The organism is Yersinia sp. 1652 StPb PI, from assembly GCF_041538345.1.
GTDB lineage: Bacteria > Pseudomonadota > Gammaproteobacteria > Enterobacterales > Enterobacteriaceae > Yersinia > Yersinia enterocolitica_E.
Genome location: NZ_JAULSM010000001.1, coordinates 1,784,751 through 1,897,051, shown reverse-complemented (window position 1 = coordinate 1,897,051; position 112,301 = coordinate 1,784,751). Strand labels below are relative to the sequence as shown.

Genomic DNA, 112,301 nt, shown 5'->3' with positions numbered 1-112,301 from the left:
ATCACAGGCTAACAAGGTAGGCTTACCTTGGGTATTCTCATCCAAACAGTTACGGCCATTTGCAATATTAAGATGGCCGGATATTGTTTCGGTAGTCACAGTGACAACCTTAGCTCCTTGGATATCTTCTTGTGAAGTTGCTGCAATCGAAGAGAACGATACAGTTAAAGCAACAATTAATGCAGATAAACGAACTACCATATAATCACTCCTTGTGAATTAATTATCTTTCTAATTATTAACGTATTGTACTTAACAATAAATTAATGATCTGTTTTTTTATACAGTTAAAAACTGACGCTATCAAGCCTTTATTTACAAGTTATTAACTCCATTTATATAACTTTAATATACAATCCTTTTTCATTGCTTCCGGGTGGCGTTCTGCCGCCAGCTAATAACCTCATCGAGCCGCCCTTTACAAATCCGCAGCTCACGCTTCAAAGCCAACACATACAGCCCACTATCGCCCCAAGTGGTACCAACGAATTCAGGTACCTCGCATTCAGTTAATGCGGATTCTGGGGGCCATAACTGGATTAATTCGGCTGACTTATGCGGTGGGCTACTCTTACAGGATGCTAATGTTGCTATCAAGTATCCTGCTATCAATACACGGATCCCCGACCAAGATATACAGCGGGCCTGTTCTGAGACCGACAGAGCGATAGCCAAAGTGATACAGGGGCTATTGCCAGTATTCGGGAGAATGGAACCAGACAATATAAGACCTGAACATGTCAGAAAATATATGGATAAGAGAGGGCTTAGTAGCAGGACGCAAGCAAACAGGGAAAAAACGTTTATGTCTCGGGCCTATAGATGGGGGTATGAGCGGGGATTTGTGAAAGGGAATCCATGTAAGGGGGTTAAGCAATTTAAAGAGGGATCCAGGGAACGCTATATTACAGATGAAGAATATAACGCTCTGTATAAAGCTGCGCCTGACATTGTGCGGGCAGCAATGGAGATAGCGTACTTGTGCCTCGCAAGACAGGCTGATGTGCTTTCATTACGCAAGGATCAATTCAGAGAGTCAGGAAAATAAAAATTGTTCCAGTGGTAGGTAATCAGAAGAAGTGATTTTTTATGCGTTAGTTGAATTTTATGTTCCTAAATCATCTTCCTAAGTGTGATTTTAGGCACAAAAAAACCGCCTCTCGGCGGTTAACGACATACTCATACTACTTTGTTTTACTTAGAATATTTTCCATGGTGCCCGGGGCGGGACTTGAACCCGCACAGCCATAAGCCGAGGGATTTTAAAACGCCGGTAATATCTTTTTCTTTCATAAAGTTAACTGATTTTTTCGCCAAACTACGCATTTAATTATATGTAACAGATCAACAATTTAGAAAATCAGATCGAAGAATATGGCGAAGAAAACACAAGGGATTAAAAGTAACTTGTAAATAATATTTTTACTGTGAACCACCGTCATGGGGTGTCGGGGGTCGGAGGTTCAAATCCTCTCATGCCGACCAAATATCCCAAAGAAAACCAATCCGTTAGGGCTGGTTTTTTTATTTGTGGGATTTGGCGATGGTAAAACAATGGTAAGAGAATGGTAAAACTCCGTCTATATTTGGTCGCTATGGCTCAATACGTCTATTCAGTGTTGAGCCTATGTGTGATTACTCTGCACCTACCTGCACAACCGTGAAATATCAGCCATTTAACACAATCCTCAAAAATGCAACTACGCACAAATCTACACGTATATGAAAATGTTTTGCCCCATTTTTGCCCCATTCACTACTTACCACCTTCATCTCACAACCGGTAATTCAGCCCACTTGGTAGTGTACGCTGGCGATAACATCTCTCGTTTCATCTGCCATGCTTTCTGTATTCCCTGCCCAGCAAACCATACCTTTCCTTTGCCTGACCTATTAATATCGTCCAGCGCAGCCATCAGCGCTGCACTATTAACTTTTGGCTGGTTATCATCGAACAAGCCTAATTGAGCTATACTCTGGCTGTAAAAATCACCCAGCATCACCCCGCCCTTTTGATAGCGATAGCCATCTTTCCAGATCGCATCGAGACAGCCTACTGCTGCGGCAATGATGTCACGCGAGTCTTGAGTGGGGATATGAAGCTTAGTGCTCACTATGTTGCCATAGTAAGGCTCATTGAGTGCGAACGGGCTGGTTTTGATAAAAGCTGATATATGTCGGCAGTATTGATGCTCGCCGCGCAACTTCTCAGCCGCACGGACAGCATATCCGCAGATAGCTTCGCGCATATCCTGATAGCTGGTAATACGTTCCCCAAAGGACCGACTACAAACTATCTGCTGTTTTGTTGGGGCGAACTCTTCAAGCTCCAGGCATTGCTCGCCGTTAAGTTCTCTAACGGTTCGCTCTAACACTACATTGAAGTTTTTACGCACAAATTGAGAGTTTGTATCTGCAAGCTGTAATGCCGTGGTGATTCCCAGTTGATTGAGCTTTTTACCAATGCGCCGGCCAATACCCCATATGTCCTGTACCGGCGTTATCGCGAGTAACTTACGCTGTCTGCCAGGATCGGATAAATCCAACACGCCTCCAGTTTTGCTCCACTGCTTAGCCGCATGGTTAGCGAGTTTTGCAAGGGTTTTGGTTTGGGCTATCCCTACGCCTACGGTGAGACCAGTCCACTGTAATACCCGTTCACGAACCTCACGACCGAACTGGTCAAGACTCATGCAATTATTGATGCCGGATACATTAAGAAACGCTTCATCGATTGAGTATATTTCCGCAGCCGGCGACATGGATTCAAGCACAGTCATGACCCGGTTAGACATATCAGCGTAAAGCTCATAGTTGCTACTGAACGTGACCACGCCGTATTTTTGGATCAGATTGCGCATCTTAAAATATGGCTCACCCATTTTGATACCAAACAACTTGGCTTCACGACTGCGAGCTATGACACAGCCATCGTTGTTTGAAAGGACGACTATCGGTTTCCCCTGCAAGTCTGGCCGGAATACAGACTCGCAGGATGCATAAAACGAGTTTACGTCAGCGAGGGCAAACATTTGCTGCATCGTTAATAACGTATTTCACTACGCCAAAAGTCTCTAGATCGTCACCGCCATCATTTAAAATAATCGGGTCATAGTCTGGGTTCATGGCCTCTAGCTGCACAATAGGATGTAAGCACAGCTTTTTTACTGTGAACTCCCCTCCGACGGCAGCGATAATAATATCGCCATGTTGGGCTGTGATACTGCGATCGACAACAAGTAATGACCCGTCATAGATACCAGCCCCGGTCATTGAATTACCCGACACTCGAACAAAGTAAGTTGCAGCAGGATGAGCAATGCAAAGTTCATTCAAATCCAGTGGCCGTTCTACATAATCCGCTGCCGGGCTGGGAAACCCAGCAGGAATTTTATCGCTAAACAACGGGATAGGAACGATTTCACGAAGCGTAGAAAGTGGGTAAAAAATCATCATTCACATCCATAATTAACTGTATATATATACAGCATAAATTGTAGGGACATTCTTGTGAAGTAAGAAAACGAAAGTTTTTTGCAAGCCTCTGGATCTTCGAAGAAGATAAGAAAACTGACGAAGAGATTTTGAAGGATATGTGGGAAGTGCTGATGATTGGTTTCAGCCTTAGGCATAGCTGGAAAACCTTGAAGAGTAGTAACTAGTCGCTTAGTATTGCATTATCTAATTTCATAAAATAAATGAAATTTTAGCAACAAAATTCTAGCGATTTGAAAAGGCATTCAAAAAAACAATGAAAGAAATTACCCCTCACTTGTCACACCCCAAATACCGACCTGATATTGATGGGTTAAGGGCGATAGCTGTAATACTTGTTTTATTTTTTCATGCTAAAATCTTCGGTGTTAATTCTGGATTTGTTGGCGTTGATGTGTTTTTCGTGATATCAGGATATTTGATAACTTTAGGGATAAAAAATGGATTAGAAAAAGGTGATTTTTCATTCATTGATTTTTTCAAAAGAAGATTGTGGAGATTGCAACCTGTTTTTATTACTTTAATAATTGTAGTGACAATAATAACCACACTGACATACCTTCCTGATGATTATTTAAAATATACCAACAGTCTTAGATACGCATCCTCATTTTTATCAAACGATTATTTTTCCAACTTAAATAACGGATATTTTACAGATGATGTGAACATTATGCCTTTATTGCATACATGGTCATTGTCTGTAGAATGGCAATGGTATTTATTGTTACCTTTTTTAATGTTTATATTTTTTAAATTACTTAACATTAAAAAATGGACATATTGGATATTACCACTTACAGCTCTAATGATAATAGGCATTCACTTTGGCTCTCTTGCAATACAAATAAATGAAATAGATGAGAGTAAAACCTTGTCTTTTATCTTCAACGATAAAAACTCACTGAAGTATTACTATAGCTTTTCTGGCCGCATTTTTGAGATGCTTATAGGATCATCTTTAGCTGTTATTGGCTCGTTAAAAGTAGACCGAATTCCGCAATGGTTAAACTCCATCATTGGCATTGCTTGTATTGCAATTATTGTCGCTATAGGGATGAGAGGTGGAGTTTTAGATTTTTACCCAAATAAATATGCACTATCTGTATGTTTAAGCTCTGCCATTTTAATATATTTGGGTGGTTCAAAAAATAAAGGTTTTGCAACAAAAATATTATCAATAAGACCAATAGTATTCGTTGGGTTGATATCATACTCTCTTTATATTTGGCATTGGCCGGTACTAGCATTTATTAGAAACTTAAGTATAGAAGAAACATGGAGTGTTATTTCATTAGCATTACTTTTATCATTCTTACTTGCTTTTATATCTTATCGTTATGTTGAAACTTATTTCAGAAGAAAAAACTCATTATCTTTCGGTCAAACTTTAATTATTTTAGTACTCACACCTTACCTTCTTGTCTCACTATTAGACCATCAAAATAGAAATAACCATGGCACTCCGGAACGTTTAGGCAGTAGCTATATGAATTTAGTACATAACAAAACAATGCAATATAATTGGTTAGACCGAATAAAAAAAGAGTGTAATGTAGAAAATTTAAGTCTAATAATGCTTAACTGTCACTTTAATGTGAACGCAAAAAAAACCGCTCTGGTTATGGGTGATTCTTACTCTGATCATTCTTGGCAATTTGTAAAATCGATCATTGGAGATAATGATATATCACTAGAATCAAGTTCACTTGGTGGATGTTTAGCAGTTGAAAACAATTACAGTAATGATAATGAAAATGTATGTAGAAATAGAACCACCTCTAATTATAAAAAAATTGAAGAAGGATTATATCAGTACGTGATCATAAGCGAAACGTGGGCCAGATATATTAGCAAGGAAAATTACCCTAATACAGATGAAGCAAAAAAAAATCTAGAGGCAGGGCTTGAAAAGTCCATAAAAAAAATAGTTAACAGTAAAGCCAAACCAATTATTATCATTGGGATTTTTGACGCTTATAAAAATCAAAATCCATTCTATCTAGCAAAAATACAGCAAAACTCTTGTGTGATGAAGAAATACAAATCAAGAGGATTATTAGAATCCACTTGTGATTTCGATAGTAATTATAAAAATGACGAATATAGAATTTGGATTGACAATATGTTTTTAAGGTTAAAAGCCAAATTCCCTGAATTGATCTTAATAAACATGTATGAACTTCAATGTTCTACTGGCGTATGCAGGACGGATATTGACGGCTACCCCGTTTATCGAGATTGGTCACATTTAACTGATTACTCATCGCATCAATTTGGCATTGAATACCTTAAGATGCATGGTAATATCTTCAAATAATGACCGGGCAGAAATGCCCGGTCACTTTACAGATATATAGGTTGTGGTAAGAGTGGTTTTAACCACTCAGGAAGGGATTCAAAATATGTAATATATCTTAGGTCATTTGCATAAACCTCTCCTAATAAATGGTAATATTCCGATGATTGTTGGCAACAGAACCAGCTAATAATTACTGTTTCTGTTCCATCAGAAAATTGCACATATAAAATACCCATATAACTCCCGAGTTAAAATACATAATCAACTAAATTAGATGCAAAATTGCTTAATGTGCCAACCGTTGCATTAGCAGAGTAATAAATGGTTTGTGCAGTGATTACCGGGATATTCATAGCTGTATATGTTGACCCATAACCTGCCGTAGTGGTCATTGCGCTTGCCCGCCAAGCGATACCAGAAAGAGACGATGAAAATGCCATACCAACAACGCCATTAGTAGATGTCCCCAATGCGCCATCTACGCTGCAATACTTAGCATTTATAGGTAAGTAATTAGGCATATTTATTGGCAGTAGCGGTGTCGTTCCTGTTGTTGTAGTCAGTACGGTTATTCTAGGGAATGAAATAGAACGGTCTAACTGATAACCAACTGTAAACTGGCTGCTCGCAGTTCGCCACACACTGACTAATGCTGATGCTGTGTAGCCCGATGGCATATTTGCGCCAGAATATACTTCAGGGGCCAGCACTGACGTAGCATTAACTGCCAGTAATGCAGATATCTGGGTGGTTGGGTTATAAATCGCATACAGAGCCACAAAGCCCGCAGCCGGAACGGTGCCGGTATCCATACCACCAGCGCCATTAGTGGCAAGGTTAATTATTTTGTTGAAGTTGGTAAGCTTATACTGACGCCCACCTAACGCCGTTTGCACGATTAATTCATCTGCCGTAAAAGTGGCTGTTGCTGATGCTGCAGTAACACTCATTCGGGCATTGCGTGATGTGCCAATAACACCGGTTAATTGTGGAAGATGGGCTACATCGCTTAAACCAAGGTTTGCAAGAGCAGCAGTTACTGCCGCTGAACCAGCCGCCGCAATTTCAGAGAAATTATTACTTGTTCGAAGAAAAAGTTTTTTCAATGCTGTCAATAACTGAGTTCTGTTGGATTTATCAAGCACCACACCAGTGGATTCAACAACCCCAGCGATCTCCTCCTGAATAGCATCAAAATAATCATCATCCAAAGCCGTAGCCGGTACGCCGGTTTGTGGGTTACCGCGCGTAAAGCCGTTCTTACCCACGCCAAATTTATCAATTTGCGCGGAGGGGGTATCAATGCGATGCATAAAGGGTTACTCCAGATATAAGAAAGTCACGTAGGTGTGTGAGGGGCAAAGTTTGTTAATGACGCATTCGGCGGTAGTGTCGCCCCACGTTCTCAGGCTATCGGTACACAGTGAGACGCAAGTCATATCGGTGATCTGTGTGGCGGTCGGCATGTTGACCTGCCACCAGTAGCGCCATTCTTCCGAATAGAGCGAATCAACACAGGTGGATGTGCAGCGAAAAATATCACTTTCAAACTGGGTAATGGTGGCATCTGGGTAACCCAGCGCTGCCAATTGTGCCAGATAGAAACTCTTGTTAATCCCACCGATAATATTGATTTTTGCGTCAAGTCGTTGCTGACGTTGGGCTAAGGTCTGCACGCCTGCTGGCGCACAGGAATCGGGTAAGCCGGTTAACTGTTCATAACGGTCGATCAACTCGGTGGTAGTGCGTGGGTCAATCTCCACCATCAGACTATCCCCGCGCTGATGTACGCGGGAATATGACGGAGCCAGCCCCAACAGTAGGGGATCATCTCCCTCCCATGCCGGGCCACGGGGCAAGAGGTTTTTTAATAATTTGGCATAGCCGTCTGTTAGGTCCACGTCAGTTCTCCCACAATGGGCAATTCAGTGGCAGTCAGCGGTATATCGTCAGTAGGACTGACCAGGACGTGTTTGTATTCGCCAGTCGCAATACTAATGGCCTCATTGATGCGCGAATGATCCAACGTGCCACCAGGCACGCCATCACGCATAAACATGGCGCGTAATTCTGCCACCACTGCATAACGCACTTCGGCGGTATCTGGCGTGAGCCGAATATGGAACGGCACCACTTTGGCAACCGGCGGGAAGGTGTAGAGACTGGCTCCCGCCACTGGCGCTAGCGGTAAAAGGTGATCACGGACGGCGGTCACTACCGTATTATCTGGGATCGGGTTTTCTAAATCGCTGTTGGCCACCATCACACCGACAGTACCGGTCCCCATCCAGTGGCGGTAAGTCCACGCGCGGGTAACTCCAGGCACCTCTTTGGCCCAGATAATATAATCACCATCTGCACCGCCCTGTGGGGTGTAATACCACCGCTCAATGATCCGCGCCCGCCACTCCTCTACCGGCTCAATATCAGTGCCACCCTCTATACTATCCGCCACCGCTGACGATGGCAGGCCGTTAATCGGCTGAGTCAGCACCATGCCGATACCATCATCTGTATTCCCCAAAGTGCCAGCGACTGAACAAATCACCGGTACCCGCAGAACACCCGCAACAGATGTCGCTGCTGCCGTGGTGGTGTACTCCTGCAAATCATCTCGCTGAATAATTCTGCCGGCGGGAACTTCAATGTCGTTAGTTACCCCTTCCCAGCGTACAAAACCGGCCGCCGTTGATGGTTGCTTACGTGGGCATCGCTTCATATTCCCATGCCGCGCTAACCAATCCTCATCACACTGATCCGGTAATAGGTTGCGGGCCAGATAATCGATGTAGCCGTAAACCGTATGCACGGCCGCCGCATGCACCCGGCTATAAACCTCGGTGTCGGTACGGCGAAGAACTGCATCAGTTTGGAATCGAGAATTAAGGTCACTGCGGATTTGGGTTATGAGCTGGGGAAGTGTCGGGCGGTTAAATCCGCTGTCAGCCATTGAGTGCACTCCATAAATCATCGAATGTTATTAGCTGAGAATTGCCATCGTTGCGGTACAGCGTTATCTCCGCGGTCAGTATTTCGGTACCGCGCCGCAAAACATTGATGGCTATTCGTGAAACTACGCCGTCATCTTTTAGCCAGGCTAATGCTTGTTCCAAATAGCCCCGCGCCAGTTCGACCGTCTTATTAGTCAGCGTGGTGCGCTGGAGTAGATAAAGGCGGGAGCCGATGCGGTCATTTTGTATGGTGGGATAACTATCACCCCACCACCCCATGGGCTGTTCTGAATCATCATCCGGATCAGCGCGGCGCCAGGTGAAAAGAGAAATAATCACAGCTCGAGTGAGATTGTCCGTTGGTGTGGAGACTGATTGCCGCTGGCCGTTCACTATCAGGATCATGGTTTACTCCATCTGCTGGTTAGGAACGTCGGTGTTAGGTTCGCCGTGCGGGTGAGTATGCCCGTTGAACTGATCGCGCATAGCCTCCATGGTGCCGGTTTTATCTTTAACATCAGATGCCGACTCAATGTTGCCCAGCGCTTTAATCTTGGCATTCGTTTCAATCAGGGGCGTATTGAACACCGTCTTTTCCTCGGCGTTAACAATAAACTGTTTGGTGTTCACCTCTATTTTGTTACCGCGCTTGAGTATAATGCTGTCACCTTCGTCGCTGTAAATGGCAACCTCCCCATCCTTTAGCCCTTTAATTCGGTACCGGCGATCAGCAACTACCAACACCACACCGTGAGAACGATCACCATCAGGGAAGGCCGCGAACGCTTCCGCGCCAGTATGTGCGGCGCTGGTGAAACCGTAGGGCTCCAGATGTTCGATGTTGTCTTTTAACTCATCAGCTATCATCTGGATTTGCAGCATCTGATTTTTACTGCTGGAATTAAGGCGGCGAACCACCGCGCGAACCAACATATTGGACAGTCCACGCTGCAAAACAGTGAATAATCGACTCATTAGAATTCGTCCTCTTCGGCTTTCTTGCGTGGCTGCTTGTTCGGATTGGGTGGTTTTGGTAGGTAAGCATCGGGCGGGCCAACACGTAACTGGGTGATTGTTCCCTGCTCGTTTTTGCTGTAAGTCACCTCTGCTATCAGCATTTCGCGGTTGTTAAAGCCAAGCACCGGATCAAATACCGTCACCAGTTGATTGGGTGACCACAAATCGCCGTTACCCTGTCGCCAACCTTGCACTGTATAAGTTACTTCATCGGTACGCGCCGCCCGCCGTAGCATTTCAAACTGGCTGCGTTCAATCACCGTGGAGCCAGTCGCATTACCGCTCTGTTTGATAACCATGGGACGATAGCGACTCACGCCACCATCCACTGTTTTAGCCCGGACCGCATTGGTGGTCGCCTCACCGAAGTCGTCGTCATTGCCTGACCGTTGCCCGGCAACTACATATTCAGAAAAACGGTCTTTAATGCTCTGTTCTGTGTCGCAGGAGATAATATTTTCACCCAGTACCAGGGCAGTGACGGTACGTGAAGCGCCCACAGGACCAATAACCAGTGCGCCCGCTGGATTGTCATAGGCCAGCACTTGCTGGATGCCCATCATCTTATCGAGCACATCCACCACAGTTTCGCCGTAATCAACCTGCAACCCCTGCATGGGTGTGTTTTCCACACCGGCATTGACCACTGACACACCAAATGGCGCGGCAAGCTGGGTCGCTATCTGGACAAAAGAGCGGCCGGTAAATTGGGTTATCAGTGCGGCGCAGTCGATCAGGTCTTCTGTTTTACTGCGACCGACAATGCCCACCGATACTGAGCGGGCGTCATACCGCACAGGTGTGGCATCGATATAGCCGGTGACCACCAGGTCAGTGCCAATCAACACTGTGACCTGATCGCCCTTTTTCACTCGCGGCTGGAGGTGTCCGGCCTCTTCACTGCCGGGCCATTGGCGGGTGATTTCTACATTAAAGTCGCGGGCCAATCGCTCGATACCTGCTGAGATAGAGACAGAGGTCCACCCTACCCACTCACGGCCATTTACCCGCAACGTGACATCATTATTCATCGAATAGGTACCTGTAGTGTTTTCACTGGCACAAAGCCGGGATGGGTGATTTTGTTGCGACCGATAATGTCAGTTTCACGCGCGGCTGAGTCATACCAGTCAGCCGCCAGTACCAGTGCGGGCAGCACTTCATCTGGCGTTCGGAAAGTGGTTTTTTCTATCTGCTCGAGCCGCATACTGATATCGCGGTTCACATCAGCGCGAACGGTATTGATAGCCAGGAACAAAGCATCATCCGTCACACGTAGCAGCTCCTGATCAATAGCTGTATTCAGTGTGTCGCGGATCTCAGTTAATGACTCATAAGTCACTGGTGGGATAACGGCTACAGCGTCGCTGAGAGACGTTACCGCCGGATGAGTAACTAGCGGCAGTTGTGCTTGTGGGGTTACTGTTGCTGTCAATGGCGGACGGGTCTGCGGTAAATCAGACACGCTCTGTGCGGCTTCAGTCAGTGCGGTGGTACGGATGGCCTGAGCAACTACGTTTCGCTGTGCGGTTTGGGTCTGAATGGTCTTGCTGTCAGTTTTCCATACCCCGCGTGGAGCCAGATCACGGCCAACGGTAAAACCACTCAATCCTTTAATCTTGTTAATGATATCGCCACTGTTACCCAGCAGACTATTACCCGAACGCCACATACGCTGCAGCCTATTAACGAAATTCATACCGGAACTGGGTGGCATCAGCAGCACAGACAGATCACCATCCAACAATCGTCCCGCATCAGCAATAGCAGAATTCACACCGTCAAAGGTTTTAATGGCGGTGTTCATCATATCGCTGGCATCACTGATAACGCCGTTCTGGATAAAGTCGGCCATACCATCTAGCCCGAAATCTTTCCCAAACGCATCAGTGACACAATCGGTCATGGCATCACAGGAGGAAACCAGCTTCTGACCAGTGGCAACGCCGGAGGTCGGAAAAGAGAGTTCACCGGCTTCAACAAAGTTGAAACTGATGGTACACATGCGGCCATCAGCCGCGCTGTGGCTTACCCTTATCTCACCGTCTATACAGACATTTAGTTCACCGTACTGCGGGTGAATCAGTTTCCCTGGTCCAGCCTGATTAATGGCTGTGATCAGTTGATCGCGCTGTGCCTGGTAATCGTCGCCAATTAGATAGGCTGAAATGGTATCGCGGCGCGTTACCCGCCCCAAATCCTCGGAATAAGGTTTATCGCGGTTGGGATATTCGTGGGTCTGTGTCCGGCGCCCGAAAGTGGCCTCATCATCCTGCGTTTTAAATGGCACACCACGAAACGAGGCCGGTAATAGCTTATCTTTCCAGCTCATACATTCTCCGGGCATAAAAAAACCCACCGAAGTGGGTTAGAAAGAACCTTAATATCTAACGGGCCTAAATCCCTTTAAACGTGAAGCCTACGAGATAATGCTCTGGTTTTCCTTCATTTCGCCAAAAGTACATATCAACCCGATCCGTGGATGGCTTAAACCATTGAACATCTTTTAGTTTATTCAATTGATTGTGGAATATCGCCACGTCTGCACCCGTCAAATATCTATAAGCATTCCCAGCAAGTTTAATATTACTGCTGCTTATTTTAGCTTCAGCATCATCCACATAAAACACAACATTCACTTTACTTATGCAGGCGGGGTTGATGATTTCAATATTAAAATCAGGCTCCCATGAAGCACTATCATCAGCAAAAACGTCTTCAGCAGAGCCACCTTTTCTAAAATGATATGTATGTTTAACCGCACCACTCTCGTTACTGGCTTTATGGTTTGCCGGAGCCGCCCCAATAGAATGGAGTAACCCCTGTTCAGTAACAGGTGAGTTGCAAACTGCATAGGCGATATTTGCACTCAATAATGAAATCACTAACACAATGAATTTCACGACTACTCCTTTATTTTGGATAAGCATATCGATTGTAACCAACATCATAGCCCATCCCGAAGCCGGGTTGATTACTTTGGGTGCTCACCACATTCATGCCCGGCGGGGCGTTTTCAAACTTAACTGTCATTTCTCCATTAAGTTTTTGCTGGTTTTGGCTGGATAATAGGTAATTATTGGATTGTGTTGATAATCCCTGCGTAGCTGGTTGCCCGCTATTATCGTCGCCAAAAACATAATCCCAACCATCGTTTGCCCACCCTTTCACTTTATTCATCGCATTAAGGATTGGCTCGATATAAACGCTGACTCGCTCCCACATATCTTTAAACCAGCCAACTATCGGCTCCCAATTCTCAATAATGATTCCCAGAGGATGGTAGTTGAAAAACAGATCCTTAACGAACTGCCAGCCTGTGGCGCTGCACTCCTTGATAAATTCCCAAGCAGTGCTGAACCAGCCAGTAATTGAACCCCACATATCCTTAAACCATGGACCAAGGGTTCCCCAATTGGCCAGTATTAAGCCTGCCCCCATTGCTACAACACGAATAAGCATACCAATTGGACTCATACCGATAGTTTTACTTATCAGGCCGAGAGCAATATTCACGCCCAACATGCTCAACTTCAGGACAACAAACCCAGCAGCAAGGCCAATCGCTCCACGGATAACTTCAGGATTAGTGGCTGCAAAATCACTGAACCGCTCGGCTAAATCCCCCAACCAGGTAACAACATGTTTAGCATCACCAGCAAATGCCCCGCCAATTGCGGCAAGCCCATTAACTGCGGTTCCCGTCATGGCCTCCCATAAGTTAGTGAGCGTACCTAGCTGAGCATCAACACGCTGCTGCAACGTCGCCTGTTTATTCATCCGCTGCAATACTTCGTCGTAACCTTTTTTACCTTTAGTAATAAGGGCATCTACGACTTGTAGTGTCTCGGCATCATCACCAAATATTTGCTTAATGATGGTGGTTTTTTGCTTTGTAGTCAGTGACTGTAATTTCTGGAGTTGGGTAAACATATTATCCAGACCGCCAAACTCCCCCTTACCATCGGTAAAATCGAGCTTAATGCCTTTTTTACCCAGTAACTTATTGGCGGCATTCATCTTCTTGCCATCAAAACCCGCCTGAAATACTTTACGCAGTGCATTACCCGACGCCTCACCCTGCATACCCATCTGATCCATCATGACCGAGATCGGGGCTAATGCTCTGGCGGCGGTGAGGCCGTCCTTGTTGACCATCTTCAATACAGAACTGGTCTTACCGAAGAACGCCAGCATATTGGTATCATCCACCCCCATATAAAAGGCTTTTTGGATGGTATCAAACAGCCCCATCATGTCATTAGAAGCGGTCCCTGTAGCATCCTGCATTTTTGCCGCGAACTCGGCGGCGGCCTCAGGGGTTTTCTTCAACTGTACAGCCAGATAAGCAGAAGCTTCTCCCACCCCACTTAAAATATTAGTAGCGGGGATACCTTGCCTGACCAACATCTGCATCATGTTTTGGAAATCAGCAGTAGTACCGGGCAATTTATTACCCAATCCGACAGCCAGTTTATTGATCTTTTCGAATTCGATACCGACAGATCCACCAGCGTCCATCATGGCAACTTTTAAGCCTGTTGCTGCATCCTCCTGTTTTGCATAAGCAATACCGGCTCCAGCTAATCCAGCAACCAAACCAGCAGCTAATGGCATTGCGCCCGCTGAGCTTTTATCAAGGTTTCGGCGGAATGAACGCATGTTCTTCTGAATCCGGCCCAAAGCCGGAGACAGTTTATCAACACCTGTAATGAGTGCTTTTAGCTGGAAACTATCCGCCATTATTTTTTATCTCCTGCTCTATGCGGATAGCCTGTTTCTCCAGTAAATCGAGTGAAGAAAATGACTGATCAAGCATTTCTATTGGATTAATGCCCCAATATTTGGCGCAATTAAAATAGCGGGCGACAAGATCATCTGATGTTAACTGCCGAGGAAAAAACGAGCCACCGCCCAGCCTGCAAGATTTAAATCGGCCGGAGACATTGAATCCACCGCACTCGGTGGAATATTGCCAAGTCGAGTAATATATTTGCATACTGCAGCAGACAATAATTTCACTGACTCATCAGGGTTAAGTTGATAGGGATATCCGATTTCACGAACATCCTTACCCGTAGGGTCTCTCATTTCAATCTCTGTAACTTCTTCACCATGCGCGGTAATCGGTGCTGTTAATGTCAGTTTCATTGGTAAAAGCCCTCTTTCCCGTGGAATTCCATATCTACCGTACCCTCTTCGGCATTATGGTTCGCTTCGCCATGCAACCAGCCGCTGGAAAGTACATATACCTGACCGTTCGCCAACTCGCTGGTGATGGTCATGGTATCGGCGGAAATGATCTTGCTGATGGGGTAATCTTTAGGAACTATAAATGTCGCTTTGATATAGGGGGCGCGGTGAGTCTCTTTGTAGTACACCGAGCCATCCATGCCGATCACGTCATCTTTCACCGCCGTGTTCATTGGCACCTCAATACCGCCAGTCAGTGATAATTGCTGACCATCAATTTTAAAAAAGCACGTGCCGCCAACTCGGGACATTTAGGCCACCTCTTCGTTATATTGCAGACGGAACTGATTAAGCACCGCGAACACTCGCAGTTGGTTCACATAATCAGGTGGGAACAGCACATCAAGCCGGTTAGGGTTATCAGCATTGCGTTCGACAATCAGGTATTGATTGAACAGGTCAAAGTTCTCAACAATGCCCCCGCGTTCCAATTGGCGATAAATGGAAAGCAATTCCCCACGGATCACCTTAGGTGTGACAATCGCCTGACCTGCACCGAAGCGAGTGCCATCGTTAGCCAGCTTATGCCGTGGATATTTGCTGGTGATAACCGACTTTAACCGGCGCAACACATAGGCGCTGGTATGCAGCGTCTCACTATCAAGGAAACTGTTATCGGCATTGCCGTAGGTATTTTTCTGATAAGTGGTGATATCGCGCTGAATACGCAACACCCCGCCCTCGCTATAAGCCGTGGCGATGCCATGAGTTAACAGCGATTGTTGCTCTGACAGAATGAAACGCGTACCCACCGGGGCCGGTAATGCGCCATTCAGCAAGCCGGTTTGCGTTGGTCGTGCCGGATCGTTACGAATGAACACCGAATTACGCGCTGTTCGCGCCGCAATCAGCTCATCCGTTGCCATCTGCACGCCAGTTTCATACCCGGCGATTGTTAGATGTGGGTCGTTGAATGTGGCACCAAAAGCCACCAGATCCGACAAATCGCCCACCTTGGCGGTATAGACGTGGCCGTATAACTGCCGCGACCAGCTCCAGCGGCCGGTATCGTCGTTCATCTCTTTGCCGATGGTGGCCAGTGATGCTGAGTCATTGAACGGGAAAGCGATAAAGTCAAATAGCTCATCACCCAGGGTGGCAATAGTCGCTGACAGGTCCGGAGCGCCAGCACCGCCAGCTATCGGAACAATGGCCACATTCACACCCGATGGATTCTGCTCACCACCGACAGTACCGCGATAATTCAGACTGATTGGCAAACCGTTACCAGTAAGCCCGCTGTTTTTGGCTGTAAGAGTAACGACGCCCGCCGCCGCAACTGCGGTAACCGGCAAATCAAGCAGAGCATTAACCGCCGCAGCGATGCTGGCACCAATAATTGCCGGAGTATCCAGCGCAGTAACCACGACTTGCACCCGAGTAGAGCCGATATAAATCGACAATGTGCCGGAGGCTTGCGCGGTACCGGTGACAGTGAGTGTGCCGGTTGCTGGTGTGCTCGCTACTTCAGGGACAGCAACTACCCACAATTCACCAAAGGGATCGACAGCCCGGTAAGCTGCCACCATTCGGGCTAGTTGGCTACCCCGACCGGCCACCTGCCCCGCCCGATCTGCCGACGGCATAATGACGAGCGTATTCTTTTCAATCGAACTGGTTGCCAGCGCGTGGGCGATAATGAGCGAAGGCCCACTGTCTTGTGCCGTATTCGCCGCGCTGTTGTCCATTTCGGCAAAGAACAACGGCACCCGTAAATCATTAGGGATGTTGTTAAAATTCATTGTTTTTTGGCCTTCTGCTCAGGTTGAACGATGGGTGCCGGTAGTGCGGTTTCTTCAGGTTCTGCGGCCTTTACGGTCACTTCTCCTGATGCTATCCGGCGGTGCCAGTAAATATTTTCATCGACGTTTCGACCCTCTGCGGGCAAAAAGTCACCTCTAACCGGGTCAGGAACTGACCGGCCATCTTTGGGGATCACATGCATAAGGGGTTACTCGTCGTTAAGGGGGATGTTTAACTTGTGTTCAATGGTGCCGTCAGGGGTCATAAAATCAACATCCACCATGATTTTCTCCAGTTCTTCAAGTTGCTGAAGGTCATCCCACTGATGGGTATCTTCGACTGTGATATCCCGTGTGGCTGAGAAATCATACTGGTAATAAAGATGAGCGCGGTTCATATCCAGCAGGTTGCCACCGTCATACTGAATCGGGTCATAGCAAGATTCAGGCTCCCAACCCAGCAACGCTTTAAACAACTCGGACCGGATATCATCCACGGCATCAAAGGCGGCTTTTTGCCCGCGCTGGTCAGGCGTGTTATCCAGCACCACAATCACAGCGAAACCGTCAGTAAGATCCTGCCAATAGTCTGTTTGTGACTTTTGCTCACCAACATTGTCATCTAGCGGAATGACCCAAGCGGAGGGTAATTCCATCTTTGTCGTTTCTGGTATGGCTTTATATTCAGCAGCACCGGATATGCGCCCATTAAATGACGGGCAGCGCAATCGAAGTGCAGAAATAACCACTGAAAGTTTCATTTTTTAACGGGCCTCACTGAGCTTTGTAGCGCCTCAAATAACACACGCTGAATCCACGCCTGCCGGTTGAGTAACGCCTGCTCCATAAAGTTTTTACGGGGTTTGATTTTCCAGCCATCCCCACCTGCACCACCGCGACGGTGATTTTTATTGCGACGAGCGCCCTGTTTAACACCATAAAACAGGAAAGCAGGATAGAACGCGCCCTCAATAGGACGCGAACCTTTGCCGCCTTTCTGGTTTGGGGCGATTCGGACGAGGAAGCCGGGGCGGTTTGCCGTTGCTGTAGGGACGCGATAACCAATGGATTTAGCCAGCCGACCTGTACGGTAGCCCGGAGATTCTCCTGCTTTCGATATCGCCCGCCGTGCTACCAAGCGCCGCGCCTCACGCAAGACATTCTGACCGACACTGACAAATGCCCGTCGTACCCTCGCCTTGTTAAAGGTGATTTCGGTTTCTTTATCAAAATCAACGTGCAGATAAAGACCGCTGGTAGAGTTCTCAATCGCCATTATTGCCCCTCCCCAATAACTTCCACGGTACCCAGTTCTTCAGCAGTGATAACCAGAAAGCGGCTGGCTTCATTCAGGTTGGTGGTTCCCTTGACCCGATAAACCATTTTATTGATAACCACTTCATCATCCGTGGTGACACCCGTTCGGTAGCGGATAACAATGCGGTGCGTAATAGCGACATCAATCTGCACCGAACCGATACGGACAGAATCACCAATAGCTGACAGCTTCGCCCAAGTATCGAACTTATTGTGATAAACGGTATCAACACCCATATGATCGTGTCCGGGAACATCTTCACGGGTGCGGAACTGGGCGCGTTTGTTTAGCTCGCCTATCGACGGTGTACGGTAAGTGGCGGTAACTTCAGTCAATCTACGTTGAGTCATAGCTATACCCCATAGATGCGGTAAGGCTGGAGAAGTGAAGTTACTGCAAATGGAACCTCTGATGATTCAACAGTAGAGGTTGCTTCCCTGTTTTCATACCAATGACCAATACATAGCAGCATGGCTGTCAGCACATCATCATCAAGAAAAAGAGAGTCTTCACCAAAATCAGGATCTGCGGCATCTTCAAAAATCGTCCGCCGTGTGTAGTTTTCAACATATCGCCAGGCGGCCCGCATATATATCTTCAGTAAGGTTTCATCTGCATCTGAATCCAGCCGACAATGCTCTTTAACAACGAGGATATCGATCATGGTAGAACCTTATTTAGCTTTGCTTTTCTTGCCACCAGCATTGGAGTCAGGGGTTGGCTCCGTTTGCTCCGTTTGCTCCGTTTGCTCCGTTTGCTCCGTTTGCTCCGTTTGCTCCGTTTGCTCCGCAGGTTGTAATACCTCAGGCAGCTTCGCATAACCCTTTTTTAGTAATTCACGCCCATGCTGCTCGCCCGTTTCAAATTCCTGACCATTATCAAGAACGCTATAGCCGAAATAAATCTGCTTTAGTGCTATCAGTTTCATAATGTTATCTCTTATAAAGCGGCCCGCAGGCCGCTCATTGAGGTGAATTGATTAACCGCCGACAGGGGCAGGAACCGTAAACGCACCGGTAATAAACGCTTCAGGGCGATACACCGCCAGTGCGAGACGCTCTTCGCAACGAATGGTGATCATGTTTTTCTCAAAGTCGTCGGAGTTTTCGGTACTGATCACCACATTGGCGTCTTCGCGGTCAAAAATCTGAGCGCCTGCGTTAAAGGCACCGGTCAGGAACTTGCCTTTGAATGCCGCCGCTTCTGTAGCGACAACAGGCAGCCCCCACAAGGTCGGCGTAGTCAATGCTGACGGATTACCCAGGATGTAACGGCCCAATGTGTCTTTGGTCAGTTCGATCTTGGCCCAATCAATAAAGTGCAACACATGACCAGAGGCGGAGAAACGTGCAAGCTGAGACTGCAACATAGCCAGACGCAAATCATCAATGCCGTTCTGTTGGGCAACTTCAAATGACGGATTGAATACTGACGCCTGCGGCATAATCCCTTCAAGATGAACACCCGTGCCATCACCAAACAGGATCTCTTGCTCTTCGGCATATTTCAGGCCAAAGCGCATTTCAGTATCAATCGTTGATTGTAACTGTGAGAAATCATCAAGGATCTGTTTAGCGGCTTTAAACAGGTGGGCAATGGTACGAACGGGCGTGATTTTTTCTCCGAACTGAATATCGCTATAAGGCTTTTGCGTGTTTTCAGCAACGACTCGCGCATTATTGGTGAATCCGGTCTGCTGAACCCAATAAATGGTGCTTGATTGAGTGCGACCAGGTGCAAGCAAATCACGGATAAACAATCGCTGTTTAGGCGCAACATCGATACCCGGCAGGCGGTGTGGTGCCACAATTTGCCCCGGTACATCGACAGACAATAGTGCTGCTTTAACCGGAATACTGATCCGCTGACTTGCGGCAAGCGTTGATACAAAACCTTTTAACGCCTCTGCTGATACAACCTGCTGACCAATTGATTCAACCGTCTGTACAGCATTATTCAATGGCATTTGGGCAACGTGCTGCTCCAGATCGCCCAAAGCCACTTTGAGGGTTTTCTCTGCTGCTGTCAGCGCGTTAAACTCTAACGCCATTTTGTCTACAGCTTCTTTAGTAGATGCAGAAAGCTGGCCCGCGTTTTTAGCCTCTGTCAGCGCTTCTTCTGCCTTGGCGTTAAACTTGCCAGTGGCCTCTTCCAGTGCTGCGGAAACCTTTTTCAGTACATCGTTTACATCAGACATATATTCTCCAGATTATTGGCACGCCGCTTTCAGTCCACTTAATGCGGACTCGAAGCTAGCTAAAGTTTCAGTATTGATTTCGGTGGTAGCGCTTGGCGTACCGGATGGAGTAACAGCAGCGCCCGGCATGCTGTCGGTTAAGGCTTTAAGTAATTTTCGGCGCTCGGAGCGCGGGGTATTGGCTTTCGCCAGCAGCGCATCGAGTTTGCGAATAGCTGCTGACGGGCTTTGGTCATCATTGGTAATTTCATCAGCCGATAACAAACTGTCTGCGAAGCCTTTTTCGACTGCATCACTGCCTGCAATGTAGGTTTCATTGTCCATCATGGCTGCAATATCAGCTGCAGGGAGGCCGGTGCGGGCTGAATAAATATCACCCATGGCACGATCAAAGGGTTCAATATCAATAGCCGCTTTTGCCAGGTCGTGGCGGTTGCCCATCATGACAATCCAACAGTTGTGGATCATCAGAAACGCCCCGCGCCCGACCTGAATTTCATCACCGGCCATGGCAATAATGGAGGCGGCAGAAGCGGCAATCCCCAACACTTTCACCGTGACCCTGCCGCTGTACTCGCGCAGCAGGTTATAGATAGCCAATCCCTCGAACATGTCACCACCGGGCGAGTTGATGTTAACCGTCACATCCTCCCCGCCCATCGATCGCAGTGCTGCGGCAATGCGTTTTGTGCTGACACCCTCGCCCCAGTAGTCCTGCCCGATCACGTCAAAAATTGAGATGCTGTTCTCGCCAGTGGCAGCGGCTTTTAACCCACCGTTCCAGCGCTCTACCACACTTGGCGCAACCTCACAGGAAACACCCGCGCACGGGCGGCCCACCGGCGCTGCCGGAAGGTTTTTAATTGTCATTAGGTTCTACTCCTAAGCGGCTTGTTTTAGCGGTGACTGTTCGAGCGGGATGTCAGGGAACAGGTATCCGTGAAGCTCAGTGATGGCTTTCGCTTTAACAACAGCGTTATGTGATTTAAGGTCTTCAAGTGCAACAAGGTTAAGCTGCACGGTATAGATATCGCCGCCCGGGATCGGAGGCAGATTTTCAAGGCGGCGAACATCGTTGCGGTTCATCCAGCCATTTTGTAACGCAGTGGTGTAGTAGGCAGAACGGCCTGCGCTGTCGGCGCGTAACAAACCTTCAACAGAGAATTCAGCAAAGTAATCCTCATCACCGGCCAACAGGCAACGGACAATTTCCTGCTCAATATTGACCAACAGCGGGCGCAAGGTGTTGCTCAGAAAAAGGAGATTCATCCCCTCAACACTGGAAGCCCAACTGCTTTGTTTGGTCATGTGTCCCACCATAAACGGCGGTACCCTAAACCAGCGGCAAATCTCTTCGATACTGAATGCCCGACTCTCCAACATCTGAGCGTCTTCTGGATTCATGGTAACGCTTTGATAGGTCAAATCAGCCTCAAGCACCATGACTTTACCGGCATTTTTGGAGCCAGTGAACGCAGAAATACTCTTGCGTAATGCTTCTCGCTGATTATCTTTCAGTGCTGCTTTACTGGAAAGAAAACCCGAGTTTTGCATACCATTTTCGAAAACTTTCGCGGCTGACTCTTCGATAGCCATGGCTGAACCAAACACGTCTCGACCGGTATTCATCGGCATTAACCCACACATACCATCCAGACCAAACCCCCGGATGTGCATCATGGTTTTAACCGGAATAACCCGCTTCTTACCGTTCTCGGTATAGGTGTACTCAAGCTGGCCGTTATCAAGGCGCTTAACTACCATATTCTGTGGCAGTAACGGAATAAGAGAGACTACACGATCACCAATCATTCTCTTTTCTATGAACGCATTGCCCCGCAAACAGATACTGGCCACCAGCATTAGCATAAAGCGCGAGGGTGTCATTTCTGAGTTGGGGCTACGGCATAGCACCGGATAAAGTGGGTGATCGGTTGCTGTGCCTCGGGAGCCGTCCGGCATCCGCTTATACAATTTCAGGGGGAGAGTCGAAACCGATTCACTGATAAGCCGGACGCATGCCCAGGCTGCAGCCAACTGAATGACTTTATCGGCGGTGACCACCTTACCGCTGCTGCTGGTGCCAAACCATTCTTGAAAGAAGGTGCCAGTAGTGAGGCTAATTGGCACACCAAGCCAGTTAAGGAGCGCACTTTTAACGCGCCCCGGATGTTTATTTCGTGCCATTAGATACCTACTATTATTGGGTTATCAAAGAAACCATCCAGATCGCCCTCCTCCTCAATATCGGCATCTTCAGCAGCGCCGATTGCCATTGCAGAAGCAACCACGCCATCAATGCGGCCGGTGCTTTTCTTCTTGGCAAAGATACGGTTATCTTTCTGGTCTGCTTCGAGTACCGCCGAGGCTGCATTCCAGCGCAGGCAAGGGTTACGCTTGATAATCAACTCTTTGTTATTGAGTTTTTCCTCAAACAGTTCAATGGAGCGCGGCATCCATAAGCCGGATTCCTGCGCTTTGTAATAGCCCTGCCCATGAGGTACCAAAACGACACTGACCGAGTTGCTTTCCAGTTCAGGCTCAAGGTATTTGATGCGGTATTGGTCAAAAGCGATGCATTTGATATCAAACATGGCTGTTAGCTCACCGATTCTGTGGGCAACAAAACCATAATTCACAGCCTTACCTGGAGGCGCGTGGATAAAGCCAGCCTTTAACCATTTATCGTAAGGCACTCGGTCGGTTTTGGCGCGCTCGAGCAAACTGTCTTTAGGTGTCCAGAACTCGACAAACAACTTGTTATGCTTGGGGAAAAACAGCGCCAGCGAGGTTAAGTCGCGGGAGCCTGACAAATCGAGTCCGCCATAGCATTCCTCTCCCGCCAGTTCCTCAATATCGAATTCGTCTTCACAGTCCATCCAGGTATCACCGCCGATCCACGGTGTAGCTGATTCCACCCATTCGCAAAAGTTGAGGCGGCGCACGATGCTTTCTTTGGCGGGCATCCCTCGGGCGGCGGTCACCTGTTCGCGCAGGTATTTGAGTTCAAAGGTTTGACCTAGCGATGGGTTGGCTTTTCCCCAGCAAGATTCGTCTTTAAATGGGTCGTCACCTTCGTCCAGTGAGCAGATAAAACTAAAGAAACTGTCATCTTCCAGATCGCCGCTGGCGACCTTTTTGCCGTATTCGTGGTAGTCATAACAAACGCTGGTTTTATCGTGACCGCTATTAGTGATCAGGAATATCAGAGCCTGACGCCGCCCTTTCGTCCCGGCGCGCATCATCTCAACAACCTGATTGGTTTTGTGTTCGTGAACTTCGTCAATTAGCGCGCAGTGGGGGCGCGGACCCGATTGTCCATCGTCCGAGCTGATGGGTTTAAAGAATGAGCCGGTTTGTAGGAATGCCAGATTCCAGACATTCAAGCCAGTACCGGATTTAACCACTCGTTGTGTTAGTGCGGGGGACTGATCGACCATCGAGACGGCATCTCGAAATAGGATCATGGCCTGGTCTTTTTTGGTCGCCGCCGCATAAACTTCGGCCCGAGGTTCTTTGTCGGCCATCATGCAGTAAAGGCCAACCCCCCCAGCCAGTGGTGATTTGCCGGAACCTTTGCCTGATTCCACATACACCATGCGAAAACGGCGGCTGCCATCACTGGATTTCCAGCCAAAAATTGAGCCAATAACAAAGCATTGCCATGACAACAAAATAAACGGTTTACCTTCGTGGTCACCGCCATTGAGTTTTAATACGTTGGCAAAGAAAGCGATAACACGGGAGACAGCTTCTACATCCCAAACTAACCCGCGTTCGGGGCCAAACTCCAGATCCCGCAAATGTCTTTTACAGGCATGTCGAATGTCGGGACCTGCAACTATTTTCCCTGACGTCACATCAGTTGCATATTGTGTTACTGGATCAACCGAAGAACTGGGCGAGCGGGTCTTCTTCTTTTTCTCCGCCATTCACATTCACCTTTGATCTCGCGGCTGGGGTAAGGCCGAATTCAATTAAGTAACCTTTGAAGCGGCGATCCGCATCGGCAAGTTGCCCTACGGCAGGGTGCCCTTTAATGAGGAAGTCCCCCATCTGGGTTTTGGTCATGTAGGTGTTACCTTCTATATCAATCTGCTGGCGCAACCGTAAAATTTCCGCATACAGATCACAAAGGCGTTCCAGCGCCATGGTATCGGCAACGGTCAACACACCCATCTGATCCAGCAGTAAAGTCAGTCGCCCCCAAGCCGCCTTACCCCAATCAGTTAAATGAGAGGGAGGGCTTGGAATTTCTCGAGCTGGTTGAGGTTCATTCTTATTCAGTGGGCGCTTGCCCGGATTACCGGTGACCACCTTCAAGTGGGTCGGTTTTGGTCGGCGTCCAGCCATGGAAAACCTCCCAAAAAAAAGTTTTCAATTCGCGGTTGTGCACAGAAATGAGGGCTGGCGGTATGGAGAGCGAAGAGGTGGGAACTTTCGACCCACCCTCCCGATGATATTTATTCCCATTCACACCATTGGTTAAATGATAGTCACTCTCATTTATTCCAATGTGAATTGGGGTCAATCGGTATGCCATCAGCGGTACAGCCCGCCACATAGCCTCTCTTCTCCTGCCGCTGCTTGGTTGAATCATGGTGCTGCTTACACAATGGCTGCCAGTTCCCTTTATCCCAGAAGAGCTTCTGTGCTTTCTTTAGTTCATCGGGGGTCTTGGCTTCTTTCATCCGGTGTGGCTTGATGTGATCCACAACGACCGCTGCTGTCTTCCTGCCCTGCTGGTTGCACATAACGCAGAGAGGGTTGCTGCGAAGAAATGTGAGTCTGGCTTTTTGCCACGGACTGCTATAAATGCTGCTGGTCTTCATGGCATTACTCCAAAAGAAAAACCACCGGCTTATTAGGCCAGTGGCGTAGGTGTGCCGAAGCATCTCATATGACCTTACTATTTTTTGACAAGACATATTTCATTAAAAGGAAAACGCTCAACACTAAATACAGCTTCATTCCCATCTAAATACCCTGAGTAAATCGGCCTGTGCTCCAACATAAATTGAGGAATCGAATTAATTTTTTCCCTATCAATAACTAGTTGATTGCCAGAGTTTCGGTATTGAGCCGATTGAATTCCAAGTAACGGTATAGAGATTGTATTCATGATTTCTCCTGTGTTTTCGCTGCTACTTTTTCATCAAATCGATGTTACGTCAACAATTAAATAATTGTAACATATTGAATATTAAAATAATTCTAAACGCATTGCATTATCGATGGCACTCAATGAATGCCACCTGTAATGCTACTTTACTGAGGTAATGTCCAATTCTGAGCTGGCAGGCCAGCACATGCAGCCATCGTCACCGGCTTGTCCAGCCCTGCGGTCGTCAGGCACTTATTTGATGCCATATTACGGACATCCGTACCAATACCTTGAAGGGCTGTCCACTGTTGCTTCTTATCCTGAAAATCACAGACGGCCATGACCGGTGTTTTGCCACCTTCATCTGACAAGCACTGTCCACTTTTCAGTACGATGTAACGAACAGTACTTTTTTCAGGGCTGACTTTCTCTGCGCTCTCACAAGCTAACAGTGCCGGCTTTCCCTGTGCATTCTCAGACAAGCAGTTACGACCATTGGCAATATTAAGGTGACCCGACACGACATCAGTAGTGACAGTGATAACTTTTGCATCCTGAATGTCACTCTCTGAAGCGGCTACAGCAGAAAATGATGATGCAACGGCAATAAGTAATACAGCTAAACGAACGTTCATATTTCAATCCTTATGATTTAATTAACCTGTTAATTATTAATGAATTATTATTAATAATAATTAGTTGTACTGTTTTTTTATACAGTTAAATAATGGCCTTATCAAGGCTTTATTTATAAATTATCAACGCCGTTTAGATACTGTTAAGCTGTGTGCACTGATAGAAATTTGTGCATCAATGCCACCTACTCGAATTTACTACCATTGATTATTCGGCGGTCGTCAGTGACAACCTTTTGCAGCGCGGTGACCTTCTCGACTAACTTATCGGCTCGTTCAGCGATTGAAATAAGAAACCCGACATCTGCGTCTGAAAATCCGCAGTCTCTGGCTGCATCAGTGAGCTGTCCACTGGCGGGAGTAACGGGCATATCCCCAACTGAAGCGGCGAGACACTCGAAACGCTTTTGCAACTTGATATTGCCAGCACGGTAAGCAGCAATAGTGCCTTTTGCTTTGTTCTCAGCATCTACTACCCCTTGTTGATATGCCTTTAATCCGGCTGATTGTGATGCCTGAAGTTGGGCCTCTTTTTCGGTGGCACTCTTTTTGGCGGCTAGCTCTGCCGTTAGGTCTGATTTATCGCGCTTAGTCCATTTGAGTAACCATTCCGAATTTTTGCTATCGCTGCCCCACCAGTACCCGCCGCCGACTAAAACTGAAATCGTCAGTGCGACGGCTATCAATCTCAATAGGATTTCTTTCATGCAGATATCTCGAAGTGAGGACTATCCGTTTCTCCCTTCTCTTGAATGCCGTTTCCGTTCCAATCGGCACCCCAAGTAATTTTCACACCCAGTTCACTGGCAGCTTGAAACATCGCTTTGGATACAGCTTTAAAATAAGATAAGTTGTCCCAGCCGGTTACCGGCAATAAATCGACAGCATTGCCATCGATATGCTTAGATCTCATTGTCCAAGTGACAATTTTGCCGGGCGCCGTTCTTCCCTGAGCGTATAGTTGCTCTTGCCGCGCTACAGTGCGCACCCCTTCGATCACCGTAAAATCAACCGCTGATAACTCCAAAGCGCGGCGAACTACTTTCACCAGGTTAGCGTTAACTCCCTTGAGGTTATTCTCACTACGGGTACTAAATCTGTAATTTGTCATGGTTTGAGTCTCGCAGGTTTAGAGAAGCGCATGACGTTTCCACCTGCAGCAACAATTGCCACAGCCATGCTGATATTAATAAGAGTTTCGGACCAGTCGGCGTGGTTGTAATCGCCCGTTAAGATCCTGATAGTGACCGAAGCACTAGCGACCATCAGACCATAAGCAAAAATTGAGGCTATCGGTCGATAAGTAGCACCATGTCGGCGGTAAGCAAATAAACGGGCAGCTATCACCGCACAGGCAATAGCATCAAGTGTCAGCAGATAATTATTCATCTGGCTTTCCCCCACCACTTCTAAAGCGGTCGATGATATTGCCGGGGTTCTTTGACTCTTTGTTTGCCCACATCAATAGACGTATGACAACAGCACCAGCAACCATTGCGCCAACCGGCTCAGCGGCTTTAACTTCATTAGGTGTTAGGAAGTTAATACACGATGTAATGAAAGGGGCTGATAACACACCGGTACCCCATGACAAGCCAAATAGAAACAGTTTCTTAAACAGAGAGAAGTCTGACGCTGATAACACGAATACAGCAGCGCCAGCGAACGCCCCCACAACAACACCAGCATCCAGCCCCGATAACAGCCCGATAAAAGTAACGCCAGTAACAGTTGCAGTGGCGGCTCCGGTGCTGGTGATCGGTTCCGACATGATGGTTTCCTTATATGTGGGGAATTTAGCCCACCAGTGCAGCCACTCATTAGCAGTGATATGTGTGGAGTTGATTGGGTGACTTATGGGCTAAAACGAAAAAAGGCCACTTAAAGGGACCTTTGAGGTATTTGGAATTCTAATATTTATTGCTTAGCTAAGCGCTCTTTAACGTTATGCATGCATACAGGAAACTGACGGCTGCGGAAAAAATCTTTAGTTTCAGCGAATGGGGAACTCAACGAGCTGTAAAGCTTCCGCATGGGCTCTCCACCCTCTACCGAAACTTTTCTGTAGTCTTTTTCATCTATTCCAAAATCTGAGTATGAATAACCCAGTCGCTTAAACTTGCTCATTTCATCATCGACTATAGAGACAATGCTAGCATCAGTAGAACCCCATCTTTCGGCCATACTCCATTCACTTTCGCATAAATCTGTAGCTGCTTTGTCGACATTAGAAATCGAAGATAATGCGGGGCTGGAAGCTATCAGTAACAGAAGAATTGTTCGCTTCATATCTAATCCTTTAATGGTTACCTGAAGATATTAAACGATAATGACCAACACTACTCATCATTCTGCTGCTCCAGATAACGTTGGGCCACTCAACTGCCCCGCAGAAATAAAAAGGCCACCGGAGTGAGCCTTAAAACACGTACGTTAACGTTTTCATGCCGTTAACTATAATTTGAAGCCGGTTACGGTTCCGGCGTCAACACCTACCAATGTGCTGACCGCATACCTTTAAAATGCAAAAAGCCTACCAAAGTGAGCCTTTGAGCTATTGTAGAAATAGAAAATCTATTACTTTACGTATAACTCATTTCAATTTTTAAATATCTACGCATATTATTAAGAAATTCATTAATTGCGTTTTCTATGCCTGGTAGATTTACTGCATCGAGAGGAATTTCTTTTTTAGTTGCTTCTCGGATGATGCTTTCGCAATTTTTAAAACTCTTTTCTATACTTTTATATTCTGGATTATCAGTGTTAAGTAGGAGAAGCACTGAATTGGTATAACTGTTTAACTTTCTTGCAGCCTCAAATAATTCAGAGACATCTTGCATTTCTATACTTTTACCAGCGGCAATAAGAACTTTACGCTTGGCAAGCATCAGCGAACCGATAATTTCAACTTCAGCCGCATACTGTGCACTAAAATCCCTAATTTTATTATTCATCTCAATACTCTGAGTGAGCTTAAGTTGAGATGTCAGCAGTTTATTACTATTTGTTATTGATTTCCATGCAATCAAAGCAGGGATTGCTCCAGCGATGAAAGAACCAGCAACTGTTGCAATTACTGCTTCCCAAGCAAATCCAGAGTCAATAATTATTTTAGGAACTTTACTAATAGCAAGATAACTATTTGAAATAATGTGTTCCGGTATAAATGGAATCCCTTGCCATGCCATTATGCAATACCTATAAATATGAAAAACAAATCATAACCGTGGCTTAAGCTCATTAATAGGCGCTAAAGCGAATAAACCTCGCACAAAGGCGAGGTTTGTTTGACTGGATAAGCGCTACTGCACAACCAACTCTTATCACACTAGAACACTTTATGCGTAGCGCACTAATCCTTTTTTATCATTTTCATGAATATGTTGGATTTGGGTATAAGGGTCCATCTCAAGAACCGCGCCAGTCATTGCTAGGCAACCATCGACAAAACCCTCTGCGACCTGCATCTGCTGGCGAACTCGGCCCTCGGATACCTTGTATCGCTTCGCTATTTGACGCTTTGAAACGCCATAAATGTAATGTAGACATATCAGCGAGTATTCATGCGTCAGTCGCCGGGCTTTTAGCTGACCTACGGCGGCATCAACGATCAGACCATCATCATCACAACAAGATTCTTTACGACTCGATGTAACTGGCAATAGCCCCTTAAATCCCGCCGCTATAGATGAATAATCAGTACCGGAATTATCACGCGCCCAAACGCCCCAGCGGGCCAAAACTAAAGAAATGTCTCTCATGCTAATGTCTCCAAACTGCTGTAACCGGTCCGCATTCCGTTTACTGAATTCATAGTTTTACTCCACACAATTAAGGCCATGAGGCCATTGCCCCGATCGATATAGACCGATCCATAAAATGAAACCAAAGCTCAATTTGGCTTCCATGCTCCGCTTCCCACACACGCATATCAGCATGCAGTGCGTCATGACAGAGGCGGCATAGAGGAATGGTGAATAGGTCGTGGGCCTTGGTACCCATACCACCCTGCCCATGCCCAATGATGTGATGAGGGTCATCCGCTGAACTACCACACCCGCAGCACTGTTGGGATTTAACCCACTTGAGCCACTTCTTGTTCTCCCATCGATGCCGCTTCGGAATACGCATAAAGCTGGCTGGTGGCTCATCATCAATCTTTAGCGCCAGCACCTTCTTAACCTGTTCCACTTTGGTTTCAATGATTTGTGTCGGGTTTGGCGTCCAAGTGATATCACTCTCCCTCGTTGGCCCTGATTTCATCACTGCTGGTAGCATCCGCAAACTTGCTCGAGCAATTGAGTCGGGGAGCAAGTCGGAAACCTCATTAACGACAGCCCACCAACATAATTCCGGCATAGTGAGCTGGTGGCCCTCAGGAAGCCGAAAATAACTGCATATTGTCGATATTATCCAGGTGATGAGATTGCTGGTCGCCAGTTGGTTCAATCGGGGAAGTGTATGCTCTCTCAACTTATTATCATGATGCCAACACAAACGAATCGACCGTTGGCCATAGCGCAATATCGTGAGATTTTGAACGTGGGAATCATCCGGATCATGCCATTGGCACTCTTTCAACTGCTTAACCCATGCTTCCAGTACTCGAGGCCCACCAGCAGCATTGATAACTCGTTCCTGTTCAAAGAATGGCAGCAAGCGCGGATCATTAGCCAGTTGCTGATCGGTTGTTGGTAACCGACCTGATGGAAGTGCTTTAAATTCCTCCGGTTCAGTGGCCACCAGCAAGCGTCCAGATAAATATGGCAGCAGTTCAGCACCTGGCTTCAATATCACAACACCAAGTTCCTGCTGGATAAATGGGGTTAACAATGCCCTCATGCGGCACCTTTCTTTGCAAGATACTCAGCCCATAAGCCACCAACCCATTTAACGCCCTTCGGTGTAAAACGGGATTGGGCAAAAGCATGATTATTTAGGGTATTAGTGCCCGTTTTAACTTCAAATCGCCCCAATGCGCTATGTTGCTGGCGGGGCGTTAACGCGCCGTTCAAGCGGTACATGATGTGCTGATCTAGTAGAAAACAGTTGAATTCATACTCTTTGGCATTCAGCAACTTGGCAACCTGACGGAAAGTCATGGAGCCATTGGCCTTAACGTAGCGATCGACAAACTCAACTTTTGGCGCAGCAATAGAAAGCTGGTTTTCAAGCTGCTGCTTTTCCTCTGCCAAATTAGCAGCCAGGCGCAATGCCTCTGGCAAGGTTTGGGGGATCAGGTTCTGTTCCAGCTCTTGCCAGCGGTCAACCACCGCAGCTGTGAACTCAGGTGAGAGTCGGGCAACTAATACCAAAGAATCGCGCTTATTGAACCGATACTCAAAATACTGGTTACCGTTGTGCTCAAAATCGAACTGCGCCAACGGCGCGGTTAAAATACCAGCAGCGCATAGACGTTCTGCGGATCGCTTAACATCACCATGCTTACTGTTCACCAGTGCAGCGATTTCACGGCTGCTCATCGTCACAACCGATGCGGTAACACCTACGTAAGTATTCATACATGTACCTCGCTGATCTGTATTTCTACCTTCCCGCCCTTAGTCATAGGCATCCACTCCAATAACATCCGCTTTATCTGGCTGTCGTCTGCCCACACTCCGGCTTGCGTCAAGGCATCAAGAAGTGCTTTCAGGTAGTTGTCCATGTCCCTTATGCGCCGATCTGGTGGGTAAACATTAATAGTTACGGCTACATGGCCAGTAATGGCTTTCGGTACCCGCCGTAATTGCTCGAGCACACAAGCCAATGCTTCACTGCGGTATTTGCGACCGTCGACACTGATTAGATGGCGGCCAGCCAGCGGCCCCTTATTTGGGGCTCGCCAGTAGCCATTAACTGACGGTGGGAATGGCAGGATGAGTTTCATTCGGCTTCCTCCGGTTCGAGCAGGGCCAAAGATTTAGCATTCGGGGCTTGATCACCCCAAACGTCCCAGCCGGGCGATGAAGTGCGCGCAAACAGTTCTATGCGACGAGCATTTTTGAATCGGCGCTCGATCTGTTCACGGAAGAAATGAGGTTTCCCCGAGTGGGTACCGGTATATTTTTCTTCATAGACGGTGTACTGATTGCGTTCAGTCTGGTTGCTGCAGACTTTTCCTCGAGTGAATAGAAGTAAAAACTCAGCGTCATTCATTCCCCACGGGCCAACCACACCGTGCCGACTACCAGTGTGTTTCTTCTTTTCCCATACCTTATCGATACGGATGAATTTAAAGCCCCAAGCAGCACCGACAGTTAGCGCCTCGGACACCATTGCGCCAGTTACCCACATGAACAACGCAGCATTTTGACTGGCTATCCCACGAACCTGCATTGTGCAAAGCTCTGTTAAAGACATGGTGGAATATTCCAGACTCACACCACGATTGGGCTTACTTCCATACTGCCAAGGCGGATCGGCGTAAATAACATCGTAGAGCGGGGGTGGTAACACAGCAGCAATTCGCTGACCGAGCCATTGCATGACATTGACAGCCATGCTGTTGCCGATCGCTTTATATCTTGGACCATCAGCCGCAGCATGACAGCAATCCTCAAGGCTCTTTGTCCAGCCCCCCCGCATAAGATACTTCGCATAGTCTTTTGCCATTTTTTCAGGGCGAATAGCACGACCATAGGGAATGAGAGTGTAGTTGTCCGGCATACCCTGCAGACGCTCACATTCAACAACGGTCAGGCGGCGAACATCCATACCATCAATAATTGCCGGCGGTTGCCCACCATTTGCATTACTTTCACAACTATTTCCCGCTCGTAATGTCGGGGAGATATCAACTGAGGTATCACCGCCATAATCTTTATAGCTGAATGCATAGAGAGGAATATCGATACATATGCTCTGCTGCTCTTTCTGGAAAAGAACCGCAGGAATATTATTACATTGTAGTGCTCCGCTAATTTCGCTAAATCCAAGCGTTGACGAGGTATTGCCGCCAGCCTGCCAATTGAATGCTATAGCCAGATCGGTTGCATCTTTGTAATCTCTTGCTTTGCATGTAGAGGCTGTATCATCGTCGGCATATTCACCCAGCGCAGTCATTCTGAATGCTTTACTTAAGACTAAATGACCTGCTGTTGCCTGGTTGTCGTCTGCGCCACATGTTCCAACGCCACTTGCAGTAAGGGCGGCAACCGCTTTCCCCGATTCTCTGCTCGGCGCAAAATCCCTGCGCAAGCCGTCGAACTCAAATAATACTTGCGCGGGATTAACGTCTTTTCGAGAACTTGCGACAACGAACACACGACGGCGGCGTTGGGCCACTCCTAAATATTGGGCGTCTTTGATGATCCACGCGATTGCTCTTTTGGGTCCAGACACATAACCAGCGTTCGTCCATTTTTCCCCTGATGGGACAAGTGGCTCATCTTCTCCGGCAAGTGCTGCAAGAAAACACCCGAATGCGTTGTCTTTGCTACTGAGGACGCCCGGCACGTTTTCCCAGACGATAATTGATTCTTTTTCGCCACGTTCGCGGCGCGCGTCGTCGATTGCATCGGCTAATTCCACATATGAAAGAGTTAACTGGCCTCGGGCATCTGCCAGACCATTACGCAGGCCAGCAATGCTGAACGCCTGACAAGGGGTGCCACCGATAAGGATGTCTGGGGCTTCTACACTTCCGGAGCGTACTAACTCGGCAATCTTTGTCATGTCGCCAAGATTGGTAACTGTTGGCCCGCGATACGCCAGAACTGCTGATGGGAATGGTTCTATTTCACTAAACCATGTAGCTGCCCAGCCAAGTGGTTCCCATGCAAGGCTTACTGCTTCGATACCGCTACACACCGATCCGTATCTCATGCCGCAGCCTCCCCGCTCACGCGCTGGCTGCATTCTTTCCAGATGGCATTCCACTTACTCACGCCAAAACCATTCCCCATACCGCGCAAACCAAGTTTACTAGCCTCGTTGCTGACCATGGTTTCAAGTGGGGTTGGGTTACGAACGGGTAAGCCCGAACCAATGAACCGCATGTAGGCTTTATCGCGCAGAGTGGTATCGCCAGTCAGTAATTCCCCGCTCGCCTTAACCCATTTGCCATCTTTGCGGACTGGTCGTCCGTGTGCATGCCAGCGGCTGGCACCTTCAAGATATCCAGGGAATTTAGTTGGCTGGAAAAGTGTTGTAGGACGTAGATACTCGGCCATATCCAAATCAGCAGCCCACTTCGCGTGGAGGTAATCAACCGTGAGTTTCAGCTCGGCAACAGTGAATTGCTCTTTCAGTCGGGCGCGGATGTTCTCCAGCGATGATTTGCTGGTCTGGTACCGAGAGCCGGTGGTCAAGTTCAAGTGTTTTAAAACGTCTTTGGCCTGATCAGTAATTTCGACTTCAGGGTCGGTCGCCATTGGCGGCTGACAAGTAGGTTTTATACTTGATGGATCTGGTGTTGAATTTACTGACGGATCGCCCCCAGATTCTGGCGGGTCAAAAGTCCCATTATTGCCAGATTCTGACCCGTCGAATTTTGAGCCGTCAGATTTTGACCCGTCAGGTTTTGAGGTGTCAGATTCTGACGCATGAGCAGCAGCCTTAAGTTTGGCAACATTCAACTGATAAACATTACTGGCGTTGCGATTACCGGCACGGCGGGCTTTCTTGCTTAACCAGCCATCCGTTTCCAGATCAGCCAAGGCAGTACGAACAGTGCTCTCACCTGCCCCAATCTGCCGGGCAATCGTCGTCACTGACGGCCAGCACACCCCCTCATCATTAGAGAAATCAGCAAGACGGGCCATGATCGCCACCTTTGATATCTTCATACCAGCAGCCGCACAGCCGTCCCATACATAACTGGATAGCTTTACGCTCATACATCCACCTGTGTAAATTCTTTTCTGAACCGCTTGATAGGCTTTGATAACTCGCCATGCTCATAACCATCACGCAGGTAAATAACCTCGCCTGTGGTGCTGTCATAGCGAATGACGTGAACACGAACGCCGCGCTTATCGTTGTAATAACGATCAAGTAATTGGATTGGATTTGTTGTAGTTGAGCCAGGGTTAGTCATACGCGGCCCCACTTACGGCGAACTACACCCACAATTCCCCGCGCTCTGCTGTGGTTGCACGGTTTCCACTGGCCCCTTATCATTCGTTCATACCGGAACGGACTGACACAAACGCAACGCAGTTGCGGAATAGAACGTTTAGCCGCTACAATGTTCACGCGTTAATTACTCCACACGTTTAGTTAATGCACCCGACGCCTCTGTGCCGCACACGGAGGCGTCACCCCATAACATCTCTGATACAACAATAATTTCTGCAATAATCGACTGTGCTCTATACCCCTTAGCTTTCAGCCTCTTGCTCTCATCCCGATCTAAAACACCGTCTGCTGTGAACTGATTATGTGCACGACCAAAATCACCTAAGGCTGATAGCAGCTCGTTAAACTTGATAAGCAGCTCTTCGTTACCTGTCTCATCAACCTGCGGCAATTTCACGAACACACCACCAGCTCGCTTGCACATAGCTTCAGTGATATCGGAACGGCCTGAGATTGATTCCATCTCTACAGCCATCCCAAATGGCACTACCTGCCCCGCCAACTGGCGCACTCTGTTACGAAGCGCATTCTCAGTACCAGACAGTGGGCATAGCTGTTTTGCCATGGCGTCATACTTGCCCGGCGTTTGAGTGATCAGCTGATGTATCGCGTCGCTGATGTCTGGTTGGGTTGGAAAGTCTTTGTTATCCACAATGTTTCTTCCTATCTGGTGGTTTAACTCAGGCGGCTGGTGCCGTAGGCTTTTGATAGTCGGATGGGTCATATTTCAATTTCCCTTCCGTAATCTTTTCTGCTTTTAAAGCCTGCTTTTCTGGAATGATGTGACCCCATTGGCAAACGGCACTATGTGAAACACCAAGAGCGATAGCGGTTTTCGATGTGCCCTTGAAGAATTCAAGAACGTCAGTTTTATGCATAGTTACCTCCATAAAAGTAAGCATACTTACATCGTATATTCACAGACTACTTACGTCAACTGAATGTAAGATTACTTACGTCTTTTTTATATGGTGGATGCTATGAACACAGTTGGCGGGAGAATAAAATTCAGGCGGCGGCAGTTGAAGCTGACTCAAAAAGACATCGCTGAATATGTGGGAATCTCTGCATCTGCCGTAACCCAATGGGAAAGCGACGCTACCGGCCTGTCCAGTGACAGTTTACTTAAACTATCTTCATTACTGGAATGCGCACCAGAATGGCTTTTATCTGGGAAAGGTGACCTTGATCCTTCGCTAAAAGTTATGGCCAGTAAATCCAAGCTTGTGCCTGTGATTTCTTGGGTGCAGGCCGGCGCTTGGACTGAGGCTCTTAGTACAGCGGGATCCCGATCTGAGTGGATTGAAACAACGGCTAAAATTTCTGATTCCGCATTTGCCTTAAGAGTTAAAGGTGACTCAATGACCGCATCTGGTTCACTGAGCATTCCTGATGGGTCTATTGTTATAGTGGATCCTGAATATGGGTTTATTGAAGATGTTAATGAAAAAATTGTTATAGCTCAGACAAATGGCAATCATGAGGCGACAATTAAAAAATTTGTTATTGATGGTCCTAACAAATATTTGATGCCACTAAACCCTCAGTTCAAGCCCATTGAAGTGGATGACACCTGCAAATTAATTGGTGTAGTGAAGCAGATAATCATAGACCTACAATAATTACTTATATCTTCTTAAAACAGCCCGCGCTTTGCGGGTTTTTTTATGCCAAAACCAAAAAAGTAAGTTAACTTAATTTTACCCTTGACTTTAAATGTAAGTTTACTAATACTGAATACATCAACAGCGAACAGGCAGGACGCCCACGAAGTAGCTGCCGGTGGCATACGAAACACCGGATGATTCGCTTAGTAGGGTTAACAGTGTGGAGTATTGAGTATGAGTACAGAGCGCGAGCCGTACATTTACGCAGGTGATTTAAATACTGAGGAACTCTTAGCTTGGCTGGAGCATCGGTTAAATGTGGTTAAAGCTTTTGTCCGTAAAAAGGCTGCCATGGAAAGTGATTTAGTATCAGCAGCCTTTTTAGGTAGAGAAGTTATTGGTTGTCTTGATAAAGACGGCTTGTATGGTGTCCGTACTTCTCAGGAGTCCACTCTTCCAGCAGAGGTTTGTCAGGCACAAAAGCAGATTTCTGAATTTCGAGAATTTTTAAATAATTTTGGGATTCAGTTGAAAGGTTATCAGGGCGAAGATCTTCCAGCAAAACAAGCAAGCAGTCCTCATAACTGAGATCTCTGATTGTTTGCGGTAACCATTTTGTTTTTAAGAAGATTTTATGATGTAGGGCAGCAGCACCAGAAAGGCTTACAGATGGAACTGAATACTTATCGCGATGCTCTTGCAGTATTAACTCAAGAATGAGGATCAAATAGGCGTTTGCTCTGGCATTGCGAACTTCAATTTTATCTCGGTAGGCTTCATGGGAAAAAGATGTATCGGAGACGTTTAGCTTCTTGCATACATCAGTAGAAATTTCATGCCACAGAATTGAATAGCTGCTCATATCACGTCCTTTCTTGGTTGTGTGAGAACTCCCAAGATACCACCGCCGCCTGAGGTGGAGAAGTAACCAGGCACAGATTTTAGTTCCATTGCTGTGCTGTGTCTTTTGCGGCTGCGCCTGCCAACACCAGATTAGGCCAGCCGCTCTTTTTACACACAAAGAAGTGCTCCGGGCGGGTTATCCCTTTAAACCCGTACAGTATAAAGCCCCCGGATCGGAGTACTTCTCTGTGTGTGGAGTAACTAAATAACAATTATCGGTGCGGTGATAATTGCTTATAAACCTATGTGGAGTAATTAACGTGGCCCTATTCAATTTTAAAAACTTACTTATATATCGCCTTAGTCGTGAGGTGGTATTCAATACCAAAGAACTGGAAAAGCAGTTAACAGCATTTAAATATTCACCTTGTGGTAGCCAAGATTTATCTAAATCTGGCTGGGTGTCACCACTTGGTAACCATTCAGAAAGTTTAATGCACTCTGTTAATGGTCAACTTATTGTTACTATTTTAAATCAATCTAAGATTCTTCCTGCTGAAGTTGTCAGAAAAGAACTGCAAGAAAAAATAGCAAAGCTAGAAGGTGAGCAGCATCGAAAACTTAAAAAGACTGAAAAAGACAGTCTGAAAGATGAGGTATTACAGTTATTAATACCGAGGGCATTTAGCAAATTTAATAAGACTCAGCTCTGGATAGATACAAAGGCGAATCTAATTATCGTTGATGCATCCAGCGCAAAGAAAGCAGAGGACGCTCTGTCGTTACTCCGTAAGAGTCTTGGCTCGTTGCCTGTCGTACCTTTGTATATGGAAACGCCGATCGAACTCACCATAACTGAATGGGTCCGTTCTGGTAATCCTCCTGCTGGTTTTGCCTTGCAGGATGAAGCTGAATTAAAGGCTATTTTGGAAGATGGCGGCATTATTCGTTGTAAGAAACAGGATTTAATCGGTGATGAAATTGCGACGAACATTGAGGCTGGAAAGTTAGTCACGAAACTAGCATTAGATTGGCAGGAAAGAATTACATTTATTTTATCAGATGATAATTCAATTAAGCGGGTTAAATTCTCCGATATATTACTTGAAAGAAACGATGATATTGATAGAGAGGATTTAGCTCAAAGGTTTGATGCTGATTTCGTTCTATTTACAGGTGAATTATCAGCATTAATTAAAGACCTTACTGTTGCCCTTGGCGGTGAATCTAAAATTTAAATAATACAGTTAGTTATAAGCCTCATTTATTGAGGGAGGATAACTGTTACCTAAATTCAGGCTGAGGGTTATTTCATGAATCCGATTCAATTTATCAGCAAGAACATTACACAGCAGCTTATGGATGAGGGTTATTCCTTACCGGTGGCTCAGGGGGGGGCAAATGAAGCGGTTGACCTGTATCGACGCGCCTCCCAGCCGACTACCCGTAGTCGTGGCATTTACGACGATTGCCTAAAAGTGGCTCTCAATTACGCAAAGATGAGCGGTGAAAAGGCCAAACCAATTAAAACCACCAAAAAGAAGAAAGCATAAACAAATACCGGCGCATGCGGGCGCTATCAACAGTGGAGTAAATTTCAATGTCATGCATAAAAACTTATCCAGACCGGCTGCATTTTGATTATGCAAACCCAAAAGAAAGCAGTATCAGCATCAATGATATTGCCCAGGCACTCTCTAATGAATGCCGGTTCGCTGGACATCTACCTAACTTCTATTCAGTGGCGGAGCACTCATGGCTTGTTAGTCAGCTTGTTAGCCCTGAATTCGCACTGGAAGCCTTGCTGCATGATGCATCTGAGGCGTATTGCAAAGATATTCCCTCCCCTTTAAAGCGCCTGTTGCCAGATTACAAAGGTATTGAGCGCGGCATTGATCTGGTTATCCGCAGTAAGTTTGGTTTACCTGCGGATATGTCACCAGAGGTTCACCATTTTGATTTAGTCATGCTGGCCACTGAGCGGCAAGAACTGGAAATAGATGATGGTGAAGTCTGGCCGATGCTCGAAGGGATTCAACCGGCCAATATTGCCATTTGTCCTATGTCGCCTGGTCATGCTCGCGTTGTTTTCTTAGCGCGCTTCAATGAGCTTACTGCGGCCAGCCAATCATGATGTACGGCCTGTTTTTACTCGTCTGCTACACATTCCAGCCGTGCCAGTACGAGCCTCAGGGCTACGTATACCCTGATGATAAGAACTGTATAGCCGACATTCAGCAGCAAGGTCTACCACCTGAATATGAATGCCTTCCGGTGGATGGCGTTCTCTATGCGAGGAAACAGTGATGATCAAGACAATTACAGCAGCACCAGTTGAACGTGATAGCCATGGTTTCTGGACTCACCCTGATTATTTTGTACCTGCAAACGGGAATGAGTTTGGGGTTGAAGGTGAATTTGATGCGTGGCAAGCATTAAACCGCGTCGTCGGTAAGTTGGAATGGATGGAATGCGAAGAAAACGCCGAAGAGCTACAAGCCGCATATGACGCTAGCGATTGTAATCTCAGCATGTGGCAGCCAGAGCCACCAGCGGGTGATGGTTGGTTCATGGCTTCAATTCATGACACAGAAGACGGGCCGGTCTGTTATTGGCTGCGTCCTATCGAATGCGATCCAAAAGCATTAGCAGTCCACTTCGACAATTGCTATGCGGAAGCATTCAAGACTGAACACCTGGTATCTGAACGCGATGCAGCACTCAATGCCTGCACTCTGATTGCTGAGGCTTTAGGTGTTACCGGTGCAGTCGCAGGTGACACTATTGCGCGGGTGCAACAGTTGGTTGGCGAGAATGCAGCTCTGTGGAACGAAAACTCAGTACCTGAAGTTAAATTGGGCCATCAAATGCAATGTTGGGCCATCGTCAGGTATACCAGCACCTTTAGCGGAAAAGTCACGGTTAGAGTTGCCATGCTGCGATATCTCAATATGCCTTGTGATGGAGGAGATGACGAAGCTGATTGGGCTCTGCAAGACGACAACGGCGATTATTACAATGCCGTTGGTTGGCATTCATATCATGGGCATCCTGAATATAGTGATTATTATCAATCGATTGAAAGTGGAGAAGAAGTCTTGGCGTGGAAGCCATTGGTGTATCCAGATCTGCCTGAAAAGTTCGCCGCCAGCCTGAGGGGTAACAACTGATGAATAACATCGAAGAGTTGGTTTACAGCGCAATGCAATCCTCGCTTGAGGGATATGCGGCCTCAGTAGTTGATTCCATTGAATTTGAATTGAAGCGTGAATTAACCACGGATGAACATCAACAAGTGTTTGTTGCTGTTGACCGCGCCATTACTGGTATTGCGGCGGAAAAGACAGAAATTCATAACCTGAAGATGAAACTAGCTGATGCCGGTTGTTTGCTTGTCGAGTGGAAGCAGCGAGTTGAGACAGCAGAAGCAGCGTTATCAGCGGCAAACGAGAAGCTTGGTAAAGCGGTTGTGGAAGAAATGGAATATTGCGAATGGCCCAATATTGATCATGACGACTCGTATGTTAACGGGTGGAATGATTGCGTATCGAAAATCAAAGCAGCCGGTTTCACGGCAGAGGGGGGGTGAGCCATGACAGCAGAAGAGTTATTAGCACTTACCCCGGAACAGGCCAAGGCATGGAAACGGTTTAAGGCGGCGGTGAAGGACTTCAAAAAAGCCGGTGGGCAATTTTATACCGCGCTGGATCATGTAAGTGTTTACAACGGAAAGTACGTTAAAGAAATCTCTAACGATAGAAGTGATTTCAGAGCAGACGATGCAGGGATGGAAGAAATAAGAGAGTCCGGCTTTTCTGGCTTTGCTGATGATGATCACTTTATTCATCTGACTGACAAGGGCCGCAGGCTGGTCGAGGAGGATTGATGGCAAAGCGTAACGCATTTGTGCGCGTTCAATTTAGAGGCGTATACACGGAAAATCTCGTTCACATATCCAATGATAGCTCAGGCTCTGACTATGCAACCTTGTGCGGGTTATCTGGCAACGATGACGAGCAACAAGAGCAGCCCGCTAAACGTGGTGACAAGGTTAACTGTCCGGCATGTTTCGCAATTTGGGAGTGTGCTAGACATTACCGAAAATCCGATTTTTGTAAGCTGTTGGTAGAGGGGAATGCAGATGCTGAGTAAAGAGCAGTTAGAGAAAATTGCGAATCCTGGTCCGGTGGATGTTGGTGGCACCCAGAATCCAATAGTTACGCAAATGGCTATTGAGCTATTGGAATCGCGCGCAGAATCGCTATCACTGCGTGAGCAACTTGCAGAGTTGAAGCAGCAGAAACCTATAGGCCAAGTCATTAGCTGCAACGGCAATAAAACCCTCGGTTGGATTAATGACGCGCCGGTAGGCACCTTGTTATTCACAGCAGCCAAGCCGGCGGGGGGTTAGATTATGAAAAGGCTAAAATTACCAACCGAATTAGCAGTGATAATAATCCTTACGCTGTTCTCTATTTGTCTGATTATTTACGTTATTGGTGATGCGATGAAAAATGTTCATGGATGACAGCTATCAGAATGATTTTAGTCACGGCCTGTGTGCGGCGGGCCTTTAAATAAACAGTGTGGAGTAAACCCCATGAGCGAAGATAGCGGAAAATTACTGAGTCGCGCTGAATTGGAAGAGATCACTGGTTTTGTTCAACCTAAGAAGCAGTGTGAATGCTTACGAGAAAATGGCATTTTTTTTATCGAACGCAAAGACGGTAGGCCCAGTACAACATGGGCGCATGTTGAACACCCTCTTTCTTCCCGCAATATCATTCAGAGCGTGCCTGAAGACCAACCTAACTATGGGGCTATTTAATGTCACGTCCACGCAAGAACCCAACAGATAACTGGATGCCACCACGGGTTCGTAAAGGCAAGTCTGCATATGAATTCAGGGCAATAGACGGGAGAACAATTCGACTATGTGGCTTTGAATGCAGTCAGGCTGATGTATGGGTTGCCTTTGAAAAATTAATGATTAGCCAAAAAGAGGATTCGACATTTACTGGTTTGATTAATGAATTTCTATTGTCAGGTGATTTCTGCGAACTGGCCACAGAGACACAAAAAGATTATCGAAAATACTCATCAAAGATAATAGCCGTGTTTGGAAAAATGTCTCCAGACAACATAAAACCAGAGCATATTCGAAAGTATATGGATAAACGCGGAGCAAAAAGCAGGGTTCAGGCAAACAGGGAAAAGTCCTTCATGTCGAGGGTATTTCGCTGGGGATATGAGCGTGGGAAAGTGAAGTTAAATCCTTGCCAAGGGGTTAAGCAATTTAAAGAAAAAGCCAGAACTCGCTATATAACAGATGAAGAATACACTGCACTTTATGATGTTGCTCCATCGGTCGTAAAAGTAGCTATGGAGTTAGCTTATTTATGCTGTACCAGGCAAGCGGATATTTTAGATATGAAAAAAGGGCAGTTGCTGGAGAATGGTATACTTATACAACAAAGCAAAACTGGCGTTGCCCAAATTAAAGCTTGGACACCTAGACTGCATGAGTCTATACGGCAGGCGGGTACCCTTCCTCTAAACCACGGTGTTATGAGTATCTATTTGTTACACCAGCAATCGGGATCACGCTTCACCCGCGATAGTTTTAATGCCCACTGGATGAAAGCAAAAAAAGCGGCTGCTGTGAAATATCCAGAACTGGAGTTTAATTTCACTTTCCACGATCTGAAAGCAAAAGGTATCTCAGATCTAACTGGTTCGCTATATGACAAGCAGGCAATCTCAGGGCACAAAAACGCATCACAGACCGCAAGATATGATAGAAAAATTAATATTGTTCCAGTTGTGGGCGGGCAAGATGTGGCGAAGTGATATGGTGAAACAATGGTGAAAGGTGATTTCAGGCACAAAAAAACCGCCTCTCGGCGGTTAACGACATACTCATACTACTTTGTTTTACTTAGAATATTTTCCATGGTGCCCGGGGCGGGACTTGAACCCGCACAGCCATAAGCCGAGGGATTTTAAATCCCTTGTGTCTACCGATTTCACCACCCGGGCTCTGGAAAACTGGAGGCGCGTCCCGGAGTCGAACCGAGGTAGACGGATTTGCAATCCGTAGCATGGCCACTCTGCCAACGCGCCTTATTCTTCTTTGCCTTTACAGCTGAGGTTCGCCTTAAGCCAACCTACTAATTTGGAGCGGGAAACGAGACTCGAACTCGCGACCCCGACCTTGGCAAGGTCGTGCTCTACCAACTGAGCTATTCCCGCAACATCAGAACTTACTGATTCTTTTGCTATCTTTCGGCATTTCGTTGCTGCCGTCTGATGCGATGCATTCTACTTACCTGACGCAATGAGTCAATAAAATTATCTGACTAATGTGTTCGTTTGCTGCTTTTTGCGGCGCTTCGATCAAGGTTCGAGCAAATCATTCCAGGCAGCGTTTAAATATTGAAACATTGACCAGAATGTCAGTACCGCAGCAATGTAGAGAAGAACAAAGCTGGCGAGCTCAACGTTATGGTCTGGGCGCCAAAGTAAGCCAACCAGCGAACCCATTTGAGCCGTGGTTTTCACTTTACCAATCCATGACACCGCAACACTGCTGCGCTTACCGATTTCAGCCATCCACTCACGCAGGGAGGAAATGATGATTTCACGGGCAATCATAGTTGCCGCCGGTAGAGTGATCCACCAGACATGATAATGCTCAGCAACCAGCACTAATGCGATGGCAACCATAACTTTATCCGCCACAGGGTCAAGAAAAGCCCCAAAACGGGTAGTTTGTTTCCAGCGGCGCGCTAAAAAGCCATCAAACCAATCGGTTGCTGCTGCAAACACAAATATGATGGCACAAACCATCGGAGCCCAAACGAATGGCAGATAAAACGCCAGAACGAAGAATGGGATGAGTACAACACGAAACAGGGTAAGCCAAGTCGGTATATTCAATTGCATAATGCTACGATAACTATCTGGCTGGGGTGGATATTATGAGTATGGTGCAACATTAGCCTCAGTGTTTCAATGCATTGTAGATTTTTTCTGCCAATGCTTGTGAAATACTCGGCACTTTTGCAATTTCCTCGACGCTAGCATTCAGTAAAGGTTGCAGTCCCCCCATATACTTCAGCAAAATTTGCCGCCGTTTAGGGCCAACTCCCTCTATCGTTTCTAATGCACTGGTATTTTTTACTTTCGCACGACGCTGCCTATGTCCGGTGATTGCATGGTTATGCGAGTCATCTCGGATATGTTGAATCAAATGCAATGCTGGTGAATCTGGTGGCAACGAGAACCCCTCCCCTTGCGCCTCCAGGAACAATGTTTCCAGCCCCGCTTTTCGATCACTTCCCTTAGCAACGCCGACCAATAATGGTTTTTGCTTATCCCACTCAACGGTGAGAGAAGCAAACACGTCAAAAGCCTGAGACAGCTGGCCTTTCCCTCCGTCAATGAAAATAACATCAGGAATTTTTTTGTCATCTAATGCCTTACCATATCGACGTTTAAGCACTTGAGACATCGCCGCATAATCATCACCAGGCGTTATGCCACTAATATTGTAGCGTCTATATTCCGAACGTACAGGACCATTTGCATCAAATACGACACAAGACGCGACAGTCTGCTCTCCCATCGTATGGCTGATATCAAAACATTCCATACGATTGATCTCATCAAGATTAAGAATCTTGGCTAACTCTTTCATTCGCTGATGTATTGTTGATTGCTGCGATAAACGAGTAATCAACGCAGTAGAGGCATTTGTGCGCGCAAGTTTAAGGTAACGCGCTCGATCCCCCCGAGGACGGCTTTGGATCTGAATTTTTCTTCCGGCCAACTCAGAAAGAGAGGAAGCCAGCAGATCCTTTTCCTCTAGAGTAAAGTCCAGCAAGATCTCACCTGGGAGTGTTCGCCCCTGGCTTCCTTGCAAATAAAACTGCCCAACAAAGGTCTGAACGACTTCACTGAGCTCAGTCCCGGCAGGAACTTTCGGGAAGTAACTCCGGCTTCCCAGCACTTTCCCTTGTCGAATAAATAGCACATGAACACAAGCTAATCCGGCATCAAACGCCACACCGATAACATCAAGATCTTCACTGTCGCCCGAAACGAACTGCTGTTCAGTAACTCGCCTTACTGCTTGTATTTGATCTCGAATACGTGCCGCATCTTCGAAATGCAACGATTGACTGGCTTCCTCCATCCGGGAAATCAGTTGTGTCAGTACCTGTTGGTCTTTGCCCGAGAGGAACAAACGCACATAATCAACCTGGCGTTGGTACTCATCATCACTCACAAGCCCTGCAACACAGGGGCCTGAACAACGGCCAATCTGATATTGCAGACAAGGCCGTGAACGATTGCGGTAGACACTGTTTTCACACTGTCTTACTGGAAAAAGTTTTTGCAATAATGCCAAGGTCTCGCGGACAGCATAAGAGTTTGGGAACGGGCCGAAATACTCACCCTTCTCATGCTTAGCACCGCGATGAATAGCTAAGCGCGGGTGAGTATCCGCACTCAAGAAAATAAGAGGATATGACTTATCATCACGCAACAGTACGTTGTAACGCGGCTGATAAAGCTTGATATAGTTATGCTCAAGCAGCAGTGCTTCCGTTTCTGTATGCGTCACGGTCACATCAATTTGAGCAATATTCTTAACCAAGGTCTCTGTTTTTCGACTGGCAACCTGAGCACGGAAATAACTCGTCAGACGTTTCTTGAGGTCTTTTGCTTTGCCGACATAAATAACTGTCCCCGTCTTATCATACATACGGTAAACACCAGGTTGGCTGGTGACAGTTTTCAAAAACTCTTTAGAATCGAAACAATCAGTCACTATTAGACAACGTCTCCGCGTTAAACAGACCGTGGCGAATGGCCAGATGGGTCAATTCAACGTCACCACTTATATTAAGCTTGCTAAACATCCGGTAGCGATAGCTGTTCACCGTTTTCGGACTCAGATGAAGTTGTTCCGAAATGTCGTTCACCTTTTGGCCTTTCGTTATCATGAGCATAATTTGTAACTCACGCTCTGACAAACAACTAAAAGGCGTTTCGGCTGGAGGCTCCAACTGACCCAAGGCCATCTGCTGCGCAATATCAGAAGCAATGTAGCGTTGCCCCGAATGAACCGCACGGATAGCCGTAACAACATCCTGAGGTGCCGCCCCCTTACTTAAATACCCACCGGCACCAGCCTGCATGACTTTTGCGGGCAGCGGGTTTTCAGTATGGATGGTTAGCATGATAACTTTAGTATCTGGAGAAAAACGCAAAATCTTACGAGTTGCTTCCAACCCGCCGATACCGGGCATATTCATATCCATCAAAACGATATCAACAACATGGCTACGGCACCATTTTACCGCATCTTCACCACACTGCATCTCGCCCGCTACTTTGATACCCTTGATATCTTCAAGAATGCGTCGAATCCCTGCGCGCACCAGTTCGTGGTCATCAACAAGAAGAACGCTAATCAAAGAAAATTCTCCAAAAATAAGGGAGTAACCTAATCACGCTTTGTTTACGACAATGATATTACTTGTTTTCGGCCAAAGAATGAATACAGAATAATTGCAAATTCATATCTATATTGTTTGACAGATATTATTTTTATCATCATTTCGACTATGTACATAAAATCGCTGACATATCAATTAACGACATGATAAAAAAGAAAAGTTTTTTTAAGAGTTTTCTTGGCATTACACTGCTATTCATGCAAACGGTAATTGCTGACATCCCGAAACTTATTTTTACCTGAAAAAGCACAACATATTGATACCACACAGGATCGGCTATTTCAGTTCTAATTTTGCGGCATAGGAATTATTCTTAGTTTTGTTTATTTATTGTTTATCTCTTATTCACGCTCAAAATGAGTGATTTTTGACACAAAATTACTCATTCAGAAATGATATGATTTTTATGAACAAAACTCACTTAATTAAGATAATACTTACATCGTCAGAGGAAGCATCATCCAGACATACCTATCCCCTGCCCGCCTTCGACCACATTTTGCGCCACGAACTAAAGATTAAGCACATGTTATCAAAGCTGACCATCAGTTTATGATATAATGCTATAACTGTTTAATAATGCCGCGAATGTTCACTGCGATACTGGGTTAACCCACATCACTTTGTTCACAGGTAAGCTATCACTTCAGGAAAAAAAATGAGTAATCCAGACTTTACCACTTCTGCTGACCCAGAAACTTTAGCGAATGAAGTTGCATGTTTGAAAGCAACATTGACTCTATTGCTAAAAGCGATCGGCCAAGCCGATGCTGGGAAAGTAATCTTAAATATCGAACGTTCCATTGCCGGTATCGAAGACACTGCTCAAGCTGAAGTTTTCACCAATACTCTGGCACAAATCAAGAACGGCTATCGTCAATAGCTTATCAAGATAGAGAGTCTTATTTTGCTCCGCTGCCATATATAGGAATTTCTTTGTTTTTCATTGAAATATATTCTATTGGCAGCTTTTTTAAATTTTTCGGGATAGCGATGGGACTGTTACTTAAAGCACTGATCGGCGCCATAGTTGTGGTATTGATTGGGCTATTATCGAAGACGCGCAATTACTATATTGCTGGTTTAATCCCGTTATTCCCTACTTTCGCCCTCATCGCACACTATATTGTCGGCCATGAGCGCAATATTGAAGCACTGCGCGTAACAATTATATTCGGTTTATGGGCTATCATTCCCTACTTTATCTATTTGATATCGCTTTATTTTTTAATTGACTATTTACGCCTACCACTCGCATTGACCGCGGCTGTTTTATGCTGGGCCATCGCTGCCTGGATACTTATAGCTGCCTGGAACCAATGGCATAGTTAACGAAAACCATACCATTATCAGCGCAATAGTAATAAAACAAGCGCATGAATAGCCAACAGCGCCACAGAGAAGGTGAGATTCAAATTACTGATAGACTTAGATCTGGCTTCATCAGAAGGTATATCACTTACTTGAATTTTTCTGACGCTGTAAACCCAGTACCCACCGAGCACCACAAAAAGCAAGGCCAGAGACACCGCCAAGAGTGGAGATCCCCAGACTAAGTACTCACTTAATCCTGCAATAGCAAACCAAAGAATGACAAAGACCATAATTAACCACCTAAAGTTTTGATAGTCCGAGCTTAGCACACTCCTTAAAAACCATTAAGACCCACTTACAAGAAAAAAAGGAATGCAGAAAACATAAAATATCAGTCTAAAAACATCATAAACAGCAGAATTGAAGTTAATAAATAGTTAATTTAAAAAAAGAACCGTATTGAACATCCACAATTAAATAGCATAAGATAAAGCGATAACTAAATTATAAGCCAAATCATCTTTGATTTTATCTAAAAAATGATAAATTCAGCTCAAAAAGCAACATTACCCTGTGTTTTGTACATTCAAATAAAATGCTTAAAAAATCAAATTAAGTAGTTTTATTACATCAAGAATTCATTTTATTTGCCGTTATACATTGCACCTTTATTTAATATACGTAATGTTCATGAAAAAGTTCTCCGACCTATCCATTTTGACAAAGTTACTCTCAGGCTTTTCGGTTGTTATTGTCATGATGTTATTGCTAGGTGCTGTGGCACTATCACAGTTAAGCAGTAATAACGCCAGGCTGGAAGCCTATCGCGACAGTTGGTTACCGGGTGTTCGCTATGCATTAGAGATGCGAGGCGTTTTAGCCGAATTGCGCCTGCAGCAGGTTCAGTATATCGCCTCATCGACAGAAAAAGAGCGCGAAGGACACCGTCTGGAGATATTACAGGCCGTAGACAACTTTCGTGCCGCGCAAGATAGATTTCTGAAATTACCCGAAGGTTACAATCACTCCGAACTATTCAAGAGAATAATGTCAGATTTTGACCACTTTTCTCAGGCAAACAGTTTCGTTATTGATGCAGTTAATAATAATCAATTAGCTGAGGCCACTAAAATTAGTGGTGATACATCAAGAAAATATCGCACACAGTTGATGAAAGACCTCGCTGAATTAGTCGTACTGGAAGTTCAAGGTGGAGAACAAGCTGCAACGGATGGTCAACAAAGTTTTAATACTGCCAAAAATGTACTTATCGCTTTATTGCTCTTTGCTGTTTTCATTTCTGCACTGCTTGCTGTCATGATTGCCCGCAACTTTTCTCGTTTATTGGGAGGGGAACCGGCCTACGCTGTGGCTATTATGGGCCATATCGCCGCCGGAAACTTATCCACTGAAATAAAACTTCGCCCAGGTGATAATAATAGCTTACTTGCTTCTCTGAATATCATGAACCGGCAGTTGAAGAAAACGATTAATGAGATCATGCATGGGAGTGAATCAATTTCTGTTGCGTCGAATCAGATTGCTCAGGGTAATGCTGACTTATCACAACGTACCGAGGAACAAGCATCCTCTCTGATTCAAACCTCAGCAAATATGCAGGAACTCACCCAAACCGTACGTCAGAATGCGGAGAATGCCCGGCAGGCAAGTGAGTTGGCGGTTAATACAGCAGCAACCGCCACAGAAGGCGGAATTATTGTTGATGAAATGCTACTTCGTATGCAAGAAATCACCAAAAGCTCGAGGAAGATCGTCGATATTATTGCTGTTATTGAAAGCATTGCCTTCCAAACCAATATATTAGCGTTAAATGCTGCAGTTGAGGCCGCCCGAGCGGGCACCGAAGGTAAGGGATTTGCCGTTGTCGCAAGCGAAGTACGCACTTTGGCACAGAAAAGTGCAAATGCAGCCAAAGAGATAAAGCAATTAATTGTTGGTACGGTTGAGAAAATTAATGCGGGTTCAGAACGCGCTGACCATGCCAGTCAAGCGATGGGCGAGATCGTCGACTCGGTGGGGAAAGTTGCTCATATCGTTGGCGAGATATCGACGGCATCACACGAGCAACACATTGGTATTCAAGAGATCGGTATCGCTGTAGAACAGATGGATCAAGTTACGCAACAAAATGCTGCATTGGTTGAACAAGCTGCCGCCGCCGCACAATCATTAACAGAACAAGGCGCGGAGTTGCGCCAGATTATCCGTTTCTTTCAAGTTAATCAGCCATCATTAAGCTAAGGAAATAATGACTAAGCGCTAAGTCGTGTAAATCATAGCAACTTAGCGCCTAGCTCAAGATAATATTGCATCTCTCTGAAGAACATATTCATTATACGGGTTACAGAAGTTCTTTCTGTACCCAAAGGCTAATACTCCCGCCATTAACAGGAAATGTCGCCCCACCATCTTCATCTGTAGTAATAATATCCTGACGATTACCTAAGTAATCAGCAAACTCTTTATTTTCAAAACCTCCACCAAGAACGATTGTTTTTTCACTTTCTGCGCCATTCGAAAGAATCACCACACAACCGGGTGCCTCCGCCGTGCCAGCACGAACAAAAGCAATACAGTTTTTATCATCAAAATAATCGGTTTGTGCGCCATGAGCGAAGCGTTGCCTGGCTTGAATTAGCCTCTCCAATTCAGCAACAACCGGCATCTCTATCTGATAAGTCCCCCCATCTTCACCGTTATCTTCATAATTGGCACCAAAAAGATCGGGGTAAAAAACACAGGGAATACCTTGTTCTCGTATTAAGATCAACGCGTAAGCCAAAGGTTTAAACCAAGGTTCTACCGGTGCTTCCAGAGCCTGAAGTGGCTGAGTATCGTGATTGGCCACCAACGTAATGGTATGTAACGGGTCAACTTCAATTAATGAGCCATTGAATATTTGCGTTAAGTCAAAATCTTCGCCCTGTTTCGATGCTTCGTGAAACTTGTGATGTAAAGCAACGTCGAACAACATTACATTGCCTTCTACCCGTGCCAGATATTGTTGTAATTTTTCGATATCAGGGGACCAATACTCCGCAATAATCAGTAAATCATGTTCTGTTTCATTTTGTATATATTCTATCCATGCTTTAAAAAACCATGCCGGGATATGTTTTACTGCATCCAATCTAAAACCATCAATTGATAGTGACTCCAGTAACCATTTTCCCCAATATTTTAACTCATCCATAACGGCAGGATTACGGAAATCAATATCCGCCCCCATCAGATAGTCGAAATTACCTAACTCATCATCAACCTCTGTATTCCATCCCTCATTGCTATAATCGTTTACTATCTTAAAAACCCCCTCATCTGAGGGTTCTTCAATATAATCAACACCGGTAAAACACTGTTTATCCCAAACAAAGGATGAATAAGTTTCATTGCGGCCAGGAAACGTAAAACGGGTATAGGCAAGGGCGTCGATAATATCATCGTCCATTTCAGTTCGGTTATCAGGATTAACTTTACGGACACTGACCTGTTCTTTTTCATCCGCCCCCATCTTGTGATTGAATACAACGTCAAAAAGAACTTTTATGCCATTCTCCTTCAATCGGTTAATCGCATTCTGTAATCCTTCTTTGTCGCCATATTTAGTCGACTGAGTCCCCTTCTGATCAAACTCCCCCAGATCAAACAAATCATAGGTGTCATATCCTACAGAATATCCTCCTGAGGCACCTTTATATGCGGGGGGAAGCCAAACGATATTAATTCCAAGTTGGCTAATATGTGCGGCTTGATCTGAGACCTCCTGCCATAATTTACCGCCATCAGGATAGTACCAATGGAAAAACTGGAAGATTGTGGGATTATTCATAGGCTTGATAACTCCATTTAACCGTACATCTCACAGTATGGCCCACTTTATAAAAGTTGGATTGGCAATAAGGTAATAGACTGTGTATTCGTTTTAATAGTGAGTTAATGTAAGGTCGGCCAGCATTAGAAAGAGGTAATTTAAATGAAAATAGTGGATATCCCCTTCGGTATCACCGATTGGTCAGAAATAGAAACAACTGAGCATAAGGGGGAACAAGGGGTTGCCTACTGGCGAACACAACTTTTTGGTCGTGTTAGAGTCCGTATGGTTGAGTACAGTGCTGGATACAAAGCTGACCATTGGTGTTCTAAAGGGCATATATTGCTGTGCCTTGAAGGTGAACTAAGCACTGAATTAGACGATGGGCGAAGCTTTATATTGAAGGCAGGTATGAGTTATCAGGTTGCCGATGGCGCCGAAGCACATCGTTCATCTACAATCTCAGGGGCCAGACTTTTTATTGTCGACTGATCACGTTTTTCGAAGATATCTATGAGTCCTTTATATTCAGCTAGCAGCCAGTCCTCGGCTGTTAGCTGAAATAAACGTTGTTACTGCCCTTCAGGTAATGAATCAACGGGGTTATCCGGGTATAAAACCCGAATACGTCGTCTGACAATCTCGACCTGAAATGCTGCCATGACTGCAATCATGATCAGGATTTCACCAAACCCGCCTTGTTCCGTTGGTTGATTATAAAGATATTGCAGTGTCCCTATAATCCATTTAGAACCAACCAATAGCAGAAATAAAGTTATCGTCAGTGGTGTTCCCTTGCAAAAAATACGTCCATCAGGTTCACGCCAAATCTCTATAAGGCGACCTTGCAAAACACCGACAACAATACTAAATAAAACTCCGCTACCTAAAACTACCCAGGAAGTCATCGTAGCGGGCATATATGTTCCACCGACTACCAGGCCGACCATCCCGTAAACCCAGGCCCATTTAAAACGGGCGGGGCCTAAAGACACCTCGTGGCTGACCGACTGGCGGTACAATGCAAAAAGTGTTAGCACCAGAATAATCAGTATTTGTACGGGAGTCATCGCTATCTCCTTCAAGAGAAGCATCTAATCAGGGATAAAGTGCCTTAATCTGGCATAGTGGCTACCTGCTCTCGCAGTATATTCACGCTTTATCAGTCTTTGGCAACACCAAACAGAAGGTGACCCTTCCCGAACGGTTAACGAAGTCCGTCAACACGTACTGTATAAAGTTTAGGCTATTTCTCAATAAATAACAGAATCCGCATAATATTAATTTATTCCGCACTCCATATTAAATAGTTTTAACTATCCGTTATTACATCTCAATTTCGCTTTAGCTAATCTCAGTCATTTGTATTTATAACAAAGGAATAACATTTGGCGGATCCTCTGATATATTCAATATCTTTTCATTAGTGCTAAACTGCCGATGCTTTTTATTCAGGAGTAAAAAGTTAATTTAAAGGAGAAGAGAAATGACTCAGAATATTTATGATAATCAGGCATTTTTTTCAGGGTATGCACAACTTCCCCGTTCAGTTGACGGATTGGCTGGCGCGCCAGAATGGGAAGCCATTCGCCAGATGCTGCCGTCGCTATCAGGAAGTAAAGTTGTAGATCTGGGTTGTGGCTATGGCTGGTTTTGTCGCTACGCATGCTCGCAAGGTGCCAGCGAAGTTTTAGGGTTGGATGTTTCAACGCGAATGTTAAACCGTGCTAAAGAGATGACCACTGACGAAAACATTATTTACCGTCAGGAAGACCTGGAACATTTGCATCTACCACCACAACTGTTCCAATTAGCCTATAGCTCACTCACATTGCATTATATAAAAGCACTGCCAGCACTGTTTGCCACGATTTATCAAGCACTAACTCCTGGGGGCAGTTTTGTTTTTTCCGCAGAACACCCTATCTTTACCGCAGCAAAGCAACCTGGTTGGTTAATTGCCGATAATGGGCAAAAATCCTGGCCGGTGAACAGTTATCAGGCGGAAGGGGAACGTATAACAAACTGGTTGGCAGAAGGCGTTATCAAGCAGCATCGGACATTAGGGACTTATATTAATTTTTTGATAAAACAAGGTTTTATAATTACACATATCGAAGAATGGGGACCAACAACACAGCAAATTATAGATTATCCTGCATTGGATGAAGAGAAAGAACGCCCTATGCTATTTTTACTTTCTGCGAAGAAACCTGAATAGAAATCGGGATGGTTTTTATTAAAAATTCCTGCATCAACTCGTGACTCTTGGGGAGGTTTACTCCCCCAGCGCCTGTTTGATATTGACTCGGCGAACCTAAAAACCACTAACTCATTATAAAACCCCTTAATAGGGTTAAATGACCTATAGTATAAATTAAATGCAACGCTGTATGGGATCCATTATGTCTAATAAAAATCACGAAGAAACAACAGTTAATGAAGGTTTGGCTAAAATTCATGAAGCTTCAGAACAACTTACCGAAGAGCAAATTGAACAGTTGGCTGAAGAAGCCAAAGCCGCAGCCAGAGATAATGTACAAAAGCATACACACGACTAATCAACAAAATGGGGGATGTATATGAATACTGTGCCGCCAGATGGATTACCAATATACCGGCTGATTACCGGACCAGATGATTCATCATTTTGTCACCGAGTGTCTGATCAATTGAAGCTTGGCTATGTATTATACGGCTCACCGTCAATCGCTTATGACCCAGAGAAAAAGACGATAATTGCAGCACAAGCGATCATTTGGCCCGGGAATTGAGCCTGATGGTAATAAAAGCTACCCGAGCCACAGTTGGTAATTTTTGATACGGGTGAATAGATTCTTGGATTGAGTTTTACGTCTGTAAAATGTCATCTCACTGATGAGAAAATAATTAATTTTCAATGCGTTAAATTTATTTTTGATGTTGTTTTGTAGCCACACCCAGTAGTACTTGATCACTACTGATAATCTTTGTTAGCGACACTTCGCGCTAAGTGGATAAGACAAGTAACAGGAGACGATGAATATGCAAGCTCCCCCGATACCTCAAGATGAGGCTAAGAGAATTGCTACATTACGCTCTTATAATATTCTCGATACCTCTCCCGAAGAACGCTTTGATCGTATCACCCGCTTAGCTAAACGTTTATTTAATGTGCCAATCGCGCTTATATCTATCGTCGACGTAAACCGGCAATGGTTTAAATCACATCCCGGACTGGAAACCAGCGAAACCCCCAGGGATATATCTTTTTGTGGTCATGCGATTTTAGGTGACGATATCCTTTTGGTACCCAATGCCCTTAACGACCTTCGTTTTAGTGACAACCCACTTGTTACCGACGATCCTGGCATTCGTTTTTATGCGGGTTGTCCGCTGGTTGTTCCCAATGGCAGTAAACTTGGCACACTCTGTATTATCGATCTTAAACCGCGCTCTTTAGATGAATACGACCAACAACTTTTATGTGACTTAGCGAAAATGGCTGAGCAAGAAATTGCTGCCGTTCAATTAGCAACTATTGACGAACTAACACAGTTAACCAACCGTCGAGGCTTTGAAATTCTGGCTCAGCATGCATTGACATTTTGCTCGCATAATAATATTCCTGCCACCTTGATTTTCTTTGATCTAAATGATTTTAAAGAAATAAATGACAGTTATGGTCATGCTGAAGGTGATAAGGCATTAGTCACTTTCGCTGAAGAGTTACAGCTTTTCTTTCGTGACACAGATGTTGTCGCCCGATTGGGGGGGGACGAATTTGTCACATTACTCACGGCATCAGGTTGTAGTGATATGCCAGCAATATTAAGCCGCTTTAAGAATGCATTAGAATTACGCAATAGCCAGGAATTGCGTGGTTATAATATTAATTTTAGCGTGGGGTACGCTAATTGCGATTTAGAGAAAGATACACCGATTAATGAACTACTCGCCGCCGCCGATTCATCCATGTACACGCATAAATTAGAGCTACGCACTAAAAAAACCCCTTTTTCTAAGAGTTAATGTCATATGTTATTACACTTCTCAAAGCAGCAATAAGTTGTCGTGTTAATAATTAATCAAATCAAAACTAAATACCTAAACAATAAATCTGCCAGGAGAGATATACCCGATATGCTCCTAAATGGTGCAAACTCCCTAAATAGGGGCGCTAACTTAGTTATCCATAATAAAAATAAACTATTTTTCAATTAGTTAGATATGGCGCAAATATTGCTTAATTAAAGACCATAACAGCAAGGAGGAAGAAATGAGAGCAATGTCCGCGTACTACTTACAATATACTGTATTTCTGCTACTGATTGCTGGAACCATCAATTTTATTTTTCAGTAACCGCTAAAAGAGTCTCGCTAATGCGCGGCTCTTTTGTTTTATCTCGGGTAAAAAGTACAATAAATTGTCGTGTTAATACGCAAAAAAATAATTGTTTGACTCATTGATCCTCACCCTACATGACTGTCATACAGCCATCGCGTCTCGACATTTAGCCTAAAATCGAAAGAATACTCTCAGGAAAGGTAGTATCAAACGTTTGAGCGATTTCCGCTTTCGACCACCATAGGTATTTACTGTTCACAGACCTCTCATATCACGGCCCCTGGATATTATGGAAAATTGAGATTTTTATTGTGCAATGTTAGTGAGTAAAGCATTACGATTATCACAACTACGGAGAAAATAAAACTATTCAGCGCAAGCTGATAATCATAATTGATGTTTATTCAACTTTATTTACTCAATTAACATTCGGGTTTTAACGTGTTTTACCCATATTCCTGGTTAAGATATACATAAAAAAGTCAATTATTTAAATCGAGACTCACTATTTATATATCATAAGAAATAGGCTGAGAGAGGATATTGAGATGCTAATAAGGCTTGTTCGTCGTTAACCCATCAATTTAATCCAGCATATGAAATAAACAGATGGAATATTAAATACTGCCGATACGAATATGGCACAAAAATATAAATAAGACATATGAAATTTAGTGTAACTTATTGATTTTGTTGGTGGGTCGTGCAGGGTTCGAACCTGCGACCAATTGATTAAGAGTCAACTGCTCTACCAACTGAGCTAACGACCCAACGGCGATAATTATTCTCCTGTTAGCCTTGGCTGTCAAACATTTCATCGGATTTTTCTGTTTATACTGTTTATATCCCTCTCTGGAGATTAATTATTCATCTGTTCTTTACGATTATTGTTAGTTATGTGACTTCATGTTGTAATTCCAGCTGCTGTGATGAACTTAACAAAATTCAGTGTGTGAAATATAAACACTGGAAAACGAGGCGTATTGTGCAATTATTGTTGCGAAGATATTAAATAATTCGCAAATTGTACTTAAAACATAGCAAAAAACAGACAGACAGACAGACAGACAGACAGACAGACAGACAGACAGACAGGTTAAGACCAAAGAGCCAACATAGAGCTCAACAACTTCACAAATACAGGAAGAGGGAATGGGAAAGATGGTAGACCAATCCAAGATAGTGGCAGAACAGTTGCCGGAACCTGAAGAGCATCTTCAACGAAGCCTCTCCAACCGCCATATCCAGCTAATTGCTATTGGCGGGGCTATAGGTACCGGATTGTTTATGGGATCGGGTAAAACCATCAGCCTTGCCGGGCCGTCGATTATTTTCGTTTATATGATAATCGGTTTTATGCTGTTTTTCGTGATGCGGGCCATGGGTGAGCTGCTGCTATCGAATCTGAAATATAAATCATTTAGTGATTTCGCCGCCGACTTACTCGGCCCTTGGGCTGGTTTTTTCACCGGCTGGACCTACTGGTTTTGTTGGGTCATCACCGGGATCGCTGATGTGGTTGCCATCACGGCTTACGCCCAATTTTGGTTCCCCGGTTTCTCCCAGTGGGTTGCCTCACTGCTAGTGGTTTTACTGTTGCTATCACTGAATTTGGCCACGGTAAAAATGTTCGGGGAAATGGAGTTCTGGTTTGCCATGATTAAAATTGTGGCAATTGTGGCACTGATCTTTGCCGGCTTAACCATGGTGTTAATGAGTTATCAGTCCCCTTCGGGTACCACCGCATCATTTACCCATTTATGGAATGATGGTGGGATGTTCCCGAAAGGAATCAGTGGATTCTTTGCGGGCTTCCAGATAGCCGTTTTTGCTTTTGTCGGTATTGAGTTAGTTGGGACCACCGCTGCTGAAACCAAAGATCCTGAAGTGGTATTACCACGTGCTATTAACTCCATCCCTATCCGCATCATCATGTTCTATGTTTTCTCATTGATTATGATTATGTCAGTGACACCATGGAGTTCAGTAGTTGCCGATAAAAGCCCGTTTGTTGAGTTATTCGTTCTGGTCGGGTTACCTGCCGCAGCGAGTGTGATCAACTTTGTGGTCCTAACCTCGGCGGCTTCGTCAGCTAACAGTGGCGTGTTTTCCACCAGCCGTATGTTGTTCGGTTTGGCAAAAGAAGGTGATGCACCAAAGCAATTTGGTAAGCTGTCGCGCCGTTCCGTCCCCGCATCCGGCCTGACATTCTCTTGTATCTGTTTGCTAGGTGGTGTGGTTCTCATTTACCTAATCCCGAACGTAATGACGGTGTTTACACTGGTCACCACAGTTTCAGCGATTCTGTTTATGTTCGTCTGGACCATCATCCTTTGCTCTTACCTGGTGTATCGCAAAAGACGCCCGGCATTACATAAGAAATCCATCTATAAAATGCCCGCTGGTATTTTCATGTCGTGGGTATGTATGGCGTTCTTTGCCTTTGTCCTGGTGCTGTTAACCTTGGAAAGTGATACCCGCCAAGCCCTGATAGTGACGCCGCTGTGGTTTGTCATTCTGACCATTGGTTATCTCATCTTGAAGAAGCGCAGAAGCTACTTGTACGACAACCGTAATCAGTAAGGCGTCATCATCACCTATAGCGGTTGTTTTATTATCATCACCTTACTCCCCTGCACGGGAGTAAGGTTTTTATACAGATATACTTAGGCTGCCGTGATTGCTTCGCGTAATCGGCGTGGCGTTAAGCCAAAATGCCGCTGAAAACGTGAAGTAAAACGGGATGGTGAAATATAACCGTGCTGTGCAGCGATCTCGCCAATCGAAAGTGATGTGGTTTGTAATGCATTTAATGCACACCCCATACGAACCTCTTCCAGAATCACGCGAAAACTGCGATCTTCTTGCATCAGTTTGCGCCGCAAAGTTGAATCCCCAAGATGCAAAGAGTGGGCGACATCACTCACGCTCCAGTTGCGCGCCGGATCGAGCAGTAAAACTTGTTGTACCTGTTCCGCCCATTTATCTCGTCGGTCGATTAATAACGTCCCTGCCTGCCCAGCCAAGTGCAGCGCCAATAAAACCCCCATCGCCGCATGCTGTAAGAGCGCATCTGGCGCATGACACTTCACGTTGAGCAATAAGCTATCCCATGCAAGGCGGGTATGGCTATCCAGAGGAACACATAGCGATGCAGTTGCCACTGGCGTCACCGCCGAGGCACCGTACCAGTGGCGAAACTGGCGTAATAAACTTTGCGGCAGATAGACCATATCAGAACAATAATGCCCCCGATCCGGGGTATTCGCGATACTGACTTCGATACCGGCAGGAAACAAAATAAGCGACGATTGCCCCGCACTGGCAGCCTGTGCCCCCCATTGCACCAATTTACTGCCCTGACGGACATGGCACAGTGCCGGTGAAAACACCGTGACCCGATGCAACGTATGTGCTTGGCGGGCAACAATTTCAGCGCTGGAGATAGCCATCTGGCTATGATTTATCTGCTGCATACTTCCTGCTCTTGGATTAATAATTAGCGGCCATAAGTGGCAACCAGTTGCGTTTTCGCAATCACATTACTGTTGAGCATAAAACCCACCAATGCACCACTGGCATCACTACTGAGGGGTAATTTATCTGTTTTCAATGCCCACACCGTGAACTGATAGCGATGAGGTTTATCTCCTGCTGGTGGGCAAGCCCCTCCGAATCCCGCATAGCCGAAGTCATTGCGCCCCTGAACAGCACCAACAGGTAAAGTGCCATTTTTGCTCTGCCCAGCATTAGTTGCCAATGAATGAACATCGGCGGGGATATTCACCACCGTCCAATGCCACCAGCCACTCCCCGTCGGGGCATCAGGATCATAAGCGGTAATGGCGAAGCTTTTGGTTCCTGCGGGCGCACCCTGCCATGAAAGCTGTGGCGATTGATTCCCGCCATCACAGCCAAATCCGTTAAAAACCTGCTGGGTTTGTAAGGGTCTACCTTCAGGCATATCGCTACTTTTGACGCTGAAGGTTTGTGCCTGAGCAGATAATGACACTGCGATAATCGCCAGAGACAGTGCTATTTTTTTCATGATGGTTCTCCTGTGAGGTAAGTTAGTAGCTTACGCAAACAGGCTTGTTTACATTGTGCCATAACGCTCTGTTAGTGTGCCAAAAAGCTCAATCAAGAGCGTTAAGGCGTTTTATGACCAAGACGTCACGCCATGTGCAGGATCATCGCGGTAAAATGCTCGCAACTGCGGTTAAATAAGTTGTGATAAGCGTGTCAGAAAGCTGTCGGGAACATGTCATGCTGCTGTCGTGGCAGTGACGAGGGCTTAAGCATAGGTTTGTTGATATCGCTTCAAACCTCATAGGAAAATCAGTATGAACATCTATCGTATTCGTGAATTGCGGTTGGCCCGGGCCTGGTCACAAGAACAGTTGGCTGAACTTTGCAGTCTGAGTGTGCGCACGATTCAACGCATAGAGAATGGTGAACAAGCCAGCCTGGAAACACTGAGTGCTATTGCGGCCGTCATGGATCTGAAAGTCAGTGAGCTGTATTGCCCAAATGTCTCTCAGGAACAGAGCACCCCGTCGCAAGCCGTTGACCAACGCGTCATTGATGCCCGCAAAGCGGTTGAGGATGAAATGTCTTTACTGCGTCAGTTACTGCGGGCGGTTATTCTGTGTGCAGTGCTGTTTGCTATCAATTGGTTTACGTCACCTGGCTATATGTGGGCCTGGTGGGTAGTGCTAGGGCTAAGTATCCCGCTGTGTCTGCGCGCAATAAATTTGTTATTGCTGGGTAATTGGGTCGAGCGCTGGCAGCAAAAACGCCTGCAAAAGAAGTTACGTAATCTGTAACAATATTGCGCTAATAAAACCAGCAGAAAGAGAAGGTTACCTCATATCCCGTTCACTTTCCGCACGACTAATAAGTTGCAGCCTGATTATATTGGCGTATGGTTAATAGGTGTCATTAGCAGCGACTATGATTACATCATCAGCATTATTCAATAAATTTGATTGGAGCATAGCGAGATGGCGAAAATTTTAGTGCTTTACTATTCCATGTATGGGCATATCGAAACACTTGCCGGTGCGATTGCCGAAGGTGCCCAAAAAGTCAGCGGTGTTGAAGTGACCATCAAGCGAGTCCCTGAAACCATGCCACCAGACGCCTTCGCCAATGCCGGCGGCAAAAACAACCAGCAAGCCCCGGTCGCAACGCCGCAAGAACTGGCCGATTACGATGGCATCATTTTTGGTACCCCAACCCGTTTCGGTAATATGGCAGGGCAAATGCGTACCTTCCTCGATCAAACCGGCGGGCTATGGGCTTCTGGTGCACTGTACGGCAAAGTTGCCAGTGTATTCTCCTCAACCGGTACTGGCGGCGGACAAGAGCACACCATCACCTCCACGTGGACCACATTAGCCCACCACGGTTTTATCATCGTGCCAATCGGCTATGGGGCCAAAGAGTTATTTGATGTTTCACAGACCCGTGGCGGTACCCCATATGGTGCAACAACCATTGCCGGTGGTGATGGCTCCCGTCAGCCAACTGCTGAAGAGCTTGCTATCGCCCGTTTCCAGGGCGAGCATGTGGCAAAAATTACCGCCAAACTGGTAAGCTAACGCCTTTCATAATACCTAATACCGCAGCGGGGTTAGTTTCGCTTAATATTCAGCCCATATCAGGGCTTGGCAAGTAGCGTTCAAATCTGCTTTGAGCATCAACCCTGCTGTCTGGCAATAAAAAAGCACCGCATGAAAGCGGTGCTCTTGCTTACTCATTAAACAGAGTTAGGCTTCAAGCAGCCCTTGTGCCAGATAGTGGTTAGCATCAACCACCCCAGGTAACACGAAGAAATATCCCCCACCGATCGGTTTGACATACTCTTCTAATGCCTCACCGTTCAACCGTTTTTGTACCGTCAGGAACGCCTTTTCCAAATCAGATTGGTAGCAGACAAACAGCAAGCCCATGTCCAGTTGCCCTGAATTTGACACTCCCAGCGAGTAACTGTAGCCACGGCGTAACATCAGGTTATTCTGAGTTTCTGCGGTACGTGGATTTGCCAGCCGGATATGTGCATCTAGCTTAATCACGTTGCCATCGGGATCTTTGGTGTAATCCGGCTCATCATGTTCATGTATGCTCCCCAAGGGTGCACCGCTATGTTTATCACGGCCAAAGATAGTCTGCTGTTCTTGTAACGGTGTGCGATCCCAGAATTCCACTTTAAAGCGAATAATCCGCGCCGCCTGATAGCTACCCCCGACAGCCCATGCGGGCTCGCCGATATTGTCCTGAACCCATACTACTTGATTAATCAGCGGCTTATCACTGGTTTTGGGATTCGCAGTGCCATCTTTAAAACCCAACAAATTGATCGGCGTTTCTTTACCTTTGCTACGGGCCGCATGAGCAGAAATAAAACCTTCACGCTTCCACCGCACACTGAGTAAATCTGGCGTGTGCTTGATAATATCGCGCAAAGCGTGAATCACCGTTTCATTGGTATTAGCACAAATTTGCAGCAAGATATCACCATGACACAAACCCGCATCCAGTGAATCATTGGGGAAGCGCGTCATTCTTTGTAGCCGCAGTGGTTTCTGTCCCTGCAAACCAAACCGCTCATCAAACAAAGAATCCCCCACAGAAACCGTAATGGTCAGGTTATCCGGGTAAATTTCCGGCCCCATAATTCCAGAATCCAGCGGTGGCAATTTGGCATTAACCGAAGGTGCATGCCCGCCGCGGGTCAGGAAGTCCAGCCGCTCAGTCAGCAGTTTGAATAATCGGGTTAAGGCCGCCTTATCAGTGGCCAATACATCAAATGCTACCAGCATCATGGCCGCTTGCTGTGGGGTTAATACCCCTGACTGATGCTGACCATAAAAGGGCTGCTTCTGCCAGCGTTCATCTTGCGCAAGTGCAGCCTCGGGTGCAGGGCAATCTGCCGCTCGGGCTATCTTTGCCCCGCCAAGCGCCAAGGCACCACTCATCATGCCCATACCCAGCAGTAAACGCCGACGGGACGGCAATGCCGCCCCGTTATCATGTTGATACGACCCGTGTTGCGGGCCGGTTTTCTTACTCATCTTAATGCCTCAATCCAAACCCAATACGCCACGAAGCTGAGCAAGGTCTTCCGCCAGTGCCGTAATCGGCCCTTTCATAGCATTACGATCGGCGTCAGTTAACTTCTCGTAAGACTCATAACCCTCTTTCGTGCGATATTTCGCCAATACGCTATCGACGGTTTTGAAGTTAGCATCGATTTTTTGCAGCAGCGGCTGGTCGGCTTTTTCCAGCAATGGCCGCAGCAGATTAACAATTTTCTGTGCTCCATCAACGTTGGCTTGGAAATCCCACAGATCAGTACGGCTGTAACGGTCTTCTTCACCACTGATTTTGCTGGCCGCAACCTCTTCGATTAAGCCCGCAGCACCACCAACCACTTTATTTGGCGCAAATGTCAGGCCGGTGATACGTTGTTGCAGTTCCAGGGTGTCCTTGTACAGTTGGTCGGCGAATTTATCCGCGCCTTTAGTGGTGTTGTCACCAAACAGGATTTTTTCTAACCGATGAAAACCGGTAAATTTCGGATCAGCGGCCTTCTGCTCAAAATCGTCCTCACGGGCATCGATACTGCCATCCAAATCTGAGAACAATTCAGCAATCGGCTCGATACGCTCATAATGCTGGCGGGTTGGCGCATACAACTTGCGCGCCAGAGCCAAATCGCCTTTCTTGATTGCATCAGTAAAGGTTTTAGTTTGCGTGACTAATTGGGCAACTTCTTGTGTTACATAGACTTTATATTCGGCAATTGGCCCGACCAATGCCATCGCGTCCGGTTTTACCGCAGCGTGATCAGCGGCCGCCGTAACTGTCAATTTACCTTTCGGGTTGCTGAGTAAGCCACAGGTCATATCGTATTCACCCGGCTCCAGATTAGCCGTCATCTTCTGGGTAAAACCCGGGGCAATATTTTCGCGTTCCTCAACCACCATCACGCCTTTGAGGATCTCCCACTCCAACCCTTTCTGACTGGCATTATGGACAATAAATTGAGTTTTACCGGCAGGAATAGACAGCGCCATCGGCTCACACTGCTTATCGTTAACGGTAATTTTAATTTGTGGAATATCAGCTGCTTGTACGTTGATAGCCACAACAGGTAGTGCCAGTAACGCGGCGTGCAATGCAGTGCGACGGAAGAACCGGTTAGACATGTGAAAATTCCTGAATTATTGGTTAGTTTTCCGCGCAGCAGCGGCAATTGTGGCCGCCGTAGTGCGTGGTGGAAGGAAAAAGAGCATCAGTGCCGGAATCAGATAGATAAAGTAGACCGCAACTTCGCTAATTGTTGGTGCTTCCTGATAGCCAAACATCCCTTCAAGGAAGGTGCCGAGCAGTGAATGAGTGGAGAGCACATTCGTCAAATCGAACGCGATATCCTGAAAATGATTCCACAGACCGGCTTCATGGAAGGCTCTGATAGCTCCGGCGGCCAGGCCTGCGGCGACAAACAAGATAAACAGGCTGGTCCATTTGAAAAATTTAGCCAGATGCAACTTAACGCCGCCCCAGTAGATAGCCATCCCCACTAAAATGGCGCAGGTCAGGCCAAGTATTGCGCCAATTGGCGCGCCAATCCCGACATCCTGCTGGAAAGCCGCCAGTAAGAAGAATACCGATTCAAGCCCTTCGCGGGCCACGGCAAAAAAGACCATCGCCACCAATGCCCAGCCCTGACTGCGGCCTGAGTTGAGGGCATTATCAATTGCCCCTTCCAGATGGACTTTGACTGACTTGGATACCTTGCGCATCCAGAAAACCATATAGGTTAAAATGCAAACTGCGACCACCGCAATAATACCTTCAAACAGCTCTTGCTGTTTTTGCGGAAACTCACCCGTGGTTTCATTAATAAATATGCCGATAGCAAGGCATAGCGCGGCTGCCGTTACCACTCCAATCCACACTGCCCCCATCCATTGACCGCGTTGAGTGCGCTTAAGGTAACTGGCGATCAAGCTAACAATCAGCGCGGCTTCCAGCCCTTCACGAAACATAATTAGAAATGGGACAAACATGCTAAGCACCCCTGCGCTGGATATGGGTATAAATATGTAATTATGAGTAACGTCAATTTACGTAAAGAAAAGTAAAACTAAGAACGATAGTGATTATCATTCTGGCAAAAAGAAATTCAAGAGGCTAAATAAGAATATTGTTAAACAAACTGTGGCAAGTTGTTTCTGCCGGGTTAAATAACAAATAAATTCATTAAGATACGGTTTTTTAGCTTGCAACGCCCTCTCAGCCTATTTATCGATATCTGGCGCAATTTTCAGCAAAAAAAAAGCCTCCTGTGGTACAGGAGGCGATGTTAAGCAAAAGTAAATGCCATTAATAACAGCATGTGTGCGCTATTAAATGGTTTTAAACTCCGCTTCAGCATTACGGAAACGTTCAGTAATGGTATTACTTGGCGTATTGCCCAACAAGCTCACCACCACAATGGCGATACTGGCAAATAGGAAGCCTGGTATAATTTCATACAAGCCCAACCAGGCATATTGCTTCCAGACGATAACCGTAATAGCACCGAGCAACATCCCTGCCAGTGCACCATTGCGAGTCATTCGTGGCCAAATCACCGAGATAAGAACCACAGGACCAAATGCGGCGCCAAAACCGGCCCATGCATAGCTAACCAGACCAAGAACCCGATTATCCGGGTCCGCTGCCAGTGCGATAGCTATCAATGCCACCAGCAACACCATGGCACGGCCGACCCACACTAACTCTTTCTGACTGGCCTTTTTACGCAGGAATGCTTTGTACAGGTCTTCCGTCAACGCACTAGAACACACCAGTAACTGGCAGCTTAAGGTACTCATGACGGCTGCCAGAATAGCGGACAGTAAAATACCGGCAATCCATGGATTGAAGAGTAATTTAGCTAACTCAATGAAAACACGTTCGCCATTTTGGCTCACATTCCCGGCTTGTTCAGGATGGTTTTCAAAGTAAGCAATACCAAAGAAGCCCACCGCGATGGTCCCTGCCAGACAGAGGATCATCCAAGTCATACTGATGCGGCGTGCACTACGAATAGTACGGTGAGAGTCTGCCGCCATAAAACGCGCCAGAATATGTGGCTGACCAAAATAACCCAATCCCCAACCGAGTAGAGAGAGGATGGCAACCAGATTCAGCCCTTTAAACATGTCAATATTCGCCGGATTTTTCGCAGCAATGACCATCATGGAAGTGTCGATACCTCCCACCGCCAGAATAACAATAATCGGGGTCAGGATCAGAGCAAAAATCATCAGCGTTGCTTGTACTGTATCCGTCCAGCTTACTGCGAGGAAACCGCCAATAAAGGTATAGGCGATGGTAGCCGCAGCACCAGCCCATAATGCGGTGCCATAGCTCATATCAAACGTACTTTCGAATAAACGCGCACCGGCAACGATTCCTGAAGCGCAATAAATAGTGAAGAAAACCAAGATAACTACCGCTGATATCACCCGCAGCAATTTACTCTTATCTTCAAAACGGCTGGTGAAATAATCAGGCAATGTCAGTGCATTGTTATTGGCTTCGGTATGAACCCGCAAACGGCCTGCGACCAACTTCCAGTTAAGATAAGCACCAATCGTTAGACCAATGGCTATCCAGCTCTCGGAAATACCCGACAGGAATATCGCCCCCGGTAATCCCATTAATAACCAGCCACTCATATCGGAAGCACCGGCAGATAATGCAGTGACCACACTGCCTAAACTTCGCCCACCCAGAATATAATCATCAAAGTTATTGGTTGCCCGGTAGGCCATGAGGCCAATTAATATCATCCCAAAAATGTAAACTAAAAAAGTCACCAACATTGGCGTATTCATGGTCATGCAACGTCTCCATAGTGCGTATTATCGTTTTAATATATCCCGCTATTTTGAGTTCTTTCCGCTCAGTGCGGTATCATGTTTTCACTCTGGAGAGCCGGAACGTGACACTCAGTTGCACCAGAGATGAATCTCGAACTCAAATAAACTACCAGCACAACTATTCGCTGGCGAACGGCCATCTCGCGGTGGCTATCCTAGTGGAGGAGTTTCCTTACTCACAACAAATTAAACAAATTTTTTACAAAAAATTCACCCTGCATCACATTACGCCATGTTAGAGGTTACACCTTCCATTGCAAAATGAGTCATACCTAAGGTTAATCCCTCACAAAGCCTACCATTGTTAGCATTAGCATTAGCCTTAGTTAAACATAATATTCGATCCCTCCGACGCCCCGCTTGATTGTTAAAAACAAGACTGAATTCACACTTCATTCACGCCGTGATTTAACACGGTTGCACAAAGTTGCAACATGCCTGATATTATCAGGAATCAAATCATAACCCCCCTTATTAAAGGAGCCGGACAGCATGGGTAGCACCACAATGGGCGTGAAACTCGATGAAGCAACACGCGACCGTATCAAGGGCGCGGCACAGCGTATTGACCGCACGCCACACTGGCTGATCAAGCAGGCCATTTTTAACTATTTGGAACGACTGGAAAGTGGCAGTGAGCTACCCGAATTGCCAACACCCCATGTGACCCCTATCGCGGAAACGGACGATATTATGCCGCAAGTCACTGAAAGCGCACATCAACCATTTTTAGATTTTGCCGAGCAAGTGCTACCACAATCAGTAACTCGTGCGGCCATCACTGCGGCCTATCGTCGTCCCGAAACTGAAGCCATACCGATGTTATTGGAGCAAGCACGTTTACCGGCCGATTTAGCGCAAGAAACCCATAAGCTGGCCTATTCCATTGCTGAAAAATTGCGTAACCAGAAGAGTGCTAATGGTCGCGCGGGTATCGTGCAAAGCTTACTGCAAGAGTTCTCCCTCTCGTCACAAGAGGGTGTGGCATTGATGTGTCTTGCGGAAGCACTACTGCGTATTCCTGATAAGCCCACTCGTGATGCACTGATCCGCGATAAAATCAGTAACGGCAACTGGCACTCTCATTTGGGGCGCAGCCCGTCGATGTTTGTCAATGCGGTGACCTGGGGGCTGCTCTTTACCGGCCATCTGGTCTCTACTCATAATGAGGCTAAGCTCTCCGGCTCCTTAAATCGTATTATCGGTAAAGGTGGTGAGCCATTGATCCGCAAAGGTGTGGATATGGCGATGCGGCTGATGGGCGAGCAATTTGTGACCGGCGAGACCATTGCCGAGGCATTGGCGAACGCCCGTAAACTGGAAGATAAAGGATTCCGTTACTCTTACGATATGTTGGGTGAGGCAGCACTGACAGAGGCAGATGCTCAGGCTTATCTGCTCTCCTATCAACAAGCAATCCATGCTATCGGCAAAGCCTCAAATGGCAGGGGAATTTATGAAGGGCCAGGTATCTCAATTAAGCTGTCCGCCCTGCACCCTCGCTATAGCCGTGCTCAATATGAACGAGTAATGGATGAGCTGTATCCACGGCTATTATCGTTGACCTTGCAAGCACGGCAGTATGATATTGGCATTAACATTGATGCAGAAGAGGCTGATCGTCTGGAAATCTCCCTCGATCTGCTGGAAAAACTCTGTTTCGAGCCAAAATTGGCAGGTTGGAACGGTATCGGCTTCGTCATTCAGGCATACCAAAAACGTTGCCCCGCCACTATTGATGCCGTGATAGATATGGCCCAGCGCAGCCGCCGCCGGCTGATGATTCGCTTAGTCAAAGGCGCATACTGGGACAGCGAGATTAAACGCGCTCAAGTTGATGGGTTAGAAGGTTATCCGGTTTATACCCGCAAGGTGTATACCGATGTCTCTTATCTGGCTTGCGCGCGTAAATTACTGGCCGTACCTAATCTGATTTATCCCCAATTTGCCACTCATAACGCGCATACCTTGTCCGCTATCTATCATCTTGCAGGGCAAAATTATTACCCCGGCCAGTATGAGTTCCAATGCCTGCATGGCATGGGGGAACCGCTATATGAACAAGTCGTCGGGAAAGTTGCCGAGGGTAAGCTTAATCGCCCATGTCGTATTTACGCTCCGGTCGGTACCCACGAAACCTTACTGGCGTATCTGGTACGCCGCCTGCTGGAAAACGGGGCCAACACATCGTTTGTCAATCGCATTGCCGATACCACTCTGCCACTGGATGAACTGGTCGCTGATCCTGTTAGTGCTGTAGAAGCCATCGCCGCCAGTGAAGGGCAACTTGGTTTGCCTCATCCACGAATCCCGTTACCACGCGACCTCTACGGTAAAGATAGAGCCAATTCCAGCGGATTAGATTTGGCCAACGAACACCGTTTGGCCTCGCTCTCCAGTGCCCTCCTCACCAGTGCCAGCCAGATATGGCGGGCAGAACCGATGATTGGCGCAGAAAGTGATAGCGGTATAGCACTTGATAACCTGGCCGTTATCAACCCAGCAGAACCCGCTGATATCGTCGGTTACGTTCGCGAAACAACGGATGCTGAAATCAGTCGTGCGCTAGATGCGGCTGGCCGCGCGGGGGCTATCTGGTTTGCAACGCCACCGGCCGAGCGTGCGGCTATTTTAGTGCGCGCCGCCGAACTGATGGAAAGTCAGATGCAAGCGTTGATGGGGATACTGGTACGAGAGGCGGGTAAAACCTTCAGTAATGCCATTGCCGAAGTGCGTGAGGCTGTTGATTTTATACACTATTATGCTGGAATGGTCCGAGACAACTTCTCTAATGATAGCCATCGTCCTCTCGGCCCCGTGGTCTGTATCAGCCCATGGAACTTCCCGTTGGCAATATTTACCGGCCAGATTGCCGCAGCATTAGCTGCCGGTAACAGTGTATTAGCAAAACCGGCGGAACAAACGCCACTGATTGCTGCGCAAGCTGTACGTATCTTGCTAGAGGCCGGTATTCCTCACGGCGTGCTACAACTATTACCCGGCCGAGGCGACAACGTTGGGGCGACATTGGTCAATGACAACCGTGTGCGCGGCGTGATGTTTACCGGCTCAACCGAAGTCGCTGCTATTTTGCAACGCAGCATCGCAGGCCGCCTTGATCCTCAGGGCCGCCCAACGCCACTGATTGCCGAAACCGGTGGCCTCAATGCCATGATTGTTGATTCCTCTGCATTGACGGAACAGGTGGTGACCGATGTCGTCGCATCAGCCTTTGACAGCGCGGGCCAACGTTGTTCGGCCTTGCGTATTCTTTGCATTCAGGATGATGTTGCTGAGCACACGTTGCAAATGTTGCGTGGCGCGATGGCCGAGTGCCGGATGGGTAATCCAGAACGCCTGTCTACAGATATTGGGCCGGTGATTGATGCCGAGGCCAAAGCTGGGATTGAGCGCCATATTCAGGCCATGCGCGCTAAAGGGCGTAAAGTTTACCAGGCTGCCCGCACCAACAGTCAGGACGAAACCGAGTGGCAACGCGGTACCTTTATTAAGCCAACATTAATAGAGCTGGATAGCTTTGATGAGTTGAAAAAAGAGATCTTCGGGCCGGTACTGCATGTGGTACGTTTCCAGCGTCAGAACCTTGGCGCCTTAGTCGATCAAATCAACGCATCCGGCTATGGTTTAACCTTGGGCATTCACACCCGTATTGATGAAACTATCGCCCAAGTCACTGAAAAAGCTAAAGTAGGCAACCTCTACGTTAACCGCAATATGGTTGGGGCGGTGGTTGGCGTACAACCTTTTGGTGGTGAAGGGTTGTCAGGAACCGGCCCTAAAGCGGGTGGTCCACTGTATCTGTATCGTCTGTTGTGCAGCCGCCCAGAAGATGCGGTTCTTAAGACACTGGCACATCAAAATATTGAGCAACCACAGAATATGGCTGGTCGCGAAGCATTACAAATAGCCCATCGCGCTCTAATACAATGGGCTGACAAACAACAATATGCTGAATTAGTGCCTTTAGCGCAGCGCTATGGCGAACTGGCGCAAGGTGGCACCATACAGTTATTGCCTGGGCCAACCGGTGAGCGCAACAGTTATACCCTACTACCGCGTGAACGTGTTCTTTGTCTGGCGGATAATGACACTGATGCTCTAATACAACTGGCAGCCGTTCTGGCAATCGGCTGCGAGATCTTATGGCCAGAACAGGGGATACAAAAGGATCTGTTACGCCAGCTACCGGCGGTAGTGCAATCCCAAATTACCCTTACCCATGACTGGCAAACCGCCAACGTACCGTTTGATGCCGTTATCTATCACGGTGATGCTGATCAATTGCGCACCTTGTGTGAGCAGATAGCTCAAATTGAGGGGCCAATTGTCTCGGTACAGGGCTTCGCCCGTGGTGAAACAAATATACTGCTGGAACGCCTGCTGATTGAGCACTCACTGAGTGTGAATACCGCCGCAGCGGGAGGAAATGCCAGCCTGATGACCATCGGCTAGCTAACTAAGCCCACTCTTTTTCGCACTTAGAGTGCCTGCACCAATAAGGTCCTTCGGGACCTTATTCTTTACGTAGACTCCGGTCGCAACTGACGGGTTATTATTCGATATGTGCCGCATTCCCTGATGTAAAACGGGTATGAAACTATTTTCCTCTGGCAGCCTCTCGCATATTTGACATCACTCTGTTGAGCCTTTCCTGGTAATTAACTCATTATAAATTCAGACAAATGACGGAACTGTATACGTCCCTAGCTTTCTTCTTAGTGAAGATCTTATGTACAACCCCTCTCAGGAGTGATAATAATATTCATGTCTGATAAAAAGATTGTCGATGAGACTCATCAAATTGCTAACCGGCGGGGTAATGGTCAATTACGCCGTGAAATATGGGCTGATCGGGTCGGTACTATCACCCGTTATAATTTAGCCTATATCAATCACCATTTATCACAGGGTGATAATGGTCGCGTAATAGGTTACGACAATGCGCATGGTTTTCACCATCGCCATTACTTAGGTGGCATTGAAGCAGTTGATTTTGTCAGCTTTGAACAGATAGAGGATTGCTTTCAGAAGGATTGGACTTCATTAAGGAGAAGTTAATGGACAAACTCGTCATCAAAACAGCAACGGAAGATGATTTTTTCAAACGAGGCAAACAACTCGCGGCTCTGGCAGATGCAGGGAAAGCCTTACCTGAAGAACACACTATTACCTTTGAAGACCCATTAGCGATGGTGCGGATATTAAGTGCTGCGCGCATTGTTCTGCTACGGGCGGTAAAAATGCACCCCGGCTCTATCACCTCCCTTTCAACCCGTTTAAAACGGGATCGCAGTGCCGTCACCCGTGATGTGGCTATTTTGAAAAAAGCGGGGTTGGTCACCGTCGAACAAAAAGTATTACCGGGTCATGGGCAGATGAAGGAAGTTAAAGCTACCGCGCTTCGCCTTAAGCTGGAAGCCTTTTTGTAGGATGATTTGATAAAACTGGGGGCCCAAAAGTGCCCCCTATTTCGCTGAGTCTGGCTATCAGCTTCGCAGTAAATGACTCAGTGATTGTTCAGGAACTTATCAAGGAATAACCGAGTACGCTCATGCTGCGGATGGGCAAATAACTCTTTTGCTGGACCTTGCTCAACAATCCGTCCGTGATCCATAAAAATAGCCCTGTCAGCCACATCGCGGGCAAAGCTCATTTCATGCGTCACAATCACCATGGTGCGTTTTTCCTCAGCCAGTGCGCGGATAGTGTTGAGAACCTCCCCCACCAGTTCAGGATCCAACGCTGACGTCGGTTCATCAAACAGAATAACCTGTGGTTGCATTGCTAATGCTCGTGCTATGGCAACCCGCTGCTGCTGACCACCGGATAAACGGCGTGGGTAAGCATCTTCTTTCCCACTTAGCCCTACTTTTGCCAGCAGTTCACGAGCGCGTTTCTCCGCAGAGGCTCGCTTTTCGCCTTTAACAATAACCGGCCCTTCAATAATATTCTCCAGCACCGAACGGTGTGGAAACAAATTGAAGCTCTGAAACACAAACCCGACCTGTTGGCGCAGTGCACGCACCTGACGTTGCTGCTTGCTGATAGGTATACTGCCATCAATCTCAATATCACCGACACGAATAATCCCTGAATCAGGGACCTCCAGTAGATTAATACTGCGCAATAAAGTCGTTTTACCTGAGCCACTCGGCCCGATGATCGCCACCACTTCACCGCTATTTACTTCAAGTGAGATACCGTGCAGCACCTGCTGACCTTTAAACTGTTTGGTCAGTTGTTTAATGTCTATGGCACTCATGGCTACTCCTGATCCTGACGATTAACATGGGCTTCCAGCCGATTTTGTAATGCTGACAACAATGTCGCCATGACCCAATAAATCAACGAGGCCGCCAGATACATAGTGAAAACTTCCAATGTACGGGAAGTGACCAATTGCGCCTGACGGAAAAGTTCAGGAACCTGGATAGTCGCCGCCAAAGAGGTATCTTTTACCAGACCGATAAAACTGTTCCCTAGCGGAGGTAATGCGGTGCGCCCGGCTTGCGGCAATATCACCCGATAAAGTGTCTGCCAACGTGTCATACCGATACTGGCCGCCGCTTCCCACTGCCCTTTCTCAATTGACGAAATAGCAGCACGCAATGTCTCAGATGTATAAGCGGCGGTATTAAGTGATAGACCGATCAATGCAGCAGGCATCGGATCCAGTTCAATGCCGAACTGTGGCAGACCATAATAGATCATAAATAGCTGAGCTATTAATGGAGTACCACGGAAAATGGAGACATAGAAACGAGAAAGGAGTGATAACGGCAAGAAACGAGATAACCGCATCATGGCCAACATAAAACCTAATGCCAGACCAAAAAACATCCCCCCCAGACTGAGCTGGAGGGTAAACCAGGCACCTTTCAATAAAAATGGTGCTGAATCCAGCACCAATTGAATACTTTCTTGCATTATTTAGTTACGTCCGCACCAAAATATTTCTCAGAGATTTTGGCCAACGTGCCATCTTTTTGCATCTCAGTGATCGCCTGATTGATTGCCGCTAACAACTCTGGGTTGTTCTTACGCAATGCTACGCCAGACTCCTGACGAGCAAACGCCGGGCCTGCAACAGCAAGAGTACCATTGGTTTTCTTTACCAGATCCAATGCAGCTAAACGGTCAACCAAAATGGCGTCCGTACGGCCTACACGCAGATCCTGATATTTAGTTGGGTCATCATCATAGGTGCGAATATCAACACCTTTCAGGTTGTCACGTAACCATTGTTCGTAGTTACTACCCAAGCCAACACCGACTTTCTTGCCTTGCAAATCTTCAGGTTTAGTGAAGTTACCTTCGTTACCTTTCTTAGTCAGCACCTGAATACCAGAAATGGTATAAGGCGTTGAGAAATCATATTTTTTCTTACGTTCTTCAGAAATGGTGACTTGGTTAATCGCCACATCAATACGCTTGGACTCCAATGAAGCCAACATGCCATCCCATTTAGTCGGGGTGATTTTGGCCTTAACGCCCATGTGTTCTGCTAATGCATTAGCAAAATCCACTTCAAACCCAGTGAGTTTCCCATCTTCACCTTGGAAACTGAACGGCGGATAAGTGCCCTCCAGCCCAACAATCAGAGTTCCTCGATCTTTGACCTGACTCAGCAAATCACCTGCAGCATAAGACTTCACATTCAAGCCTGTTGCCAGTGCGACTGCCACCATGCCCAGAACTAACCGGCGACGAACAATTGAAAAACCCATAAATACCCCGACTGTCATGTTTATTTTTTGATATTCAACACTTTATCAGTGCTGTTAATGGAATAAAGGAATATAAACTAATAACGATAGCTATAAACGGAATAAGCAATAACTAAAGGTTACACCCGTGGATGATAAGCAAACAATGCGGGTGCACCACCGGTGTGGATAAACAGAATTGGACCCTCATCGCGAAACTTTTTCTGCGCAAGACCATCCAGTAAACCCGCCATCGCCTTGCCGGTATACACCGGATCGAGCAGTACACCTTCAAGCCTTGCCAACAGCCCAATAGCTGCCAACCCTTCATCGTTCGGCATGCCATATTGCGGGGCGAAATAATCATCCCACAAGATAATTTCTGCCTGCTCCCCGGTAATCCCCAGGGACGCAGCTAACTCTTGCTGAATATGCGCCACTTTAGGGCGTTGCTCATCGGCTTTACGCGATACGGTCACCCCAATCAACTCGGCATCAGGCAATAATTGTTGCAACCCTACTGCCAGACCTGCGTGGGTGCCCGCACTGCCCGATGCCACAACCACCGAGCTAAAAGTGACATTCCCAGCCGACTGAGCCGCAATCTCTAATGCACATTGCACATAACCTAAAGCGCCTAAGGCATTAGAACCACCAACCGGCACCACATACGGCCGAAAGCCCTGAGCCTCCAGACGGGTTGCCAGCTCAGCCAATTGTTGGTTCGGGTCATGTAACCCGTCGCACATCACTACTTCTACGTTAAATAGACCCAATAGTAACCGATTGCCGTTGGTCAGATAATTTTCCTGTGCCGTGCCAATTGGATTCTCAAGCAATGCGACACAACGCAGCCCCAATTTCGCCGCAACTGCTGCTGTTTGGCGGACATGATTAGACTGAATAGCGCCCGCGGTAACCAGCGTATCCGCGCCCTGACTTAACGCATCTGCTGCCAAAAACTCTAACTTACGCAATTTGTTCCCCCCTAATGCCAGAGGTGTTACATCATCACGTTTGATATAAATTTCACGCCCCAGATAATCGGAGAGTCGAGATAGTTTTTCCAATGGCGTCGGATTGCCGACCAGATCTAGACGCGGAAATTGCGCCAGTTTGTGTTGAAACGTCACGGATCCCCCAGGGAATTAATAAGTCAACTGTTGCCCAACGAACTTGGCGTGTAGGTAGGTACGGATAAGTCAATGTAACTAACCCCTGCGGCTGCAAGTACCAAGAGGAAATATAGATTTATCAGATGTAACACCAATAATCACTTATTTTTATTATAGATGTCGTTGACGATAGCGCAGGGGAATAACGTAATATGCGGAATAAATAGACGATACTTAGCGATTTCAAGCTGTAGAGGGTGGCACTACTCAGCTTAATCAAGTCAGTCATTCGAGGGAACGAGGGTAGCTAACACCTCTACAGCGTACAGAATGAAGGGTATTAACCCGGCACGGGGAACCTTGCCGGGCGTAAAATAATGACTGAAGGGTTTCGCGTTATACTCGCGACGCTGTTAGCGAAAATACAGAGTTTTCTCAACTGCCTGAACGCACGTACCAGTCTCAGTAATTTTTTTGCCATTCCAGATACTGATCATATTTACGCAAGGCAATACGATAATTGTTATGCGCCGCATTAGGCAACTCATCAATAATGCGCTGATGCATGGTCTCACTGGCAAACTTTTCGGCCGGATAATTAGTGGCAACCAACATTTCATCCAGACGACGTAGGCGCACAACATATTCGCGAACAGTACTATGGCTCATCTCAGTTTGTTCAAATAAATATTGCTTGAACGCCATAATATCGAAATAACCGGGCGTGCTATTACAATATATTTCGCTGCAAAAACGACATAATGCAGTCAACTCATGCTGAAGCTTTGACCATACTTGATCGTCAATGGGCTGATCCATACCGGAGATAGCTTCTTTATTAATGATTTGTCCACGGAAAACCAACGCCATACGGTCAAGTTCTTTATGACAATGTGAACAATGAGTTTGGCCGTGTTTATAATCTTTTAAATAACGGCTCAGTGGCCGTTTTTTTAACTGAAGTCCTGGCATAAGAAGACCTGCATTAATAAAATAGAAACTGTGATATCACTGAGCGGAAGTGAATTAAGAGTCGTTATTCAGGCGGGCGCGTAAGCGTTTTATCGCCTGGCTATGAAGCTGGCTGACGCGGGACTCCCCGACCTCAAGCACCGCTCCGATTTCTTTCAGGTTCAGCTCTTCCTGGTAATACAACGTCAGCACCATCTTTTCGCGTTCCGGCAATGCCTCGATCGCTTCAATCACGCGTTGACGCAGATTTCCTTCCAACAAATGTTGCAATGGATTGGCATCCTCATGCCCTTCCAGCAGGGGTTCGACACTTTCACCATGCTCTTCCCGCCATTCGTCATAGGAGAAAAGTTGGCTATTGTTGGTATCCAATAAAATCTGACGGTACTCCGCCAAATTAATATCAAGAATTTGCGCTACTTCCTGCTCAGTTGCAGGGCGCCCCACCCGTTGTTCAACCTGTTGCATGGCACTGGCTACTTCACGTGCATTACGACGCACACTGCGTGGCGCCCAATCTCGGCTACGCAGTTCATCTAGCATGGCACCCCGTATACGCTGTACCGCATAAGTGGTAAACGCAGTCCCTTGCAAAGCGTCATAACGCTCGACAGCATTCAGCAGACCAATACCTCCAGCCTGCAACAAATCATCCAACTCCACGCTGGCCGGCAGGCGAACCTGCAAACGCAGTGCCTCATGGCGAACCAAAGGAACATAGCGTTGCCAGAGGGAATTTTTGTCCATCACGCCTTCGGCGGTATACAGATCGCTCACTAGACAGGCACCTAAGGGTAAGAGAGTCGTACCATTATCCTGTCAGGTCAGCCAGACAATCGCTGGAATAGGCCTATAAAAGGGCGGCTATTTGGCTTATGCCCGTTAATTTTACTGTTAACCTATTGCAGTCATTGAAAAAACAGAGCGATAAATAGAGATGAAAACCGCTAAAAATAAGCCATTAGCGCCTGGTTTAAACTTATTCCCACTGGAAAAAGTGCTCTTTTCTCTTTCCAGTGAGTAATATAAAAACCCCGCCGCAGCGGGGTTGACATAATGTGGTCTTTCTGGCGAATTAACGCAGCAGAGACAGCACAGTTTGTGGTACTTGGTTTGCTTGTGCCAATACTGAAGTCCCTGCTTGTTGCAGGATTTGAGCACGGCTCATGTTAGAAACTTCAGTAGAGTAATCAGCATCCTGGATACGGCTACGAGCTGAAGTCAGGTTATTGATGGTGTTACCCAAGTTGGTGATAGCTGAGTCAAAACGGTTTTGTACCGCACCCAGGCCACTACGCAGCGCATCAACTTGTGCCAGCGCTTTATCAACAGTCGCCAGTTGGTTCTCAGTTGATTTCTGAGATGCAGCAGCATCTTCATTGATCAGGGTGGTGTTGCCGTTAGCAGTACGTGACATGTACATTACTTTGCCACCGAGGGTGATTTCATCACCTTTGGCGTTAGCGGTGTATGCAGTACCGTTAACAGTCAAAGTACTGCCAGTTTTGGTAGCACCTTGTAAATCCAGATCAGCTAAGGTTGCAGCACGGTTGGTTTCAGCAGCTTTTGTGGTTAAACCACCACCAACAACAGAGGTGAATACAGCGCTAGAAGTTTTCACTTCAGCAGCGGTACCGACAGGTGCAGTACTGGCTGAAGTTGTGAAATCAACACTTTTACCATCAACTGTAGCACTGAAAACACCGTTACCATTCGCGTCAGCCGCAGTCTTAACGGTAAATTCCATGCCTTCAGCAGTGAATTTATCACCTATCGCTTTACCAACAGACGCGGCAGCGATAGAAGTAGCTTCTGTGCCAGCGGTTGCTGTAGTTGTGTAGGCAGTTGCGGTGTTAGCAGCGGTCGCAGTGCCGGAGAATGCACCGGTACCCGCATCAATATATTGTGCTACACCGGCTTTAGTCACTGCACCGCTGTTGATATCAGTTTTATATGCAACACCGCCAACATCAAAGTTGTTAGTCCCAGTGGCTTTGAACTGAGAAGTCAAATCATCAACAGAGGCTTGTTTTGCGCCATCAACGTTGAAGCCTTGCAGACCCAAACTTTTTGAGTCGATTTTTTCCAGATTGATGCTGATAGTTTCGCCATCGTTAGCGCCAACCTGAACTTTCATGCTACTGTCGCCAGCCAAAACTTTCACGCCGTTGAACTGAGTTTGGTCAGATACACGGTCGATTTCGTCCAGACGTTGTTTAATTTCGTCCTGGATTGATTTCAGGTCAGAAGATGAGTTAGAACCTGTAGCAGCCTGAACACTCAACTCACGCACACGTTGCAAGTTGTTGTTGATTTCGCCCAACGCACCTTCAGTGGTTTGCGCCAGAGAGATACCGTCGTTTGCGTTACGGGAAGCCTGAGTCAGGCCTTTGATGTTAGAAGTGAAACGGTTAGCGATTGCCTGACCCGCAGCATCGTCTTTCGCACTGTTGATACGTTGACCAGAGGACAAACGCTCAATGGCGGAACCTAAAGCTGACTGGGATTTGTTCATGTTGTTCTGAGTCGTCAGAGACAGAATGTTAGTGTTAATTACCGCCATAATGTTATTCCTTAAATGCTGTTGGGTTATGGTTTGGGCTTACTGCCCACGGCTTCATCACCGTCACAACTTGTATCGGCGCTCTTTAAGGAACCTTTAGCCATTCTGTGAAATAATTTTAAATTTAGGTAAAATTATTTTTTCTCTCTTCTTTAATTATCACTCTATTCAATAGGGCAAATAGCGCCCTGTTATCCCCCGTTATTCCAGCCATCATAAATTCCATTTTATGTGTAAACTTTTCAATTCTCTGGCCGATAACCCCTGTAACGACACTTGAATATTAAGGATTAGACATGGCAAGTATCAGTTCTCTGGGTATCGGTTCAAATTTGGAGCTAGGCACTTTACTGGATAAATTAAGTGCCGGGGAACAAACCCGCTTAACTCCGCTAACCAACCAGCAGACCAGTTATAAAGGCAAGCTTACTGCCTATGGCGTGTTACAAAGCGCTCTGGCTAAAGTCGAAACGGCATCTGCAGCACTAAAAAAAGCCGATACCCTAGCTACGACCTCTGTTAACAGCACCAATACCGCTTTTGCCGCCACTACCAGCAGTGGTGCGACAGCAGGTAATTACACGATTGAAGTGACTAATCTGGCTAAAGCGCAATCATTACTCTCTTCTGATGTGCCGAACGCCACAGATAAACTGGGTAATAGTAACGACAGCCGGACAATTACTATCACTCAACCCGGTCAAACAAAACCACTGGAAGTAAAACTGACCAGTGAGCAGACCTCGTTGACCGGTATTCGCGATGCGATTAATAAACAAGAAGGTAGTGTCAGCGCCAGTATCATGAAAGCGGATGATGATACTTACTATCTCGCATTAACCTCCAAGGAAACAGGGACGAAGTCAGAAATGACAGTCAGTGTTTCTGGTGATGACACTTTAAACAACTTTTTGAACTACACCCCAAGCACCACCGGTGGTAGTGGCGCTTTAACGCAAAAAGTAAAAGCTGAAGATGCAACACTGACAGTAAATGGCGTATCCATTACCCGTCAAAGCAATACCATTACTGATGCACCACAAGGCGTTACACTCAGCCTGAAAGCCTTAACAAAAAAAGATGAACCTGAGCAACTGACAATTACACGTGACTCCACCGCGACCAAAGCTGCGATTCAAACATTTGTCGATGCGTATAATTCATTACAAACCACGTTTGCTTCTTTAACCAAATATACTGCGGTTGAAGCGGGTAAGGATCAATCAACCAGTAATGGCGCATTAGTTGGCGATGGCACATTGCGCAGCATCCAAACGCAATTGAAGAGCCAATTAGCCTCTGCCCAGGCCGGTGATGTGAAAACCCTGGCAGCGATGGGTATTACTCAAGATCTTGATGGAAAATTAGTCATTGATTCGAAGAAACTTGATAAAGCACTGACTGACCAGCCGAATAACGTAACAGCATTTTTTGTCGGCGATGGCAAAACCACCGGTTTCGCCACTCAGATGGATAACCTGCTAAATACCGCACTGGATTCCACCAAAGGCTCATTAAAGACAGCCACTGATGGTATTAACAAGACATTAAAATCATTAGAGAAACAGGTTACCTCAACCACTGATAGCATTAATGCCACCATTGAACGCTATAAGGCACAATTTACCCAGTTGGACAAATTGGTGAGTTCATTAACCAATACCGGTAATTTCTTAACTCAACAATTCTCTTCATAAAGGATAGAGCATGTACAGCCGATCAGGGGTTCAAGCTTACGCAAACGTAGGAGTCGAAAGTGGTGTAATGAGTGCCAGCCCTCATCAATTGATCGTGATGCTCTTCGACGGGGCGCAAAGCGCCCTGGTTCGTGCTCGCATCTTGATGAGTCAGGGAGATATTCCGGCCAAAGGTGCTGCACTGTCAAAAGCCATTAATATTATTGATAATGGGCTGAGTGCAGGACTGGATATGGAAAAAGGCGGTGAGCTGGCACAGAATTTGTCAGCTTTATATGACTATATGTCGCGGCGCTTGCTGCATGCCAATTTGCATAATGACGAACAGGCAATTAATGAAGTGTCTGCTTTGCTCGAAAATATTGCAGACGCCTGGCGGCAGATCGGCCCCAATTATCAACCTGATTAGGACCCCATTTAATGGAACGTCACCAGCACCTTTTGTCCGAATATCAACAAATCCTGACACTCAGTGAGCAAATGCTTGCATTGGCAACTGAGGGGAATTGGGATGCGCTGGTTGATCTCGAAATGACTTACCTTAAAGCGGTAGAAAGCACGGCAAACGTCACTATATCCTCATGCTCATCTCAGGTGTTGCAAGAGCTGTTACGTGAGAAATTGAGAGCTATTTTGGAAAATGAAATAGAAATTAAACGTCTATTACAGTTACGCCTGGATGCACTCAGTGAATTAGTCGGGCAATCAACCCGACAGCAAGCTGTTAATAATACTTATGGTCAATTCCCTGATCATGCATTGCTGCTGGGTGAAACACAGTAGCGGTCAGTTACCGAAAACGATTACACCTTTTGTTGTAAAGAAATTACATGTCACTGCAATTATTAACATGTCAATTAATTTTTATTGTCATTGTTTTTAACATGGGATTATATTGACAGTAACAATCACTCATATCGAGCTGGCTATTATTCTCACCCTTAATATTTTTCGCTAAAATAGCCAGTTGCTGTAAATTTTCTATTAAAATGAGTTGCTACTCTGCCACTCAAAGCGTAAAGATATTCTCAGGCTAAAATTGTGAAATGAATATCGATGGAACGTACAATTAATTTTTGCCCCGGTGTGGGTAGCTCGGCACATGTTATTCAACACACAGAGCTGCTACTCACCTCCGTCTATATTGAGCATCCATTGCTCATTATGGTTAACCGTGGGTACAAAATCATTCGCTGGGATAATCAGGAATGTATTATACAGGCCGGTGAAATAGTCGCGGTGAGTAGTGGCCAAACAGTTGATGTAATAAATGGCTTATCTGACGACGGACTATTTTTTAGCCACCAACTTCGCTGTGATCCCCGTTTGATTGCCACCTTTGCCAATCATCCAGCATCCGCTGGTCTTGGGTATGTTCCCGGCGTTATGCCGGTACGTAATTTAGCACCTGAATTCATCAATACATTCGGCAATACGTTTAAAGCAATATCTGACATTGGTGATATTCCGCCAACTATCGTCAGACACCGCATGCTTGAATTGTTACTTTGGTTGGCTCAGCGTGGCGTTAAATTTATATTAAATGAAAGTGATTCGTTAAGTGAGAGAGTGCGCCGTTGTTTGGCGACTGATCCATACAAAATATGGTCGGCATCACAAGTTGCAGACCATATGGCGATGAGCGAAGTTGTATTACGCCGAAAATTAGCTGCCGAAAAAATACTATTACGTGACTTAATGATTGATGTCCGCATGACCAGTGCATTGCGTTTATTGCAAGGTACTGATTGGCCAATATCATTAATAGCCAGCCAAGTGGGCTACGAGAGTGCATCACGTTTTGCTGAACGTTTTCGCAAACGTTTTGGTTTTGCACCCACCGCCATCCGTGGGCACCATCGCTTACATCCGACAGATAATGATCCACCCCCTGATAACTATCATCGCTATTTAGACCTGCATGCGTCTGATTTAGGGCCAATATGAACCTATTGAGATGATACTTTTAATAATTCCCGATATGGCCTGTTTAATGCCGGTCAGTAAATCCGCTGCATCCCATTCGACTCATCAAGTCCTTTTAACCGCCTAAAAATCGGGCTGCTAAATACTGCTTTTAGATATTCTGCACGTTAAAACATTTTTTTTCTGACTGTGATTGGTTTTTTCATCCAACAATTCCAATGCAATATAAAACAAAGCTTTTACAATCATGTAATTACATACAACCTACTGAAAGATAGGGGAATATGCTGATTATGTCAGTACATTCTATGATTATAAGTAATTAAATAATAAACTTCCGGGATGGCTATGATGCTAAGTAATCTATTCGGGCTAAAAAACCGCTATCCTTTGCATATCCAGATAGCCGCTCTCTTCACCTTGTTGATCGTCTCAATAGGTACCGTCATTATTATTTTTGGTCATAGCCAACTGACTAAATTGACTGAAATCAGCACCAATCGGCAGTATCAAAAAACCGGAGAGGCGATTGCCGCTGAATTGGATGCTGTAACACGACCAATGATAATGTCGGTTAATATTCTTGCCAGTATGCAAATCACAGAACTATCGACCCTTGAACAACGAATGGCCTTTGTCGATAAATTTATTGAAATTCTGAAGCAGAATAGTTATGCCAGTGCCGTGTATAGCGCCTACGCTAATGGTGATTTTTTTATGCTGCGGCGTTTAACGGAAGCTAACCGTACATTATTCCATGCCCCTGAAGATGCCGAATGGATGGTTCAAAGTAATCGTTTTCTTGATAGTTTACCGGAGAAACGTTTTATTTATCTTAATAAGCAGCAGCGAGTGATTGCTGTTATGCCGCGTGAAAATGATAACTACGATCCACGGCGGCGGGATTGGTTTATTCTGGCCGCCGCAAGTCCTATGCTGATCACCTCTCCTATTTATATTTTTAAAGGCACCGGAGAAATCGGTTTTACTTATAGCCGTCAGGCTGAGAATAAACAGACAATCATTGGATTGGACGTTTCCCTGGCTTCACTTTCGCAATTTTTAATAAAACAAAATCTGCCGCCAGGTAGCCAGGCCATTATTATTAATTCCCATGGTGAAGTTATCGCTAGCCTGCCAAAACCTAAAGATAAGGCGGCAGATAACACCAATGCAGACCGGCAAATCCCTGTATTGCAAGTTTTGCTCAATAGTCAAAAAAATAGTCAGACAGCTAGCAACTCACCGGTAAACAATGCTAATCGTAGTATCATGTTTGAGGCACAAAATCAGCGCTGGTTCGGCTCAGTTGTTGAGATTAATAGCAACGGCAATGCCTATCAGTTGATTATTGCGACACCCGCCAGCTATCTGACAGCCGATGCAAATTCTATTCGTAATCACTCAACCTTTATTGCGTTTATTCTGTTAATGCTCAGCTTGCCGTTAGTTTGGTATTTCTCCAGAAAAATATCCAAACCCCTTATTCGTCTACGCCAGGACGCGGACTCCATCAGTAATCTCCATTTCGAAGAGCGCGAATTAGAACGCTCTGTGATTGAGGAAGTTGACGAGCTCCACAAATCAATGTCTAAAATGAAATCAACACTGAAGCAGTTTATTTCGATGGGAAATATGCTGACAGCAGAAAGTAATTTCTTCCGGCAGATGCAAGGGCTATTAAGTGAAACCACGGAAATTGCTGCCATGACCGGAGGGATTATTTTTCTGTCAGATAAAGATGAGGGAACCTTCACACCAACGGCATTTCGCTGGAATGGTGAAAATATCCCGGTAGCAGAAATGTCCTCATTACAAATTAAAGAAGACAATCTCACGACTTTCCTACCGGTACTCGAAGGGAAAACCATTGTAGGAACGCTCAATAAAGATAATATCTTTAGCCAATTACATGACTTCCTACAACCTTATTTGCCCCTACGCTTTGTTGCCGTACCGATGAAGACCCATGATAACCAATTGCTCGGATTCCTCCTGTTATTTAACCCTTATGAGCTAAATGCTGAGCGTGAACGCTCAAAAATTCAATTAGTTAATGCCCTGGTGGGCAGTTTATCAGTTTCAGTAGAAACACAGCGATTATTGCAAGAGCAAAAAAACCTGCTCAACGCATTTATTGAGCTTATTGCCGGAGCTATCGATGCCAAAAGTGCCTATACCGGTGGGCATTGCCAGCGTGTGCCTGAAATAACTAAAATGCTCGCCCGTGCCGCAGTCAATATTAAACAGGGGCCTTTCGCCAACTTTACGTTATCAGAAAATGAGTGGGAAGAGCTACATACAGCCTGCTGGTTACATGACTGTGGCAAGATTACCACGCCGGAATTTGTAGTCGATAAATCAACAAAACTGGAGCTAATTTATGATCGCATCCATGAAATACGCATGCGGTTTGAAGTCTTAAAACGTGAGAAAGAAATCGCCTTCTTACGCCAATATGGTGCGATGAGCGCCAGTGAAGCCGATCAACAGTTGTTAGCTGAAGAATTACGCCAATTAGATGAAGATTTTTACTTTATTGCCAACTGCAATGTGGGTGGCGAGTATATGTCTGACGAAGCTATCGCGCGTATCCAGCAAATTGCCTCTTACCATTGGACTCGCACATTAGATGATAATGCAGGTATTGCCCAAGAAGAGCGAGTACGTAAAGCCAGACAACCCGCCGCTCCACTACCGGTACAGGAGCCAATGCTGGCGGATAAAGATGAACATATTATTTACCGTGATAATAAAAATAAGCGCCCGGAATATTTTGATTTCAAAGTACAGGAACCGAAGTTCCTCTATAACCGTGGCGAAATTTATAACCTCAGTATTCGCCGTGGCACCCTGACAGACGAGGATCGCTATAAAATAAACGAGCACATCATGCAGACCATCGTGATGTTAAATAAACTCCCCTTCCCACGAACCATGGCAAATGTCCCGGTCATTGCGGGTGGGCATCATGAACGCATGGACGGTAAAGGGTACCCTTATCAGCTCACCTATAAACAGATGAGTATTCCGGTGAGGATGATGGCCATAGCTGACGTATTTGAGGCTCTGACGGCTGCCGATCGACCTTATAAACCAGGGAAGTTGTTGTCCGAAGCCCTCAATATCATGGTCAACATGGTGAATGAGAATCATCTGGACCGGGAACTGTTTATTTTGTTCCTGCAATCGGGTATCTGGCACGAATATGCCGTTGCTTATCTACAAACAGATAAAATTGATCCAATTGATATTCCTGCATTATTGCAAAAAATTGGCCACCAGAATATCTCATTGGCAAAGACAGGATAACGACAAGGCGTGTTATTTTCCTGAGCGGTGAGTGTTATTTTTTAATCCATTCACCGCTCTCATTTTTACGATAGCTTTGTTTTACCGCACTCCAGGCGACTTTATGGGCAGTCTCTTCATGCGAGTCATCTCCGCGCCGTTCATCACTGTCCTGATATTGATCCCATGCACTGTTAAATGCCGCACGATATATATCTTGCGCATGGGCGGGGAGAACACTCCTCACTGAGTCTGGTAGTAATTCATTAGATTTATAAGGCATAACCCCTTCTTTTTCAGCTAATTACCAATACATAAACATATAGCTTACAGCGATAAATAAAATAATAATCCCGATTATATAACCTACCTTTGTCGGAAAAGCTTTCTCACCCGTTTTCGATGAGGGATCACTGGTTGTCTTTCTATTTTCTTCACTCATTATCTAATCCTCATTATGCTAATAGGTGATATGTACCTAAATGAAGCATTATTTTTTAAATAGATGAATAATAAATATAGCAGTGATAGTGGTCAGATAATTCTCAATTGTAAAAAAACATCAGCAACAAACAGAGTGTGCAGCAGCTAGAATTAGCGCTATGATTTTTAACTTTCTACTTATATATTTTATTACGTCGATAACAGGGGGCTGTCAGGCATGTTCTATCGTTACGGTGAAACAGAAATTAACCATCTCAAACGGCGTGATAAAAAGATGGCCGCCGCCATCGAACGGCTGGGGATGATAACTCGCCCGCTATCCCCTGATTTATTTGCTGCATTGATCAGAAATATCGTTGACCAACAAATTTCGGTCAAGGCGGCACTAACGGTCAACGCACGGTTGGTCGCATTGCTCGGGGCCGTGACACCAATAACTGTCGCAACTGCAACGGTAGAGGCTATTCAAGGGTGTGGTATGACGATGAGGAAAGCGGGATACATTAAAGGTGCTGCGGATGCTGCACTTAATGGCACGCTGGATTTATCTGCTATTTCCCTGCTGCCCGATAACGACGTTATTGCGCAGCTATCAAGCCTCAACGGTGTCGGCATCTGGACCGCAGAAATGTTATTGATCTCCTCACTTGCACGACCCGATGTCGTCAGTTGGGGAGATTTAGCGATCCGGCGCGGCATGATGAATCTATATGGCCATAAAACGCTGCCACGAGAACGCTTTGAGCGTTACCGCCGCCGTTACACACCCTATGGAACAACGGCATCCCTCTATCTATGGGCACTGTCACATGAGACGGTATAAGTAGCCTCACACCCCCATATTCATCATGTGAAGTGGTTGATTTTAAATTCGCGTAAGTTCGTGTGAACTTCGCGGCTGGCAGTGACTTACCGCAAAGTGTCTCAACTGTGATTGGCATAGTTCGAGTTAGTTTGCGGTAATTTTTTGCCCCATTTTTGCCCCACTGCCCACCCCCGCCTCAATAGGCATCCCTCCCAACCATCCCCATGCTCGAGATATCGTTGCCTCTTGTGTGCTAATTGATGAGAATAAAATTTATTCTACAGTGTTTATTCGTAGCAAAAATCACAGAACCTACTAAAATACATGCAATTTTTATGATTAATTCTTCATTAGTGGATATGAAATGAGTGTATCAAAAGACAATAAGAACAGTGATATACAAGTATTGCGAGCAATAGCCATCATATTGGTTCTCATACAGCATTATAAATGGAGAATGCCTTCCCCAGATTGGTATGTAGGAATATTTGATTACGTAAACTTTTGGGGTGGTGTAGATATTTTTTTAGCGATATCTGGTTTTTTAATGTATGGGATAATATCGAAAGAAATATCAAGAAGTGGTAGAACGTTAACGACTTTCTTTAGCTTTATATCAAAACGATTTTTTAGATTATATCCAGCGCTAATAATTTGGTCTATATTATCTGTATTTGCAGCATGGTATATCACCCCTGACTTTGACACGGATATAGGTAAGACAATTTACAATATAATCCCGACCTTACTCTCTTACTCTAATTTTTATTGGTTTAATTGCGCAAGCTCTGCCATATCTTGCGGCTCTAGTGACCTAAGCGGAATAACATGGTCATTATCACTTGAGTGGCAGCTTTACATATCTCTATCAATTATAATGCTTTTGACTAGAGGCAAAGCATTTATCATGGTGCTTATATCTATATTTATATTGTCTCTATTAATAGGCTACGGTCATGGCGGGTTTAAGTCAATAGCATGGTGGACCAGACCGCATGCATTTATTCTTGGGGCTATTTTGTGTGCGGCAAATTCAAGATTTAATATAAATATCAATAAAAATTTAAGAGTTGCGCTTCTATTTATTAGTATAGTATTAATTTGCATTGTGCCTAACTATGCACCAGAAAACACGGTGGTTTTACTTGTCGGGTTGCTGGGCGCGGCTTGCCTTTTAGCATGTATTAATGGGGACCTATTCAGAGATTCTTTTTTAAGAAGCATGCTTACTTGGATTGGTGATAGGTCATACTCAATATATTTAGGGCATTTTATTGTTATGCACGTAATAGCTAAATCTATTCGCACATATAGTGAGATTAAATTTATTAATGAGAATGCATTTTTTGCTTTAATAGTTTACGTTTTCGCATTATTAGTTACATCACACTTATCATTTAAGTATATTGAAATGCCATTTATAGAAATAGGGAAAAGTACAATCAAGAAGATAGTGAAATGTAAGGCAGCATGATCGCTGCCATTACTATATATATAAAACAGCATTGGTAGTCGATAAGATACAGCTATGGATATATTGGCTGTGGTAAAAATGGTTTCACCCATTCAGGTTGAGACTCGAAATAAACGATATATCTTGGATCGTCTGCGTAAATCTCTCCTAAATTATCGTATACCTCTGGTGACTGAGGGCAGCAAAACCAAGATACTATTACTGTTTCTGTTTCATCAGAAAACTGCACATATAGAATATCCAAAATAAACCACCTTAGAATTCATACGCATGAATAGTTGAATTGAATGAAAGCGTGCCCGCGCCAATTGTGACAGAATAATATATTGTTTGAGGGGTGATAATTGGCAAGTCAATTCCTTGCCCGGTAACTCCAGTACCAGTTGTTGTATATCCAGCGATAGCTTTCCAAGCAATCCCTGAAGCCGATGATGAAAATCCAAACCCTGCATTTGTTGAGGTCGATGAACTTACCGCAGCATCAACATTGCATGAAATAGCGTTTATTGGCAGATAGTTTGGAATATTCAGCGCAGTCATACTTGCTTGCTGAGTTGATGTGGCGAGTATTGCAATCCTCTGGAAGGAAACTTGTCTTGCTACCTGATAACCTATTATGAACTGGCTGCTTGCAGTTCGCCACACACTGACCAGCGCGGACGCCGTATAACCCGATGGCATGTTAGCCCCGCCATATACTTCAGGGGCCAGCACTGACGTAGCATTAACCGCTAGCAATGCAGAGACTTGAGTGGTTGGGTTATAAATCGCATACAGAGCCACAAAGCCCGCTGCCGGAACGGTGCCGGTATCCATCCCGCCAGCGCCGGTGGTGGCAAGGTTAATTGTCTTGCTGAAGCTGGTTAACAGATACGGCTGTCCACTCAGCCCAGTAGTAACCGTCAGTTGATCTGCGGTAAATGTTGCAATGGCTGAGGCAGCCGTTACGGACATTTTCGCATTACGAGAAGCGCCGACAACAGGTGACCACTGAGCATTACCCTGCCCTAAGTTTACTGCGTGATTGTTGTTTGTCGCTGCCTGCACCATCAGTGGGCCATTCAATGTGATATTCGTTCCATCACTGAATACGACTGCTGTAGTTCCTACAGGGATAGCAACACCAGTTCCTGAAGCGGTTTTACAGGTTACAGTAAAATTCCCAGTACAGTTGTTGGTTACGATCCACTTTGATAACCAGGCGGGGAACACGACATTAATATTCGCAGTTAGCACGCCAGCCAAAGTTACACGGTCATTTGAAGCTTGCAGAGCGGTCAGCGTGACGTTGGCGGCCGCAAGTCCAGTAATGGCAGTTACACCGTTATTTTTAAATGGAACCCATCCTGTTGCTGTTCCAGACTCTGGGTTTGAAGTATTCCCGTCAACTGTATTTAACCAGCTTCCAGTAAATGTTGAGTTAGCTAATTGGGAACCTTTTGGGTACCCATTCACTGCTGTAGAGAACGCGGAATCATATGCGTTTAATGCTCCTGCGCTTGACCATCTGGATAGGCTTGATAGTTCAAATAGCACCTGATTCATATCCTGACCTTTAGGGGGTAATCCTCCCGCAGTCTTTAAGATCATGGTAATCGGTGGGAAGCCTAAATTATACGATGCAGAGTTGTCTCCTGGGGTTGTGTCTGGTTCAATAACTTCTCGCTGCCCGTTAACTCCGAAAGGTACTGGTTGCTTTGTTGGTTCGTCAGATCTGTTCATTTAAATATCTCTGAAAAATGTTCCATCGTTGAAAGGATAGGCGTCTGGAGCGAAGCCAAAATAAGGAGATACAATTTGACGTAAATTTACCAACACCCCACTTGGTATTGGCAGAACTTCATAATTTTCTAATATTGATATCTCAAATGGCTCTAACTTAAATTCACATATTATTCCCATCCTCATATCGCCATAATCGGCACAATAAGCCCGCCCACGGTCAAGAAATAGCATGGTAAGAAATCTGTTTATGTCTTTTATTGTGGCGATACTTATGTTCGAAAAAGCTTTGCAGAGAATGAGTGTTCGGTAAGCCTCGTTGCTTAGTCTTACTGTTTCTGTTTCTTGAGTTCCTGCATAAAATGGACTATCACCAAATGGCGATGGGTAACCACCACCATCATCGGCCTCTGAAAAGCCAAAGCAGTCATTATCTATTTCCGCTCTAATATATCGAGATACACCAACAACCTTACCCCACATATCTAGCCCAAAGGTTTCACAAGTTGTGATATCCCACACTTTTTCTATAAACTCATCAGTGAAGTCTGAAAGGCTTACGGCTTGATTGAATGTGTCGATTATAGAGAGGATTCTATTGCTGGCTGAGTATTGCGTTAGAATAGTATCTTCTTGGCTCACACTAGTGTCACCTCTATATCAGATTGTTGTATTGTAGGTATCTGGTCGATACCCGGCGTAACTGACTGTGTAAATGTCGAGCCATCTTTAGATATGGTAATTGAAGATATGCTTACATAATCTGGTGAGATAGAAATTACAGGAGCGTAATAAACTCCGGCATTGATTCTCGCGCCAATTCTCGCTTTTGGTATTCCTTCATATCCGCCATTGAATACACTCTCAACCATGGTTTTCACTTGAGAGGTTATATCTGAAGGAAGATTTTCATTTATCTCAATTTCTATCCTGAAATAAATTCTTGTTGGCGTTACCTTTTCCCACTGCATATCGTAGGATGGATATGGTGCGCTGTAGTTGTCTTTATCTTCAATCGTGTAGTGAGTATCGCCATTAAGATTTGCCCCAGGGTTTTTCCTGCTCAAAATAGCATTGGCTACATTTGCATCCTCTCCACCATAAACGCCAATATAAATTGAGTGAGCGACTACAGGGTAGTTTGTTGTTCCCTTGTTGACTGTTACGGCTTCACGATTTGACCAAACATAAGCATCAAGAACACCTTCCGTTTCAAGCAACACCGCGAGCAATGATGCATCGGTGTTGCTACCGTTCCTTGCTACAGACTGGCGGCGGCGGGTTTCAAATGCAACGCGGGATTCAACATCAATACCCACAACGCCTGGCGCGTCATTAGTGATTGCATCCCATCCTGAAACTGAAGCATATATTTGATTTAACTCACCCACTCCGCATGGGATTGGCCCGGTAGTTTGATTCTGAAATTCAACGTCTACAGACCCTGTTGAGTCTATGGTTGCAGCATTGATTGACTGGTAAATATATCCAGCCTCATCTTGCGCAGTGCTCCCAGTTGGAATCAACGTCCCTACTGCGCCATTGCATGTTGCTGTGACAACGGTCCCTTGAGCTGATATGCGTTCCTGAAAATAGATTCTCCCTATACCGTCCTGAAATCGACCGGTCGCATAGTCAGGATTCATCTGGTTGAACAGGCAAAGCAAAGCATCATAGTTTGTTGCGATGATCTCTGTATCTGACTGAGATATTTGGCCCTGTGGTGATGATAGTGACTGACTGGCACCGCCCCCCATGGCTGAATCAAAATCAGTAAGCCTGCCTGATAGGACGTCAGCAATATCAGGAACTAGCAAGCCAGTCTCTGTGATGGTTACGCCGGGAACCGCTGTTTTCAAAGTTGTCATAGAATTACCTGTGATTGGTTTCCGTCTCTATCAGTCACCAGAATGGCACCCCGAGCTCTACGTGTGCTTTTGTCAAAAAATACGTTGGCGATAGCCTGGCTAACAATGGGCAATTTCTTTGCCTCACCTTCCATCTTTTTGGCAATATAGCCAGCGGATGGCCGAGAGCCCAGCACCTCTTCTTTCCATGGGATCCCCAGAGTATTGTCGTAATAACACTCACCAGAAAACACCAGGCAGGCTGATGCGACATCCTGAGCGACAGCATAACCACCATCTGCAATGCCAATGTTCCCATTGCCATCCAACGTTAAGTCCCACGTATCGGGGTCTAGCAATAATGTTCTGTATGTCATGCTGGGCTGTCCGTTACATTAGAAGTTACCGTTGAGGTGCCAGTTTGCACGCCAGTAACTGGGTGCTTATGACCATCGTATTTATCACGTAACGTTTTCAGTGATGCGCTTTGCGAACTAGCATTATCAGTGATATTCCCATCAGCTTTGATATCACCAGAAAAGTGAGCCAGTGGAGTCGTGAATTCCACGCCATCAGGAGCGATCACAGTAGCCTTTGAGCAAGTTATGTTTACTGGATTTGGAGATGTGATATTTATCGCACCATCTGCAAACTCGATAAACTGTGTTGGCTGACCATTCAGCACGCCACCAAAGTAAATAGCATCTGATTGTGAGTGAGTTCTGAGGCTACCAGGAACAGATTCTTTTCGAGTTGCCCTCGCCACTGATATATCCACATCGCTCACTGCGATAAGCCCAATATCACCAACTACTGGATCCATAATTATTGCGCTACCACCACGCTGTAATCTCCAAACGGGAATGCTGTAGATCTGCGAACCCTGAATGATAGTTCTATCACTGCTACGGACATCTGCTACCAGTGGTAATACATCGACCACAAGATTAGGTGCTGCACCACGAACGGCGGTTACAGTAGCAAGTCTGATAAAGTAATTTGAGTTAAGTAGCTTATTGAATGATGAGGCGAATGCATCACTATCATTGGATTGATTTTGAGATTGAGAATAAGGGTTATTCATTGGTTATTCTCCTGCATCATTCTTGAGGCTTGGCACACTGTGTGCCAACTGCCACCTTCCGTCCATGAACTGAGGAAGTGCTCAACGACATTCAATAAATATCTTCCGCTGGCATTAGGCAGTGATGTAACAAGCTCAATTACTCTGCCTTGGGATAGCAATGTGGAAAATTGAGTTTGGAAAGTTATTCCGTTTTGCGAGAACACAGGATATCCAATCAATCCACTTTCTGAAGATACTAATGGAACAACATCATCTATTGCCGACTTCTCCGGCCATACGGTTACAACATTATCGAAAATCTGATATCTCAACCCATGGGCAAGGCATATGTCCCTTATTTGATCCATTGGACTACCGGCAAAATTAGGGCTTTGAGCAATGATTCCATCAAGGCCGTGAGCGTTTAATTTAAATCCAAATATATTGCAGATTGCACCAAGCATTGTGGATACAGGGACAGCGCCAGGCTGCGAGAATGCGCTAGATGATGAAGTCTTCAGGCTTAATCCAGCAACCGCATTCATAATTAGAGCGGTTTCTGGTTGACCATTCATGTTGGCGTAACTGGCGAAAATGCCACCTGAAAATATTTTATTTACCCCAACGTAGACGCTAATGCTTGTGTCTTGTGCTGGCGTCCATACCCCAATACCTTTACCTGACAACATGGCTAAGCGATCTAAACTAAGCCCGAATATCATTATTTCTGATTGAACGCCGCCGTAACTTCCATACGAACCAACCCGAAATGAAGATTTAACGTTATCAATGCTTATTTTGTCATTTCCCTCTTTATCAAAAGATCCATTCGATAAAGCAAACTCATAACGTAGTTCTTTTTTGCTATACAAGTTCAGCCTCCGTTATGAAATAAAGAGGAAATCTATCCGCAAGCCCATTCCATTGAGGGTCAGACTGACCTTCATTATCAAGAAAAAATAAATCACCTCTAAACCCAAGATATTTGTATCTAACAATCTTATTTGCATATAAGCATGGAACACCTTGAAGTATGGGGTCACCATTGACTGTGAGATCCATATATATATAACTATCTCTTTGTATAAGCCTTATTAAACAACTTTGACCTTCAAGCGTTATAAATATTGATTGAGATTTTTTATTTTCCAGCGTGATTACATTCATGTTATCTCGCTTTTTATAGAGTTAACCAGATTGGTTGTTTTATCAGCAGCCGATGTAGCAGCCTCAATCAGAGGCCCCTTAACTGTATCAATAGCAGAGGTGAACCCTGTTGATATTGCCCCAGTTACACCATCGACTGTGTCACCAACTGCTTTTTTCAAGTTAGTCCATGACTTTTGAAGTTCGTCAATTTTTGATGGTGACGAATCTCCGTTATTGGCACCCTCTCCAACTCCGGTATTACCGTTCTGAGTCCCATCTTTTGTGGGGGTGTTTTTTGCTTGAGTACTTGATAGATGGACCTCCATTTGCTGCCTAATCTCTTCAAATATCAGACTGACAACAAGCAAAGACACCCCACGCTTACTATTTACCGAGTAGCCATGGTCAATAAGATCATAACTTTCATATGTATCCTTCGGTGTATCAATGTCATACAGGTTTGCTGATTCAAGCATTGATTTGATTGTGGTAAGAGATTTAGATTGGCTAGTAAATGTAAGATCAAAAATATTTGGGATTGAGCCGGTTAAACCAGTAAGACCAGATATGACCACATCACATACAACCCTACCAGGACGAGCGACTTTATTGATAGATTGGTACTTGCCATTTTCAATAGGAGCAGTGACAACGCTGGCTCCCGCGCTAGGCTGGATTGATGCCATCCCGCTGAATTCAAGTGCCGTGGTTGCCTGCCCATGATTTCGGATCGAGTATGATGGATGGATTACGCTATCAATAATAGACAACGGAGAACCACCACCAATAGCGTTGAATATGTCGCTGGTGTTTATGTCTATAATGCTCATGGTTACCGCCAGAAAGAAAAATTCCACCTGAGTAGGCTGTTTTGCGTGTTATTGCATCAGCTAATGGGTAAAATCATCGAAAACATAAGGAAATTCATATGAAAATAAAGACCAGTTTTACTGGTGCAGTCCTAGCAACGGCATCACTTCTTATCGCGTTTTACTCATCGGCAAAAACACTCAATGCTCTAAGTGATTATCCTATGGAAGTAACTACTATTATTAATGACATAAAAAACGAAATGGTTATGGTGAAGTCATTCAACGTTGAAATATCTGGTTGCGACGTTAATGAAAAAATGATGAAAATTGAAAAAATCACAATGGATTCTGATGATAGATACCCTGAGAAAATGACTTTTTCCGACATGAATAACGCGAGCATCAGTATACCGACAAACTTCTCATCATTGGATAATGCTAGTCGTTCATGGGTTGATGGTATATTTTCCGATAGTGACTGGGTGTATGTTCAATACTCCATGTGCGGTTCTGGTGGATTTCCTCAAATTACAGCAATATCCAAACATTCAAAGCGATTCCCTCAGGCCGGAATTACAATAAATAAAGAAAAGTAGTCTTAGTAATTTCCAGAGATAAACGAACCAGTCATCCCACTTCGACGAAGTTGCTCTTCAATGGATTTCTGTATTGCGTCAACGCTTTGAGGGTTGCTATTAACCTGAACAGTTCCAATGTGTGTAGTGCTAGTCTGACTGTTGTCGCTGCTTTGACTATTTTGAGGTATTGAAGACATTGATGCGGCATTAGCTAGATCGCTACCATAGTATTTCGATACCCTGCCAACATAAGCGCTTGTTTCTTTGTTCAGGTCTTGAGGTCTTGATCCTGAATTAATCCACCTATCCAAGGCCCCTGGTCCGACATTGTATGCTTTAAGTCCAAGGTCAACGCTTCCGTATTTATTGATTTGCCGATTAAGGTACTTCCGTGCCGCCTCCCTGGATTTTATCGGGTCCTTTCTTTCATCAACCTCATTATCTACTCGCAGCCCCATGTCTCGAGCCGTTCCCTCCATTAGTTGATATGCTCCCACAGCGCCAGCCTTCGATACAGCCTTCGAATTGCCACCACTCTCGGCCATCATCAGCGCATCAAGTAATTTTTCTTCGTCATATTTCCCATCACCTTTCAGCAAGTCAAGGATATCTTTATCTTTTATTCCCTTCCACCACTCCCAAGCCGAATTGCCCTTTAGCTTTTTATTCATATAGCCGCCAACATCTATAACCGGCTTGTTGAACCCAGATATCAAGTTGAAGTTGTCTGATACCTGTGCCCACTGGTGAATGGCGTTTTTATTGCCAGCCAATGCTGCGGAAAATTGCCGAACCCATTTATCTGCATCTTTGAAGAAATCAATAACATTACCTCCGTTTGCTGTGACCCATTGATTGAAGGTTTCCATAAGTGCCACAGCATCGGGGCCAAAAACCTTAACCAGATTATTTCCCAAGCTCTCAGTGGTCTGGTCTAATTTCACCATCACCTCCTTCACCTCTAGAGCCTGCTTAATCATCTGTTCAGTATTGTTTGAAGTACCTTGAAACTTCCCCTGCTTTTGGTCAAGAGAGCCATCAAGGATTGATGGTAGCAATGATGTGTCATATCCAAGTCGCTGAATATAGGTCGACGCTTGTTCTTTTGGAAGTTTACGCAACGCCTCTTCAACCTTTTTAAACATCTCGCCTGGATCTTTGGCCCCAATTATATCTACCCCAACTTGTGAGCCTAGTTGTAATATTGCCTGGGTAGAATCGTCTGGCGCTCCCATGCCAGATACTGACCAGTTTTTGGTGTTTTTTAACTTCACTAATGCACTGGTTATCGCCTCAGCAGAACTCCCTACCGATTCCGCACCTTTCTTCCAACCATCAACCTCTTTAGGATTTAGGTCTAGGAACTTTGACGCATTCCCTAAATCAACAAGGCTATTAGTTGCCGAGGTAAACAAACGACGAGTCCCTTCAATGGACAGGGCCAAACCTAGGAACTTGGCAGTTCCAGTGACAACACTACCCAATGCTTCCTTGCCTTCTTTGCCAAACTCCTTAGCACCCTTGGCAGCACCAAAGAATCCGCCACTGATAAAACCAAATGGGCGCTTGGTATCATCAGCAGTACGGCGCACTTGGTCACCGACTTTCTTGACTTCCGTGCCAATGCCTTTTGTGCTGGTTTCCGCCTCACCCAAGGCATCTGACACATTTTTGCCAAGGCTCTTAGCTCCCTCTTCGACCTTTTTCTTACCAGAGAGAAATTCCTCGGTTCTTACAGTAACTTTGTATGCCAGCTCTTCTATAATCACCGTGGTTTCTCCATATGCTGCCGCCAGGCAACGCTGTTGTGTGCTTCCACCGCGATAACTTCCAGCAGATTAAACATATCCCTCACAGACAGGTCGTTCTGCAATTCTGCATACGTGGCCTTTCCTGAGCATATAACGGCGTATATGTTCTTAGGAATGTTTACTGTTGCGGTGAGTTTTCGCGGTGGACTTGGGGTTTCGAGGTAAGGAAACTTTACTTGGCGGCGAGTGATAAAAAACCAAAGTTCAGTTCAAAAACCTTATCCTTCAGTGTTCGAATGGTTGAAATTTCTTCGAAGTCGATAGGCTTGATAGCTCGGGTAATATCTTTCCCTTCATTGGTTATCACAATCTCTACTGTCGATAGAATTCTATCGGAAATAGGTCGTGATACTGATGCAGGAGCGGCAGCAAGAACAGATACACCTACCGTAGCCAAACCTGCAACCCCCATCGACACAACATCAGCCGGTAATGAGTTAAATTCACCATGACCCATGGCCCGGTAAATCTCTTCCGAAAGTTCTTCGGCATCCCATGCTGACATCTCAGTGATAATGAACTCCTTGCCCTTATCTCTGCCTTCATCTTCCACGATATACGTGATTTGTTTTCTGGACATTATGCGGCGCTCGGTGTGCAGGATTCAAAGTGGAATATCGCGGGCCGTGGTTGTAATACCCGCTTGCCCGGAGGTGCTGGGGTCCACGTATAAAGCACCCCATTCACAAAGTTATACTTAATATTAAGGGCTGGGATGGTCAGCACTGCGTTGCAAGCAAACTTAGCCACTGCGGTTCGCTCGGCTGCGTACCAATCCCCTATTAGCTGGGCAGCGGTAGACGTCGCCATTAGAGTGATAGTCAGCTCCGTTGGGTTGAAGATAAAGCCAGCATGGTATTTACCATCTGCTGACATCATATCCTCAGCGTTCTGCAATGCGCCGGTATCAAACATATCTTCAGCCGCGTAATCATCAACATCGAACCCACCAGGGTAAAACGATGGCACGATGATACGCAGCTTCGAGTTGGCACTTGTAATATCGATAGGCATTTTCAGTCCTTACAGGATATTTGTTGAGGTCATGTCGATGCTTTGAATCAACTGCCCGTCGACGTAATAGAAGATTGCACCATCAAGGCTGCGCTCGGTGCGTGATGCACCTGTTTGCTGAGGGATGAAGAAGAACCAGCCCTGCGTATACAGCACATTAGAAATGTCAGTTCCCACGGCATCATTAACGATGTTGATTTGCGCCTGATCCAACGTAACGCCAGCACGAATAGCACCAAAGTTAATCGCATTGGTAGCCACATCAATCACAGCAGCAGATATGGAAGCGTAACCACCGGCATTGAACGCATATGAAGCGTTATTGGTGAACAGGTTAGCGAATGCGGCAACAAGATTGGCGTTGATCCATACTTGGCTGATGAAGCTATCAAGCCACAGGAATTTGCCTGTGATGGCACCATCCGACACGTAGTTAGCCAGGGTCTTATTCTGACCGTATGCGCCATAGAAGTTATAGCCATTTGACTCTAGCGCGGCAGCAGTTGCGTTATCAGTTACGTTTGGCGCGATACCTGCGAATGCCCGGAATTTGTAAGATACTCGGCCATTGGTTCGGTTGAAATTAAGTGATGCAGAGTAAGCCAGCGCCAGCACTGCGTAGAGATATGAACCATAAACAGGGAACACATTTTCATAGCCATTCAGAATGACCACACTTTGAACGAAGCACAAATCATTATTGGAAACTGTCGCATCTTCCGATGTGTCATACATCGAGTAGGCATAGCGGTTAGTTGATGCGCTTACCCATGCACACAGTTCTTCTTTTTCTTCGTCAGCGAGATCAACCAGGCTAGCGGTCATCACCCAATCCTGATTCTGATTTACAATCGCCGCCATTGTATCTGTAATGCTGGTTATATCAGATCCGGGAGAAGTTGTAGCCGCGGTGTCAGCGGTTAGTTTCAATGCAGTTGCAGTGGCGCTAACGGATGCTTGGGATACAGAACTGCTTGCCCCTGTAGAGGTTGAGCGAATAAAAAACCTGCTCTGAATAGGAAGCCAATTAACCGTAGCTCCTGCGCCTATCGAGGCAGCAATTAATGTAGCTGCTTCGGTAAAGCTTGTGGCTCCAGATAGATCAATAGCTGAGGTCGTTAATGGAACGCCATCCAATTCTAATGTGATTGTTCCAGAAACCTCTTGTAAGTCCGAAATTTTCACGCCTTTAAAGCTTCCAGACAAAAGCCATCCATAAGCAGGGGCGCGGACTAGCCGACCAAACAAGACTGCGCCAGGTCGAACAGTGGAATTGTCATACCCGGACATATATAGCGACGCGGCCAGGTATTCTTTGCTGGTTGTGCCAAGGGCGGCACCAACGTCTGCTGCGCTGGTAAACTCTGAAACCTTACCAACAGGCAGCAACTCGTTATCGGATAAAAGAAGACCGTAAACATCCAGCGCGGTACCGGCTGCGTTTACAGTGGATGGCGTGATCTTAAAGTCACGCGATAATGGAATTTTGCTCATGAAGTCGCCTTATCAGCCTGTTGAGTTGTTATTTCTGCTTTGTCGAAGTAGTCCTGCGGAACATCGATAGTAATGTGAACCTGTAGCGAGACGGTCACCATGTAACGCTCTTGCCACTGGTTTTCGCCATTAATCATTGGGGCCTGAATAGCCTCAGAGCTGTAAAGAGGCGCCACTCGATCATCAATGGATTTAATTAGGTCATATGCATACCCAGTGCGAAATAAGGTCTCCAGAGCGATAGCCCTATCCCCAGCGTTATCGCCGTAGATATCAACCTGAATATCAGCCTGTCTAACCTCAGTAAAGCCAATGGCACTTGTTGATGGTGAGCCGGTATCTTTCTTGATTTCTCGGCTGGTTGAGTGACGCTTAAATCGCAATGGCGTCAGAATGCAAAACTGGCCCTTATCCATTGGAACCCGGTTAGCCTGTGCTTGCTCACACTTACCAATGAATGGCTCTGCAAAGTCAGCCAGCACATCGATCACGTTATCAATGGTCATATCATTCATGGCGTCACCTGCAACTGAACAAGCAATCGGCACCAGTCTGGCCAAAGCTCAAGTGGTTCAATAACAAGCCATTCTTCACTGCCAATGATAAACAAGTCACCGCCGAGCACTTTTTGACGGTTCACGCCGTAAAAATTCCCATCAACATGAATCGATTTGAGCAGGCCGGATATGTTTAGCCCGTCCACATGCTTCAAGTCGCCAGCGGATAGAGGCTGCAACTGAATAGTGACCGGCGCGTCAGGGAAATACTTGGGGACCTGTTTCCGGCCCTCACCATTAGTGAAACCATCAGACCGGCGAACAAGTGCAGAAATAAATGGATTAATGGCACCAATAGCACCAGATACAATTCCATGAAGGTTCATTTGGTCACCTCATAATCAACGCTATCAAGCATGTGACCAGTATCAATTAGAGGCTTACTAAACCCTTTGGCTTTGATTGTGGCTTCACTAAGTGGTGGTTCAACCAGTTCTCTGATGGATTCTCTTATATGCCCTGATATTACTTCCCCCATAATTTGTAGAACTTTTCCAGTGTCACCATCATTGGATGACATTAGTTTTTCTACATTTTCTGACCACTCTGAAGAATGCCTAGAAATAGCATTCCTAAAGAATGGTCTTGGCGGTTGATTGTTTCCAGGGTTCCCGAATTCATTAACTGCCGCAACCATGGGTAGTGAGGTGCCATCTGGATATGTGGCACCTTTAAGGAATCCAACCTTCAATTGCACTGAAGAAAGAGATCCCCCAACTTTATTTAGCTTGTCCATCACACTACCCATTTATCGAATCCCCCTACCATTTCTAAAGTAATGATTCGGCCAATTTGACGGTGATGAACCAGGAACGTACCTGAACGAACGGAATGGAGCGGTAGCTTGCCAGTAAGCTGCACCGTATTTTGTTTGCATGAACCACGCGGCGGCAGCCGACACAGCACCCATGTCTGCATGAACACTCACAGAACCTTCACTCGCACTGTCAATGCGGCCCACTAATGGGTTGGCGACCTGACCATTGACGATTAGATTGAGCTGGGCAATGTGAGCGACAAGCATGTTAAGAAGCATTGCACGCTGACTAACATCGGTGACTGGGCTTGCATCGGTGTTATTAAGGTAAATCGTCGCTTCGATGAAATACTGCTCAAGAAGCGCATTATCTACCGCCTGAAACTCGGGGTAACGCGCCCGAAACGCAGCAATATCGAAGCTGACGACCGCCATTATTATTTATCCTTACCTTTAACTGGCTCGATACCCGGCGCAGGCTTGTCTGGATTTAGCCCCTCAAGCCCGGTCTGAATATCCTTCTGCTCATTGGCTTGCGCTGTTGCGCTTGAGTGCTTACCTTGTGCGAAAACAAGCTGGTTTTTCACATAAGGAACATCAGCATAAACTGATAGGAAACGGTCGAATAAGTCCTTGTCGACGCCCTCTGTCAGCCCGTAACCACCCGCAATGGAGGACGAGTTAGATCCGTTCAACACGACAGTCTTGCCATCGATATTGATATTCAGTCCATGTGGCAGCTTGCAGCCAACGATTACTGTTTCTGCCATGACTTAAACCCCAAGTAATTGAGCGATAGCCGTAGGACGGCGAATGATAGAACCCCAGGTGCCAGCAGATTTTTTCTGCAAGAAACTGGATAATTGGATGATTACCGGATGTGCACGCATCTTTTCAGTAAACGCTGCGTATGCTGATTTAGTGCCTTCCAATTCATCGGCGATCAGCTGAACCAGTTCGCCAGATGTAGTGGAGTATTCAACAGCAGTAACAACACGCAGATTAGGGAAGTTTTTCTTCAGCTGGTCGGAAACGTTCACGTTGTACATGTTCGTTTTGGTGAAGTTAGCTTCAGATTGCGGAGACAGACCCAAGGTCATGCGTGTTTCACGGTCTACATAACCTTTATTCTGTGTAACCAAAAGAGTGTATAAGGCCTGAACATCGTCATAAACTTCCTGACCGCCTTTGGTAGCCCAAGTTGTGCCTCCACTGGTTCCTGTTGCGGCAGGAGTGATTGGCGCTGACAAGTTAGGGTCATTCAATAATCCATAGTTCTCCAACCCAGCAATGCCGAAGAAATAACTCTTATTCTGGAATTTGTTCAATACCAGAGCGGAAGCGATGTTCATGTCGGAGGCATAATTGATTTTTGCCAGACCATACATTTCCAGCTCCAGCTCGCCCCATTGGGTTACTGTCTGGTAGTGATAGCTCTGACGAGGAACAAAGTTCACGTTTGAACTGGTTGAACCGTTGTTAGAGTAATCGCCATACGAACTAACTTGACCCGCTGATTCGACGACTGGGAACTGAGTCGTTTTCAGCGTCCAATCACCTTTTTTAGTTTCACCAATGATTTCAGCTGCTTTCATCGGCGTAACAAGTACTCGAACGAACTCAGGGTCAATCAGGTTGGATAGGAAAGCCGGAATACCGGCGTTGCTCACAGTTACCAGTGATGGCTGGGCATCCATTGCTAAGTCAAATCGACTCTTGAAGTGATCCTCAACGTAACCGCCCGCTGTTGGCATGACTACGCCATAATCACCGGCAAGCTTTTGCATGTCAGCGTTAAATTGTGCTCGATTCATTATTTAGCTCCAGGTGCCGATTTTGATAAGTTCGTTTGCGGCGGCAGCACTGCCAACCTTAAATGAAGTTTCGATGTAGCCAGCAATGGTTGCGCCAGCAGCACCGGTTTGGATTTGCCCAGTAGTTAGAGATGCAAATACCTTCTGACCAACGGTTGCCACAGTTGATGACTTAGCCCAGTAATCCCCGGCCACTTGAAGCGTTACAGGTAAGCCCTCAGGGATGAGCATTGATTGCTGACCTAGCCAGTCAGTGATTAGCGCTTGCCCTTCACGGTGAACGAAGCCTGAAGGAGCACCAGATCCAGCATTAGAAGCTACTCCAGCAACAGCCCATGCAAAGCGGCCAACGGTCACACCGGCTGAGCCAGCAACTAACTCACCCTCACCAGCAAGGAACGATGCGTGTGGGTTAGCAGAGGCAAAATCACCCTCTACGCCAGGCGCTGGATATTGATTAATTTGTTTCTGAAATCCCATGATTAACTCCGTACCAATTTGCCAGCAGAAGGGAAGCGCTTACTGAAGTCATCAGCAGCAGCCGAGTCGAGAGCGATCACCGGATTCTTTGGTGCTGCTTTCTGCGTTTTTGCCATCTCGATTAGCGCAGGGAACGCTGATGGGTGAACACCTTTGTGAGCAATATTCAGTGAGTCCAAAGCAAACTTGTAGATATCGTCTGCTGAGTCCATCGCTACTACATCGCCAATTAAAGGTTTGACGTCAGCTTCAGCCCGACGAATGGCATTAAAACGAGCTACGGCTTTAGCTTCTGCATCCGAACCGGCCTTGCGGATAGCTGCATCCATCGCTGTTTTCTTGTCTTCATCGTCTTTCTTCTTGTCGTCTTCCTCTTCGTCTTCAGCCGCTTTCTCTTTGGCTTCACGTTCGGCTTTTTCTTCTTCCGTTTCCTCGTCTTCAGCTTTCTTCTTGGCTGCTTCAGATTCTTCGTCTTCTGCCTTTTTATCGGCTTTTTCTTCTTTGTCGGCTTCATCAAGAGCTAACATTGTTTTGCGCACCAGGACGTCTAAATCAGCATCTTGTGCCATGCCTGACAGCGCAGAGCGGATAGCCGCCTCTTTGCGTTTCTTCATTTGTAACTCCAGTGGTAGTGAATCACCGACAATGACGTCGGATCCGGCCCGGCCGTTTTCGACCAAGGCAACGTGGTTGCCGACGATGTCACGCATTACGCCGTCAAATTTGACGCCTTCGTATTCGCCGGGGGTCATATCTGCTCTGTACCGATAAGCAGATGAGAGTTCTTTCACCTCTCCGGTCTCTATCCCTGCTATTGCAGGGTTATCCCAAACGACCAGTGAGTTATTTAGATAAGGGTGAGAAAAGTTTGCATTTGAACCAGTAGATCCCGATACGCTCTCTTTTTGAGGGTCCGAGGCGCTAACGGGTATATGCTTGTTTAGTAATGGAAGGTTGTTGAATGTAGATGCAGCCTTAGCTAACTCTTCCGGATCGCGAAGCAGGTAATAAATCTTATCCGGCTCAAGGCCCAGCGCTTCAGAGTTCGGTATCTCTCGCCCGTAATAAGGGCAGACATTAGCTTTACTAATTGGAGTCATCGCCACATGCAACCGACCATCCACGTCATACGTGCGCACGGATGCGCGATCGAACGCGAGGCGATCTGGATTCATTTTTCTATCTCGGATTTGAGGCAATAAAAAAGGCCGCCTAAGCGACCTTGATTTTGTAGTGGGGAATTACTTTATTAATTTAGAAAAAATATCACTCTGATTGTCGATAGACTTTTTCACCGACTCGCGATCAAGAATATCTTGAACCATTTTATTTACCGCAGAGAAAATAACTTCATCATTTTTCATTTGCTTAAGTTTTCTTGCGCCATGCCTTCTATTACTCATAATGGCCTCGATTTTTTACGAATCCAACCCAGGTATTATAGCACTCCATGTGCACCGGCAGTTAATGGCTTCACCAGGAAGTTGCCACTCACCATCAAGATACATTCCTTTGGATAACTCAAAACGTTTCCCATCAGCTTTCACATGTGAAGCGCGCTGAGTTTTCCCTGCATGCGAGTGATGCCAGATTCCTTCTGTAATCCCCAGCGCCTGCTGCCTTGCTGATTGCATGGTTGCGGTAGCTTTATTGTTCTGGTCTCTGGCTATGGTTGCGGCGCGGCGTTTAGTTATTCCGTATCGCTTTTGCAGTTCTTCAGCTAGATGGCCCAAATCACGCCCTCGGCCTACAGACTGCATAACCATTGTTTCGACTTGCGTTAGATATTGCTCGGGGATCGACTTAATCAGATTGACGTTTTCACCAATGACCGACTGAAGCGCGTTATTCATTTCATTGGTCATAGTGAATTTAACGGTAACGCCGATATCACTTAAAGCAGACGACAGAGACACATCAGAGTTTCGCAATGACCGGTCAGCAAATCTACCAGCCAGCTTGTCGGCCATATCATCAAACCTTTTCTGCCAGCGCCGACTCAGCTTCTTGATAGCGCCTTGCAGTAGCTTTACAGGGCTGGCATCTATAGCAATAAATTGTTGCGTAGACTTTTGCCTATCCTCTTCTACATCCGCTAGCGCTGTCTTGTATCCACTTTTCAGCCAGTACCCAACCGACTCGTTCATCTCATCGACAAGCTGAGTCAGTTGTTTATGGTACCAGGCATGCACTCCGGCGTTAGGTTGTACCCGCTTCAATGTCGTTGGTTTCGTCGTCCTCTTCTTCGTCGAGTTCATCGGTTATCTCCAACGATTGATAAGGGCTATCAGGATCAGCCGCAAGGCGTTCGCGAGATTCATTAATTGAAATGGCAGAAACACCTATTAGAACAGCATCTGCATCGGCATCAATCTTGCGTATTTCCGCTTTCTCTTTGTCTGACATCTCATACAGAGATACAAACTCAAACGTAATTTCCGGATCAATATCACCAAACTCAGAAAGCTGGATGATGTCGAAAATCACTTTCAACGGGTCGCGGAAAATGCATTCTTGTTCTGATTTAATCCCATCATAAAAAACTCTAATCTCGCCGTCAGACGACGCATTTAATCCGCTTGGGGTAATGCCCAAAAGCTTAACTAATGGCGTCTTGCTGACCGCTGCTTGCTGCTCTTGTGCTTGTGCCTGTAATGCGTCAAGTCCACTTAGCGGAGTGTTAACCTGAATTAAATCTTCGCCACTCCCATCTTGACCATTCCCGGCATTCAGTGCCAACACCCCACGGTTATCTCGACATTGGTTAAGCAAGTCGAGCCGGTCGAAGAATCCTTGGTCATACACACCCGAAAGCGTGTTTTGCATGTTGGTTTTGATGGCGGTGATGGAAAACGAGTGGATCATGTCTGAAATACTATCTCTCGTTCTGAGCCAATTATTTACATATGGCTCGGCAATCTGGCTAAGCGAGAGGCCGCCAAAGTTATAGGCCGCCTTTAAAACATCAGGAACATCACGGCTTATAAACGACAGCAACCGGCTACTGTGAACCTCTTTCCCCATGACATACCAAGATGTTGGTTTATAGAAATCTTCACTCAGCGGGTTATCTGCGTTGTATACGCCTGGGTAAGTCCATATAGGTTCAATGACTTGAAATCCAACTAGGCTATCTTTCGTTATTTTCTTATTCGACAGGAACAATCGAGACTGAAGCTCTACCGGGTCGAATGTCGCAAGAGTGCCTTTTGGTGAGCGAATATTGATATAGATCTGCGCGCGCCCAAAGAAGCCATCATGCTCGGCTGCTTCCTTAAATTTCTCACGAACGCGATATCTGACTAAGGCCTCTTCAATTGCTTGAATCCGGTCTGTTTTATCTTCATCGCCAACTGACTTAACCTCAATCCATTTGCGCGTCATTTCCTCGGCACGAATGCTAACCATATTCCGATACTCAGGAAGCAACGCCAATTGACTAAGGTACGGATAGCCAGGGAAGCCAACAGCGCCGAATACTTGGTTAACATAACCATAAGGCGTGGAGTCCATCGCCATTGCTGCATTTTTACCAACGCTATCAGGTATGACACCAGGTGGTGGCTCATATGCTTCAATGGGTCTTTCTGGCTCACTCCTTGGCTTTGCAGCAAGTGCCATTGTTTGACTATGTATCTTCGTACCGATTGGGCTTTTAGTTTCTTCATCGCTGCCAACCGGTTTAACTTCGGCGGCTTCGTCTTTCTTTTTAAACCACCACATTAAGCTCGCCTCAAAGTTTCTTGTGAGATACGCATCGGAGTTACCCCCGAAATAAGGTTGTCGTCGATGGCGTCCATCCACGTGTCGAGAATATCGTCGTTGTCATGACTATCATCAGCCGAGAACGCGGCGCACTCAGTCAGGGCTGTTAATACCCAATTTGTTGAACCAGCAACGCTGTCATCGTCGTAATAAACTAATGGGATCGCCGCACCCGTCTCATCATGAGTAGCAGGCACGTATACTTTTCCAGTCTTTATTTGAGGGATGACGTTCAGGCAGCGGACAATCTTGTTTTGGCCGGCTCCGCGCGGGATTTCATGCACGGGGATAGCTTTGCGTTTCTTCAGAGTGGTTATTAACCCCTGACCAGCTTGCTTATCCTCGATTGCCATCTTTGTGAGGGGTCTCGGGTGATAGGCGTTAAACGGTTTCCATTTATCCCAAAGCTCTTCTGCTTTCTTTAGCATGTCTTCTGGGTCCCATCGCCCCCGAACAACCTCGATAATGTAGAGATTCCCGTCAACGCCCATTCCAACTAGTGAGAAAACGGTGTAATCGAGGAAGTCGCCAACCTTGCCGCTGTTTGTATCAACATATACGGCTCTATATCGAAGTGCTGGGAGCTTCTGGTAAGTCTGAAACCAACTGGTATCAATGATGCCGCCAGTCAACTCCATTGGGTTCTGCTGGTACTGAGACAGGAATGTGTACCGGTCTTTTTCCCACAGAGCCGCAAGGTCGCCAACGTATTCCATTTGCGGCCAGTACGACCAATAACGCTCACCACCGATAACAACTGATTCAGTGTCTTTTACTGTTTCCCAGCACAGGGAGCGCCAAGGCTCAGATAGGCTTTGAATGTATTTTTCATTAAACAGGGCCGGGATCGCTACATGATGAAAATCAACACCCATCCCGCCAGTTAGCATGAAGCCTGTAGCGTCACTGGTGTGCAGTCTCTGCTGTATCGAACAGAACGGCGTTGGGTGCTCTTTAGACTTATCGCCACGACGCGAACGGATGGTGTTAACTAGCAAGGTGTTGGCGCTATTCCTGCGCGACTCACTCAGCATGTCTACCGGCTTGTTGTAGTCATCAAGCATTACAACGCCTGAGAACTTTTCACCGTAGTAACCACCACGCCCACCGGTTATTTGCCCATTGCTTGAGCGTGATATCGTCTGTCCGGTCGAGCGACCGCGTTCATTGAGTATTTCCCACTCTTCAGCCTGATTAACGCCAAACGAGCAAGGCCATATCTCTTGATATTCCTTACTGGCAATAATGTCGCGAGTACGACGCGAGTTGCGCTTAACCAGTGTGTCGGCGAATGACACATTCAAGTTTCTGAACCGGTTTAACTGGCCCTCTTGAACAAGGGCATTAACGTATGCTGGGAAGTGAATGGAGAAGAATTCTGTTTTTGTGCCACCAGGCGGAATATTAATAATCAGATTGCGCGGATTAAGTCGCCCGGCGATCAAGTCATCAATCTTGGATGCCATCAACCGGTGGTGCCAGTTAACCAGTAGCCGATCACCTTGAATCAGTTCAAACCAAATTCGGGTAAAGTTAAGAAACGATTTTGCGGATTTACGCTTTAGCGCCAAGCGCTCAAGAAATGACAAGTCATCCCACTCAATAACTTTTGCCATATCAATCCAATCCGTCTAGTTTGTCCTCCAGTGCTTTAGAGGCGGCTGCGTAATCAGCCGGGGTATAGCTCACCACCTGAATCGGCAAGCCGTCTTTGCCAACGTGCTCACTTTTCAGATTTTCTTTGAATGCCTGAACGGTGACATGCTTACCAAGAAGTTCAAGGTTCTTCACTTTATCCGGCCATTTAATTTTTTTGAGGATGCCTACCATCTCTCGGTCTTCACCTCGACCTTCAAACATATCAGCCAGATCGAAACCGCTAAGATATCGCCGCCATGAAACCGGCCATTCAGATACTGGCTTGATGCTCATGTCATCGGTCATAATATCGAGCACATCCATCTGGTCTATTTCAACCAGCCGACGCAGGACATAGGCGGCGTCAATGCCCACCTCTTCATTGCGCACATCCTTTAATTCAATGATGCGTTCTGCAATGTCTGGTTTTGTGAGGTTTTCGCTGCCTATCTTCCGGGCGGTCTTTTCGCTGTAACCCGCCCTGATTGCTGCCTGTGTGGCATTGAGGTCTTTCAGGTACTCACGGGCAAACAGCTCTTGTTTGTCGGTGAGCTTTGCCATTGCTTAATCCTTAATCGCTGATTTCTACCACAATCAAATTGCCTACTCTCTTTTTCACTTCTTCAGTAAATTTGAATGCGTTTACTGCATTAAGCGGCAATCCTGTCATTTCACTTTCAACATCAATCCCAACCTGAATGACTTCTTCGAATGAGGGAAATTTCCAATTGAATTGAGTTACGAGCTCTGCCATTTTCAGCACATCCTACTTTTCACTCTCGGAGGGTTTCTAACTAGACGATATTAATGAGTTGCAATTTAAACATTACGCAGCAGGAATAGCTGCAATCTGGCGAGCGATCTCATCATGAATAACTTTTGCCGACCATGTTCTGGCGACCGTGTCAGTACCAGCTTGAATCTGTGCGGCTGTTCCTGGGGTTACTGATGATGGAATATCACTTGGGCTGGCAGCATCAACAGGAACGCCGCTTGCGCCTACTACTCGTACAGTCATTTTGCTTTCCTTCTGGTTTATGTCTGTAATGATTGAGAGCCGTTGTGAAAGTGGCTCTCAACCTGTAATTAATTGATTTGTATTCAAAGTGTGATTTAACACTTTGGGATATCAGGCCGCCAACCGGTGTTGTTCTTCAATGATTACCGAGTAGTCATCCCAGTCAGGGACATCATCCATCGAGCAGCCGATATCTGTTGCAATAGCCTTTTTGTCATAGCTGGCTACATATTGGTCTTTGTCGTGCTCGTCAAAGCCATTCGGATAACAAAGCCATATACTTTCATCTCCAATCAAGGTTACGCATGGAGACATAAACAGCTCGTCATAAATTCTTTTGGCGTACATTAATCCCAGGCTAAAGCTGAATTCAATTGCCTCGGCTGTCCATTCAGCACTTATCATTCCGTCCCGAATAACCTTTAATTGTTCCACCTGATAAAAGTAAGCGTTAGCTAGTCCAGATAGACCATCAATTTTCGCTTCTTCTGCTTTTTCAGCTTCGTCAGTGGCGATCATTGCCATAACATCATTAATGCACTTCACTGCATCCGCGAAGTCAATGCGAAACCACTCCCCCACAACTCTGAGCTTGGAAAGTTTTGCGTGGCATTGAAGCTCCACCTTTGAGTACAGATACGATGCTTCAGATATAAAGATGTTGCCGGAGATAAATCCACCCTGTGTTTGGAGAGCCTTAATTCTCTGACTTGGTCGGAAGCTTCTGCCAATCTTAACTAAATCTTCGTTCTGAACTGCGTATACATTGCCTTTCATCGTATTTCCTTTTTGGGATATGATTCAGTTCTCCAGATATGGACAGCCCAAGAGCGGCACGATGAAAGCCACCGTCCTATCCCTGCCTCACATCCCGAAAAAGACTCTTGGTTTTTATTGCGCGGAGAATGCGCGGTGATTTACTGCCAATAAAAAAGGCCCAGTCGTTAAACTGAGCCTTCATGTTCTTTGTTCGCGGCTGTGCTACTCCTCTCGGCGTTGCTACACCACTTACGGCTTACCCGTCAGCAAGATAATGATCAACCTCCAGTGGGGTTAAACAATCTCTGTCTTGACGCCATGCTTCACGATGAGGTTACCAATGGCGTCAATGTTTGGTTCGGTTGCGAAGAGGAAACAGAAAATTTTTAAAGTGTGCAGGTATGGAATTACCCACCACTTAATGCTTATTTTGCACGCCAGTATTTTCGCCATGTTGGCACTCCGCCTTTAACTTGGAGTAAGCTGACTCAAATCCTATCTGCTCACGCCAGTATCTG

At 45.9% G+C, this 112,301-nt stretch carries 127 protein-coding genes, 4 tRNA genes and 1 pseudogene (1 of these 132 only partly in view); 35 read left to right on the top strand and 97 right to left on the bottom strand.

The window, feature by feature from the left end; translation table 11 throughout:
- Positions 1–201 carry the 5' portion of a ricin-type beta-trefoil lectin domain protein gene (locus Q2T71_RS08780; protein WP_372558811.1) on the bottom strand. Its footprint begins 273 nt before the window's first position, so only the first 201 of its 474 coding nucleotides appear in the window; its start codon is at positions 199–201; the stop codon falls past the left edge of the window.
- Between the two features lie 487 nt (positions 202–688).
- Between Q2T71_RS08780 and Q2T71_RS08775 the strand changes: the two are divergent.
- Positions 689–1,042: pseudogene (locus Q2T71_RS08775) on the top strand (integrase); the annotation flags it as partial.
- Positions 1,043–1,769: 727 nt separating this feature from the next.
- Here the strand turns inward: Q2T71_RS08775 and Q2T71_RS08770 are convergent.
- Both Q2T71_RS08770 and umuD read right to left on the bottom strand, forming a co-directional pair.
- Positions 1,770–3,032, bottom strand: coding sequence for a Y-family DNA polymerase (locus Q2T71_RS08770; RefSeq protein WP_372558810.1), 1,263 nt, complete (start codon positions 3,030–3,032; stop codon positions 1,770–1,772).
- Positions 3,016–3,453, bottom strand: coding sequence for a translesion error-prone DNA polymerase V autoproteolytic subunit (gene umuD / locus Q2T71_RS08765; protein WP_372559886.1), 438 nt, complete (start codon positions 3,451–3,453; stop codon positions 3,016–3,018). The genes Q2T71_RS08770 and umuD overlap by 17 nt, the downstream gene beginning before the upstream one ends.
- Before the next feature lie 298 nt (positions 3,454–3,751).
- Here umuD and Q2T71_RS08760 point away from each other — a divergent pair, with 298 nt between their 5' ends.
- On the top strand, positions 3,752–5,815 hold the full coding sequence (locus tag Q2T71_RS08760) for an acyltransferase family protein (RefSeq protein ID WP_372558809.1): 2,064 nt from the start codon (positions 3,752–3,754) through the stop codon (positions 5,813–5,815).
- A 230-nt stretch (positions 5,816–6,045) separates the two neighbouring features.
- On the opposite strand, the gene Q2T71_RS08755 is transcribed toward Q2T71_RS08760, so the two are convergent.
- The 41 genes from Q2T71_RS08755 to Q2T71_RS08555 form a co-directional block, all read right to left on the bottom strand.
- Positions 6,046–7,008 (bottom strand): hypothetical protein, encoded by a 963-nt coding sequence (locus Q2T71_RS08755; protein ID WP_372558808.1) that lies wholly within the window; start codon positions 7,006–7,008, stop codon positions 6,046–6,048.
- A gap of 108 nt (positions 7,009–7,116) precedes the next feature.
- Entirely contained in the window at positions 7,117–7,698 is a 582-nt protein-coding gene (locus tag Q2T71_RS08750) for a YmfQ family protein (RefSeq protein ID WP_372558807.1), read from the bottom strand.
- Complete coding sequence (locus Q2T71_RS08745; RefSeq protein ID WP_372558806.1) at positions 7,689–8,747, bottom strand: baseplate J/gp47 family protein; 1,059 nt, start codon at positions 8,745–8,747, stop codon at positions 7,689–7,691. Before Q2T71_RS08745 ends, Q2T71_RS08750 begins: the two co-directional genes overlap by 10 nt.
- Positions 8,740–9,153: a phage GP46 family protein gene (locus Q2T71_RS08740; RefSeq protein ID WP_372558805.1), complete on the bottom strand. Its 414-nt coding sequence runs from the start codon at positions 9,151–9,153 to the stop codon at positions 8,740–8,742. The genes Q2T71_RS08745 and Q2T71_RS08740 overlap by 8 nt, the downstream gene beginning before the upstream one ends.
- A gap of 3 nt (positions 9,154–9,156) precedes the next feature.
- Positions 9,157–9,723 carry a phage baseplate assembly protein V gene (locus tag Q2T71_RS08735; protein ID WP_372558804.1) on the bottom strand — a complete coding sequence of 189 codons (567 nt, stop codon included), beginning with the start codon at positions 9,721–9,723 and terminating at the stop codon, positions 9,157–9,159.
- Positions 9,723–10,796 (bottom strand): phage baseplate assembly protein, encoded by a 1,074-nt coding sequence (locus tag Q2T71_RS08730; protein ID WP_372558803.1) that lies wholly within the window; start codon positions 10,794–10,796, stop codon positions 9,723–9,725. Before Q2T71_RS08730 ends, Q2T71_RS08735 begins: the two co-directional genes overlap by 1 nt.
- Positions 10,793–12,097 (bottom strand): DNA circularization protein, encoded by a 1,305-nt coding sequence (locus Q2T71_RS08725; protein WP_372558802.1) that lies wholly within the window; start codon positions 12,095–12,097, stop codon positions 10,793–10,795. Before Q2T71_RS08725 ends, Q2T71_RS08730 begins: the two co-directional genes overlap by 4 nt.
- A 64-nt stretch (positions 12,098–12,161) precedes the next feature.
- Positions 12,162–12,668, bottom strand: coding sequence for a hypothetical protein (locus Q2T71_RS08720; protein WP_138774987.1), 507 nt, complete (start codon positions 12,666–12,668; stop codon positions 12,162–12,164).
- 10 nt (positions 12,669–12,678) lie between these two features.
- Positions 12,679–14,508: a phage tail tape measure protein gene (locus tag Q2T71_RS08715; protein ID WP_372558801.1), complete on the bottom strand. Its 1,830-nt coding sequence runs from the start codon at positions 14,506–14,508 to the stop codon at positions 12,679–12,681.
- A gap of 141 nt (positions 14,509–14,649) precedes the next feature.
- The gene (locus Q2T71_RS08710; protein ID WP_050159698.1) at positions 14,650–14,916 is read right to left on the bottom strand and encodes a phage tail assembly protein; all 267 of its coding nucleotides are present in this window, start codon (positions 14,914–14,916) and stop codon (positions 14,650–14,652) included.
- The gene (locus Q2T71_RS08705; RefSeq protein WP_372558800.1) at positions 14,913–15,269 is read right to left on the bottom strand and encodes a phage tail tube protein; all 357 of its coding nucleotides are present in this window, start codon (positions 15,267–15,269) and stop codon (positions 14,913–14,915) included. The genes Q2T71_RS08710 and Q2T71_RS08705 overlap by 4 nt, the downstream gene beginning before the upstream one ends.
- A complete protein-coding gene (locus Q2T71_RS08700; protein ID WP_372558799.1) occupies positions 15,270–16,760 on the bottom strand; it encodes a phage tail sheath subtilisin-like domain-containing protein in 1,491 nt (496 codons plus the stop codon).
- A complete protein-coding gene (locus Q2T71_RS08695) occupies positions 16,757–16,963 on the bottom strand; it encodes a DUF2635 domain-containing protein (protein ID WP_049611652.1) in 207 nt (68 codons plus the stop codon). The genes Q2T71_RS08700 and Q2T71_RS08695 overlap by 4 nt, the downstream gene beginning before the upstream one ends.
- 6 nt (positions 16,964–16,969) lie before the next feature.
- Complete coding sequence (locus tag Q2T71_RS08690) at positions 16,970–17,521, bottom strand: hypothetical protein (protein ID WP_372558798.1); 552 nt, start codon at positions 17,519–17,521, stop codon at positions 16,970–16,972.
- On the bottom strand, positions 17,518–18,036 hold the full coding sequence (locus Q2T71_RS08685) for a hypothetical protein (RefSeq protein WP_372558797.1): 519 nt from the start codon (positions 18,034–18,036) through the stop codon (positions 17,518–17,520). Before Q2T71_RS08685 ends, Q2T71_RS08690 begins: the two co-directional genes overlap by 4 nt.
- On the bottom strand, positions 18,036–18,428 hold the full coding sequence (locus Q2T71_RS08680; RefSeq protein WP_372558796.1) for a phage head closure protein: 393 nt from the start codon (positions 18,426–18,428) through the stop codon (positions 18,036–18,038). The genes Q2T71_RS08685 and Q2T71_RS08680 overlap by 1 nt, the downstream gene beginning before the upstream one ends.
- 2 nt (positions 18,429–18,430) lie before the next feature.
- Entirely contained in the window at positions 18,431–18,742 is a 312-nt protein-coding gene (locus Q2T71_RS08675; RefSeq protein WP_049611640.1) for a head-tail connector protein, read from the bottom strand.
- 9 nt (positions 18,743–18,751) lie between these two features.
- Complete coding sequence (locus Q2T71_RS08670) at positions 18,752–19,006, bottom strand: hypothetical protein (RefSeq protein WP_372558795.1); 255 nt, start codon at positions 19,004–19,006, stop codon at positions 18,752–18,754.
- A 51-nt stretch (positions 19,007–19,057) separates the two neighbouring features.
- Positions 19,058–20,275 carry a phage major capsid protein gene (locus Q2T71_RS08665; RefSeq protein WP_372558794.1) on the bottom strand — a complete coding sequence of 406 codons (1,218 nt, stop codon included), beginning with the start codon at positions 20,273–20,275 and terminating at the stop codon, positions 19,058–19,060.
- 12 nt (positions 20,276–20,287) lie between these two features.
- Positions 20,288–21,145, bottom strand: a complete 858-nt coding sequence (locus Q2T71_RS08660) for a head maturation protease, ClpP-related (protein ID WP_372558793.1) — start codon at positions 21,143–21,145, stop codon at positions 20,288–20,290.
- A gap of 12 nt (positions 21,146–21,157) precedes the next feature.
- On the bottom strand, positions 21,158–22,462 hold the full coding sequence (locus tag Q2T71_RS08655) for a phage portal protein (RefSeq protein WP_145577003.1): 1,305 nt from the start codon (positions 22,460–22,462) through the stop codon (positions 21,158–21,160).
- Positions 22,462–24,207, bottom strand: a complete 1,746-nt coding sequence (locus Q2T71_RS08650; protein WP_372558792.1) for a terminase large subunit — start codon at positions 24,205–24,207, stop codon at positions 22,462–22,464. The genes Q2T71_RS08655 and Q2T71_RS08650 overlap by 1 nt, the downstream gene beginning before the upstream one ends.
- Positions 24,161–24,628 carry a phage terminase small subunit P27 family gene (locus tag Q2T71_RS08645; RefSeq protein WP_050882417.1) on the bottom strand — a complete coding sequence of 156 codons (468 nt, stop codon included), beginning with the start codon at positions 24,626–24,628 and terminating at the stop codon, positions 24,161–24,163. Before Q2T71_RS08645 ends, Q2T71_RS08650 begins: the two co-directional genes overlap by 47 nt.
- A 149-nt stretch (positions 24,629–24,777) precedes the next feature.
- A complete protein-coding gene (locus Q2T71_RS08640) occupies positions 24,778–25,107 on the bottom strand; it encodes an HNH endonuclease signature motif containing protein (protein ID WP_045844189.1) in 330 nt (109 codons plus the stop codon).
- A 77-nt stretch (positions 25,108–25,184) separates the two neighbouring features.
- Positions 25,185–25,397: a hypothetical protein gene (locus Q2T71_RS08635; RefSeq protein WP_372558791.1), complete on the bottom strand. Its 213-nt coding sequence runs from the start codon at positions 25,395–25,397 to the stop codon at positions 25,185–25,187.
- A gap of 146 nt (positions 25,398–25,543) precedes the next feature.
- Complete coding sequence (locus Q2T71_RS08630; protein WP_372558790.1) at positions 25,544–26,014, bottom strand: ricin-type beta-trefoil lectin domain protein; 471 nt, start codon at positions 26,012–26,014, stop codon at positions 25,544–25,546.
- Positions 26,015–26,199: 185 nt separating this feature from the next.
- Positions 26,200–26,721 carry a DUF2514 family protein gene (locus Q2T71_RS08625; protein WP_372558789.1) on the bottom strand — a complete coding sequence of 174 codons (522 nt, stop codon included), beginning with the start codon at positions 26,719–26,721 and terminating at the stop codon, positions 26,200–26,202.
- Positions 26,718–27,125, bottom strand: a complete 408-nt coding sequence (locus tag Q2T71_RS08620) for a M15 family metallopeptidase (protein ID WP_372558788.1) — start codon at positions 27,123–27,125, stop codon at positions 26,718–26,720. The genes Q2T71_RS08625 and Q2T71_RS08620 overlap by 4 nt, the downstream gene beginning before the upstream one ends.
- Positions 27,122–27,403 (bottom strand): phage holin family protein, encoded by a 282-nt coding sequence (locus tag Q2T71_RS08615; protein WP_372558787.1) that lies wholly within the window; start codon positions 27,401–27,403, stop codon positions 27,122–27,124. Before Q2T71_RS08615 ends, Q2T71_RS08620 begins: the two co-directional genes overlap by 4 nt.
- A complete protein-coding gene (locus tag Q2T71_RS08610) occupies positions 27,396–27,785 on the bottom strand; it encodes a phage holin family protein (RefSeq protein WP_226717219.1) in 390 nt (129 codons plus the stop codon). The genes Q2T71_RS08615 and Q2T71_RS08610 overlap by 8 nt, the downstream gene beginning before the upstream one ends.
- Positions 27,786–27,931: 146 nt before the next feature.
- Positions 27,932–28,303 (bottom strand): hypothetical protein, encoded by a 372-nt coding sequence (locus Q2T71_RS08605; protein ID WP_372558786.1) that lies wholly within the window; start codon positions 28,301–28,303, stop codon positions 27,932–27,934.
- A 293-nt stretch (positions 28,304–28,596) separates the two neighbouring features.
- Positions 28,597–29,205 (bottom strand): hypothetical protein, encoded by a 609-nt coding sequence (locus tag Q2T71_RS08600; RefSeq protein WP_372558785.1) that lies wholly within the window; start codon positions 29,203–29,205, stop codon positions 28,597–28,599.
- 150 nt (positions 29,206–29,355) lie between these two features.
- Positions 29,356–29,778, bottom strand: a complete 423-nt coding sequence (locus Q2T71_RS08595) for an antiterminator Q family protein (protein WP_372558784.1) — start codon at positions 29,776–29,778, stop codon at positions 29,356–29,358.
- A 70-nt stretch (positions 29,779–29,848) separates the two neighbouring features.
- Positions 29,849–30,859, bottom strand: a complete 1,011-nt coding sequence (locus Q2T71_RS08590) for a DUF968 domain-containing protein (protein ID WP_372558783.1) — start codon at positions 30,857–30,859, stop codon at positions 29,849–29,851.
- Positions 30,856–31,539, bottom strand: coding sequence for a phage antirepressor KilAC domain-containing protein (locus Q2T71_RS08585; protein WP_372558782.1), 684 nt, complete (start codon positions 31,537–31,539; stop codon positions 30,856–30,858). Before Q2T71_RS08585 ends, Q2T71_RS08590 begins: the two co-directional genes overlap by 4 nt.
- The gene (locus Q2T71_RS08580; RefSeq protein WP_372558781.1) at positions 31,536–31,907 is read right to left on the bottom strand and encodes a RusA family crossover junction endodeoxyribonuclease; all 372 of its coding nucleotides are present in this window, start codon (positions 31,905–31,907) and stop codon (positions 31,536–31,538) included. Before Q2T71_RS08580 ends, Q2T71_RS08585 begins: the two co-directional genes overlap by 4 nt.
- Entirely contained in the window at positions 31,904–33,844 is a 1,941-nt protein-coding gene (locus tag Q2T71_RS08575) for an MT-A70 family methyltransferase (RefSeq protein ID WP_372558780.1), read from the bottom strand. Before Q2T71_RS08575 ends, Q2T71_RS08580 begins: the two co-directional genes overlap by 4 nt.
- Positions 33,841–34,857 (bottom strand): conserved phage C-terminal domain-containing protein, encoded by a 1,017-nt coding sequence (locus tag Q2T71_RS08570; RefSeq protein ID WP_372558779.1) that lies wholly within the window; start codon positions 34,855–34,857, stop codon positions 33,841–33,843. Before Q2T71_RS08570 ends, Q2T71_RS08575 begins: the two co-directional genes overlap by 4 nt.
- On the bottom strand, positions 34,854–35,057 hold the full coding sequence (locus tag Q2T71_RS08565; protein ID WP_372558778.1) for a DUF4222 domain-containing protein: 204 nt from the start codon (positions 35,055–35,057) through the stop codon (positions 34,854–34,856). Before Q2T71_RS08565 ends, Q2T71_RS08570 begins: the two co-directional genes overlap by 4 nt.
- 165 nt (positions 35,058–35,222) lie before the next feature.
- Positions 35,223–35,750 carry a YmfL family putative regulatory protein gene (locus Q2T71_RS08560; protein ID WP_050136697.1) on the bottom strand — a complete coding sequence of 176 codons (528 nt, stop codon included), beginning with the start codon at positions 35,748–35,750 and terminating at the stop codon, positions 35,223–35,225.
- 28 nt (positions 35,751–35,778) lie between these two features.
- Complete coding sequence (locus Q2T71_RS08555) at positions 35,779–35,976, bottom strand: Cro/CI family transcriptional regulator (protein WP_005174518.1); 198 nt, start codon at positions 35,974–35,976, stop codon at positions 35,779–35,781.
- A gap of 102 nt (positions 35,977–36,078) precedes the next feature.
- Between Q2T71_RS08555 and Q2T71_RS08550 the strand changes: the two genes are divergently transcribed.
- A complete protein-coding gene (locus Q2T71_RS08550; protein ID WP_372558777.1) occupies positions 36,079–36,720 on the top strand; it encodes a LexA family protein in 642 nt (213 codons plus the stop codon).
- Between the two features lie 379 nt (positions 36,721–37,099).
- Here the strand turns inward: Q2T71_RS08550 and Q2T71_RS08545 are convergent, their stop codons facing one another.
- On the bottom strand, positions 37,100–37,567 hold the full coding sequence (locus tag Q2T71_RS08545) for a hypothetical protein (RefSeq protein ID WP_372558776.1): 468 nt from the start codon (positions 37,565–37,567) through the stop codon (positions 37,100–37,102).
- Positions 37,568–37,868: 301 nt separating this feature from the next.
- Here Q2T71_RS08545 and rdgC point away from each other — a divergent pair, with 301 nt between their 5' ends.
- The 10 genes from rdgC to Q2T71_RS08495 all read left to right on the top strand — a co-directional run bounded on the left by rdgC (position 37,869) and on the right by Q2T71_RS08495 (position 43,398).
- Positions 37,869–38,786 carry a recombination-associated protein RdgC gene (gene rdgC, locus Q2T71_RS08540; RefSeq protein ID WP_372558775.1) on the top strand — a complete coding sequence of 306 codons (918 nt, stop codon included), beginning with the start codon at positions 37,869–37,871 and terminating at the stop codon, positions 38,784–38,786.
- A gap of 75 nt (positions 38,787–38,861) precedes the next feature.
- Positions 38,862–39,101 carry a hypothetical protein gene (locus tag Q2T71_RS08535; protein ID WP_050297021.1) on the top strand — a complete coding sequence of 80 codons (240 nt, stop codon included), beginning with the start codon at positions 38,862–38,864 and terminating at the stop codon, positions 39,099–39,101.
- 47 nt (positions 39,102–39,148) lie between these two features.
- A complete protein-coding gene (locus tag Q2T71_RS08530) occupies positions 39,149–39,682 on the top strand; it encodes an HD family hydrolase (RefSeq protein WP_372558774.1) in 534 nt (177 codons plus the stop codon).
- A 172-nt stretch (positions 39,683–39,854) separates the two neighbouring features.
- Positions 39,855–40,718: a hypothetical protein gene (locus Q2T71_RS08525; protein WP_372558773.1), complete on the top strand. Its 864-nt coding sequence runs from the start codon at positions 39,855–39,857 to the stop codon at positions 40,716–40,718.
- Positions 40,718–41,137: a hypothetical protein gene (locus Q2T71_RS08520; protein WP_372558772.1), complete on the top strand. Its 420-nt coding sequence runs from the start codon at positions 40,718–40,720 to the stop codon at positions 41,135–41,137. The genes Q2T71_RS08525 and Q2T71_RS08520 overlap by 1 nt, the downstream gene beginning before the upstream one ends.
- 3 nt (positions 41,138–41,140) lie before the next feature.
- Positions 41,141–41,434 (top strand): hypothetical protein, encoded by a 294-nt coding sequence (locus Q2T71_RS08515; protein WP_372558771.1) that lies wholly within the window; start codon positions 41,141–41,143, stop codon positions 41,432–41,434.
- Positions 41,434–41,700: a hypothetical protein gene (locus Q2T71_RS08510; protein WP_372558770.1), complete on the top strand. Its 267-nt coding sequence runs from the start codon at positions 41,434–41,436 to the stop codon at positions 41,698–41,700. The genes Q2T71_RS08515 and Q2T71_RS08510 overlap by 1 nt, the downstream gene beginning before the upstream one ends.
- Positions 41,690–41,959, top strand: a complete 270-nt coding sequence (locus Q2T71_RS08505; RefSeq protein WP_372558769.1) for a hypothetical protein — start codon at positions 41,690–41,692, stop codon at positions 41,957–41,959. Before Q2T71_RS08510 ends, Q2T71_RS08505 begins: the two co-directional genes overlap by 11 nt.
- A 189-nt stretch (positions 41,960–42,148) precedes the next feature.
- Positions 42,149–42,376, top strand: a complete 228-nt coding sequence (locus Q2T71_RS08500; protein WP_372558768.1) for a DUF4224 domain-containing protein — start codon at positions 42,149–42,151, stop codon at positions 42,374–42,376.
- Complete coding sequence (locus tag Q2T71_RS08495; RefSeq protein WP_372558767.1) at positions 42,376–43,398, top strand: tyrosine-type recombinase/integrase; 1,023 nt, start codon at positions 42,376–42,378, stop codon at positions 43,396–43,398. The genes Q2T71_RS08500 and Q2T71_RS08495 overlap by 1 nt, the downstream gene beginning before the upstream one ends.
- A 103-nt stretch (positions 43,399–43,501) precedes the next feature.
- On the opposite strand, the gene Q2T71_RS08490 is transcribed toward Q2T71_RS08495, so the two are convergent.
- The 6 genes from Q2T71_RS08490 to uvrY form a co-directional block, all read right to left on the bottom strand.
- A tRNA-Leu gene (locus tag Q2T71_RS08490) sits at positions 43,502–43,587 on the bottom strand.
- A 10-nt stretch (positions 43,588–43,597) separates the two neighbouring features.
- Positions 43,598–43,671, bottom strand: a tRNA-Cys gene (locus Q2T71_RS08485).
- A gap of 53 nt (positions 43,672–43,724) precedes the next feature.
- Positions 43,725–43,800 (bottom strand) — tRNA-Gly (locus Q2T71_RS08480).
- A gap of 144 nt (positions 43,801–43,944) precedes the next feature.
- Positions 43,945–44,493 carry a CDP-diacylglycerol--glycerol-3-phosphate 3-phosphatidyltransferase gene (pgsA, locus tag Q2T71_RS08475; RefSeq protein WP_083159111.1) on the bottom strand — a complete coding sequence of 183 codons (549 nt, stop codon included), beginning with the start codon at positions 44,491–44,493 and terminating at the stop codon, positions 43,945–43,947.
- Positions 44,494–44,551: 58 nt separating this feature from the next.
- Positions 44,552–46,384 (bottom strand): excinuclease ABC subunit UvrC, encoded by a 1,833-nt coding sequence (gene uvrC / locus Q2T71_RS08470; protein ID WP_372558766.1) that lies wholly within the window; start codon positions 46,382–46,384, stop codon positions 44,552–44,554.
- Positions 46,377–47,033 (bottom strand): UvrY/SirA/GacA family response regulator transcription factor, encoded by a 657-nt coding sequence (gene uvrY / locus Q2T71_RS08465; RefSeq protein ID WP_083159113.1) that lies wholly within the window; start codon positions 47,031–47,033, stop codon positions 46,377–46,379. Before uvrY ends, uvrC begins: the two co-directional genes overlap by 8 nt.
- Before the next feature lie 700 nt (positions 47,034–47,733).
- Here uvrY and Q2T71_RS08460 point away from each other — a divergent pair.
- Positions 47,734–47,958 (top strand): DUF2594 family protein, encoded by a 225-nt coding sequence (locus tag Q2T71_RS08460; protein ID WP_083159114.1) that lies wholly within the window; start codon positions 47,734–47,736, stop codon positions 47,956–47,958.
- 110 nt (positions 47,959–48,068) lie between these two features.
- Complete coding sequence (locus Q2T71_RS08455) at positions 48,069–48,407, top strand: GlpM family protein (protein ID WP_372559885.1); 339 nt, start codon at positions 48,069–48,071, stop codon at positions 48,405–48,407.
- A gap of 17 nt (positions 48,408–48,424) precedes the next feature.
- Here Q2T71_RS08455 and Q2T71_RS08450 read toward each other — a convergent pair whose 3' ends face one another.
- A complete protein-coding gene (locus tag Q2T71_RS08450; protein WP_372558765.1) occupies positions 48,425–48,679 on the bottom strand; it encodes a hypothetical protein in 255 nt (84 codons plus the stop codon).
- 400 nt (positions 48,680–49,079) lie between these two features.
- Between Q2T71_RS08450 and Q2T71_RS08445 the strand changes: the two genes are divergently transcribed.
- Positions 49,080–50,651, top strand: a complete 1,572-nt coding sequence (locus tag Q2T71_RS08445; protein WP_372558764.1) for a methyl-accepting chemotaxis protein — start codon at positions 49,080–49,082, stop codon at positions 50,649–50,651.
- A 100-nt stretch (positions 50,652–50,751) separates the two neighbouring features.
- Here the strand turns inward: Q2T71_RS08445 and amyA are convergent, their stop codons facing one another.
- The gene (gene amyA / locus Q2T71_RS08440; RefSeq protein WP_372558763.1) at positions 50,752–52,239 is read right to left on the bottom strand and encodes an alpha-amylase; all 1,488 of its coding nucleotides are present in this window, start codon (positions 52,237–52,239) and stop codon (positions 50,752–50,754) included.
- 144 nt (positions 52,240–52,383) lie between these two features.
- Between amyA and Q2T71_RS08435 the strand changes: the two genes are divergently transcribed.
- Positions 52,384–52,713, top strand: coding sequence for a DHCW motif cupin fold protein (locus Q2T71_RS08435; RefSeq protein ID WP_083159118.1), 330 nt, complete (start codon positions 52,384–52,386; stop codon positions 52,711–52,713).
- Between the two features lie 80 nt (positions 52,714–52,793).
- Here the strand turns inward: Q2T71_RS08435 and Q2T71_RS08430 are convergent, their stop codons facing one another.
- Entirely contained in the window at positions 52,794–53,291 is a 498-nt protein-coding gene (locus Q2T71_RS08430; protein ID WP_083159119.1) for a hypothetical protein, read from the bottom strand.
- A gap of 416 nt (positions 53,292–53,707) precedes the next feature.
- Here Q2T71_RS08430 and Q2T71_RS08425 point away from each other — a divergent pair, with 416 nt between their 5' ends.
- The 4 genes from Q2T71_RS08425 to Q2T71_RS08410 all read left to right on the top strand — a co-directional run bounded on the left by Q2T71_RS08425 (position 53,708) and on the right by Q2T71_RS08410 (position 56,232).
- Positions 53,708–54,442 (top strand): class I SAM-dependent methyltransferase, encoded by a 735-nt coding sequence (locus tag Q2T71_RS08425; protein WP_372558762.1) that lies wholly within the window; start codon positions 53,708–53,710, stop codon positions 54,440–54,442.
- Between the two features lie 172 nt (positions 54,443–54,614).
- On the top strand, positions 54,615–54,782 hold the full coding sequence (locus tag Q2T71_RS08420; protein ID WP_372558761.1) for a hypothetical protein: 168 nt from the start codon (positions 54,615–54,617) through the stop codon (positions 54,780–54,782).
- A gap of 15 nt (positions 54,783–54,797) precedes the next feature.
- On the top strand, positions 54,798–54,995 hold the full coding sequence (locus Q2T71_RS08415) for a DUF1737 domain-containing protein (protein ID WP_372558760.1): 198 nt from the start codon (positions 54,798–54,800) through the stop codon (positions 54,993–54,995).
- Positions 54,996–55,239: 244 nt separating this feature from the next.
- Positions 55,240–56,232 (top strand): diguanylate cyclase domain-containing protein, encoded by a 993-nt coding sequence (locus Q2T71_RS08410; RefSeq protein ID WP_372558759.1) that lies wholly within the window; start codon positions 55,240–55,242, stop codon positions 56,230–56,232.
- Positions 56,233–57,242: 1,010 nt separating this feature from the next.
- Here Q2T71_RS08410 and Q2T71_RS08405 read toward each other — a convergent pair.
- Positions 57,243–57,318, bottom strand: a tRNA-Lys gene (locus Q2T71_RS08405).
- A gap of 391 nt (positions 57,319–57,709) precedes the next feature.
- On the opposite strand from Q2T71_RS08405, the gene cycA reads away from it, so the two are divergent.
- Positions 57,710–59,131, top strand: a complete 1,422-nt coding sequence (gene cycA / locus Q2T71_RS08400) for a D-serine/D-alanine/glycine transporter (protein ID WP_193784822.1) — start codon at positions 57,710–57,712, stop codon at positions 59,129–59,131.
- Positions 59,132–59,214: 83 nt separating this feature from the next.
- On the opposite strand, the gene Q2T71_RS08395 is transcribed toward cycA, so the two are convergent.
- Together Q2T71_RS08395 and Q2T71_RS08390 are read right to left on the bottom strand one after the other, a co-directional pair.
- Positions 59,215–60,024, bottom strand: coding sequence for a helix-turn-helix transcriptional regulator (locus Q2T71_RS08395; protein ID WP_372558758.1), 810 nt, complete (start codon positions 60,022–60,024; stop codon positions 59,215–59,217).
- A gap of 23 nt (positions 60,025–60,047) precedes the next feature.
- Positions 60,048–60,596 carry a kinase inhibitor gene (locus Q2T71_RS08390; RefSeq protein ID WP_372558757.1) on the bottom strand — a complete coding sequence of 183 codons (549 nt, stop codon included), beginning with the start codon at positions 60,594–60,596 and terminating at the stop codon, positions 60,048–60,050.
- Positions 60,597–60,891: 295 nt separating this feature from the next.
- On the opposite strand from Q2T71_RS08390, the gene Q2T71_RS08385 reads away from it, so the two are divergent.
- Positions 60,892–61,374 carry a helix-turn-helix domain-containing protein gene (locus tag Q2T71_RS08385; protein WP_372558756.1) on the top strand — a complete coding sequence of 161 codons (483 nt, stop codon included), beginning with the start codon at positions 60,892–60,894 and terminating at the stop codon, positions 61,372–61,374.
- 177 nt (positions 61,375–61,551) lie between these two features.
- Positions 61,552–62,151, top strand: coding sequence for an NAD(P)H:quinone oxidoreductase (gene wrbA / locus Q2T71_RS08380; protein ID WP_083159127.1), 600 nt, complete (start codon positions 61,552–61,554; stop codon positions 62,149–62,151).
- Positions 62,152–62,319: 168 nt separating this feature from the next.
- Here the strand turns inward: wrbA and efeB are convergent, their stop codons facing one another.
- The 4 genes from efeB to putP form a co-directional block, all read right to left on the bottom strand.
- Positions 62,320–63,624 carry an iron uptake transporter deferrochelatase/peroxidase subunit gene (efeB, locus tag Q2T71_RS08375; RefSeq protein ID WP_372558755.1) on the bottom strand — a complete coding sequence of 435 codons (1,305 nt, stop codon included), beginning with the start codon at positions 63,622–63,624 and terminating at the stop codon, positions 62,320–62,322.
- 9 nt (positions 63,625–63,633) lie between these two features.
- Entirely contained in the window at positions 63,634–64,761 is a 1,128-nt protein-coding gene (gene efeO, locus Q2T71_RS08370; RefSeq protein WP_372558754.1) for an iron uptake system protein EfeO, read from the bottom strand.
- 15 nt (positions 64,762–64,776) lie between these two features.
- Positions 64,777–65,625, bottom strand: coding sequence for an iron uptake transporter permease EfeU (gene efeU, locus Q2T71_RS08365; RefSeq protein WP_372558753.1), 849 nt, complete (start codon positions 65,623–65,625; stop codon positions 64,777–64,779).
- A gap of 339 nt (positions 65,626–65,964) precedes the next feature.
- Positions 65,965–67,449, bottom strand: a complete 1,485-nt coding sequence (gene putP, locus Q2T71_RS08360) for a sodium/proline symporter PutP (protein ID WP_083159131.1) — start codon at positions 67,447–67,449, stop codon at positions 65,965–65,967.
- 531 nt (positions 67,450–67,980) lie between these two features.
- On the opposite strand from putP, the gene putA reads away from it, so the two are divergent.
- The 3 genes from putA (at position 67,981) to Q2T71_RS08345 (ending at position 72,938) form a co-directional block, all read left to right on the top strand.
- Positions 67,981–71,961, top strand: a complete 3,981-nt coding sequence (putA, locus tag Q2T71_RS08355) for a trifunctional transcriptional regulator/proline dehydrogenase/L-glutamate gamma-semialdehyde dehydrogenase (RefSeq protein ID WP_372558752.1) — start codon at positions 67,981–67,983, stop codon at positions 71,959–71,961.
- 312 nt (positions 71,962–72,273) lie between these two features.
- Positions 72,274–72,567 carry a DUF6516 family protein gene (locus tag Q2T71_RS08350; RefSeq protein ID WP_372558751.1) on the top strand — a complete coding sequence of 98 codons (294 nt, stop codon included), beginning with the start codon at positions 72,274–72,276 and terminating at the stop codon, positions 72,565–72,567.
- On the top strand, positions 72,567–72,938 hold the full coding sequence (locus Q2T71_RS08345; RefSeq protein WP_372558750.1) for a MarR family transcriptional regulator: 372 nt from the start codon (positions 72,567–72,569) through the stop codon (positions 72,936–72,938). The genes Q2T71_RS08350 and Q2T71_RS08345 overlap by 1 nt, the downstream gene beginning before the upstream one ends.
- Before the next feature lie 77 nt (positions 72,939–73,015).
- Here the strand turns inward: Q2T71_RS08345 and tcyN are convergent, their stop codons facing one another.
- From tcyN to Q2T71_RS08310, 7 genes are all read right to left on the bottom strand, one after another.
- The gene (gene tcyN / locus Q2T71_RS08340) at positions 73,016–73,771 is read right to left on the bottom strand and encodes an L-cystine ABC transporter ATP-binding protein TcyN (RefSeq protein WP_005189402.1); all 756 of its coding nucleotides are present in this window, start codon (positions 73,769–73,771) and stop codon (positions 73,016–73,018) included.
- A 2-nt stretch (positions 73,772–73,773) separates the two neighbouring features.
- Positions 73,774–74,436 carry a cystine ABC transporter permease gene (gene tcyL, locus Q2T71_RS08335; RefSeq protein ID WP_083159136.1) on the bottom strand — a complete coding sequence of 221 codons (663 nt, stop codon included), beginning with the start codon at positions 74,434–74,436 and terminating at the stop codon, positions 73,774–73,776.
- Positions 74,436–75,236 (bottom strand): cystine ABC transporter substrate-binding protein, encoded by an 801-nt coding sequence (tcyJ, locus tag Q2T71_RS08330; protein WP_083159137.1) that lies wholly within the window; start codon positions 75,234–75,236, stop codon positions 74,436–74,438. Before tcyJ ends, tcyL begins: the two co-directional genes overlap by 1 nt.
- Positions 75,237–75,355: 119 nt before the next feature.
- Positions 75,356–76,348, bottom strand: a complete 993-nt coding sequence (locus Q2T71_RS08325) for a D-cysteine desulfhydrase (RefSeq protein WP_372558749.1) — start codon at positions 76,346–76,348, stop codon at positions 75,356–75,358.
- 444 nt (positions 76,349–76,792) lie between these two features.
- On the bottom strand, positions 76,793–77,302 hold the full coding sequence (gene fliZ / locus Q2T71_RS08320) for a flagella biosynthesis regulatory protein FliZ (protein WP_005189397.1): 510 nt from the start codon (positions 77,300–77,302) through the stop codon (positions 76,793–76,795).
- 54 nt (positions 77,303–77,356) lie between these two features.
- Positions 77,357–78,079 (bottom strand): RNA polymerase sigma factor FliA, encoded by a 723-nt coding sequence (locus Q2T71_RS08315; RefSeq protein ID WP_083159139.1) that lies wholly within the window; start codon positions 78,077–78,079, stop codon positions 77,357–77,359.
- A 298-nt stretch (positions 78,080–78,377) separates the two neighbouring features.
- Positions 78,378–79,868 carry a flagellin gene (locus Q2T71_RS08310; protein WP_372559884.1) on the bottom strand — a complete coding sequence of 497 codons (1,491 nt, stop codon included), beginning with the start codon at positions 79,866–79,868 and terminating at the stop codon, positions 78,378–78,380.
- Between the two features lie 293 nt (positions 79,869–80,161).
- Here Q2T71_RS08310 and fliD point away from each other — a divergent pair, with 293 nt between their 5' ends.
- The 5 genes from fliD (at position 80,162) to Q2T71_RS08285 (ending at position 86,800) form a co-directional block, all read left to right on the top strand.
- Positions 80,162–81,562 (top strand): flagellar filament capping protein FliD, encoded by a 1,401-nt coding sequence (gene fliD / locus Q2T71_RS08305; protein ID WP_372558748.1) that lies wholly within the window; start codon positions 80,162–80,164, stop codon positions 81,560–81,562.
- A gap of 10 nt (positions 81,563–81,572) precedes the next feature.
- A complete protein-coding gene (gene fliS, locus Q2T71_RS08300; protein ID WP_050084339.1) occupies positions 81,573–81,971 on the top strand; it encodes a flagellar export chaperone FliS in 399 nt (132 codons plus the stop codon).
- Positions 81,972–81,982: 11 nt separating this feature from the next.
- Positions 81,983–82,345: a flagella biosynthesis regulatory protein FliT gene (gene fliT / locus Q2T71_RS08295; RefSeq protein ID WP_050084340.1), complete on the top strand. Its 363-nt coding sequence runs from the start codon at positions 81,983–81,985 to the stop codon at positions 82,343–82,345.
- A gap of 273 nt (positions 82,346–82,618) precedes the next feature.
- Complete coding sequence (locus Q2T71_RS08290) at positions 82,619–83,509, top strand: helix-turn-helix transcriptional regulator (RefSeq protein ID WP_372558747.1); 891 nt, start codon at positions 82,619–82,621, stop codon at positions 83,507–83,509.
- A 330-nt stretch (positions 83,510–83,839) separates the two neighbouring features.
- Positions 83,840–86,800 carry an HD domain-containing phosphohydrolase gene (locus Q2T71_RS08285; protein ID WP_372559883.1) on the top strand — a complete coding sequence of 987 codons (2,961 nt, stop codon included), beginning with the start codon at positions 83,840–83,842 and terminating at the stop codon, positions 86,798–86,800.
- Between the two features lie 34 nt (positions 86,801–86,834).
- On the opposite strand, the gene chaB is transcribed toward Q2T71_RS08285, so the two are convergent.
- On the bottom strand, positions 86,835–87,062 hold the full coding sequence (gene chaB, locus Q2T71_RS08280; protein ID WP_372558746.1) for a putative cation transport regulator ChaB: 228 nt from the start codon (positions 87,060–87,062) through the stop codon (positions 86,835–86,837).
- Positions 87,063–87,083: 21 nt separating this feature from the next.
- The gene (locus Q2T71_RS08275; RefSeq protein WP_372558745.1) at positions 87,084–87,221 is read right to left on the bottom strand and encodes a hypothetical protein; all 138 of its coding nucleotides are present in this window, start codon (positions 87,219–87,221) and stop codon (positions 87,084–87,086) included.
- A gap of 219 nt (positions 87,222–87,440) precedes the next feature.
- On the opposite strand from Q2T71_RS08275, the gene Q2T71_RS08270 reads away from it, so the two are divergent.
- Both Q2T71_RS08270 and Q2T71_RS08265 read left to right on the top strand, forming a co-directional pair.
- Positions 87,441–88,046, top strand: a complete 606-nt coding sequence (locus Q2T71_RS08270) for a DNA-3-methyladenine glycosylase (protein ID WP_372558744.1) — start codon at positions 87,441–87,443, stop codon at positions 88,044–88,046.
- A gap of 346 nt (positions 88,047–88,392) precedes the next feature.
- Entirely contained in the window at positions 88,393–89,502 is a 1,110-nt protein-coding gene (locus tag Q2T71_RS08265) for an acyltransferase family protein (RefSeq protein ID WP_372558743.1), read from the top strand.
- A gap of 255 nt (positions 89,503–89,757) precedes the next feature.
- On the opposite strand, the gene Q2T71_RS08260 is transcribed toward Q2T71_RS08265, so the two are convergent.
- The 8 genes from Q2T71_RS08260 to Q2T71_RS08225 are packed head-to-tail and all read right to left on the bottom strand — an operon-like array spanning position 89,758 to position 96,116.
- Positions 89,758–91,224, bottom strand: a complete 1,467-nt coding sequence (locus Q2T71_RS08260; RefSeq protein ID WP_372558742.1) for a hypothetical protein — start codon at positions 91,222–91,224, stop codon at positions 89,758–89,760.
- A complete protein-coding gene (locus tag Q2T71_RS08255) occupies positions 91,225–91,866 on the bottom strand; it encodes a DUF2612 domain-containing protein (RefSeq protein WP_372558741.1) in 642 nt (213 codons plus the stop codon).
- Positions 91,863–93,092, bottom strand: a complete 1,230-nt coding sequence (locus Q2T71_RS08250; RefSeq protein WP_372558740.1) for a baseplate J/gp47 family protein — start codon at positions 93,090–93,092, stop codon at positions 91,863–91,865. The genes Q2T71_RS08255 and Q2T71_RS08250 overlap by 4 nt, the downstream gene beginning before the upstream one ends.
- The gene (locus tag Q2T71_RS08245) at positions 93,089–93,448 is read right to left on the bottom strand and encodes a hypothetical protein (protein ID WP_372558739.1); all 360 of its coding nucleotides are present in this window, start codon (positions 93,446–93,448) and stop codon (positions 93,089–93,091) included. Before Q2T71_RS08245 ends, Q2T71_RS08250 begins: the two co-directional genes overlap by 4 nt.
- A complete protein-coding gene (locus Q2T71_RS08240; RefSeq protein WP_372558738.1) occupies positions 93,445–94,155 on the bottom strand; it encodes a phage baseplate protein in 711 nt (236 codons plus the stop codon). Before Q2T71_RS08240 ends, Q2T71_RS08245 begins: the two co-directional genes overlap by 4 nt.
- Positions 94,152–95,009 carry a hypothetical protein gene (locus Q2T71_RS08235; RefSeq protein ID WP_372558737.1) on the bottom strand — a complete coding sequence of 286 codons (858 nt, stop codon included), beginning with the start codon at positions 95,007–95,009 and terminating at the stop codon, positions 94,152–94,154. The genes Q2T71_RS08240 and Q2T71_RS08235 overlap by 4 nt, the downstream gene beginning before the upstream one ends.
- Entirely contained in the window at positions 95,002–95,304 is a 303-nt protein-coding gene (locus tag Q2T71_RS08230) for a hypothetical protein (protein ID WP_372558736.1), read from the bottom strand. Before Q2T71_RS08230 ends, Q2T71_RS08235 begins: the two co-directional genes overlap by 8 nt.
- Positions 95,301–96,116: a hypothetical protein gene (locus Q2T71_RS08225; RefSeq protein ID WP_372558735.1), complete on the bottom strand. Its 816-nt coding sequence runs from the start codon at positions 96,114–96,116 to the stop codon at positions 95,301–95,303. Before Q2T71_RS08225 ends, Q2T71_RS08230 begins: the two co-directional genes overlap by 4 nt.
- Positions 96,117–96,214: 98 nt before the next feature.
- Here Q2T71_RS08225 and Q2T71_RS08220 point away from each other — a divergent pair, with 98 nt between their 5' ends.
- Complete coding sequence (locus Q2T71_RS08220) at positions 96,215–96,694, top strand: hypothetical protein (protein ID WP_372558734.1); 480 nt, start codon at positions 96,215–96,217, stop codon at positions 96,692–96,694.
- A 2-nt stretch (positions 96,695–96,696) separates the two neighbouring features.
- On the opposite strand, the gene Q2T71_RS08215 is transcribed toward Q2T71_RS08220, so the two are convergent.
- The 19 genes from Q2T71_RS08215 to Q2T71_RS08125 all read right to left on the bottom strand — a co-directional run bounded on the left by Q2T71_RS08215 (position 96,697) and on the right by Q2T71_RS08125 (position 111,801).
- On the bottom strand, positions 96,697–98,445 hold the full coding sequence (locus Q2T71_RS08215; RefSeq protein WP_372558733.1) for a lytic transglycosylase domain-containing protein: 1,749 nt from the start codon (positions 98,443–98,445) through the stop codon (positions 96,697–96,699).
- Positions 98,446–98,659: 214 nt separating this feature from the next.
- Positions 98,660–99,067 (bottom strand): hypothetical protein, encoded by a 408-nt coding sequence (locus Q2T71_RS08210; protein ID WP_372558732.1) that lies wholly within the window; start codon positions 99,065–99,067, stop codon positions 98,660–98,662.
- Complete coding sequence (locus Q2T71_RS08205) at positions 99,067–99,501, bottom strand: hypothetical protein (RefSeq protein ID WP_372558731.1); 435 nt, start codon at positions 99,499–99,501, stop codon at positions 99,067–99,069. Before Q2T71_RS08205 ends, Q2T71_RS08210 begins: the two co-directional genes overlap by 1 nt.
- 9 nt (positions 99,502–99,510) lie before the next feature.
- Positions 99,511–100,995, bottom strand: a complete 1,485-nt coding sequence (locus Q2T71_RS08200) for a DUF3383 domain-containing protein (protein ID WP_372558730.1) — start codon at positions 100,993–100,995, stop codon at positions 99,511–99,513.
- The gene (locus tag Q2T71_RS08195) at positions 100,992–101,510 is read right to left on the bottom strand and encodes a hypothetical protein (RefSeq protein ID WP_372558729.1); all 519 of its coding nucleotides are present in this window, start codon (positions 101,508–101,510) and stop codon (positions 100,992–100,994) included. The genes Q2T71_RS08200 and Q2T71_RS08195 overlap by 4 nt, the downstream gene beginning before the upstream one ends.
- The gene (locus Q2T71_RS08190; RefSeq protein ID WP_372558728.1) at positions 101,507–101,878 is read right to left on the bottom strand and encodes a hypothetical protein; all 372 of its coding nucleotides are present in this window, start codon (positions 101,876–101,878) and stop codon (positions 101,507–101,509) included. Before Q2T71_RS08190 ends, Q2T71_RS08195 begins: the two co-directional genes overlap by 4 nt.
- The gene (locus Q2T71_RS08185; RefSeq protein ID WP_372558727.1) at positions 101,875–102,300 is read right to left on the bottom strand and encodes a hypothetical protein; all 426 of its coding nucleotides are present in this window, start codon (positions 102,298–102,300) and stop codon (positions 101,875–101,877) included. The genes Q2T71_RS08190 and Q2T71_RS08185 overlap by 4 nt, the downstream gene beginning before the upstream one ends.
- Positions 102,301–102,744 carry a DUF4054 domain-containing protein gene (locus tag Q2T71_RS08180; RefSeq protein WP_372558726.1) on the bottom strand — a complete coding sequence of 148 codons (444 nt, stop codon included), beginning with the start codon at positions 102,742–102,744 and terminating at the stop codon, positions 102,301–102,303.
- A gap of 2 nt (positions 102,745–102,746) precedes the next feature.
- A complete protein-coding gene (locus Q2T71_RS08175; protein ID WP_050941608.1) occupies positions 102,747–103,079 on the bottom strand; it encodes a hypothetical protein in 333 nt (110 codons plus the stop codon).
- Positions 103,080–103,082: 3 nt separating this feature from the next.
- A complete protein-coding gene (locus Q2T71_RS08170) occupies positions 103,083–104,123 on the bottom strand; it encodes a DUF2184 domain-containing protein (protein ID WP_263700822.1) in 1,041 nt (346 codons plus the stop codon).
- 3 nt (positions 104,124–104,126) lie between these two features.
- Positions 104,127–104,606, bottom strand: a complete 480-nt coding sequence (locus Q2T71_RS08165) for a hypothetical protein (RefSeq protein ID WP_263700952.1) — start codon at positions 104,604–104,606, stop codon at positions 104,127–104,129.
- Positions 104,606–105,778: a DUF2213 domain-containing protein gene (locus Q2T71_RS08160; RefSeq protein WP_372558725.1), complete on the bottom strand. Its 1,173-nt coding sequence runs from the start codon at positions 105,776–105,778 to the stop codon at positions 104,606–104,608. Before Q2T71_RS08160 ends, Q2T71_RS08165 begins: the two co-directional genes overlap by 1 nt.
- Positions 105,779–106,021: 243 nt before the next feature.
- A complete protein-coding gene (locus Q2T71_RS08155; RefSeq protein ID WP_372559882.1) occupies positions 106,022–106,750 on the bottom strand; it encodes a phage minor head protein in 729 nt (242 codons plus the stop codon).
- Positions 106,751–106,802: 52 nt separating this feature from the next.
- A complete protein-coding gene (locus Q2T71_RS08150) occupies positions 106,803–108,326 on the bottom strand; it encodes a DUF1073 domain-containing protein (RefSeq protein WP_372558724.1) in 1,524 nt (507 codons plus the stop codon).
- Positions 108,326–109,984: a phage terminase large subunit gene (gene terL / locus Q2T71_RS08145; protein ID WP_372558723.1), complete on the bottom strand. Its 1,659-nt coding sequence runs from the start codon at positions 109,982–109,984 to the stop codon at positions 108,326–108,328. The genes Q2T71_RS08150 and terL overlap by 1 nt, the downstream gene beginning before the upstream one ends.
- A gap of 1 nt (position 109,985) precedes the next feature.
- Positions 109,986–110,567, bottom strand: coding sequence for a terminase small subunit (locus tag Q2T71_RS08140; RefSeq protein WP_372558722.1), 582 nt, complete (start codon positions 110,565–110,567; stop codon positions 109,986–109,988).
- 10 nt (positions 110,568–110,577) lie between these two features.
- Positions 110,578–110,760: a hypothetical protein gene (locus Q2T71_RS08135; protein ID WP_372558721.1), complete on the bottom strand. Its 183-nt coding sequence runs from the start codon at positions 110,758–110,760 to the stop codon at positions 110,578–110,580.
- 72 nt (positions 110,761–110,832) lie between these two features.
- Positions 110,833–111,024, bottom strand: coding sequence for a hypothetical protein (locus tag Q2T71_RS08130; RefSeq protein WP_372558720.1), 192 nt, complete (start codon positions 111,022–111,024; stop codon positions 110,833–110,835).
- A 111-nt stretch (positions 111,025–111,135) separates the two neighbouring features.
- Entirely contained in the window at positions 111,136–111,801 is a 666-nt protein-coding gene (locus tag Q2T71_RS08125; protein WP_087815648.1) for a GIY-YIG nuclease family protein, read from the bottom strand.
- Positions 111,802–112,301 lie beyond the last annotated feature (500 nt).

Excerpts from the sequence above, each read along its gene's own strand:
- Q2T71_RS08770 (WP_372558810.1), bottom strand. The coding sequence starts at position 3,032 with ATGTTTGCCCTCGCTGACGTAAACTCGTTTTATGCATCCTGCGAGTCT.
- umuD (WP_372559886.1), bottom strand. The coding sequence starts at position 3,453 with ATGATTTTTTACCCACTTTCTACGCTTCGTGAAATCGTTCCTATCCCG.
- Q2T71_RS08760 (WP_372558809.1), top strand. The coding sequence starts at position 3,752 with ATGAAAGAAATTACCCCTCACTTGTCACACCCCAAATACCGACCTGAT.
- Q2T71_RS08745 (WP_372558806.1), bottom strand. The coding sequence starts at position 8,747 with ATGGCTGACAGCGGATTTAACCGCCCGACACTTCCCCAGCTCATAACC.
- Q2T71_RS08740 (WP_372558805.1), bottom strand. The coding sequence starts at position 9,153 with ATGATCCTGATAGTGAACGGCCAGCGGCAATCAGTCTCCACACCAACG.
- Q2T71_RS08735 (WP_372558804.1), bottom strand. The coding sequence starts at position 9,723 with ATGAGTCGATTATTCACTGTTTTGCAGCGTGGACTGTCCAATATGTTG.
- Q2T71_RS08730 (WP_372558803.1), bottom strand. The coding sequence starts at position 10,796 with ATGAATAATGATGTCACGTTGCGGGTAAATGGCCGTGAGTGGGTAGGG.
- Q2T71_RS08725 (WP_372558802.1), bottom strand. The coding sequence starts at position 12,097 with ATGAGCTGGAAAGATAAGCTATTACCGGCCTCGTTTCGTGGTGTGCCA.
- Q2T71_RS08715 (WP_372558801.1), bottom strand. The coding sequence starts at position 14,508 with ATGGCGGATAGTTTCCAGCTAAAAGCACTCATTACAGGTGTTGATAAA.
- Q2T71_RS08710 (WP_050159698.1), bottom strand. The coding sequence starts at position 14,916 with ATGAAACTGACATTAACAGCACCGATTACCGCGCATGGTGAAGAAGTT.
- Q2T71_RS08705 (WP_372558800.1), bottom strand. The coding sequence starts at position 15,269 with ATGTCCCGAGTTGGCGGCACGTGCTTTTTTAAAATTGATGGTCAGCAA.
- Q2T71_RS08700 (WP_372558799.1), bottom strand. The coding sequence starts at position 16,760 with ATGAATTTTAACAACATCCCTAATGATTTACGGGTGCCGTTGTTCTTT.
- Q2T71_RS08695 (WP_049611652.1), bottom strand. The coding sequence starts at position 16,963 with ATGCATGTGATCCCCAAAGATGGCCGGTCAGTTCCTGACCCGGTTAGA.
- Q2T71_RS08690 (WP_372558798.1), bottom strand. The coding sequence starts at position 17,521 with ATGAAACTTTCAGTGGTTATTTCTGCACTTCGATTGCGCTGCCCGTCA.
- Q2T71_RS08685 (WP_372558797.1), bottom strand. The coding sequence starts at position 18,036 with ATGGCGATTGAGAACTCTACCAGCGGTCTTTATCTGCACGTTGATTTT.
- Q2T71_RS08680 (WP_372558796.1), bottom strand. The coding sequence starts at position 18,428 with ATGACTCAACGTAGATTGACTGAAGTTACCGCCACTTACCGTACACCG.
- Q2T71_RS08675 (WP_049611640.1), bottom strand. The coding sequence starts at position 18,742 with ATGATCGATATCCTCGTTGTTAAAGAGCATTGTCGGCTGGATTCAGAT.
- Q2T71_RS08670 (WP_372558795.1), bottom strand. The coding sequence starts at position 19,006 with ATGAAACTGATAGCACTAAAGCAGATTTATTTCGGCTATAGCGTTCTT.
- Q2T71_RS08665 (WP_372558794.1), bottom strand. The coding sequence starts at position 20,275 with ATGTCTGATGTAAACGATGTACTGAAAAAGGTTTCCGCAGCACTGGAA.
- Q2T71_RS08660 (WP_372558793.1), bottom strand. The coding sequence starts at position 21,145 with ATGACAATTAAAAACCTTCCGGCAGCGCCGGTGGGCCGCCCGTGCGCG.
- Q2T71_RS08655 (WP_145577003.1), bottom strand. The coding sequence starts at position 22,462 with ATGGCACGAAATAAACATCCGGGGCGCGTTAAAAGTGCGCTCCTTAAC.
- Q2T71_RS08650 (WP_372558792.1), bottom strand. The coding sequence starts at position 24,207 with ATGGCGGAGAAAAAGAAGAAGACCCGCTCGCCCAGTTCTTCGGTTGAT.
- Q2T71_RS08645 (WP_050882417.1), bottom strand. The coding sequence starts at position 24,628 with ATGGCTGGACGCCGACCAAAACCGACCCACTTGAAGGTGGTCACCGGT.
- Q2T71_RS08640 (WP_045844189.1), bottom strand. The coding sequence starts at position 25,107 with ATGAAGACCAGCAGCATTTATAGCAGTCCGTGGCAAAAAGCCAGACTC.
- Q2T71_RS08635 (WP_372558791.1), bottom strand. The coding sequence starts at position 25,397 with ATGAATACAATCTCTATACCGTTACTTGGAATTCAATCGGCTCAATAC.
- Q2T71_RS08630 (WP_372558790.1), bottom strand. The coding sequence starts at position 26,014 with ATGAACGTTCGTTTAGCTGTATTACTTATTGCCGTTGCATCATCATTT.
- Q2T71_RS08625 (WP_372558789.1), bottom strand. The coding sequence starts at position 26,721 with ATGAAAGAAATCCTATTGAGATTGATAGCCGTCGCACTGACGATTTCA.
- Q2T71_RS08620 (WP_372558788.1), bottom strand. The coding sequence starts at position 27,125 with ATGACAAATTACAGATTTAGTACCCGTAGTGAGAATAACCTCAAGGGA.
- Q2T71_RS08615 (WP_372558787.1), bottom strand. The coding sequence starts at position 27,403 with ATGAATAATTATCTGCTGACACTTGATGCTATTGCCTGTGCGGTGATA.
- Q2T71_RS08610 (WP_226717219.1), bottom strand. The coding sequence starts at position 27,785 with ATGTCGGAACCGATCACCAGCACCGGAGCCGCCACTGCAACTGTTACT.
- Q2T71_RS08605 (WP_372558786.1), bottom strand. The coding sequence starts at position 28,303 with ATGAAGCGAACAATTCTTCTGTTACTGATAGCTTCCAGCCCCGCATTA.
- Q2T71_RS08600 (WP_372558785.1), bottom strand. The coding sequence starts at position 29,205 with ATGGCATGGCAAGGGATTCCATTTATACCGGAACACATTATTTCAAAT.
- Q2T71_RS08595 (WP_372558784.1), bottom strand. The coding sequence starts at position 29,778 with ATGAGAGACATTTCTTTAGTTTTGGCCCGCTGGGGCGTTTGGGCGCGT.
- Q2T71_RS08590 (WP_372558783.1), bottom strand. The coding sequence starts at position 30,859 with ATGAGGGCATTGTTAACCCCATTTATCCAGCAGGAACTTGGTGTTGTG.
- Q2T71_RS08585 (WP_372558782.1), bottom strand. The coding sequence starts at position 31,539 with ATGAATACTTACGTAGGTGTTACCGCATCGGTTGTGACGATGAGCAGC.
- Q2T71_RS08580 (WP_372558781.1), bottom strand. The coding sequence starts at position 31,907 with ATGAAACTCATCCTGCCATTCCCACCGTCAGTTAATGGCTACTGGCGA.
- Q2T71_RS08575 (WP_372558780.1), bottom strand. The coding sequence starts at position 33,844 with ATGAGATACGGATCGGTGTGTAGCGGTATCGAAGCAGTAAGCCTTGCA.
- Q2T71_RS08570 (WP_372558779.1), bottom strand. The coding sequence starts at position 34,857 with ATGAGCGTAAAGCTATCCAGTTATGTATGGGACGGCTGTGCGGCTGCT.
- Q2T71_RS08565 (WP_372558778.1), bottom strand. The coding sequence starts at position 35,057 with ATGACTAACCCTGGCTCAACTACAACAAATCCAATCCAATTACTTGAT.
- Q2T71_RS08555 (WP_005174518.1), bottom strand. The coding sequence starts at position 35,976 with ATGCATAAAACTGACGTTCTTGAATTCTTCAAGGGCACATCGAAAACC.
- Q2T71_RS08550 (WP_372558777.1), top strand. The coding sequence starts at position 36,079 with ATGAACACAGTTGGCGGGAGAATAAAATTCAGGCGGCGGCAGTTGAAG.
- Q2T71_RS08545 (WP_372558776.1), bottom strand. The coding sequence starts at position 37,567 with ATGAGCAGCTATTCAATTCTGTGGCATGAAATTTCTACTGATGTATGC.
- Q2T71_RS08535 (WP_050297021.1), top strand. The coding sequence starts at position 38,862 with ATGAATCCGATTCAATTTATCAGCAAGAACATTACACAGCAGCTTATG.
- Q2T71_RS08530 (WP_372558774.1), top strand. The coding sequence starts at position 39,149 with ATGTCATGCATAAAAACTTATCCAGACCGGCTGCATTTTGATTATGCA.
- Q2T71_RS08525 (WP_372558773.1), top strand. The coding sequence starts at position 39,855 with ATGATCAAGACAATTACAGCAGCACCAGTTGAACGTGATAGCCATGGT.
- Q2T71_RS08520 (WP_372558772.1), top strand. The coding sequence starts at position 40,718 with ATGAATAACATCGAAGAGTTGGTTTACAGCGCAATGCAATCCTCGCTT.
- Q2T71_RS08515 (WP_372558771.1), top strand. The coding sequence starts at position 41,141 with ATGACAGCAGAAGAGTTATTAGCACTTACCCCGGAACAGGCCAAGGCA.
- Q2T71_RS08510 (WP_372558770.1), top strand. The coding sequence starts at position 41,434 with ATGGCAAAGCGTAACGCATTTGTGCGCGTTCAATTTAGAGGCGTATAC.
- Q2T71_RS08505 (WP_372558769.1), top strand. The coding sequence starts at position 41,690 with ATGCTGAGTAAAGAGCAGTTAGAGAAAATTGCGAATCCTGGTCCGGTG.
- Q2T71_RS08500 (WP_372558768.1), top strand. The coding sequence starts at position 42,149 with ATGAGCGAAGATAGCGGAAAATTACTGAGTCGCGCTGAATTGGAAGAG.
- Q2T71_RS08495 (WP_372558767.1), top strand. The coding sequence starts at position 42,376 with ATGTCACGTCCACGCAAGAACCCAACAGATAACTGGATGCCACCACGG.
- pgsA (WP_083159111.1), bottom strand. The coding sequence starts at position 44,493 with ATGCAATTGAATATACCGACTTGGCTTACCCTGTTTCGTGTTGTACTC.
- Q2T71_RS08460 (WP_083159114.1), top strand. The coding sequence starts at position 47,734 with ATGAGTAATCCAGACTTTACCACTTCTGCTGACCCAGAAACTTTAGCG.
- Q2T71_RS08455 (WP_372559885.1), top strand. The coding sequence starts at position 48,069 with ATGGGACTGTTACTTAAAGCACTGATCGGCGCCATAGTTGTGGTATTG.
- Q2T71_RS08450 (WP_372558765.1), bottom strand. The coding sequence starts at position 48,679 with ATGGTCTTTGTCATTCTTTGGTTTGCTATTGCAGGATTAAGTGAGTAC.
- Q2T71_RS08445 (WP_372558764.1), top strand. The coding sequence starts at position 49,080 with ATGAAAAAGTTCTCCGACCTATCCATTTTGACAAAGTTACTCTCAGGC.
- amyA (WP_372558763.1), bottom strand. The coding sequence starts at position 52,239 with ATGAATAATCCCACAATCTTCCAGTTTTTCCATTGGTACTATCCTGAT.
- Q2T71_RS08435 (WP_083159118.1), top strand. The coding sequence starts at position 52,384 with ATGAAAATAGTGGATATCCCCTTCGGTATCACCGATTGGTCAGAAATA.
- Q2T71_RS08430 (WP_083159119.1), bottom strand. The coding sequence starts at position 53,291 with ATGACTCCCGTACAAATACTGATTATTCTGGTGCTAACACTTTTTGCA.
- Q2T71_RS08425 (WP_372558762.1), top strand. The coding sequence starts at position 53,708 with ATGACTCAGAATATTTATGATAATCAGGCATTTTTTTCAGGGTATGCA.
- Q2T71_RS08420 (WP_372558761.1), top strand. The coding sequence starts at position 54,615 with ATGGGATCCATTATGTCTAATAAAAATCACGAAGAAACAACAGTTAAT.
- Q2T71_RS08415 (WP_372558760.1), top strand. The coding sequence starts at position 54,798 with ATGTATATGAATACTGTGCCGCCAGATGGATTACCAATATACCGGCTG.
- Q2T71_RS08410 (WP_372558759.1), top strand. The coding sequence starts at position 55,240 with ATGAATATGCAAGCTCCCCCGATACCTCAAGATGAGGCTAAGAGAATT.
- cycA (WP_193784822.1), top strand. The coding sequence starts at position 57,710 with ATGGTAGACCAATCCAAGATAGTGGCAGAACAGTTGCCGGAACCTGAA.
- Q2T71_RS08395 (WP_372558758.1), bottom strand. The coding sequence starts at position 60,024 with ATGCAGCAGATAAATCATAGCCAGATGGCTATCTCCAGCGCTGAAATT.
- Q2T71_RS08390 (WP_372558757.1), bottom strand. The coding sequence starts at position 60,596 with ATGAAAAAAATAGCACTGTCTCTGGCGATTATCGCAGTGTCATTATCT.
- Q2T71_RS08385 (WP_372558756.1), top strand. The coding sequence starts at position 60,892 with ATGAACATCTATCGTATTCGTGAATTGCGGTTGGCCCGGGCCTGGTCA.
- wrbA (WP_083159127.1), top strand. The coding sequence starts at position 61,552 with ATGGCGAAAATTTTAGTGCTTTACTATTCCATGTATGGGCATATCGAA.
- efeB (WP_372558755.1), bottom strand. The coding sequence starts at position 63,624 with ATGAGTAAGAAAACCGGCCCGCAACACGGGTCGTATCAACATGATAAC.
- efeO (WP_372558754.1), bottom strand. The coding sequence starts at position 64,761 with ATGTCTAACCGGTTCTTCCGTCGCACTGCATTGCACGCCGCGTTACTG.
- efeU (WP_372558753.1), bottom strand. The coding sequence starts at position 65,625 with ATGTTTGTCCCATTTCTAATTATGTTTCGTGAAGGGCTGGAAGCCGCG.
- putP (WP_083159131.1), bottom strand. The coding sequence starts at position 67,449 with ATGACCATGAATACGCCAATGTTGGTGACTTTTTTAGTTTACATTTTT.
- putA (WP_372558752.1), top strand. The coding sequence starts at position 67,981 with ATGGGTAGCACCACAATGGGCGTGAAACTCGATGAAGCAACACGCGAC.
- Q2T71_RS08350 (WP_372558751.1), top strand. The coding sequence starts at position 72,274 with ATGTCTGATAAAAAGATTGTCGATGAGACTCATCAAATTGCTAACCGG.
- Q2T71_RS08345 (WP_372558750.1), top strand. The coding sequence starts at position 72,567 with ATGGACAAACTCGTCATCAAAACAGCAACGGAAGATGATTTTTTCAAA.
- tcyN (WP_005189402.1), bottom strand. The coding sequence starts at position 73,771 with ATGAGTGCCATAGACATTAAACAACTGACCAAACAGTTTAAAGGTCAG.
- tcyL (WP_083159136.1), bottom strand. The coding sequence starts at position 74,436 with ATGCAAGAAAGTATTCAATTGGTGCTGGATTCAGCACCATTTTTATTG.
- tcyJ (WP_083159137.1), bottom strand. The coding sequence starts at position 75,236 with ATGGGTTTTTCAATTGTTCGTCGCCGGTTAGTTCTGGGCATGGTGGCA.
- fliZ (WP_005189397.1), bottom strand. The coding sequence starts at position 77,302 with ATGCCAGGACTTCAGTTAAAAAAACGGCCACTGAGCCGTTATTTAAAA.
- fliD (WP_372558748.1), top strand. The coding sequence starts at position 80,162 with ATGGCAAGTATCAGTTCTCTGGGTATCGGTTCAAATTTGGAGCTAGGC.
- fliS (WP_050084339.1), top strand. The coding sequence starts at position 81,573 with ATGTACAGCCGATCAGGGGTTCAAGCTTACGCAAACGTAGGAGTCGAA.
- fliT (WP_050084340.1), top strand. The coding sequence starts at position 81,983 with ATGGAACGTCACCAGCACCTTTTGTCCGAATATCAACAAATCCTGACA.
- Q2T71_RS08290 (WP_372558747.1), top strand. The coding sequence starts at position 82,619 with ATGGAACGTACAATTAATTTTTGCCCCGGTGTGGGTAGCTCGGCACAT.
- Q2T71_RS08285 (WP_372559883.1), top strand. The coding sequence starts at position 83,840 with ATGCTAAGTAATCTATTCGGGCTAAAAAACCGCTATCCTTTGCATATC.
- chaB (WP_372558746.1), bottom strand. The coding sequence starts at position 87,062 with ATGCCTTATAAATCTAATGAATTACTACCAGACTCAGTGAGGAGTGTT.
- Q2T71_RS08275 (WP_372558745.1), bottom strand. The coding sequence starts at position 87,221 with ATGAGTGAAGAAAATAGAAAGACAACCAGTGATCCCTCATCGAAAACG.
- Q2T71_RS08270 (WP_372558744.1), top strand. The coding sequence starts at position 87,441 with ATGTTCTATCGTTACGGTGAAACAGAAATTAACCATCTCAAACGGCGT.
- Q2T71_RS08265 (WP_372558743.1), top strand. The coding sequence starts at position 88,393 with ATGAGTGTATCAAAAGACAATAAGAACAGTGATATACAAGTATTGCGA.
- Q2T71_RS08260 (WP_372558742.1), bottom strand. The coding sequence starts at position 91,224 with ATGAACAGATCTGACGAACCAACAAAGCAACCAGTACCTTTCGGAGTT.
- Q2T71_RS08250 (WP_372558740.1), bottom strand. The coding sequence starts at position 93,092 with ATGACAACTTTGAAAACAGCGGTTCCCGGCGTAACCATCACAGAGACT.
- Q2T71_RS08245 (WP_372558739.1), bottom strand. The coding sequence starts at position 93,448 with ATGACATACAGAACATTATTGCTAGACCCCGATACGTGGGACTTAACG.
- Q2T71_RS08240 (WP_372558738.1), bottom strand. The coding sequence starts at position 94,155 with ATGAATAACCCTTATTCTCAATCTCAAAATCAATCCAATGATAGTGAT.
- Q2T71_RS08230 (WP_372558736.1), bottom strand. The coding sequence starts at position 95,304 with ATGAATGTAATCACGCTGGAAAATAAAAAATCTCAATCAATATTTATA.
- Q2T71_RS08225 (WP_372558735.1), bottom strand. The coding sequence starts at position 96,116 with ATGAGCATTATAGACATAAACACCAGCGACATATTCAACGCTATTGGT.
- Q2T71_RS08220 (WP_372558734.1), top strand. The coding sequence starts at position 96,215 with ATGAAAATAAAGACCAGTTTTACTGGTGCAGTCCTAGCAACGGCATCA.
- Q2T71_RS08210 (WP_372558732.1), bottom strand. The coding sequence starts at position 99,067 with ATGTCCAGAAAACAAATCACGTATATCGTGGAAGATGAAGGCAGAGAT.
- Q2T71_RS08205 (WP_372558731.1), bottom strand. The coding sequence starts at position 99,501 with ATGCCTATCGATATTACAAGTGCCAACTCGAAGCTGCGTATCATCGTG.
- Q2T71_RS08200 (WP_372558730.1), bottom strand. The coding sequence starts at position 100,995 with ATGAGCAAAATTCCATTATCGCGTGACTTTAAGATCACGCCATCCACT.
- Q2T71_RS08195 (WP_372558729.1), bottom strand. The coding sequence starts at position 101,510 with ATGAATGATATGACCATTGATAACGTGATCGATGTGCTGGCTGACTTT.
- Q2T71_RS08190 (WP_372558728.1), bottom strand. The coding sequence starts at position 101,878 with ATGAACCTTCATGGAATTGTATCTGGTGCTATTGGTGCCATTAATCCA.
- Q2T71_RS08185 (WP_372558727.1), bottom strand. The coding sequence starts at position 102,300 with ATGGGTAGTGTGATGGACAAGCTAAATAAAGTTGGGGGATCTCTTTCT.
- Q2T71_RS08180 (WP_372558726.1), bottom strand. The coding sequence starts at position 102,744 with ATGGCGGTCGTCAGCTTCGATATTGCTGCGTTTCGGGCGCGTTACCCC.
- Q2T71_RS08175 (WP_050941608.1), bottom strand. The coding sequence starts at position 103,079 with ATGGCAGAAACAGTAATCGTTGGCTGCAAGCTGCCACATGGACTGAAT.
- Q2T71_RS08170 (WP_263700822.1), bottom strand. The coding sequence starts at position 104,123 with ATGAATCGAGCACAATTTAACGCTGACATGCAAAAGCTTGCCGGTGAT.
- Q2T71_RS08160 (WP_372558725.1), bottom strand. The coding sequence starts at position 105,778 with ATGAATCCAGATCGCCTCGCGTTCGATCGCGCATCCGTGCGCACGTAT.
- Q2T71_RS08155 (WP_372559882.1), bottom strand. The coding sequence starts at position 106,750 with ATGAACGAGTCGGTTGGGTACTGGCTGAAAAGTGGATACAAGACAGCG.
- Q2T71_RS08150 (WP_372558724.1), bottom strand. The coding sequence starts at position 108,326 with ATGTGGTGGTTTAAAAAGAAAGACGAAGCCGCCGAAGTTAAACCGGTT.
- terL (WP_372558723.1), bottom strand. The coding sequence starts at position 109,984 with ATGGCAAAAGTTATTGAGTGGGATGACTTGTCATTTCTTGAGCGCTTG.
- Q2T71_RS08140 (WP_372558722.1), bottom strand. The coding sequence starts at position 110,567 with ATGGCAAAGCTCACCGACAAACAAGAGCTGTTTGCCCGTGAGTACCTG.
- Q2T71_RS08135 (WP_372558721.1), bottom strand. The coding sequence starts at position 110,760 with ATGGCAGAGCTCGTAACTCAATTCAATTGGAAATTTCCCTCATTCGAA.
- Q2T71_RS08130 (WP_372558720.1), bottom strand. The coding sequence starts at position 111,024 with ATGACTGTACGAGTAGTAGGCGCAAGCGGCGTTCCTGTTGATGCTGCC.
- Q2T71_RS08125 (WP_087815648.1), bottom strand. The coding sequence starts at position 111,801 with ATGAAAGGCAATGTATACGCAGTTCAGAACGAAGATTTAGTTAAGATT.